117 protein-coding genes and 1 tRNA gene (2 of these 118 cut by a window edge) are annotated in these 115,343 nt (G+C 39.1%); 55 read left to right on the top strand and 63 right to left on the bottom strand.

All coding sequences use genetic code 11. The features are described from left to right. From ACZ5L8_RS08535 to uvrA, 7 genes are all read right to left on the bottom strand, one after another. Positions 1-413, bottom strand: partial view of a DEAD/DEAH box helicase family protein gene (locus tag ACZ5L8_RS08535; protein ID WP_464436556.1) — the 5' portion only. 1,810 nt of this gene lie to the left of the window's left edge; only the first 413 of its 2,223 coding nucleotides appear in the window; its start codon is at positions 411-413; its stop codon lies beyond the left edge, outside the window. Between the two features lie 9 nt (positions 414-422). After that, complete coding sequence (locus ACZ5L8_RS08530; protein WP_464436555.1) at positions 423-1,589, bottom strand: cysteine desulfurase family protein; 1,167 nt, start codon at positions 1,587-1,589, stop codon at positions 423-425. Between the two features lie 158 nt (positions 1,590-1,747). Continuing rightward, positions 1,748-1,936, bottom strand: coding sequence for a ribbon-helix-helix domain-containing protein (locus tag ACZ5L8_RS08525; RefSeq protein ID WP_464440941.1), 189 nt, complete (start codon positions 1,934-1,936; stop codon positions 1,748-1,750). Between the two features lie 1,117 nt (positions 1,937-3,053). After that, complete coding sequence (locus ACZ5L8_RS08520; protein WP_464436554.1) at positions 3,054-3,542, bottom strand: hypothetical protein; 489 nt, start codon at positions 3,540-3,542, stop codon at positions 3,054-3,056. Between the two features lie 969 nt (positions 3,543-4,511). After that, the gene (mnmE, locus tag ACZ5L8_RS08515; protein ID WP_464436553.1) at positions 4,512-5,909 is read right to left on the bottom strand and encodes a tRNA uridine-5-carboxymethylaminomethyl(34) synthesis GTPase MnmE; all 1,398 of its coding nucleotides are present in this window, start codon (positions 5,907-5,909) and stop codon (positions 4,512-4,514) included. Between the two features lie 100 nt (positions 5,910-6,009). After that, positions 6,010-6,528 (bottom strand): hypothetical protein, encoded by a 519-nt coding sequence (locus ACZ5L8_RS08510; protein ID WP_464436552.1) that lies wholly within the window; start codon positions 6,526-6,528, stop codon positions 6,010-6,012. Positions 6,529-6,709: 181 nt separating this feature from the next. Then, complete coding sequence (gene uvrA, locus ACZ5L8_RS08505) at positions 6,710-9,490, bottom strand: excinuclease ABC subunit UvrA (protein WP_464440888.1); 2,781 nt, start codon at positions 9,488-9,490, stop codon at positions 6,710-6,712. A 300-nt stretch (positions 9,491-9,790) separates the two neighbouring features. On the opposite strand from uvrA, the gene ACZ5L8_RS08500 reads away from it, so the two are divergent. Further along, positions 9,791-10,375, top strand: coding sequence for an RNA polymerase sigma factor (locus ACZ5L8_RS08500; protein WP_462597795.1), 585 nt, complete (start codon positions 9,791-9,793; stop codon positions 10,373-10,375). 235 nt (positions 10,376-10,610) lie between these two features. Here ACZ5L8_RS08500 and ACZ5L8_RS08495 read toward each other — a convergent pair whose 3' ends face one another. Continuing rightward, complete coding sequence (locus tag ACZ5L8_RS08495) at positions 10,611-11,261, bottom strand: endonuclease III domain-containing protein (protein WP_464440887.1); 651 nt, start codon at positions 11,259-11,261, stop codon at positions 10,611-10,613. A 34-nt stretch (positions 11,262-11,295) separates the two neighbouring features. Between ACZ5L8_RS08495 and bcp the strand changes: the two genes are divergently transcribed. The 4 genes from bcp to ACZ5L8_RS08475 all read left to right on the top strand — a co-directional run bounded on the left by bcp (position 11,296) and on the right by ACZ5L8_RS08475 (position 16,434). Next, entirely contained in the window at positions 11,296-11,754 is a 459-nt protein-coding gene (gene bcp, locus ACZ5L8_RS08490) for a thioredoxin-dependent thiol peroxidase (RefSeq protein ID WP_462597797.1), read from the top strand. A gap of 248 nt (positions 11,755-12,002) precedes the next feature. Further along, positions 12,003-13,589, top strand: coding sequence for a PhoX family protein (locus ACZ5L8_RS08485; RefSeq protein WP_464440886.1), 1,587 nt, complete (start codon positions 12,003-12,005; stop codon positions 13,587-13,589). Positions 13,590-13,660: 71 nt separating this feature from the next. Then, positions 13,661-15,469, top strand: a complete 1,809-nt coding sequence (locus ACZ5L8_RS08480) for a cytochrome-c peroxidase (protein ID WP_464440884.1) — start codon at positions 13,661-13,663, stop codon at positions 15,467-15,469. Positions 15,470-15,558: 89 nt separating this feature from the next. After that, on the top strand, positions 15,559-16,434 hold the full coding sequence (locus ACZ5L8_RS08475; protein ID WP_464440883.1) for a sugar phosphate isomerase/epimerase family protein: 876 nt from the start codon (positions 15,559-15,561) through the stop codon (positions 16,432-16,434). A gap of 112 nt (positions 16,435-16,546) precedes the next feature. On the opposite strand, the gene ACZ5L8_RS08470 is transcribed toward ACZ5L8_RS08475, so the two are convergent. Further along, positions 16,547-16,620, bottom strand: a tRNA-Met gene (locus ACZ5L8_RS08470). 246 nt (positions 16,621-16,866) lie between these two features. On the opposite strand from ACZ5L8_RS08470, the gene ACZ5L8_RS08465 reads away from it, so the two are divergent. Both ACZ5L8_RS08465 and ACZ5L8_RS08460 read left to right on the top strand, forming a co-directional pair. After that, entirely contained in the window at positions 16,867-17,259 is a 393-nt protein-coding gene (locus ACZ5L8_RS08465) for an START-like domain-containing protein (protein WP_462597801.1), read from the top strand. A 56-nt stretch (positions 17,260-17,315) separates the two neighbouring features. Continuing rightward, entirely contained in the window at positions 17,316-18,155 is an 840-nt protein-coding gene (locus tag ACZ5L8_RS08460; RefSeq protein WP_464440882.1) for an aminotransferase class IV, read from the top strand. A 2-nt stretch (positions 18,156-18,157) separates the two neighbouring features. Here the strand turns inward: ACZ5L8_RS08460 and ACZ5L8_RS08455 are convergent, their stop codons facing one another. From ACZ5L8_RS08455 to ACZ5L8_RS08435, 5 genes are all read right to left on the bottom strand, one after another. After that, complete coding sequence (locus tag ACZ5L8_RS08455; protein ID WP_464440880.1) at positions 18,158-18,721, bottom strand: YqgE/AlgH family protein; 564 nt, start codon at positions 18,719-18,721, stop codon at positions 18,158-18,160. Between the two features lie 110 nt (positions 18,722-18,831). Beyond that, complete coding sequence (locus ACZ5L8_RS08450) at positions 18,832-19,104, bottom strand: HU family DNA-binding protein (RefSeq protein WP_462597804.1); 273 nt, start codon at positions 19,102-19,104, stop codon at positions 18,832-18,834. A 185-nt stretch (positions 19,105-19,289) separates the two neighbouring features. Further along, positions 19,290-20,243, bottom strand: coding sequence for a methionyl-tRNA formyltransferase (gene fmt, locus ACZ5L8_RS08445; protein ID WP_464440877.1), 954 nt, complete (start codon positions 20,241-20,243; stop codon positions 19,290-19,292). Beyond that, the gene (locus tag ACZ5L8_RS08440) at positions 20,240-22,144 is read right to left on the bottom strand and encodes a RecQ family ATP-dependent DNA helicase (RefSeq protein ID WP_464440875.1); all 1,905 of its coding nucleotides are present in this window, start codon (positions 22,142-22,144) and stop codon (positions 20,240-20,242) included. The genes fmt and ACZ5L8_RS08440 overlap by 4 nt, the downstream gene beginning before the upstream one ends. After that, positions 22,144-22,680: an AAA family ATPase gene (locus ACZ5L8_RS08435; RefSeq protein WP_462597807.1), complete on the bottom strand. Its 537-nt coding sequence runs from the start codon at positions 22,678-22,680 to the stop codon at positions 22,144-22,146. Before ACZ5L8_RS08435 ends, ACZ5L8_RS08440 begins: the two co-directional genes overlap by 1 nt. Positions 22,681-22,788: 108 nt before the next feature. Here ACZ5L8_RS08435 and ACZ5L8_RS08430 point away from each other — a divergent pair, with 108 nt between their 5' ends. The 3 genes from ACZ5L8_RS08430 (at position 22,789) to murA (ending at position 25,171) form a co-directional block, all read left to right on the top strand. Further along, entirely contained in the window at positions 22,789-23,079 is a 291-nt protein-coding gene (locus tag ACZ5L8_RS08430) for a DUF493 family protein (protein WP_464440873.1), read from the top strand. A 121-nt stretch (positions 23,080-23,200) separates the two neighbouring features. Beyond that, positions 23,201-23,839 carry a DUF4290 domain-containing protein gene (locus ACZ5L8_RS08425; RefSeq protein ID WP_464440872.1) on the top strand — a complete coding sequence of 213 codons (639 nt, stop codon included), beginning with the start codon at positions 23,201-23,203 and terminating at the stop codon, positions 23,837-23,839. Positions 23,840-23,857: 18 nt separating this feature from the next. Further along, positions 23,858-25,171, top strand: coding sequence for a UDP-N-acetylglucosamine 1-carboxyvinyltransferase (gene murA, locus ACZ5L8_RS08420; protein WP_464440870.1), 1,314 nt, complete (start codon positions 23,858-23,860; stop codon positions 25,169-25,171). Between the two features lie 32 nt (positions 25,172-25,203). Here the strand turns inward: murA and hutH are convergent, their stop codons facing one another. Continuing rightward, positions 25,204-26,778, bottom strand: coding sequence for a histidine ammonia-lyase (gene hutH / locus ACZ5L8_RS08415; RefSeq protein ID WP_464440868.1), 1,575 nt, complete (start codon positions 26,776-26,778; stop codon positions 25,204-25,206). Between the two features lie 140 nt (positions 26,779-26,918). Then, positions 26,919-27,440: a 5' nucleotidase, NT5C type gene (locus ACZ5L8_RS08410; protein ID WP_464440867.1), complete on the bottom strand. Its 522-nt coding sequence runs from the start codon at positions 27,438-27,440 to the stop codon at positions 26,919-26,921. A 137-nt stretch (positions 27,441-27,577) separates the two neighbouring features. Between ACZ5L8_RS08410 and ACZ5L8_RS08405 the strand changes: the two genes are divergently transcribed. Together ACZ5L8_RS08405 and ACZ5L8_RS08400 are read left to right on the top strand one after the other, a co-directional pair. Then, positions 27,578-27,868 carry a hypothetical protein gene (locus tag ACZ5L8_RS08405; RefSeq protein WP_464440865.1) on the top strand — a complete coding sequence of 97 codons (291 nt, stop codon included), beginning with the start codon at positions 27,578-27,580 and terminating at the stop codon, positions 27,866-27,868. Next, positions 27,865-28,551, top strand: a complete 687-nt coding sequence (locus ACZ5L8_RS08400; RefSeq protein WP_464440863.1) for an ATP-binding cassette domain-containing protein — start codon at positions 27,865-27,867, stop codon at positions 28,549-28,551. Before ACZ5L8_RS08405 ends, ACZ5L8_RS08400 begins: the two co-directional genes overlap by 4 nt. A gap of 8 nt (positions 28,552-28,559) precedes the next feature. On the opposite strand, the gene ACZ5L8_RS08395 is transcribed toward ACZ5L8_RS08400, so the two are convergent. Next, positions 28,560-28,862, bottom strand: coding sequence for a type II toxin-antitoxin system RelE/ParE family toxin (locus tag ACZ5L8_RS08395; protein ID WP_464440861.1), 303 nt, complete (start codon positions 28,860-28,862; stop codon positions 28,560-28,562). Continuing rightward, positions 28,847-29,083 carry a hypothetical protein gene (locus ACZ5L8_RS08390; RefSeq protein ID WP_464440860.1) on the bottom strand — a complete coding sequence of 79 codons (237 nt, stop codon included), beginning with the start codon at positions 29,081-29,083 and terminating at the stop codon, positions 28,847-28,849. Before ACZ5L8_RS08390 ends, ACZ5L8_RS08395 begins: the two co-directional genes overlap by 16 nt. A gap of 131 nt (positions 29,084-29,214) precedes the next feature. On the opposite strand from ACZ5L8_RS08390, the gene ACZ5L8_RS08385 reads away from it, so the two are divergent. Beyond that, positions 29,215-29,949 carry a class I SAM-dependent methyltransferase gene (locus ACZ5L8_RS08385; protein WP_464440858.1) on the top strand — a complete coding sequence of 245 codons (735 nt, stop codon included), beginning with the start codon at positions 29,215-29,217 and terminating at the stop codon, positions 29,947-29,949. Here the strand turns inward: ACZ5L8_RS08385 and ACZ5L8_RS08380 are convergent. The 4 genes from ACZ5L8_RS08380 to ACZ5L8_RS08365 form a co-directional block, all read right to left on the bottom strand. Beyond that, positions 29,946-31,259 (bottom strand): cryptochrome/photolyase family protein, encoded by a 1,314-nt coding sequence (locus ACZ5L8_RS08380; RefSeq protein WP_464440857.1) that lies wholly within the window; start codon positions 31,257-31,259, stop codon positions 29,946-29,948. The two genes, ACZ5L8_RS08385 and ACZ5L8_RS08380, sit on opposite strands and share 4 nt — an antisense overlap. Beyond that, positions 31,260-31,961 carry an SDR family NAD(P)-dependent oxidoreductase gene (locus ACZ5L8_RS08375; protein ID WP_464440856.1) on the bottom strand — a complete coding sequence of 234 codons (702 nt, stop codon included), beginning with the start codon at positions 31,959-31,961 and terminating at the stop codon, positions 31,260-31,262. It abuts the gene before it with no gap. Between the two features lie 3 nt (positions 31,962-31,964). Then, the gene (locus tag ACZ5L8_RS08370; protein ID WP_462597818.1) at positions 31,965-32,429 is read right to left on the bottom strand and encodes an SRPBCC family protein; all 465 of its coding nucleotides are present in this window, start codon (positions 32,427-32,429) and stop codon (positions 31,965-31,967) included. Between the two features lie 95 nt (positions 32,430-32,524). Continuing rightward, on the bottom strand, positions 32,525-32,893 hold the full coding sequence (locus tag ACZ5L8_RS08365; protein WP_464440855.1) for a hypothetical protein: 369 nt from the start codon (positions 32,891-32,893) through the stop codon (positions 32,525-32,527). A gap of 211 nt (positions 32,894-33,104) precedes the next feature. Here ACZ5L8_RS08365 and ACZ5L8_RS08360 point away from each other — a divergent pair, with 211 nt between their 5' ends. The 15 genes from ACZ5L8_RS08360 to ACZ5L8_RS08290 all read left to right on the top strand — a co-directional run bounded on the left by ACZ5L8_RS08360 (position 33,105) and on the right by ACZ5L8_RS08290 (position 44,495). Continuing rightward, positions 33,105-33,950 carry a DUF2911 domain-containing protein gene (locus tag ACZ5L8_RS08360; RefSeq protein WP_464440853.1) on the top strand — a complete coding sequence of 282 codons (846 nt, stop codon included), beginning with the start codon at positions 33,105-33,107 and terminating at the stop codon, positions 33,948-33,950. 112 nt (positions 33,951-34,062) lie between these two features. Then, on the top strand, positions 34,063-34,680 hold the full coding sequence (gene recR, locus ACZ5L8_RS08355; RefSeq protein ID WP_464440852.1) for a recombination mediator RecR: 618 nt from the start codon (positions 34,063-34,065) through the stop codon (positions 34,678-34,680). Between the two features lie 2 nt (positions 34,681-34,682). Continuing rightward, a complete protein-coding gene (locus tag ACZ5L8_RS08350; RefSeq protein ID WP_464440851.1) occupies positions 34,683-35,795 on the top strand; it encodes a glycosyltransferase family 2 protein in 1,113 nt (370 codons plus the stop codon). A 76-nt stretch (positions 35,796-35,871) separates the two neighbouring features. Further along, on the top strand, positions 35,872-37,206 hold the full coding sequence (locus ACZ5L8_RS08345; protein ID WP_464440850.1) for a dihydrolipoamide acetyltransferase family protein: 1,335 nt from the start codon (positions 35,872-35,874) through the stop codon (positions 37,204-37,206). A 135-nt stretch (positions 37,207-37,341) separates the two neighbouring features. Then, positions 37,342-38,118, top strand: a complete 777-nt coding sequence (locus ACZ5L8_RS08340; protein WP_464440848.1) for an exonuclease domain-containing protein — start codon at positions 37,342-37,344, stop codon at positions 38,116-38,118. A gap of 27 nt (positions 38,119-38,145) precedes the next feature. Then, positions 38,146-38,757, top strand: coding sequence for a fumarylacetoacetate hydrolase family protein (locus tag ACZ5L8_RS08335; protein ID WP_464440846.1), 612 nt, complete (start codon positions 38,146-38,148; stop codon positions 38,755-38,757). Between the two features lie 3 nt (positions 38,758-38,760). Further along, positions 38,761-39,102: an Hpt domain-containing protein gene (locus tag ACZ5L8_RS08330; protein WP_462597826.1), complete on the top strand. Its 342-nt coding sequence runs from the start codon at positions 38,761-38,763 to the stop codon at positions 39,100-39,102. Continuing rightward, positions 39,102-40,349: a competence/damage-inducible protein A gene (locus ACZ5L8_RS08325; RefSeq protein ID WP_464440844.1), complete on the top strand. Its 1,248-nt coding sequence runs from the start codon at positions 39,102-39,104 to the stop codon at positions 40,347-40,349. The genes ACZ5L8_RS08330 and ACZ5L8_RS08325 overlap by 1 nt, the downstream gene beginning before the upstream one ends. 74 nt (positions 40,350-40,423) lie before the next feature. After that, positions 40,424-40,663, top strand: coding sequence for a 50S ribosomal protein L28 (rpmB, locus tag ACZ5L8_RS08320; protein ID WP_462597828.1), 240 nt, complete (start codon positions 40,424-40,426; stop codon positions 40,661-40,663). A 20-nt stretch (positions 40,664-40,683) separates the two neighbouring features. Next, the gene (rpmG, locus tag ACZ5L8_RS08315; protein ID WP_013868805.1) at positions 40,684-40,866 is read left to right on the top strand and encodes a 50S ribosomal protein L33; all 183 of its coding nucleotides are present in this window, start codon (positions 40,684-40,686) and stop codon (positions 40,864-40,866) included. Between the two features lie 3 nt (positions 40,867-40,869). Beyond that, entirely contained in the window at positions 40,870-41,022 is a 153-nt protein-coding gene (locus ACZ5L8_RS08310; protein WP_462597829.1) for a DUF4295 domain-containing protein, read from the top strand. A gap of 130 nt (positions 41,023-41,152) precedes the next feature. Then, positions 41,153-42,103 (top strand): signal recognition particle-docking protein FtsY, encoded by a 951-nt coding sequence (ftsY, locus tag ACZ5L8_RS08305; RefSeq protein ID WP_462597830.1) that lies wholly within the window; start codon positions 41,153-41,155, stop codon positions 42,101-42,103. A gap of 89 nt (positions 42,104-42,192) precedes the next feature. After that, positions 42,193-43,848, top strand: coding sequence for an amidase family protein (locus ACZ5L8_RS08300; protein ID WP_464440842.1), 1,656 nt, complete (start codon positions 42,193-42,195; stop codon positions 43,846-43,848). 53 nt (positions 43,849-43,901) lie between these two features. Next, complete coding sequence (locus tag ACZ5L8_RS08295) at positions 43,902-44,246, top strand: DUF2085 domain-containing protein (protein WP_464440841.1); 345 nt, start codon at positions 43,902-43,904, stop codon at positions 44,244-44,246. A gap of 3 nt (positions 44,247-44,249) precedes the next feature. Then, positions 44,250-44,495, top strand: coding sequence for a hypothetical protein (locus ACZ5L8_RS08290; protein WP_462597833.1), 246 nt, complete (start codon positions 44,250-44,252; stop codon positions 44,493-44,495). Here the strand turns inward: ACZ5L8_RS08290 and ACZ5L8_RS08285 are convergent. After that, positions 44,492-45,571, bottom strand: a complete 1,080-nt coding sequence (locus tag ACZ5L8_RS08285; protein WP_464440840.1) for a serine hydrolase domain-containing protein — start codon at positions 45,569-45,571, stop codon at positions 44,492-44,494. The genes ACZ5L8_RS08290 and ACZ5L8_RS08285 overlap by 4 nt on opposite strands. 87 nt (positions 45,572-45,658) lie before the next feature. Between ACZ5L8_RS08285 and rimO the strand changes: the two genes are divergently transcribed. From rimO to ACZ5L8_RS08270, 3 genes are read left to right on the top strand one after another with little or no spacing between them, the layout of a single operon-like run. Next, entirely contained in the window at positions 45,659-46,963 is a 1,305-nt protein-coding gene (rimO, locus tag ACZ5L8_RS08280; protein WP_464440839.1) for a 30S ribosomal protein S12 methylthiotransferase RimO, read from the top strand. Positions 46,964-46,981: 18 nt separating this feature from the next. After that, complete coding sequence (locus ACZ5L8_RS08275) at positions 46,982-47,413, top strand: hypothetical protein (protein WP_464440838.1); 432 nt, start codon at positions 46,982-46,984, stop codon at positions 47,411-47,413. Continuing rightward, positions 47,376-48,614, top strand: coding sequence for a hypothetical protein (locus tag ACZ5L8_RS08270; protein WP_464440837.1), 1,239 nt, complete (start codon positions 47,376-47,378; stop codon positions 48,612-48,614). The genes ACZ5L8_RS08275 and ACZ5L8_RS08270 overlap by 38 nt, the downstream gene beginning before the upstream one ends. A 3-nt stretch (positions 48,615-48,617) precedes the next feature. Here ACZ5L8_RS08270 and ACZ5L8_RS08265 read toward each other — a convergent pair whose 3' ends face one another. Genes ACZ5L8_RS08265 through ACZ5L8_RS08255 form a run of 3 tightly spaced genes read right to left on the bottom strand, consistent with a single transcriptional unit; the run spans position 48,618 to position 52,719 of the window. Continuing rightward, positions 48,618-49,619 (bottom strand): carboxypeptidase-like regulatory domain-containing protein, encoded by a 1,002-nt coding sequence (locus ACZ5L8_RS08265; protein WP_464440836.1) that lies wholly within the window; start codon positions 49,617-49,619, stop codon positions 48,618-48,620. A 27-nt stretch (positions 49,620-49,646) separates the two neighbouring features. Next, positions 49,647-50,237 carry a mechanosensitive ion channel domain-containing protein gene (locus tag ACZ5L8_RS08260; RefSeq protein WP_464440835.1) on the bottom strand — a complete coding sequence of 197 codons (591 nt, stop codon included), beginning with the start codon at positions 50,235-50,237 and terminating at the stop codon, positions 49,647-49,649. Position 50,238: 1 nt separating this feature from the next. After that, positions 50,239-52,719, bottom strand: a complete 2,481-nt coding sequence (locus ACZ5L8_RS08255) for a M14 family metallopeptidase (RefSeq protein ID WP_464440834.1) — start codon at positions 52,717-52,719, stop codon at positions 50,239-50,241. Positions 52,720-52,841: 122 nt separating this feature from the next. Between ACZ5L8_RS08255 and bshC the strand changes: the two genes are divergently transcribed. After that, positions 52,842-54,446, top strand: coding sequence for a bacillithiol biosynthesis cysteine-adding enzyme BshC (gene bshC / locus ACZ5L8_RS08250; RefSeq protein WP_464440833.1), 1,605 nt, complete (start codon positions 52,842-52,844; stop codon positions 54,444-54,446). A 9-nt stretch (positions 54,447-54,455) separates the two neighbouring features. After that, positions 54,456-54,818: a hypothetical protein gene (locus ACZ5L8_RS08245; RefSeq protein ID WP_464440832.1), complete on the top strand. Its 363-nt coding sequence runs from the start codon at positions 54,456-54,458 to the stop codon at positions 54,816-54,818. 40 nt (positions 54,819-54,858) lie between these two features. Here ACZ5L8_RS08245 and ACZ5L8_RS08240 read toward each other — a convergent pair whose 3' ends face one another. From ACZ5L8_RS08240 to ACZ5L8_RS08190, 11 genes are all read right to left on the bottom strand, one after another. Beyond that, positions 54,859-55,308 carry a sterol desaturase family protein gene (locus tag ACZ5L8_RS08240; protein ID WP_462597844.1) on the bottom strand — a complete coding sequence of 150 codons (450 nt, stop codon included), beginning with the start codon at positions 55,306-55,308 and terminating at the stop codon, positions 54,859-54,861. Between the two features lies 1 nt (position 55,309). Further along, positions 55,310-56,149, bottom strand: coding sequence for a phytoene/squalene synthase family protein (locus ACZ5L8_RS08235; RefSeq protein ID WP_462597845.1), 840 nt, complete (start codon positions 56,147-56,149; stop codon positions 55,310-55,312). A gap of 2 nt (positions 56,150-56,151) precedes the next feature. Beyond that, positions 56,152-57,612, bottom strand: a complete 1,461-nt coding sequence (locus ACZ5L8_RS08230; RefSeq protein ID WP_464440830.1) for a phytoene desaturase family protein — start codon at positions 57,610-57,612, stop codon at positions 56,152-56,154. Further along, on the bottom strand, positions 57,605-58,516 hold the full coding sequence (locus ACZ5L8_RS08225) for a MerR family transcriptional regulator (protein WP_464440829.1): 912 nt from the start codon (positions 58,514-58,516) through the stop codon (positions 57,605-57,607). The genes ACZ5L8_RS08230 and ACZ5L8_RS08225 overlap by 8 nt, the downstream gene beginning before the upstream one ends. Before the next feature lie 162 nt (positions 58,517-58,678). Next, positions 58,679-59,413, bottom strand: coding sequence for a heavy-metal-associated domain-containing protein (locus tag ACZ5L8_RS08220; protein WP_464440827.1), 735 nt, complete (start codon positions 59,411-59,413; stop codon positions 58,679-58,681). Positions 59,414-59,496: 83 nt separating this feature from the next. Further along, the gene (locus ACZ5L8_RS08215) at positions 59,497-59,823 is read right to left on the bottom strand and encodes a four-helix bundle copper-binding protein (protein WP_464440939.1); all 327 of its coding nucleotides are present in this window, start codon (positions 59,821-59,823) and stop codon (positions 59,497-59,499) included. 115 nt (positions 59,824-59,938) lie between these two features. Then, positions 59,939-60,313 carry a diacylglycerol kinase family protein gene (locus ACZ5L8_RS08210; RefSeq protein WP_462597850.1) on the bottom strand — a complete coding sequence of 125 codons (375 nt, stop codon included), beginning with the start codon at positions 60,311-60,313 and terminating at the stop codon, positions 59,939-59,941. Next, positions 60,313-60,813: a thiol peroxidase gene (gene tpx / locus ACZ5L8_RS08205; protein ID WP_464440826.1), complete on the bottom strand. Its 501-nt coding sequence runs from the start codon at positions 60,811-60,813 to the stop codon at positions 60,313-60,315. Before tpx ends, ACZ5L8_RS08210 begins: the two co-directional genes overlap by 1 nt. 126 nt (positions 60,814-60,939) lie before the next feature. Beyond that, the gene (locus tag ACZ5L8_RS08200; RefSeq protein ID WP_464440824.1) at positions 60,940-61,377 is read right to left on the bottom strand and encodes an organic hydroperoxide resistance protein; all 438 of its coding nucleotides are present in this window, start codon (positions 61,375-61,377) and stop codon (positions 60,940-60,942) included. A 100-nt stretch (positions 61,378-61,477) separates the two neighbouring features. Then, positions 61,478-61,777: a type II toxin-antitoxin system RelE/ParE family toxin gene (locus tag ACZ5L8_RS08195; RefSeq protein ID WP_464440822.1), complete on the bottom strand. Its 300-nt coding sequence runs from the start codon at positions 61,775-61,777 to the stop codon at positions 61,478-61,480. Further along, positions 61,777-61,995, bottom strand: coding sequence for a hypothetical protein (locus ACZ5L8_RS08190; RefSeq protein ID WP_464440821.1), 219 nt, complete (start codon positions 61,993-61,995; stop codon positions 61,777-61,779). Before ACZ5L8_RS08190 ends, ACZ5L8_RS08195 begins: the two co-directional genes overlap by 1 nt. Positions 61,996-62,069: 74 nt before the next feature. On the opposite strand from ACZ5L8_RS08190, the gene meaB reads away from it, so the two are divergent. Beyond that, on the top strand, positions 62,070-63,119 hold the full coding sequence (gene meaB / locus ACZ5L8_RS08185) for a methylmalonyl Co-A mutase-associated GTPase MeaB (RefSeq protein WP_464440819.1): 1,050 nt from the start codon (positions 62,070-62,072) through the stop codon (positions 63,117-63,119). Here meaB and ACZ5L8_RS08180 read toward each other — a convergent pair. The 4 genes from ACZ5L8_RS08180 to ACZ5L8_RS08165 are packed head-to-tail and all read right to left on the bottom strand — an operon-like array spanning position 63,107 to position 65,485. Next, entirely contained in the window at positions 63,107-64,069 is a 963-nt protein-coding gene (locus ACZ5L8_RS08180; protein ID WP_462597854.1) for an NAD-dependent epimerase/dehydratase family protein, read from the bottom strand. The two genes, meaB and ACZ5L8_RS08180, sit on opposite strands and share 13 nt — an antisense overlap. A gap of 21 nt (positions 64,070-64,090) precedes the next feature. Beyond that, positions 64,091-64,687: a GNAT family N-acetyltransferase gene (locus tag ACZ5L8_RS08175; protein ID WP_464440817.1), complete on the bottom strand. Its 597-nt coding sequence runs from the start codon at positions 64,685-64,687 to the stop codon at positions 64,091-64,093. Between the two features lies 1 nt (position 64,688). Beyond that, a complete protein-coding gene (locus tag ACZ5L8_RS08170) occupies positions 64,689-65,255 on the bottom strand; it encodes a phosphatase PAP2 family protein (protein ID WP_464440815.1) in 567 nt (188 codons plus the stop codon). After that, positions 65,255-65,485 carry a hypothetical protein gene (locus ACZ5L8_RS08165; protein ID WP_462597857.1) on the bottom strand — a complete coding sequence of 77 codons (231 nt, stop codon included), beginning with the start codon at positions 65,483-65,485 and terminating at the stop codon, positions 65,255-65,257. The genes ACZ5L8_RS08170 and ACZ5L8_RS08165 overlap by 1 nt, the downstream gene beginning before the upstream one ends. 153 nt (positions 65,486-65,638) lie before the next feature. Here ACZ5L8_RS08165 and ACZ5L8_RS08160 point away from each other — a divergent pair, with 153 nt between their 5' ends. Then, positions 65,639-67,096, top strand: coding sequence for a sodium:solute symporter (locus tag ACZ5L8_RS08160; RefSeq protein WP_464440813.1), 1,458 nt, complete (start codon positions 65,639-65,641; stop codon positions 67,094-67,096). 4 nt (positions 67,097-67,100) lie between these two features. Here the strand turns inward: ACZ5L8_RS08160 and ACZ5L8_RS08155 are convergent, their stop codons facing one another. Then, a complete protein-coding gene (locus ACZ5L8_RS08155) occupies positions 67,101-67,466 on the bottom strand; it encodes a CoA-binding protein (RefSeq protein WP_464440812.1) in 366 nt (121 codons plus the stop codon). 309 nt (positions 67,467-67,775) lie between these two features. Here ACZ5L8_RS08155 and ACZ5L8_RS08150 point away from each other — a divergent pair, with 309 nt between their 5' ends. Further along, a complete protein-coding gene (locus ACZ5L8_RS08150) occupies positions 67,776-70,226 on the top strand; it encodes a TonB-dependent receptor (protein ID WP_464440810.1) in 2,451 nt (816 codons plus the stop codon). Between the two features lie 227 nt (positions 70,227-70,453). Here the strand turns inward: ACZ5L8_RS08150 and ytxJ are convergent, their stop codons facing one another. After that, positions 70,454-70,849 carry a bacillithiol system redox-active protein YtxJ gene (ytxJ, locus tag ACZ5L8_RS08145; protein WP_464440809.1) on the bottom strand — a complete coding sequence of 132 codons (396 nt, stop codon included), beginning with the start codon at positions 70,847-70,849 and terminating at the stop codon, positions 70,454-70,456. 196 nt (positions 70,850-71,045) lie between these two features. On the opposite strand from ytxJ, the gene clpB reads away from it, so the two are divergent. Next, entirely contained in the window at positions 71,046-73,652 is a 2,607-nt protein-coding gene (gene clpB / locus ACZ5L8_RS08140) for an ATP-dependent chaperone ClpB (RefSeq protein WP_464440807.1), read from the top strand. Positions 73,653-73,725: 73 nt separating this feature from the next. Here the strand turns inward: clpB and ACZ5L8_RS08135 are convergent, their stop codons facing one another. The 3 genes from ACZ5L8_RS08135 to ACZ5L8_RS08125 all read right to left on the bottom strand — a co-directional run bounded on the left by ACZ5L8_RS08135 (position 73,726) and on the right by ACZ5L8_RS08125 (position 76,957). After that, positions 73,726-74,904 (bottom strand): hypothetical protein, encoded by a 1,179-nt coding sequence (locus tag ACZ5L8_RS08135; protein WP_464440805.1) that lies wholly within the window; start codon positions 74,902-74,904, stop codon positions 73,726-73,728. A gap of 323 nt (positions 74,905-75,227) precedes the next feature. Then, entirely contained in the window at positions 75,228-76,436 is a 1,209-nt protein-coding gene (locus ACZ5L8_RS08130; protein WP_464440804.1) for an ATP-binding cassette domain-containing protein, read from the bottom strand. 83 nt (positions 76,437-76,519) lie between these two features. Then, positions 76,520-76,957, bottom strand: coding sequence for a MotA/TolQ/ExbB proton channel family protein (locus ACZ5L8_RS08125; RefSeq protein ID WP_464440802.1), 438 nt, complete (start codon positions 76,955-76,957; stop codon positions 76,520-76,522). 256 nt (positions 76,958-77,213) lie between these two features. Between ACZ5L8_RS08125 and ACZ5L8_RS08120 the strand changes: the two genes are divergently transcribed. Then, positions 77,214-78,263, top strand: a complete 1,050-nt coding sequence (locus tag ACZ5L8_RS08120; protein ID WP_464440801.1) for a sensor histidine kinase — start codon at positions 77,214-77,216, stop codon at positions 78,261-78,263. Beyond that, complete coding sequence (locus ACZ5L8_RS08115) at positions 78,260-78,949, top strand: LytR/AlgR family response regulator transcription factor (protein WP_464440799.1); 690 nt, start codon at positions 78,260-78,262, stop codon at positions 78,947-78,949. The genes ACZ5L8_RS08120 and ACZ5L8_RS08115 overlap by 4 nt, the downstream gene beginning before the upstream one ends. A gap of 50 nt (positions 78,950-78,999) precedes the next feature. On the opposite strand, the gene lpdA is transcribed toward ACZ5L8_RS08115, so the two are convergent. Beyond that, positions 79,000-80,406: a dihydrolipoyl dehydrogenase gene (lpdA, locus tag ACZ5L8_RS08110; protein ID WP_464440798.1), complete on the bottom strand. Its 1,407-nt coding sequence runs from the start codon at positions 80,404-80,406 to the stop codon at positions 79,000-79,002. 79 nt (positions 80,407-80,485) lie between these two features. Continuing rightward, positions 80,486-82,852, bottom strand: coding sequence for a hypothetical protein (locus tag ACZ5L8_RS08105; protein WP_464440797.1), 2,367 nt, complete (start codon positions 82,850-82,852; stop codon positions 80,486-80,488). A 358-nt stretch (positions 82,853-83,210) separates the two neighbouring features. Here ACZ5L8_RS08105 and nhaC point away from each other — a divergent pair, with 358 nt between their 5' ends. From nhaC to ACZ5L8_RS08085, 4 genes are all read left to right on the top strand, one after another. Next, positions 83,211-84,671 (top strand): Na+/H+ antiporter NhaC, encoded by a 1,461-nt coding sequence (gene nhaC, locus ACZ5L8_RS08100; RefSeq protein ID WP_464440796.1) that lies wholly within the window; start codon positions 83,211-83,213, stop codon positions 84,669-84,671. A gap of 243 nt (positions 84,672-84,914) precedes the next feature. After that, positions 84,915-85,553 carry a peroxiredoxin gene (locus ACZ5L8_RS08095; RefSeq protein ID WP_464440795.1) on the top strand — a complete coding sequence of 213 codons (639 nt, stop codon included), beginning with the start codon at positions 84,915-84,917 and terminating at the stop codon, positions 85,551-85,553. 104 nt (positions 85,554-85,657) lie between these two features. Further along, entirely contained in the window at positions 85,658-85,972 is a 315-nt protein-coding gene (locus tag ACZ5L8_RS08090; RefSeq protein WP_462597872.1) for a thioredoxin family protein, read from the top strand. Then, positions 85,953-86,201, top strand: coding sequence for a DUF6952 family protein (locus tag ACZ5L8_RS08085; RefSeq protein ID WP_462597873.1), 249 nt, complete (start codon positions 85,953-85,955; stop codon positions 86,199-86,201). Before ACZ5L8_RS08090 ends, ACZ5L8_RS08085 begins: the two co-directional genes overlap by 20 nt. 67 nt (positions 86,202-86,268) lie before the next feature. On the opposite strand, the gene ACZ5L8_RS08080 is transcribed toward ACZ5L8_RS08085, so the two are convergent. Beyond that, the gene (locus tag ACZ5L8_RS08080) at positions 86,269-86,970 is read right to left on the bottom strand and encodes a Crp/Fnr family transcriptional regulator (RefSeq protein WP_464440794.1); all 702 of its coding nucleotides are present in this window, start codon (positions 86,968-86,970) and stop codon (positions 86,269-86,271) included. Between the two features lie 164 nt (positions 86,971-87,134). On the opposite strand from ACZ5L8_RS08080, the gene ACZ5L8_RS08075 reads away from it, so the two are divergent. The 9 genes from ACZ5L8_RS08075 to ACZ5L8_RS08035 are packed head-to-tail and all read left to right on the top strand — an operon-like array spanning position 87,135 to position 96,117. Next, positions 87,135-89,600, top strand: a complete 2,466-nt coding sequence (locus ACZ5L8_RS08075) for a heavy metal translocating P-type ATPase (RefSeq protein WP_464440793.1) — start codon at positions 87,135-87,137, stop codon at positions 89,598-89,600. Then, positions 89,597-89,815: a cbb3-type cytochrome oxidase assembly protein CcoS gene (ccoS, locus tag ACZ5L8_RS08070; protein WP_464440791.1), complete on the top strand. Its 219-nt coding sequence runs from the start codon at positions 89,597-89,599 to the stop codon at positions 89,813-89,815. Before ACZ5L8_RS08075 ends, ccoS begins: the two co-directional genes overlap by 4 nt. Then, entirely contained in the window at positions 89,805-92,003 is a 2,199-nt protein-coding gene (ccoN, locus tag ACZ5L8_RS08065) for a cytochrome-c oxidase, cbb3-type subunit I (protein ID WP_464440789.1), read from the top strand. Before ccoS ends, ccoN begins: the two co-directional genes overlap by 11 nt. A gap of 8 nt (positions 92,004-92,011) precedes the next feature. Continuing rightward, positions 92,012-92,197 (top strand): CcoQ/FixQ family Cbb3-type cytochrome c oxidase assembly chaperone, encoded by a 186-nt coding sequence (locus ACZ5L8_RS08060; RefSeq protein WP_464440788.1) that lies wholly within the window; start codon positions 92,012-92,014, stop codon positions 92,195-92,197. Beyond that, positions 92,194-93,174: a cbb3-type cytochrome c oxidase N-terminal domain-containing protein gene (locus tag ACZ5L8_RS08055; RefSeq protein ID WP_464440787.1), complete on the top strand. Its 981-nt coding sequence runs from the start codon at positions 92,194-92,196 to the stop codon at positions 93,172-93,174. The genes ACZ5L8_RS08060 and ACZ5L8_RS08055 overlap by 4 nt, the downstream gene beginning before the upstream one ends. A 5-nt stretch (positions 93,175-93,179) precedes the next feature. Beyond that, positions 93,180-94,601, top strand: coding sequence for a cytochrome c oxidase accessory protein CcoG (gene ccoG, locus ACZ5L8_RS08050; protein ID WP_464440785.1), 1,422 nt, complete (start codon positions 93,180-93,182; stop codon positions 94,599-94,601). A gap of 16 nt (positions 94,602-94,617) precedes the next feature. Then, a complete protein-coding gene (locus ACZ5L8_RS08045; protein ID WP_464440784.1) occupies positions 94,618-95,064 on the top strand; it encodes a FixH family protein in 447 nt (148 codons plus the stop codon). Positions 95,065-95,066: 2 nt separating this feature from the next. Then, positions 95,067-95,774 (top strand): sulfite exporter TauE/SafE family protein, encoded by a 708-nt coding sequence (locus tag ACZ5L8_RS08040; protein ID WP_464440783.1) that lies wholly within the window; start codon positions 95,067-95,069, stop codon positions 95,772-95,774. A 10-nt stretch (positions 95,775-95,784) separates the two neighbouring features. Further along, positions 95,785-96,117, top strand: coding sequence for an HNH endonuclease (locus ACZ5L8_RS08035; RefSeq protein WP_464440782.1), 333 nt, complete (start codon positions 95,785-95,787; stop codon positions 96,115-96,117). Between the two features lie 110 nt (positions 96,118-96,227). Here ACZ5L8_RS08035 and hemN read toward each other — a convergent pair whose 3' ends face one another. From hemN to ACZ5L8_RS07990, 9 genes are all read right to left on the bottom strand, one after another. Beyond that, on the bottom strand, positions 96,228-97,592 hold the full coding sequence (gene hemN / locus ACZ5L8_RS08030; RefSeq protein WP_464440781.1) for an oxygen-independent coproporphyrinogen III oxidase: 1,365 nt from the start codon (positions 97,590-97,592) through the stop codon (positions 96,228-96,230). A gap of 16 nt (positions 97,593-97,608) precedes the next feature. After that, positions 97,609-97,896 (bottom strand): hypothetical protein, encoded by a 288-nt coding sequence (locus ACZ5L8_RS08025; RefSeq protein ID WP_462597884.1) that lies wholly within the window; start codon positions 97,894-97,896, stop codon positions 97,609-97,611. 173 nt (positions 97,897-98,069) lie between these two features. Further along, complete coding sequence (locus ACZ5L8_RS08020; protein ID WP_464440780.1) at positions 98,070-98,483, bottom strand: DUF6691 family protein; 414 nt, start codon at positions 98,481-98,483, stop codon at positions 98,070-98,072. Positions 98,484-98,492: 9 nt separating this feature from the next. After that, positions 98,493-99,050, bottom strand: a complete 558-nt coding sequence (locus tag ACZ5L8_RS08015; RefSeq protein ID WP_464440779.1) for a YeeE/YedE family protein — start codon at positions 99,048-99,050, stop codon at positions 98,493-98,495. A gap of 93 nt (positions 99,051-99,143) precedes the next feature. Continuing rightward, positions 99,144-100,022 (bottom strand): sterol desaturase family protein, encoded by an 879-nt coding sequence (locus ACZ5L8_RS08010; protein ID WP_464440778.1) that lies wholly within the window; start codon positions 100,020-100,022, stop codon positions 99,144-99,146. A 36-nt stretch (positions 100,023-100,058) separates the two neighbouring features. Then, a complete protein-coding gene (locus ACZ5L8_RS08005) occupies positions 100,059-100,862 on the bottom strand; it encodes a sulfite exporter TauE/SafE family protein (protein WP_464440776.1) in 804 nt (267 codons plus the stop codon). A gap of 59 nt (positions 100,863-100,921) precedes the next feature. Further along, positions 100,922-101,548: a Crp/Fnr family transcriptional regulator gene (locus tag ACZ5L8_RS08000; RefSeq protein WP_464440775.1), complete on the bottom strand. Its 627-nt coding sequence runs from the start codon at positions 101,546-101,548 to the stop codon at positions 100,922-100,924. A gap of 145 nt (positions 101,549-101,693) precedes the next feature. Further along, positions 101,694-103,442: a C1 family peptidase gene (locus ACZ5L8_RS07995; RefSeq protein ID WP_464440774.1), complete on the bottom strand. Its 1,749-nt coding sequence runs from the start codon at positions 103,440-103,442 to the stop codon at positions 101,694-101,696. Positions 103,443-103,551: 109 nt separating this feature from the next. Further along, complete coding sequence (locus ACZ5L8_RS07990; protein WP_464440773.1) at positions 103,552-104,034, bottom strand: QcrA and Rieske domain-containing protein; 483 nt, start codon at positions 104,032-104,034, stop codon at positions 103,552-103,554. A gap of 404 nt (positions 104,035-104,438) precedes the next feature. On the opposite strand from ACZ5L8_RS07990, the gene ACZ5L8_RS07985 reads away from it, so the two are divergent. After that, positions 104,439-105,188, top strand: coding sequence for an NUDIX hydrolase (locus ACZ5L8_RS07985; protein ID WP_464440771.1), 750 nt, complete (start codon positions 104,439-104,441; stop codon positions 105,186-105,188). A gap of 97 nt (positions 105,189-105,285) precedes the next feature. On the opposite strand, the gene ACZ5L8_RS07980 is transcribed toward ACZ5L8_RS07985, so the two are convergent. The 5 genes from ACZ5L8_RS07980 to ACZ5L8_RS07960 form a co-directional block, all read right to left on the bottom strand. Then, positions 105,286-107,250, bottom strand: a complete 1,965-nt coding sequence (locus tag ACZ5L8_RS07980) for a M1 family metallopeptidase (protein WP_464440770.1) — start codon at positions 107,248-107,250, stop codon at positions 105,286-105,288. A gap of 244 nt (positions 107,251-107,494) precedes the next feature. Further along, a complete protein-coding gene (locus tag ACZ5L8_RS07975) occupies positions 107,495-108,937 on the bottom strand; it encodes a TolC family protein (protein WP_464440768.1) in 1,443 nt (480 codons plus the stop codon). Continuing rightward, on the bottom strand, positions 108,927-112,172 hold the full coding sequence (locus tag ACZ5L8_RS07970; protein WP_464440766.1) for an efflux RND transporter permease subunit: 3,246 nt from the start codon (positions 112,170-112,172) through the stop codon (positions 108,927-108,929). Before ACZ5L8_RS07970 ends, ACZ5L8_RS07975 begins: the two co-directional genes overlap by 11 nt. 23 nt (positions 112,173-112,195) lie before the next feature. After that, positions 112,196-113,278 (bottom strand): efflux RND transporter periplasmic adaptor subunit, encoded by a 1,083-nt coding sequence (locus ACZ5L8_RS07965; RefSeq protein WP_464440765.1) that lies wholly within the window; start codon positions 113,276-113,278, stop codon positions 112,196-112,198. Positions 113,279-113,418: 140 nt separating this feature from the next. Continuing rightward, positions 113,419-113,826 (bottom strand): hypothetical protein, encoded by a 408-nt coding sequence (locus ACZ5L8_RS07960; protein ID WP_464440763.1) that lies wholly within the window; start codon positions 113,824-113,826, stop codon positions 113,419-113,421. A 439-nt stretch (positions 113,827-114,265) separates the two neighbouring features. On the opposite strand from ACZ5L8_RS07960, the gene ACZ5L8_RS07955 reads away from it, so the two are divergent. Then, complete coding sequence (locus ACZ5L8_RS07955; protein ID WP_464440762.1) at positions 114,266-114,817, top strand: RNA polymerase sigma-70 factor; 552 nt, start codon at positions 114,266-114,268, stop codon at positions 114,815-114,817. Positions 114,818-115,004: 187 nt separating this feature from the next. Next, a protein-coding gene (locus ACZ5L8_RS07950) for a FecR family protein (protein ID WP_464440760.1) crosses the window boundary here: on the top strand, positions 115,005-115,343 show its beginning. 819 nt of this gene lie beyond the right edge of the window; 339 of the gene's 1,158 nt are visible here — the first part of the coding sequence; the start codon lies at positions 115,005-115,007; its stop codon lies off the right edge, out of view.

Raw genomic sequence — 115,343 nt, 5'->3', positions numbered from 1 at the left:
ATACCCTTTCTGTTTTTTGGTTTGATTATTTTTAACTCTATTTTTTCATTAGCAATCATCCAAGCAAAACATTCAAAAAAATGTTTTCCATAATCATCAAGTGATTCTTTAAGCCCTTTTATGTCTTCAAAATTGTAAGTAGATGAAAAATTTTCTTTGTCTTGTCCTTTTAGAATGGCCTCTTTATCATCCTGTGATAGAAGATTATTAATAACTGCTCTCATTTTACCACCTGAATAAATAAAATTTGCAAAGCCTAAGGCAAGAATGTTTATAGCAGAGGAGCTAAAGTACCCCAGCAATAAATCAAATGATTTACTATTACACAATGCATCTATATAGAACTGTAAAGGCTCATTATCACTACCTGTTCTATAATCTCTATCTTCAGACCATTCAACATTCTTTAGCATAGTATTGTTTTAAGGTGTGGTGGATATCCTGACAATTATATTTGGGTCGTCAAATAATTCAGATAAAACGTGAGAAGGTTCTATTAGTTCAGCATTGCAAGCACTTCCAGTCGATGCTAAAAATTCTTTTGATTTTATTATTAAGAATTCTTCAGCTTCATAGTTGAAGAGAGTAATGCTTAAAATATGAGGAGCAGTAGGAACATTTTTGAAATTAATTTCACCTATTTTATTATCCTCAAAATAATCTGAAAATTTATTTGCTTGAGAAAGTAAATTTTTAAGATTTTCTTCAAATTCATCATTAACTAATTCACAAGCTTTACCAAGTCCAACAATTAATGGACTATTGTATGTACCCCCCCTAAGACCTTTTTCCTGACCTCCCCCGTGAATTAATGGTGTTAAACTAACTTCAGGTTTCTTAAAAAGAACCCCAATACCTTTAGGGCCATTTAATTTGTGTCCACTAAAGCAGAGCATATCGATTAAGTTTTCCTGAAGATCAACTTTGATTTTCCCTACTGCCTGAGTTGCGTCTGTGAAAAAACAGATGTTGTTCGAATGTGCAATCTCTCCAATTCTTTTTATTGGCTGAATTACTCCTGTTTCATTGTTTACCCACATTACAGATATAAGAATAGTTTTTTTGGTGATATTACTTTCCAGTTCATCCAAATCAATTAATCCATTCTTATCAACATCTAAATAGGTGACTTCTATACCCTTAGTTTCTAAATATTCACATGTATTTAAAACTGCTTTGTGCTCAGTTTTTACAGTGATTATATGATTTCCCTTATAAGCATTAGCTTCAACATATCCCTTCAAAGCAAGATTTATTGATTCTGTAGCCCCTGATGTAAATATTATTTCGTCTTCAAAACAGTTAATTAAATTAGCGACCTGTTCTCTGGATTTTTCAATCGCTCTTTTAGCCTTATATCCAAATTCATGCTGACTTGAGGCATTTCCAAAAAAATCACTAAAGTATGGAAGCATTTCTTTCAATACTCTTGGATCAACAGGTGTCGTAGAAGCATTATCCAAGTATTTTGGAGAATATTGGTTTTCAGCCATATGGTTTAAAGCTATTTTATAAAAATAGGAACATTCTTTAAATACAATGTAAGTAATTCTGTAAATCGGATAAAATATTAATTGATAATGATTCAAACAAGATATTTTAATATATAATTGTTTTTTAAAACAAAATTATATTCATCAAATTCATTGAATTACCTGTCAAATTTAACATAATGTAAATTGGACCTCAGTTAAAATTATTTAGTCCCTTTTTGAGACTCATTTTGTGTGAAGACATAGTGTGTGAATTAGTTTTTTCTCATTGATTCAATAATTTGATCCATAGGTATTGAGCTTTCCGGACCATCCCAGCCTAATTCGATTTCAATGCGTAAATCTTGGATGACTTTTTCCCGGTATATACCATGAACTCTTAACGCATCACGTATAACTTCGCTATTATTCTGGTACTCTCCAGAAGCAACTTGCTTTGAGATATATTCTTCTTACTCTTTAGTGAAACTAATATTCATGTAGTTAGGTTTTTGCTTGCTAAATATAGATGCTTTCGAAATAAAATTTATTAAGTATTTAGAATTTTACATAGGAGAATCATGTAGGGTGTTCTCAATTATAAAGAAAAACGCTGAAGTATATGAGCATTAAAGCAACACTTATAGAGCTTAAAATATTAACTATATAATCAATTCAGGACTAAATATTAGCCTTAAACAAAAGCAACAGGATATGCTTATAAATCTGTATAGCTATTTCAGGACGTGGCACACTTAAAATGCATCCTAATTTTTCATCCATGGATACTCCCTAGATAGTGTATGGATAAAGCATGGATAGTGTATGAGGAGTGTATGAAAACACTAAGCCACAAATTCATCAAAATAAGCTACAATACAAAAGTAATTTCCCCACTTCCAGCAAATCAACGCTCATCATTAAAAGCCGAGATACATCACCCAGTTTCCCTCATCCTACTTCAATCTAATTCAAGGTCATCGAGCGCAGTCGAGATGCACCTTCCAAAGCTCCTCCATTAATTTATTAAGGGAGGTGGCCAAGCGCAGCAACGGTCGGAGGGTTTCTTTCCCCACTTCCAGCTTCCAGCATCCATCAAATCAATGGTCATCGAGCGGAGTCGAGATGCACTACTCTCAAATCAAATGATAAAATTTAAATGAGGTTTAAAAACGGCCTCAGTAGACTTTGGTTAAAACTATAGGTGAAGGGAGCGGCCATATTCTGGAGGGGTGGTAATTCTTTTTAAAAGTATGATGACTTTTAAAAACTACTATAAAACAGAGTTATAGGTTGGCCCTTTTTCCAGAATATATCGAGTAAGCCGTAATAGTTTCCAAAGTATAGTGCAGCCTTGATCTTTTGGTTCTTTTGCATCAAGGCAAAAGAATAGAAAAAACTTTCAAAGAGAACACATACTTAAAAATCAGAATTTCCCATCGCAAGTATAAACTCTATGCTTATAATTTTTAACGAACAACGAGGAAATACGCTCAAAAGCCGAGATACATCACCCAGCTTCCCTCATCCTGCTTCCATCTAATTCATGGTCATCGAGCGAAGCCAAGATGCTTCCCTCTATTATCCTCCATATTTCTCAGGTATTTTTACACTTTTAGATTCTATAGTCCATAACAGACTAACGATCCACCAGCGCTCATTATAATAAGTTAATTGATAACTGTTTATTCCTTTTTCTTCAATGCCCTCAGAGTCCTTGCCGTAGAAAGTCTGGAATACTTGGGCGATACCATTATATTCATCAACAACCTTATGAATTTCTTGCTCAAGATATCCCTCTTCATAGTAAGGATCTTTTAAAAGAATAAGGAAGTCATCAAGAGATAGTGTTTCTGCTTGCGTAGAATCAGCCACAGTAAGAATCGCTGACGGATGAAATAAATTTCTGACTGCCGTAGTATCCATCTTTTCACCTTTTTCAATGGTAATTTGATTAAGTAATTCGTCAATAATCCCATGAATTGATTGTAGAGGAGGCTCGTTTTTTTCTTGGCCCAAAGAATTGAATGAAGTGGTCAAAGAAAGAAGTAGTATAAGAATATTTTTCATATCATATTGATTTACAGTATTCAATATAATATATAGTGCTTTATATACCTGTGAGATGATCAACTATTTTCAATAACCTTCAAACTTTTTTGTTTTGATATATCTATGTTTTTGACATTTTAAGAGATGCGCACTTCATGATAGATAGAGTATAATTTTTAGTACACATAACAGCAAGTCCAATAAACCCAATGTCATCAAGTAGAGCCGAGATGTATCACCCAGCTTCCCTCATCCTATTTCTATCAAATCAACGGTCATTGAGCGGAGCCGAGATGCACCTATCAAAGCTCCTGCATTAATACATTAAGGGAGGTGACCAAGCGAAGCAAGGGTCGGAGGGTTCACTTTCCTACTTCCAGCTTCCAGCATCCAGCATCCATCAAATCAACGCTCATCGTGCGGAGCCGAGATGCACTACTCTCAAATAAAATGACAAAAATTTAAATGAGGTTTAAAAACGGCCTCAGTAGACTTTGGTTAAAACTATAGGTGAAGGGAGTGGCCATATTCTGGAGGGGTGGTAATTCTTTTTAAAAGGATGATGACTTTTAAAAACTACTATAAAACAGAGTTATAGGTTGGCCCTTTTTCCAGAATATAGCGAGTAAGCCGTAATAGTTTCCAAAGTATAGTGCAGCCTTGATCTTTTGGTTCTTTTGCATCAAGGCAAAAGAATAGAAAAAACTTTCAAAGAGAACACATATTCTAAAAATCAGAATTTCCCATCGCAATTATAAATTCAATACTTGTAATTTTTAACGAACAACGAGGAAATACGCTCAAAAGCCGAGATACATCACCCAGCTTCCCTCATCCTGCTTTCATCAAATCCAAGGTCATCCAGCGCAGTCATGATGCATCACTACCCATAAACCACAAACGGTTATAGCGTGGTTATAGCGTAGTTATAGCATAAATGATGTACGGATACAGCATGGTAATTCCCACTAATATGTATATATACAATTACTTCCCGATGCAGAAATTAGCAAAGATATTCCCAAGCAATTCATCGTTTGTAACCTGACCTGTGATCTCACCGAAGTGATACAACGCTTCCCTGATATCAATAGCGAGCAGATCGCCACTTAGTCCCGCATCAATACCGGCTTGCACTTTTTCAATTTCTTCAAGGGCTTTGAGTAATGCGTCGTAGTGTCTGCTATTTGTAACGATGGTTTCGTCGTTGCGCAATGCTCCTGTATTTACTAATGAGAGTAGTTTTTCAGTAAGTTCTTCTACACCTGTTTTGGCTTTCGCCGAAAGGAATAAAGGATTATCGATCGCCGCTTTAATGCTAGTAATTTCTTCTTCAGAGAGTTTGTCAACCTTATTAGCAACTACGATCAATGGTTTCTGTGGAAACTTATTTTTGATCTTGCCAACTTCTATTTGTATCTCTTTAAGACGCTCTGGGCTGTGAGAGGCTTTTTCGCTGTCAAGCAAAAGAATAACGACATTAGATTGCTTGATCTTCTCAAAGGTCTTTTTTATGCCCAGACCCTCGATCACATCTTCGGTCTCGCGAATTCCGGCGGTATCTATAAATCTAAAGCCTATACCGCCTATGGCGATCTCATCTTCTATAGTGTCGCGCGTGGTGCCGGCAATGTCACTCACAATTGCGCGATCTTCATTAAGAAGGGCATTGAGCAAAGTAGATTTTCCCACATTGGGTTCGCCCACAATAGCTACCGGAATTCCGTTTTTTAAAACATTACCTGTTGCAAAAGAATCAATGAGGCGTTTAAGTACGCGGGTGATCCTGGTGATCAATTCTTGAAATTGGTCGCGGTTCGCAAATTCCACATCTTCTTCGGCAAAATCTAGCTCAAGTTCTATAAGCGAAGCAAAATTAAGCAGCTCTTCTCGCAGCTTTGCGATCTCATTGCTAAAACCGCCACGCATTTGCTGCATCGCAAGGGTATGACTGGCCTCACTATCGCTAGAGATAAGATCTGCCACCGCTTCTGCCTGACTAAGATCCATCTTACCATTGATAAATGCTCTAAGTGTAAATTCACCGGCTTTTGCTGCACGGCAACCACTTCTTAATAGCAGTTGCAGGATCTCTTGCTGAATATACGGACTACCATGACAGCTTATCTCAATAGTAGGCTCACCAGTGTAACTGCGTGTACCTTTAAAGATCGACACCAGGGCTTCATCAATAACGCGCGATCCATCCTGAACATTCCCTAGATGCATGGTGTGCGAAGGTTGCTCGCTTAACACCTTTTTGCCGTAAGGCTTAAAAACAGCATCGCCTATCTCAAGGGCATGCGGACCAGAAACTCGTATTACTGCTATGGCTCCCGATCCTGCGGGAGTTGCCAGTGCGGTGATATTATCTTTTAACTGCATGTTGCAAAATTACAGAATTACCTCGTGCCATGATATAGAAAACCTCCACCCAAAATGGGCAGGGGCTTTACTAACCAATCAACCAATCAACTATGAAATCTTAATCATATCTTCTAGATCTATCGCCGATACGCACATCATTGCGATCTAGCTTAAAATCCTTGTTTGTGTAGGTGATGAACTGACCGTTGCGGTTGTAATGAATTTTCATTCTTCCCACTTGATCTAGTTCGCCGTGTTTATAACCTATTCTTGTATCTCCCACACGCGTTACTTTGCCTGTACGATCATAAAAAAGGTTCACACGTCCCACTTTATATACTCTGCCAGCTCTATCTCTTATAACATAATTATTAAAGTAAGAGCGGTTTCTACCATATTCTGCAGACCTGCTGCCTCTGTGTCCTGTGTTGTATGCATAACTGCCGTTAAGCGGTGTTGCAAACTCTATCGCACCATCAGGATAGATAAAGAATTTTATACCATCCTCAATAAACATTACCGGTTGTGTCATCACAGGATGCACGGTAGCTCTGCGTTTAATTGGATCTGCGGTGGTGTTTGCCTGAGCGGTAAATCCACCCAAGATCATCATCAAAAAAAGTAGTCTTCGTTTCATAACTATACATTTTAAAGAATGCCTCCGCGGTAAACATTCAAGTTTGTACTTGTATAGTTTCAAAGCACGTGCCAAAATTAAAATAGCCACTCTGTTGTGAGTGGCTAAATTAGTTTAGTAGTTTAATTTACAGATGTAAAATATTTTTTGGCTTTAAGCCAAAAGACTACTCAAATGCCCTTTAAAGTTTCTCTCTTAGATATTCAGCCGTGTATGATTCTTTATTTTTAGCTACTTCTTCTGGAGTGCCCGCAGCAACGATATTACCACCTGTTTCACCACCATTAAGACCTAAATCAATAATATGATCTGCACATTTGATCAAATCAAGATTATGCTCAACTACTAGAATTGAATGCCCTTTTTCTAACAATGCCTCAAAGGAAGCTAGGAGCTTCTTAATATCATGAAAATGCAGGCCAGTTGTAGGTTCATCAAAAATAAAGAGGGCTTTATCTTTTGTGGTTCCTTTTACAAGAAAAGAAGCCAACTTAATACGCTGCGCCTCACCACCCGAAAGGGTTGAGGAACTTTGACCTAAAGTCACATAACCTAAGCCCACATCTTGAAGCGGTTTTAACTTACGACTTATCTTATCTTCTTTATGTTCTGTAAAGAAAGCAACAGCATCGTCAATGGTCATGTTGAGGATGTCATCAATATTCTTATCATGGAATGTCACTTCAAGAACTTCCTTTTTAAAGCGTTTACCTTTACAGGTCTCACACTCCAGATGTACATCTGCCATAAACTGCATCTCAATGGTGACTTCGCCTTCACCTTTGCAAGTCTCACAGCGGCCACCATCTACATTAAATGAAAAATGCTTGGTTTTAAAATTGCGAATCTTACTTAGTTTCTGGCTGGCATAAAGCGATCTGATATCATCGTATGCTTTGATATAGGTTACCGGGTTAGAGCGTGAAGAACGACCTATAGGGTTTTGATCTACAAACTCTACACTTTTAATATTCTCAAACTGACCTTTTACTTCAGAGATCTGACCTAGTTTCTCGCCATAACCGCCAGTCTCTTTAAGCATTGCAGGATACAATAACTTTTTAACTAGAGTAGATTTACCGCTACCAGAAACACCTGTGATCGCTACAAAAGTTCCCAGAGGGATGTGCACATCAATATTTTTCAGGTTGTTTTCACGACAGCCTATCAGGTCAATATAATATTTATGTTTTCTGCGCTTACGCGGAATTTCTATCGCTTCCTCTCCGTTTAGGTATTTCGCCGTAAGGCTATCTGCTTTTAAGATGTCATCATACGTGCCCACAGCAACTACATTACCACCTAAGGTTCCTGCCTCGGGGCCAATATCTATGATCTCATCAGCGGCTTTCATGATATCTTCGTCATGCTCAACAACGATCACCGTGTTACCCAGATCACGAAGCGATTGAAGCACGCCTATAAGTTTCTCAGTATCCTTAGGATGTAGACCTATACTGGGCTCATCAAGAATGTACATACTTCCCACAAGGCTGCTGCCTAGCGAGGTCGCAAGATTGATACGTTGAGATTCTCCACCAGAAAGTGTGTTGGATTTTCGGTTTAAAGTGAGATAATCAAGACCTACCTTTTCAAGGAACTCTAATCTGCTTCTAATTTCTTTAAGCAAGCGTTTTGCTACTTGCCCTTCGTATTGTGTTAGTTCTAATTGTTCAAAAAATGCAGCAACTTTAGTAAGTGGCAGGTTAACCAGATCTGTGATGGGTTTTCCGCCCACTTTTACATAAGTAGCTTCTTTGCGCAGGCGTTTGCCCTCGCAAGTGCGGCATTTTGTTTTTCCGCGGTAGCGAGAAAGCATCACACGGTTCTGTATCTTATAGCTTTTTGACTCTAGATGTTTAAAGAAGTCGTTAAGCCCTTCAAAGTGTTCATTACCCTTCCAGAGTAGATCTTTTTGCTCTTCGCTTAATTCAAAATATGGTTTGTGAATAGGGAAGTCAAATTTATACGCACTGTTTACCAGCGTATCGCGATACCAACTCATGCTTTCTCCGCGCCATGGGAAAACAGCATCTTCATATATAGAAAGCCCAGTATTAGGGATCACAAGATCTTCATCAATACCTATTACATCGCCGTATCCTTCACAAGTAGGGCAAGCGCCATACGGATTGTTAAAGCTAAAAAGATGCACATTAGGTTCTAAGAATGACATTCCGTCTAGCTCAAAACTATTACTAAAGTGTCTTTGCTTGCCGCCGTCCATCTCTTCAATGATGGTTTCTCCTTTACCTTCATAAAATGCGGTTTGCACAGCATCAGCAAGTCTGTTGTAAAAATCTTCGTCATCAGCAGTGATGATACGATCTACCACAAGATAAAGTTTGTCTCTTTCTTTGGCTTTAGCCTCATCAATACGCACCACTTTATCATTCACCTTAATACGGGCATATCCTTGTTGCTGCAGGATATTTAATTTGTCTTCCAGCGATCTTCCTTTTTCTATAATAAAAGGAGCAAGAAGCAATAGTTTTGTGCGTGGCTCATACGTCTTAACATGATCTATGACGTCTGTAACCGTGTCCTTTTTTACCTCGTTGCCAGAAATAGGAGAATACGTTCTCCCCACGCGTGCATAAAGCAACTTAAGATAATCGTAGATCTCTGTACTTGTCCCCACGGTAGAGCGCGGATTGGTACTATTTACCTTTTGCTCAATAGCGATCGCCGGTGCAATCCCTTTAATATAATCTACTTTAGGCTTATCAAGTCGGCCCAAGAATTGACGCGCGTAAGACGAAAGACTTTCAACATAACGTCTTTGTCCTTCTGCATACAAAGTGTCAAAAGCAAGGCTAGACTTACCAGAACCCGAAAGGCCTGTGATCACCACCAGTTTGTTACGTGGGATGATGGCATTGATATCTTTAAGGTTGTGCAGTTTTGCACCTTTAATTATTATATTCTTTTTAGGATCAGCTGTTGCAACGTCTACTGTCATACTGTGGGATAACCTGTTTAATGTGGCGAATTATGCGTGTGTAAAAAGCGTATGTCGCTGTGTTTTTTTGGCTTAAGCCAAAAGATTAGCAAAGATAAATCAATGCAAGTATTATTTTAAGTATATAACGCTAACAAGCTGTTAATGTTAAATTTATTTTGAGAAATTGTTTATTTGGAATGAAAGTTGTTATATTTGATTCTGTATTAACACAAACCTAAACGCGTATACAAAACTTTTACTTTTTAGCTTATTAATCTCGGCCTCAGGCCACTATAATTAACCTACAAAAGTAAGAGTATGGAGGATGTGTTAACTAATGACGCGACCCTAGTAAAAAACTACATACGGGGTGATGAAAATGCGCTTTCCTGTCTAATCAATAGACATCAACAAAGAATATACAGTTTTATTTATAGCAAGGTTTATGACCGTGACATCACTGAAGATATCTTTCAGGATACCTTTATTAAAGTGATTCGCACGCTTAAACGCGGTGGTTATAACGAAGAAGGTAAATTCTTGCCTTGGGTAATGCGTATTGCTCATAACCTTGTGATAGACCATTTTAGAAAAAATAGCCGCATGCCTAAGTTTGACAATAGCGGTGAGTTTAGCATTTTTTCGGTATTGAGCGATAGTAGCTTAAATGCAGAGAAGCAACTTATTAAAGAGCAGGTAGAAGATGATGTGCGCAAACTGATAGAAGAACTCCCTGATGATCAAAAAGAGGTGCTAAAAATGCGTATCTATAAAGACATGAGCTTTAAAGAAATTGCAGACAAAACAGATGTGAGTATTAACACCGCGCTGGGACGTATGCGTTATGCACTTATTAATCTTAGAAAGGTGATCGAGAAGAACAATATAATTTTAACAAATTAGAATAAACTAAATGAGTAATTGGTGCGTTATAGAATAGATAAATTTCAAAACACACCGAATGGCTCAAATTTACTCTTCACCCCACGACTGTGGGTCACAATCTAAACCAAAAAAAGAAACCGTTGAATTTCTGCTAAGTTATTCAAAGGCTTTAAGTGTTATAAGTTCTAAGAACGGGAAGATAGAAATACTTCTCAATTAAAAACCGGAAAAGCCCGCTTTGCAGCGGGCTTTTCTATTTTTTGTAGTATTCTTTAATTACACTTTTTCTACCTATCGTCGCGGTGATAATGTCTTTTTCTAAATTCCAGCCACGCGCCGGACTATACTGTCGCCCATACCAAATGATCTGAAGGTGGAGCTCGTTCCAGAGGTCTTTTGGGAAAATGCGTTTTGCATCTTTCTCCGTTTGTACAACGTTCTTACCATTAGTCAGTCCCCAGCGGTACATCAATCTGTGAATATGTGTATCTACAGGAAACGCCGGTATATTAAATGCCTGAGAAACCACAACACTTGCCGTTTTGTGTCCCACAGCAGGAAGTTCTTCTAAGGCTTCAATAGATTGTGGTACGTTACCATTATATTTCTCGATCAATATTTCAGACAGACCGTGAATGCCTTTTGCTTTCATTGGCGAAAGCCCCACAGGTTTAATGATCTCTCGTATATCTTCAATAGAGAGTTTTACCATATCATAAGGATTGTCTGCAACTTCAAACAGTAACGGAGTGATCTGGTTAACCTTCACATCTGTACTTTGTGCACTCATCAAAACAGCGATAAGCAAAGTATAAGGATCTTTATGATCTAGTGGGATGGGAATTTGAGGATATAATCTGTTTAACGTGTTTATAACAAACGCTACCTTTTCGGCCTTGGTCATTTTGTCTAATTTTATGGTCACAAAAATAACGATTATGCTAACGAATAGATTAAATGTAGGAGATAAGGTTCCTAACTTTACTGCAAAAGATCAAGATGGTAACGATATCTCTCTAGAAGATTATAAAGGTAAAAAGCTTGTGGTTTTCTTTTACCCTAAGGCTTCAACGCCTGGCTGCACTGCAGAGGCATGTAACCTGAGCGATAATTATAAAGCACTTCAGGATGCGGGCTATGAGATTTTGGGCGTAAGCGCAGACTCACAAAAAAGACAGACCAACTTTAAGAATAAATATAGTTTTCCTTACCCTTTGCTGGCGGATGAAGATAAAACGGTGATCAACACCTTTGGCGTTTGGGGACCTAAAAAATTTATGGGTCGCGAGTATGATGGTATTCACCGCACTACTTTTTTGATCGATGAAGAAGGCGTTGTGACAGAAGTTATAGAAAAGGTAAAAACTAAGGATCACGCAGCACAGATCTTGGGATAATACGCTAGTTTATTTCGCTTTAAGCGAAAAGAACAAAAACCTCTCTAAACCGGGAGGTTTTTTTATGCTTTGTTTTTAAGTGAATTATACGCTTATGCAGAACAATTCTAATTATTAAAGCTTAGTTAACGTTTTTAACACTTGCTTGTTGTTATGTTAAACTAAGCGCTAAATAACCTTAACGCATAAGCTAAAATGGATAGATAGTTTTGGTACGAAACATTAACACAACTAATTTATACCAAAACATGTTTACATTAAGAAAACTAGCTCTTACTTCTGGAGCTTTAATGATGGCGGCAGGTCTTTTTATTTCTTGTGAAGGAGAAATGGGACCAGAAGGGCCTCAAGGAGAACAAGGTGCACAAGGAGAACAAGGACCAGCAGGTCAAGACGGAGTAGATGGTCAGGACGGTGCAGATGGTGAGGATGGAGAAGACTTTACTCCAGAGCCTACCATGTTTGCAAATAAGTCTCCTATGGATCCTCTAGTATTGATCAACCCAACATTTGGAAACGTTAATGCATATTCACTTATCTCTACTACAGATAATATAGATGGTTACAATCTTGCAGGTGCTGCAGATGGTGCTGGTTTCTTAAAAGATCCTAACAGCGATGGGTACATCTATGTTGTAAATAACGAGGATGACTATGCTGTTTCAAGAATATTTCTTGATAAAAACCTTATTCCTTATAAAGGAGATTATCTATTGAACTCTGGTGTGGCTGATTATGCACGTCAATGTTCTGGTACAATGTGGGAAGCTGCGATTCACGGTGGTGATAAAGATATTTTCTTATCAGCTTCAGAGAGTATTAGCTATGATGTAAAAGGTATTGATCCTTATGTTACAACTCCTACACCTACAGCAGACTTTGGTCTTGATGCGCTAGGAGAATTCTCATGGGAAAATGCTGTGCCACTTCCTAAGGATGCCTTCCCAGGTAAAACTGTAATTCTAGGTGGTGACGATGATTCAAGCGGATCAGAAGGTCAAGTTACTATGTATCTATCAGAGAGCGGTGACGCTGATCTAGATGGAGGTAAGATCTATGTGCTTCGCTTTAAAGAAGTATCAGATGGTGCTGATGGCGTTATGGCTGTTACTGCTGGTACTACGTATAATGAAGGTGATCTTGATCACAAAAAAGAATATGCAGTAGAATTTGTTGAGATCGCTAACGGTGCGGCAATGACAAAGAACGAGATGGAAACTGCTTGTATAGCCGTTAACGCTTCTCAATTTATGCGTGTTGAAGACGTAGACTATGGTAAAGGTTCTGCAGCTGCAAATCGTCATGTATATTTTAACGTTACAGGTCGTGGCCCTGGTGCTGGTACTTATAACGACTGGGGAACTGTTTATAAACTTATCCTTGATGAGAACAATCCGCTAGAGGGTAAACTTACTCAGGTTGTAAGTGGTAATACAGATACTAATAATATGGATGGTAACTTATCTGTACTTCAAAGCCCAGATAACATCTGTGTAACAGAAAACTTTATCTACTTCCAGGAGGATCCTAACTCTTTCAGCCGTAATCATAACTCTTATATCTATCAAAGTGATCTTAACGGAGATAATATCAAGATCGTTCTACGTCTAGTTGTAGATCAAACGCTTGCTGGCGAGCCAGAGGATTTCTCAGGAGAATTTGGTTCACTTATCGATATCTCAGACAAAGTTGGGGTAGAAGGTACCTTCCTTCTTGCATTGCAACCTCACTACTGGAAAGATGAATTCTTTAAAGGTCTTGATGGGCACTACAATGCATCTTATGAAGACAATCAAGGTTCACAAGTTGTGATCTTACAAGGGCTTCCTAGATAAGTTTTTAAAATAAAGGGTTTTAAGGCTTTCGCTTTCGCGGAAGCCTTACCTATTTAATACCTACTACACTCATGCGCATTACTCACATTCTATTTTGTCTACTTCTATTCTCTTTGCTATCCTGTAAAAACACCTCTGAAGAGTATATAGCAAATCCTTGGGAAGCAGCAAGAACTTATTATAAAGATCATCTTAACAACACCATTGCCGGTCTTGAAGAACTACAAAAAAACACGGTAGATGATCCTGAAAACAAAGAGATATTCTTAAACCTGCGCCGCGAATTTAAACTGGCAGAGCCTTATGTTTCTTACCTTAATCCAGAAGTGGGGCACAGAGCTAACGGGCCAGCACTACCTGTTTTTAGAGAAGATAATGGTAAAGTATTAAAACCCATCGGACTTCAGAAGTTAGAAGAAACGCTCTATGATGGCGGTGTAGATGATGAGACTTTTCATAATGAGGTTAAGATGACGCTGGGTCTTATGCATGTGCTTCAAAAAAATATTGCAGATCGTGAGCTTACGCCACAAAGATTTTTTGTAGCCACACAGCAGCAATTGATGCGTATTGTGAGTTTTAGTATGGCAAACTTTGATACTCCTGTAAGCGCACAAGGAGTAAAAGATGCTGCACTTTCACTCAAAGGTCTTCGAGAAGTTTATGAGATCATTCTGCAAGATTCAATTCAAAACATTGACAAAGACATTGACGAGCAGTTTATACAAAGTGTTCATGCAAGTGTCGCTTTCGCGGAAGCGTATACCGGAGAAAATAAAGACTTTGACAGATTTAGTTACTTGAGAGATTATGTCAATCCCGTGTGTCGCGCCTGGAAGCAAGTGCGTGATGCAAGCGGAATGTGGGAAGATTCTAAGGATTTTCCGTTCAATTTTGATGCGCCTACGTTCTTTGAACCAGATTCATTTAATCTGACTTATTTTACGCCATCTGTAAATCAAAATCCCACTGAAGAGCAAATAGCGCTGGGTAAAAAGCTCTTTTTTGACCCTAATCTTTCTGCAGCTGGGACCATGGCTTGTGCGTCTTGTCACAGTCCGGAAAAAGCATACCAGGATGGTGAAGTAACAAGTCTTGATAATTCTGGCAAAGCGATGGATCGCAATGCGCCAACGCTGGTTAATGTGGCTTATCAACAAAATTTCTTCTGGGATGCGCGATCAGAAGATCTGCTAAGTCAGATCAATTCAGTTTTTACAAATGACAGAGAATTTGCTAGCGAAGTGCATCAATTCTCTGATGAGATCTTGCAAGACAGCACGTATATTAAATTGTTTAAAAATGCATACGGCGGCATACCAAAACAAAACCGGGATCTTGTGCGTGCGATATCTTCTTACATTTCGACTTTAAAAGGTTTTGACAGCAAATTTGATAAAAACATTCGTGGCGACGAGGATACGTTTACTGCTCAAGAAAAAAGAGGTTTTAATCTTTTCATGGGTGAGGCTTTGTGTGCGACTTGTCACTTTATTCCGTTGACAAACGGTACTGTGCCACCTTTTTTCAGCGAAAGCGAAAAAGAAGTAATTGGTGTCCCAGAAACGGCAGAGAATACAGCATGGGACAGTGATGCCGGATTTTATGTGGTGTATCGCGAGGATAAACACAAAGGGATGTTTAAAACGCCTACGGTACGCAATGTTGCGCTTACTGCGCCATATATGCATAATGGTGTTTATGCAACGCTAGAAGAAGTGATGGACTTTTATAACAAAGGCGGTGGTGGCGGTCTGGGTTTTGATCTGCCGCATCAAACGTTGCCCTTTGATAATCTTGATCTTTCGCAAGAAGATCTGGATGCGTTAGTTGCGTTTGTAAAAACGCTTAATGATGTTCCGCAGGTTGATAATTATTAATATTCAAAGTTTTTTGGTGGTAATTTATGAGATGAGTAATTTTTTTAGCAAAAGTTCTTTAAATTGTTAGTTCATTACAAATAATCATAATGACAACAAGAAGAGACTTTATTAAGCGGTCTGGGATGGCTCTGGTAGCTACATCGCTTTTGCCGCATGCTGTTTTAGATTTTACCAAAGCTCATAAAATAGGTTTACAGCTATATTCTTTGAGAGATTTTATTGGTAAGGATGTACCCGGAACGATCAAAAAACTGGGAGAACTAGGCATTCAAGAAGTAGAAACCTATGGCTACTCTGCGCAAAATCAGTTTTGGGGTCATAGTATAGCCGACTTTAATAAAATGCTTAAAGGCGCAGGGATCACCACGCCTAGTGGTCATTATGGTGTGGACTCTTTCTTGAAAAAAGGTGGGAGTACAGACGAGATCAAATTTAATATTGACGCTGCAAGCGAGCTAGGTCAAGAATATCTTATTGCGCCAGCAATGGGCGGAGATCTGCGCAAAAATGCAGATGATTATAAACGACTAGGCGATAAGTTTAACGAAGCCGGTGAGCTTTGTAAAGCTTCAGGTTTAAAGTTTGCTTACCATAATCATGCATTTGAGTTTGATGATATGGGAGGTAAATCTGGTCTTGAGATCTTGCTTGAGAATATAGACAAAAAGCTCGTAACCTTTGAAATGGATATCTATTGGGTAGTTCGCGGCGGCTACGATCCTGTAGAAATGATGAAAAAATACCCTAAGCGATTTGAGCTTTGGCATGTTAAAGACATGAGCAAGACAAATCATGAGCACAATACAGAGATAGGCTCAGGAACCATAGATTATAAAGAGATCTTTGATAATAGAAACACCAGCGGAGTAAAACATCTTATCATCGAGCAGGAGAATTTTGATATGGATCCTTATAAAAGTTTAGCGCAAAGCATAAAATATATAAACAACTATCTTTTATAATATTTGGCTTTCGCCAAAAAGAAAACCTCATCACACCGCGTGATGGGTTTTTTTATGTTCTGTAGAAATATATACAAACAAAAAACCCAGGAACAAATCCTGGGTTTAGAAGTAGCGTGGGGGAGATTTGAACTCCCGACCTCCGGGTTATGAATCCGACGCTCTAACCAACTGAGCTACCACGCCATAAGTGATTTTTATAGAAGTTCTTTCTTCTTTCTTGCCGCTCTAACCTCACGATAACTATCGGGATATGCTACCACGCCAAAATATGTCTCTTAAACTTCACCTTAGCGGCGCCTTGCTTAAGCGGGTGCAAATATAATAACATTTGTTTGTTGTACAAGTATGAAATTCGTCAAAATATTTTTTTTTCTTATCCTTTTAAAGTAACTAGAGAATATTTATATTGGCTCGCATAACAAGAAATCAATGGAAGACAAAGTAAAATTTGAGATGGAATTTCCCATTCAGGCATCTCCATCGTTACTATATCAATATATGTCAACGCCTTCAGGGATGTCAGAGTGGTTTGCAGACAATGTAAATTCCAGAGGTGAGTACTACACATTCATCTGGAATGGAGCAGAAGAAAAGGCAAAATTACTTGGTAAAAAAAGTGGTGAGCGCATTAAATTTAGATGGATGGATGATGTAGAAGAAGGAGAACTATACTTTTTTGAACTACGCATTCAGGTAGATGAGATCACAAAAGACGTATCGCTTATCATCACAGACTTCGCAGAAGACGATGAGATAGATGAAGGTAAGATGTTCTGGGAAAACCAGATCGCAGAGCTAAAACACGTGATAGGTTCAGCTTAAAAAAGCCTACATAAACCGTATATTTGTCCCTTTGTTTTTGCAAAGGGATTTTTTTTATGATAAACTTCAACGGTAACATAGTTGAAACACCAGATTTTACAAGCCAAAACAGAGCTGTATTATATGGCGACGCTGTATTTGAAACCATGCGTTATGGCGGCGGCAAGATCTATTTTTGGGAAGAACATTACTTAAGGTTAATGGCATCCATGCGCATCATCCGTATGGAAATCCCCATGCAGTTTACCATGGAGTCTCTAGAAGAAGAGATCTTAAAATACCTTTCGGCGAAAAGCCTTAACACAGGTTCTGCCCGCGTGCGACTTACGGTCTATAGAAACGATGGCGGCACTTATCTTCCACAAGACAACAGCGTGGGGTATTTTATTTCGGCGCAAGCCATAGAAAACTCATTTTACGTGCTTAATGAAGGCGATTATGAAGTGGAGCTGTACAAAGACCATTATGTGAGCGCAGATCTACTTTCAACCATAAAAAGTACCAATAAAGTGATCAACGTCACCGGAAGCATTTTTGCAGAAGAGAATGGGTATCAAAACTGTTTGCTACTCAATACAAATAAGATGGTGATCGAAGCTTTAAACGGTAATCTATTTGTTGTAAAAGGCAATGTTATCAAAACTCCACCGCTAGCAGATGGTTGTTTAAGAGGGATTATTCGCAAGCAGCTAATCGATATGCTGGGTAAGCTTGATGATTATGAGTTTGAAGAAGCTTCTATTTCTCCTTTTGAACTGCAAAAGGCAGACGAATTATTCATCACAAATACGATCGTAGGGATACAACCAGTAACAAAATATCGCAAAAAGACTTACAAATCTACGGTTGCAAAAGACCTTCTGGGCAAGCTTAACGCAAAAGCAAGATTAGGTTAAACCTAGTTGTTTGACGGATTTTCTGGTGCGTTAGACCAGAGGATGTAATCACCGCCTAGTTCTATCATTTTTTCCTTCCAGAAGTCTGGGACGCATTTGCCTATGATCTCTTTTTCGTAAGTATTTTCAGTAACGATCCAAGAGTTTGTGTTGAGTTCTTCATCCAGTTGGTCAGAGTCCCAACCGCTGTAACCCAGAAAGAAACGTATTTCATCTTCTTTAATATCATCTACAGCAAGAAGTTCTGCAACGGTATTAAAATCGCCACCCCAGTAGATGCCAGCAGAGATCTCAACGCTATTTGGGATAAGTTCTGGCACCTTATGAATAAAGTAAAGATTGTCTTGCTCTACAGGTCCACCATTGTAAATTTTCATCGGTGAATTTACCTCAGGAAGCAATTCTGAAATGGTAAAATTTAACGGCTTGTTGAGTATGAAACCTACAGATCCTTCCTCTGTGTGATTAGCAAGAAGAATTACAGAGCGATTGAATGATATATCGCCTAAAATTGAGGGTTCAGCTATTAAAAGGTTGCCCTTAGTAGGCTTGTTGGTCGTCTGCATAGCTTATTTATTGCCTTCTAAACTACCATTTTTTTTTAAATAAGCCAATCTTAGACAAAAAAATAAGCCCTTAAAAAGGGCCTATTCAAAAAATATATTTTGAAACTATCTTAGTTTACTGCGTCAGAAAGTTCTGAACCAGCTTTGAACTTCACAACGTTCTTAGCAGCAATCTTGATGGTTTTACCAGTTTGTGGGTTTCTTCCTTCACGAGCAGCACGCTTAGATACACTCCAAGAACCAAAACCTACTAGAGAAACGCGACCACCTTTTTTAAGGCTTCCTTCTACATTACCTAGAAAAGACTCTAAAGCTTTCTTTGCAGCTGCCTTAGTGATTCCTGCGTCTGCTGCCATTGCATCAATTAAATCTGATTTGTTCATAATATGAATTTTAAAATTAAATGTTGGTTAAACTTTGTTTTATACTCTAACAAATTTATATGGATTATCCTATCAGGCAAGGAATAGCGCAGGAAATAGCCTGTTTTGTTGATAACTCGGGGCTTTTGTTGATAAGACCAGCATCTTTTTAAGAAAATATTGGTAACTCTCAGTGTTAATGGGCCTTAAAGAAGCATTGCACCTGCATTAAAATCATAACCGTTAAGCATATCCTTAACTTTCATTTTTCGCTTGCCAGGAAGTTGCATTTCTATAATTTTTAGAATACCATCAGCTGTTGAAACAAAAAGTGAGTTATTTTCAACTTTAATTGTTCCGGGGTTTTCAATTTTATGCTCAGACGAATCAACGATCTCTACGTCGTAGATTTTAACCATTTCGTCTTTCTCGCCATTATTCAACATGCACCACGCAGAAGGATACGGACTCAAACCTCTTATAAGATTAAAGATTTTAGTCGTAGGCCAAGACCATTCAACTTTTGTATTCTCACGAGTAAGTTTATAGGCCGTTTGTGTTTGTTCAGCTTTAGGTTGAGGTTTAGTTTCAACTTCGCCTGCTTCGATGTTATTTACTGTTTTAAGCAACAGCTCGCTTCCCATATTCATCAAGCGATCGTGAAGACTTCCTGCATTTTCTATAGCACCAATTTCTAATTCTTCCTGATCAATAATTTCGCCGGTGTCGATCTTTTCGTCAATAAAAAATGTAGTCGCACCTGTTTTTGTCTCACCATTAATTATGGCCCAATTGATAGGCGCTGCGCCACGATACGCCGGTAAAAGAGAAGCATGCAGATTAAATGTTCCATATTCTGGCATACGCCAAACAACCTCTGGCAACATTCTAAATGCTACAACCACCTGAAGATTTGCGTTAAGACCTTTCAACTCTTCTAGGAATGCTTCGTCCTTAAGATTTGTGGGCTGTAAAACAGCAATATCATTATTTACAGCATATTCCTTCACCGCGCTTTGTTTAAGCTTTCTGCCGCGTCCTGCAGGCCTGTCTGGTGCTGTGATCACGCCCACAACATTTTTTCCTGCTTTAACTAATGCATCAAGACTGGCCACAGCAAAATCTGGCGTGCCCATAAAAACTATGCGTAAATCCCTCATAAAAGTTCGTATCTGTTAGATGGTGTTATTCTTATTTTTTTCTCTTCAAGAAGTCGCTCTAAGATCACCACAACTTTGCCGTGGTAGGCTTCTGGTAAAGCCATTTCTAGATCGCGCGAGGTTGCCGGGCCTTCTTCAAGCAAGAGCAAAATTACGTTTTTTGCTTCCGCGAAAGCGACACCGCCACGATCTCTTTTTTTCTTCTGGCATACATCGCAAACTCCGCAAGGTTCAGCTGTCTCCTCGTCAAAATACTGCAACAACTGAATGCTTCTACACGTTTTGTCATTCTCTATAAAATGAAGCATGGCGTTTACCTGCTCTATCTTCCTTTTATTCTGAATTTTAATGTCTGGGGCGATGCGGTTAATGGTGTGTTTATCTTCTCGCGGCTCAAGAAACGTTATGGCTGTATCGTAGCTTTTGTGATCATAAGTGGCTAACTCGTCTTTCTCAAGATTTATTAGGGCTTGATGCACTTTGTTTACAGGTTGACCAGATTTTTTTGCAATTATGGTATGATCTACCGCCATCGCTTGGTCAAAAATCCCGCCGTAGGTGCGTAAAATGGTTTTTACGATCTCATCTATCCCAGGATTTTTTATGAGATAATAGGTGAGATTTACCGGCGAAGTATCAATCTTAAATGTCGCTTTGCGGTAAAACTCCTGCGAAAGTCTTAAAATACTATTACGATCTAAAGTTTGTAGTGCATTGTAAGTTAAAATAGTGTTGAGCTGATATGTGCTGCAAAAGTCCATGAAATTGAACCTGTAAGTTGCATCAAATCCTTCACCATAACCAATTGAAAAATAGGAGCAGACCTTCTTGTAAACCCACTCAATATTCTCAACACTGGGGATGACTTTTATAAATTGATTTTTTAGGCGCTGTTTATCGCTTTCGCTGTAAAGCAAAATACTTCTAGAAGCATTGCCATCTCGTCCCGCTCTGCCAGCTTCTTGAAAGTAACTTTCTATACTTTCGGGGAGTTCTACGTGCACCACGCTGCGCACGTTTGATTTGTCAATTCCCATCCCAAAGGCACTGGTAGCGACCATAACTTGCACTTTGTTATTTGCCCAATCTATAAATTTCTCATCGCGCTCACCGTTACTCAAACCGCCGTGATAAAAATGAGATTTAATGCCTTTTTGCTGTAAGAATTGGCAATACGAGATCGCCGACTTCCGGCTTCTTACATATACAATTCCCGTTTGCGGATTTTTCTTAAAAATGTATTCTAGTCTGTCGTATTTATTCTGATCTTCATGAATGATATACGCAAGATTAGGCCGTTTAAAAGAGGTTTTAAACAGGTTTGCTTCTGGCATTTCTAGCTGTTGCAAAATGTCTTGAGCTACGGTCTCTGTTGCAGTTGCCGTAAGTGCCAGATAGGGCGTGTCTGGGATTATTTCGCGTAAGCGAGAAGGATTACGGTATGCGGGTCTAAAGTCGTGTCCCCATTGTGAGATACAGTGCGCCTCGTCAATAGCAACGAGTGAGATATTCATTGCTGCTAGTCGCTCTAAAACAAGCTCTTGCTGCAAACGCTCTGGCGAAAGATATAGCAATTTGTAACCGCCATAAATGCAGTTGTCCAGTTTTGTGCTTAGCTCGTCAAAGTTGATTCCGCTTGCGATGTGCATGGCTTTTATGCCTTTTTCACGCAATTGCATCACTTGATCTTTCATGAGTGAGATGAGCGGAGAAACAACTATGGTGATACCTTCTAAACTCAACGCAGGCAATTGATAACACAAAGATTTACCGCCGCCGGTGGGCAATAGTGCAAGTGTGTCTTTTTGATCAAGAACGCTTGCTATGATTTCTTCCTGCTTGGGTCTAAATGAATCAAACCCCCAGTATTTTTTTAAGATTTCGGTGGGGGTTGCTGGCATTAATTGATGTTGTTTAAGATAAAATTCATGCGATCTTCCACAGGCCCAGTAGGCACCTCAATGGGAAGATAGCCATAATTTTTATACGTTTCAATGAGGTGAGATTGTATTTTAACCGCTTCTTCAAAGCTCTCATAACGGCCGTCATCAGTGGTGTGAATTTCTTCCCAAGGCGGTAAGATGAAGACTTGATCATATTTATGTTTTTCACATCCTTCTCTAAAGCTATCAGGATATTCTTGATCTGCAAAATCCATATACGCAGGAACATCAGGAAGGCCGCGATCATAGAATATAAAAGGAACTTCATGATCATCTGCATCATGAAATTGCTCAATGCGTTTATCAAAAAGCTTCTGACTGAACAAAAGAGGATCTTTAAGAAATAACCAATCTATACCTTGTTCTTGCGCTTCTTTATTCACTTGTCGTGAAATTTCTTCAAAACAGGTGTAGCCTGCTTTTTCAATTGCGTTTATCAATGTGGTTTTTCCCGTAGATGGGCCACCTATAATTACGATTCGTTTTGTGGTCAAGCCAAAAATGATTTTAAAAAAGCAAAGGTAGAACCTTAAATTTTATTCTTAAAAACTACTTCTTACAGGCTTGTCGCAAAAGCGTATCTTTGTAAGAAATAAAATTGCATGAGTTTAGAAAAGGATCCCGAAGCGTTTTATAGAAAATTAAAGTCTCAACTTACAGAGACAGACCAGTGGCCTACCGCATATCTTTATAAATTTATAGTACCTTCAGACAAGCAGAAGATCGCTGAGATAGAAACAGCTTTTGACAATATGGGAGCTGTGATCACTACAAAACAATCACGTAATGGTAAGTATACCAGCGTTTCAATTAATGTGAGAATGCTTTCGCCAGATGCCGTTATCGAGAAGTATAAAGAAGTAGGCAAGATAGAGGGAGTTATTTCGTTATAGTTTTGGCTACAGCCAAAAAAACAATCATTTTTTAAAAGCAGCGTTACTTTTACCTCTCAAAGGTTTTTGCTATTTTGCAACCGTTGCCGGGTAAGGCATGCTTCACTTTAAATAGTTACAGTTGATAGATCAATTAGAATACAATACAGAGCGGGAAAGACTTATTATCCCAGAATACGGCCGTCATATACAAAAGATGGTCATTCAAGCTACAGAAATAGAAGATAGAGAAGAGCGTAATAAGGTTGCAAAATCTATTATTGCCGTGATGGGTAATCTTCAACCGCATTTACGTGATGTAAGTGACTTTCAACATAAACTGTGGGATCAACTCTTTATCATGAGTGATTTTAATCTAGATGTTGATTCTCCTTTTGAGAAGCCGTCTAAAGAGAAGTTGCAAGAGCGCCCGGAGCCATTAGATTATCCGCAAAACCATCCTAAATACCGTTTTTATGGTAACAATATCAAACGTATGATAGATGTTGCTGTAAAATGGGAAAAGAATGAAATGCGTGAAGCGCTAGAGTTTACCATTGCAAATCACATGAAAAAATGTTTCCTTAACTGGAACAAAGACACCGTTGAGGATGATGTGATCTTTGCACACCTTAAAGAGTTGAGCAACGGTGAGATCAATCTTGCTAAAAAAGATGAAGATCTTAGAGATGCTCATAAATTGGTGAGAAGCAATAACAAAAAGAGCAACAACAACAAAGGAGGACACCGCAAAAAAGGCGGTCGTAAAAAGCGCTACTAATCTTCAGTAAAAAATTTCATGAGTACATTTCAGATAGAAGGAGGTCACAAACTTAAAGGTGAAATCCAACCTCAAGGAGCTAAGAATGAAGCTCTGCAGATTCTTTGTGCAGTGCTTTTAACTCCAGAGCGTGTTGTAATCAATAACATCCCAGATATCGTTGACGTCAATAAATTGATCAATATATTGAGCAATCTGGGCGTAAAGATCCAAAAACTAGGTAAAGGGAAATACAGCTTCATAAGCGATGAACTTAATCTAGAATATCTGGAAGGTGAGCAGTTTAAAAAAGAAGGCGGTGGTCTTCGCGGTTCTATAATGATCGTTGGGCCGTTGCTAGCTCGTTTCGGTAAAGGTTACATTCCGCGTCCCGGTGGTGACAAAATAGGTCGCCGCAGACTAGATACGCATTTTGAAGGAATGATAAAACTTGGAGCAAGCTTCCGCTACAACAAGGAAGAGCGCTTTTATGGCGTTGAAGCTCCAGAAGGTCTTACTGGTACACACATGTTGCTTGATGAAGCTTCTGTAACTGGTACGGCAAATATTGTGATGGCCGCTGTGATGGCAAAAGGCACAACTACGATCTATAACGCAGCCTGCGAACCGTATCTTCAGCAGTTGTGCAAGATGCTTAATCGCATGGGGGCAAAGATCTCTGGTGTAGGTTCTAACTTATTGACCATTGAAGGTGTTGAAGAACTTCACGGTTGTGAGCATACCATTTTGCCAGATATGATCGAGATTGGTTCGTGGATCGGTCTTGCAGCAATGACCAGAAGTGATATCACTATCAAGAACGTGAGTTGGGAAGATCTAGGTTTGATTCCGGCGACGTTCAGAAAACTGGGAATCACCGTTGAGAAAAAAGGAGATGACATCCATATTCCTGCGCACGAAGACGGTTACACAATTGAGAAATTTATTGATGGTTCTTTTATGACCATTAGTGATGCGCCATGGCCAGGTTTTACACCAGACCTTTTGAGTATAATTCTCGTTGTGGCGACACAGGCAAAAGGCGAAGTTCTTGTGCATCAAAAAATGTTTGAAAGCCGATTATTTTTCGTTGACAAACTAATAGATATGGGAGCAAAGATCATTCTTTGTGATCCACACCGCGCCACTGTAATTGGTCATGATTTTAAATCTACCTTGAAGGCAACAACTATGAGTTCGCCAGACATTCGTGCGGGGATTTCATTATTGATTGCTGCGCTTAGCGCAAAAGGTACTTCGACAATTCATAACATTGAGCAAATTGACCGTGGCTACGAAGATATCGACGGAAGATTGCGTGCGATAGGAGCAAAAATTATCAGGACTTCCTAAGAAGCCCTGACGTAAAATATTTAGAATATAAATTAATACACCTGCATTTCCGGGTGTATTTTTATTTGTTCTAATTTGGCTGCAGCCAAAGCTTTTTCGTAGATTTTTACCAGCGTTTGGTTTTCGATCAATGAAGTTGCGATGTTGATATCCTCGCCAAAAACCCTATCACGCTCAGCAAAATCAACATGCTTTCTTATTTCGGCGTGAATCATCTCTAGGAATTCGCTGGATTTTAAATCTCCTTTAAAATCAAAAGCCTGAGCAGCGGTAAGCAATTCGATCGCAAGGATTTTTTCAACGTTCTCAATGATCTGCATCGCCTTGCGACCACTTATAGAACCCATGCTAACGTGGTCTTCCTGACCCATTGATGTGGGAATGCTATCTGCACTGGCGGGATGACAAAGACTTTTGTTTTCGCTGGCAAGCGCGGCACTGGTGTACTGCAAGATCATATAACCAGAATTTGTTCCGGTTTCATTGAGTAGTAATTTTGGGACGTTTGCATAACGGCCTTCGAGCGCAAGATAAACGCGACGGTCAGAAATATTCCCCAACTCAGAAGCGGCCAAAGCTGCATAATCTAGCGCCATTGCAAGCGGCTGCCCGTGGAAGTTCCCACCGCTGATCGTCAAATCTTCATTAAAGACAATCGGGTTATCTGTAACCGAGTTGAGTTCAACTTCAAGCAATTCTTTTAAATGAAGCCAGGCATTACGCGATGAACCGTGAACCTGCGGCATACAGCGCAAAGAATACGGGTCTTGGACGCGGTCACAATATTTATGCGAAGTCAAAATATCAGAACCCTCAACAAAGCTCTTGATTCGTGCCGCTACGAGTTGGTTTCCTTTGTAAGGCCTCAACTCATGAAGTTCAGGATAAAACGGTCTCGCCGAACCTTGCAAAGCTTCGAGCATTAGCGCCCCAATGATATCTGCTTGATCAAGCAAAGCATTGAGTTCTTCAACCACTTTTACGGCATGTGCTGCGATAAACTGCGTACCGTTAATGAGCGCTAAACCTTCTTTAGGTCTAAGTTCTACTGGGTCAAGCCCAAAATCTTTCAAAACCGAATCTGATTTTTTGCGTTCGCCATTGTGATACACTTCGCCTAAGCCAATCAGCGGCAAAAACAAATGCGAAAGTGGAGCAAGGTCACCACTGGCGCCCACCGAACCTTTTTCTGGAACTACAGGAACAACATCATTATCAATGTGCCAAATGATGCGGTTGAGCGTATTTAAAGAAATACCAGAAAATCCCTGCGCTAACGCATGAACCTTAAGGATCATCATGAGTTTAGCGATTTCTGGGACAATGGGATTGCCCACGCCCACGCTGTGACTCATTAAGATATTGGTCTGCAGTTGGAGGGTTTCATCTTTAGAGATTTTAGTGGTACAAAGCGGTCCAAAGCCAGTGTTAATACCGTAAACAGCTTCATCTTGAGAAGCTATTTTTTGTACGATTGCCTGACTTCTATTTATTTTTTCTACTGATTCATCCGTGAGTTTGCCGGTGATTTCGCCACGAGCGATTGCAAGGGCTTTTCCAGCGGTAAGATGGTCTATTCCGTAGTTGAAAAATGATGCTTTTGCCATATCTCCATTTTTAAATTGTATGCAAAATTAGCAATCATTTTGAGTAAAATTTGCTGATCCTGTAAAAGTTTAAAATGGAGTTGTAGACGAACTACGCACTTGATAAAATCTGAGTGGTTTTGGCTTTAAGCCAAAAAAAATTATAGCAGCTTCTCGCCAATTTCTAACCAACTCTCAACACGCTCAAAACCATCTGTATTGATGTTGTGCGGAGAGGTAAATTGAATGCCGCGACCATCAAAAGCTTCAAGGTTATAATGGCGGTCGTCGATGAGCACATCGCCGCGCAAAATATGCTTGTGACCACAAAGAATGCGGTTTTGCCATGGGATGAACGGGAAGTGCTCATCTAGCCAATCTGACTTTTCCTTGAGACTGTTAGGAAACTGCATGGCGGCAGATGCGATATAGACTTCGTGCTTGTCATTGAGCGCCTTAAGAACCTCCTGACTATGCGGGATTACAGCTAGATCTCTAAAAAATCCATCAATGCTCGTCTGGTTTCTAAGATATTCTACGTGCTCTTTTGGGATGGCTTGCCACACTTCCTTGCCCATACATTCTTCTTTAGTAAGGCATTGGTCAAGGTCGCGGTTGTACCAGTCAATGTGTGCCATATAGGTGTCTGCGATCACCTCGTCCATATCTACAAAAATCGTCATGCTTCAAAATTTTATAAGTTGGCAATTTAAAAAGTTTTGTGCCAACGCAGGTAAATTAATGTTTAAGAATTAAGCATTGAACCGAAAAACATATCCATTTTAAATTGTGTATTTTAGGCACGCGCAAAAGCAACAGCATGTTTAGATTTTATATTGACGTTACAAAATTCTCGCTTGCTTTTTGCATCGTTTTGATTCCACTTGCTGGGATTTTGCCTAGTATTATAACCTTTGGGATTTTAGGAACGCCGCTGGGGCTTTTAGGCTACAATCAGTTTCATAAAAACGAATATTTCACGTATTATAACCTAGGTTTTACAAAACGCCAACTCATCCTTAAGACTTGGCTTTTTAACATCATCCTGATGGCACCATTATTTTTGCTGTATTATCTCTTTGCGTTCATCATCAAACTATTTACAATATGAGTGAGATGGTGGTGAATGCAGTAAGCAAGAATTTTAATGGCAGAACGATTTTAAATAATGTGGATTTTCGCTTAAAGCGAAATGAAATCTTAGGAATTTTCGGCCGAAATGGAACAGGCAAAAGCACCTTGCTCAAGCTTCTTTACGGCACCATGAACGCCGATGTTTTGAGCATGGAAATCAATGGGAAAACCTTTAATGGCTCTCACCGAAAGCTGGGCGATAACGCGATTATCAAAAACCAATTGATAGGATATTTGCCGCAATTCTCTTTCTTGCCGGCATCCATGCGGGTTTGGAATGTGATTCCGCTATTTCATCCGGCGGGAGAAGCGCAGGATAGGATTTTTAACGCTCCAAGACTCGGCAGTTTTTCTAAGAAGAAAGTTGGTGAGCTATCCATAGGTGAGCGGCGGTATCTTGAAATTCAATTGGTGGGCAATCTAGACCATCCTTTTCTTTTTCTTGATGAACCCTTTAGTATGGTAGAGCCGCTGTATGCAGAGGTGATTTCGCAATTAATTCTCGACCTCAAACCTAAAAAGGGAATCATCATCACAGACCATTATTACAAGAATGTTTGGGATGTGGCTACAGCCAAAAAAGTCCTTACGCATGGTCGTTTACACGATGCAAATGAAATGCAAGACCTGGTGGATTTGGGATATTTGAATTCGCTTTAAAAACTGAATTAATATTTAACAGGCTCTTTTCTCGCGTATCTAACTCTTAAAATGTAAATGTCATTTTCATCTATTAGATATGAAATGCGATACGTATGCTTTTCATAAGCCCTTATATTCCCTGCGTTATTGATTTTAAGGGAATCCAGTTCATATATTTCAGGATTTGAGGCTAAGATAAAAGTGGACTCAAAAATTTCAGTAATAACTCTTGTGGTAATAGAAATCGATTCGGTTTGTTCTAGCAAGTCTAAAAATGCCTGATTAAGTTCATTTTCCGCTTGATGCGACCATTTTATTGACTTGCCCATTTTTTGATACGTTCAACCATTTCCTCTTGAGTGTAGGTTTTTCCTTCTTCTATTTGGGCGATAGAAAAATCGAGTTCTTCATTATACTGTTCAAGACTAATTCGTTCAGCAGTATTGTTTTTTCTGAATTGTAAAATGTTTTTAATTGCTTCAATAAGGGTTGGGTCATTTACCTTATCAAGCTCTTTATGAATCCATTTTATGTCTGCCTGCAAATCCATCTCATTTCGTTTCGGTGTCTATCAAAGATAACTTATTCTTTTTCTAAGTTCAAAAAATCCAGTTTTTTGGGGTTGTTATAAGATGACAAAATTTTCTTTTTCCGTAAATTGATAGGATTATTCCTTTTGTTATGAAAGACAATTTCTCTGGTCATGCGGCAGATTATGCCAAGTTTAGGCCCACGTATCCTGATGAACTTTACACATATTTGTTTTCGCTTGTCGCGGAAAGAAATCGCGCTTGGGATTGCGGCACAGGAAATGGTCAAGTCGCTCGGGAATTGGCTAAAACTTTCAGTGAGGTTTATGCCACAGATTTAAGCGAGCAGCAATTGAATGAAGCTCCACAAATTGAAAACATAACTTATAAGAAACAGACCGCTGAAGAGTCCTTTTCGCCGAAAGGCAAATTTGATTTAATAACCGTGGCGCAAGCGGTGCACTGGTTTGATTTTGATAGATTTTATGAAAATGTAAAAAAGGTCTTGAAGCCAGAAGGTCGCATTGCGGTTTTTGGGTATGGATTGATGCAAACCGCAGGAGCGCTGAATGCTGTGATTCAATATTTTTATAAAGATGTGACCAGGCCGTATTGGGATGCGGAGCGCAAATATTTGGACGACCGTTATGAGACGATTCCTTTTCCCTTTAAGGAAGAAATCGTGCCTAATCTTGAAATCAAAACACAATGGTCTAAATCGCAAATGTTGCAATATCTCAACACCTGGTCTGCGGTGAAACATTATGTTGCAGCAAAAGGCTCAAATCCGTTAGAATTAATTGCTGATAAAGTTGATGAAACCTGGGGAAATGAAGAAGTACGAACTTTTACATTCCCATTATTACTGCGCGTAGGCCGACTTTAATTTAGCGCTTCTTTATACGTGCTAAGTGCGCGCTCGCGAGCTTCTTTGTGGTCTACCATTTTTTCAGGATAATCATCTGTGCCGTACTCTTCAACAAATTCTTTGATGTACTTTTTGTCTTTATCAAATTTGTCAATCTGCGTCATAGGATTAAAAATCCTGAAATAAGGCGCGGCATCCACGCCGCTACCAGCAGCCCATTGCCAGTTGCCAACGTTGCTGGCTTGCTCATAATCCAGAAGTTTTTCGGCAAAATATGCTTCGCCCCAGCGCCAGTCTATCAACAGATGTTTGCATAAAAAACTAGCGACAACCATGCGCACGCGATTGTGCATGTAGCCGGTGGTGTTGAGTTGACGCATACCAGCATCAACCATGGCATAACCGGTTTTACCTTCTTTCCATTTCTCAAAATCCTTCTTGCTCTTGCGCCATTTTACACGGTCGTATTTTTTCTTGAAAGCTTCATTAACCGTATCTGGAAAATGATACAGGATTTGCATAAAAAACTCACGCCAAATCAACTCCTCAAGAAAAGTCTTGTTGTGCTCATCATTTGCTTGTTTTACCATTTTGCGCACGCTCACCGTACCAAAACGTAAATGTGGACCAAGGCGAGAAGTCCCACCGCTTATAGCAGGGAAATTGCGTGTTTTCTCATAATCTTTGATTAGATGAGAAGTCACAGTGAATTTTGGGACTTTTAATGACGAAGTCTTAAAACCCATATCGCTTAGAGAAATATTGGGTAATCGTGAATTCTTCACGTAATTGTCTTTATATCGACCGATTTGATGCGATTTTAAGTGCGTGTCAGGATTAAATTTTGATTTCCACTGCTTCATGTATGGCGAATACACAACATACGGATCGCCATCATTTTTTAAAATATCATCTTTTTCAAAAATCACTTGGTCTTTGAAGGTGTGGAATTCAATGTCGTTTTCCTCAAGTAAATTCTTGATTTTTTCGTCACGCGATTTTGCATAAGGCTCATAATCATGATTGGTATAAACCGCAGCAATATCATGGTCTTTAATTAGCTTTCGCCAAATTTTCTCAGGTTCGCCATGATACATGGCAATGCTACTATCGCTATCGTCTTGCAGTTCCTTGCGCATATCCTGAAGCGTCTCATGAATGAAAGTAACACGAGCGTCATCTTCTGGAAGTTCGTCAAGGATTTCTTTGTCAAAAATGAAAATAGGCATCACGGGATTGTCTGCTTTTAAAGCTTCATAAAGTCCCACGTTGTCGTCCAGCCTTAAATCCCTTCTGAACCAGAAAATATTGATAGTATCTTTTGACATTTAGTTGATATTTAAAGTTGATAATCCGCCGTCTACACCTATGACCTGACCAGTGATCCACGAGCTTTTATCTTCGAGAAGGAAGCAAGCGAGATTGGCGATATCTTCTGCGGTGCCCACTCTTTTTAAAGGATGTCTTTCTCCCATTTTTTCTTTCTTGGCGTCGTTGTCTAGCAATTTTCCGGCAAGTGGTGTGTCTGTAAGAGACGGTGCGATTATGTTTATTCTAAGCGTAGGCGCAGACTCTGCCGCAAGTGCTTTGGCGTAAGCCTCAACAGCACCTTTTGCTCCCGCAATACTGGTGTGAAAAGGCATCCCAAGTTTTGAAGCAACCGTGCTAAAAACTACAATACTTGCTTTTCCTTTTTTGAGCTGCGGATAGATTTTTTGTATGGTTTTCACCAAACCAAAATAATTAAGTTCCATGTCTGCCCGGTAATCTTCTTGTTTCAGCATTTTTTGCGGCCTCAGATTTATTGAGCCGGGGCAGTAAACAAAACCATGAATTTCTTCTGGAAGAGCTGAAGTTTCTAGTTCGTCTTTTAAAACATCAAACGTGATATGCTCAACGTCTAAATTGCTTAAATTATCAGCATTTCTTGAAGCAATTATGATGTTATGTGTTGCGGCTAATTGCTGTGCGATGGCTAAGCCAATGCCGCTAGAACCACCGATCATCAAGATGTTTTTTTCTTTTGCCATGATTTACTTTTTAAACGGACCGTAGATTTCCAGAAGTTTCTCTTTGCGATATTCAAAGATTTCTTGCAGCTTTTTCTTGACCAAAGGTGCCGCAACTCTGCCAAAAACTCCCATGGGAAGTTTGTAGTGAATCAAATCTTCCATCTCAACGCCGCCATCTATTTCTTTGAGAAAATGCTTGTGATGCCACAAAGCATACGGCCCGAAACGCTGCTCATCGACAAAATGCTTTTTAGGAACTACGTGAGTGATCTCTGTAACCCATTTTGATTTGATACCGGGAAAAGGCGAAACTTTATATTCAATAATTTGACCTTGATACATGGGGCGCATGTCACTGGATGTGATGTCAAAGCCCATGTGGTCTGGTGTTATGGTCTTAAGGTTTTTTGGGTCAGATAAAAAATCCCATGCCTCATCAAGGCTAATTGGCAGATTTTGTTTTTTGTGCAGTTCGTAAATCTTCATCCCTTGCTTACATTAGATTAGCTTTGGCGAAAGCCAATAATGTAAAGGTAAAAGGAGTTTTTGTTTAACGAAATGATTTTTTAGTTAAACAAAAACTAAATTTGAAGTAAATGTGTACTTGCCCAAGCTTCTGCATCTTCTAAGGAAGTGAAGTAGGCGTAAGAGTTTTTAAAGTTTTGTTGCTCTTTCCAAAGCGTTTCTTTGTCGTAGCCAGCGCTTGCCACAATGGCAACGCCAATTAAATTAGGCATGGCAGACTTAAAGAATTTAGGGTCGATCTTCACGGGATCTTTCCTAAGGTTTATTAAGATAAAATGGCGGTTTGCATAATATGTGCCCAGATGCGATCGTACTTCATTGATCACAGATTTAGGTAGATCTGCAATGTTGAAGTAAGAAACAACAGCATAATTCTCATGCATTACAAGATTGTAATGCTCATTTGTGACTGTTAGTGAAGACATAGTTTTTTTTTAGGGTCGTCCAAGAGATTGTAACCCAGTATAAGTACAATCTGAAACAGACTATACTAAAATAATTCATAGAAGGATAAAAACGACAACATTTTCTTAACATTTTTAAGAAAATTTTATAATTATCATTTTCTTATTTTTATGGAGCAATTTGTGAATTTTGTAATCAAATCAACAGTATTATTTTAAATCGTTAATTATTATGAAATATATTTTCAAATCGTTTTTATTGCTTCTTTTTGTAGCATTTTCTGCAAATGCGCAGATCGAAACTCCAGCTGCTAGTCCGGCAGCGAGTTTAGAACAAACCGTGGGTTTAACGCAAGTATCTGTTGATTATAGCAGGCCAAACATGCGCGGAAGAAAGATCTTTGGAGGTATTTTGCCTTACGGCCAAATATGGAGAACCGGGGCAAATGCAACTACTAAAATCACTTTTGATAAGCCAGTTAAGATCAAAGGTCAGGAATTAGCAGCGGGAACATACAGTATGTATAGTATTCCGCAAGAAGAGGTTTGGGAAATTGTATTTTATACAGACCACAGCAATCCGTTGCTTAATAAATTTGATGAGGATAAAGTAGCGCTTCGCATGAATGCTGAAAGTATGAAGCTTCCTTACAATTTTGAAACTTTCACCATTTTAATAGAAGATGTTACTAGTGAAGGTGCAACGCTAGGTATGCTTTGGGAAAATACATACGTTGGTATTCCATTTATCGTGAATACTGATGAAGTGGTGATGAATAATATTAAAAGTGTAATGGATGGTCCTGGCGCAGCAGATTATTATTCAGCAGCGGTGTACTATCTTAACGCTGGTAAAGATATTAATAAGGCTAAGGAATGGATGGATAAAGCGATGGAGATGACTGAAAATCCTCGTTTCTGGCAATTGCGCCAGCAGTCACTTATTTTGGCGAAAGCCGGAGACAAACAAGCCGCAATAGAAGCCGCAAAAGCATCATTAGAAGATGCTAAAAAAGCTGGTAACAAAGATTATATCAGAATGAATGAGCAAGCCTTGAAAGATTGGGGAGCTAAATAATTCTGGATGTGAATGATTGTAAATTAGGAGCCGCCCTTTTTGGGGCGGTTTTTATTTTGTAACAAAATATTACATAAAAGTTGAGCCTTACTTTTACTACCTTTACCCGCCTATGGATTTTTCTTCAAAATTGCTAGAAAACGCTGTTTACGAAATGTCGCAATTACCAGGAATAGGTAAGCGCACGGCATTGCGTCTGGTTTTGCATTTATTAAAACAAAGCGAATCTCAGACAACACAGTTAGCAGACGCTCTGGTGCAACTTAGATCAGGAACTAAATTTTGTAAGAATTGCCATAATATCTCAGATACAGACTTGTGTGAGATTTGTGCGAATCCGCATAGGGATGAATCTCTAGTTTGTGTGGTAGAAGATATTAGAGATGTGATGGCGATAGAGAACACGAGTCAATATCGCGGCCATTATCACGTTTTGGGAGGTAAAATTTCACCTATGGACGGGATCGGTCCTCAGGATCTTTTTATTCATTCGCTAGTTGAGAAAGTTAAGAAAGGTACGGTAAACGAAGTGATCTTTGCGCTAAGCTCAACTATGGAAGGTGACACCACAAACTTTTACATTTATCGCCAGATTGAGTCTTATAATGTGCAAACAAGCACGATCGCCAGAGGTATCGCAGTGGGTGACGAACTAGAATATGCAGATGAGGTTACACTGGGGCGTAGTATTTTAAATCGAGTTCCATTTGAAAATTCACTAAAGAGCTAGATTTGCAGCTATCTGTCGTAATCCTCAATTATAATGTGAAGCATTGGTTGCAGCTTTGTTTGCAGTCAGTAAAACGGGCGGTTAAGGATATTGAGGCAGAGATCATTGTTGTAGACAACGCCTCTTCAGATGATAGTTTGGCGATGATAGCCGCAAATTTTCCTGAGGTAAAGGTTATTGCAAACTCAGAAAATCTGGGTTTTGCAAAAGCGAATAATCTGGGTGTTTCACAAGCCGTAGGAGAATATGTTTGTATTCTCAATCCAGATACGGTAGTTCCAGAAAATATATTTCAGGATTTTTTGGCTTTCGCCAAAAGTACTCCGCAATTAGGTGCTTTAGGACCACAATTCATCGATGGTCAAGGAGAGTTTCTGCCTGAAAGTAAACGTAATTTACCAACGCCAAAAGTCGCTTTAAAGAAACTATTGAATATAGGCGATGCGTATTATGCAACACATGTAAAGGACAACGAGATAGGAGCCGTGGAGATCCTGGTGGGCGCACTTTTGTTCATTTCGCGGAAGCGATATAATGCAATTAATGGTTTTGACGAAGCGTATTACATGTATGGTGAGGACATTGACTTTACCTATAGTTTGCTGCGTGAGGATTTGAAAAATTACTACAAAGGTGACTTGAAAGTCTTGCATTTTAAAGGCGAAAGTACAACAAGAGACAAGGTGCAGGCAGAGCGTTTTTATGGCGCAATGCGTATTTTTTATAAGAAGTATTTTAAAGGTAGTTTTCTTAAGAATCTGGGAGTTTATGTATTTACAGGTTTTGCAAAGTCAATTAATAGAAAGCCAAAAAACACGCAGATCAAAACGGATGATGTGGTTTTTGTAGGTTCGGCAGATTTTGCTGAGAAATTGTCTGCGCAGTGGTCTAAAACGATCAAAACCGTTGATGAAAATAAGCTGCTACAATCAGATTTAAAGAATGCAAATGTGATTTTTGACGCGGGAGCTTTGAGTTTCAGGGAAATAATAGAGGCGATAAGTGCGCTTAAAAATAGAGGCAATACATTTAGAATACGCCCAGAGGATTGTAATTTTATGGTGGGCAGCGATAGTCCTTATAATAGAGGAGAGGTAATTTATATCGAGCATTAAAAAATTATCATTCTAATTGTGCAAAATTGAGTAATTTTGCAAAGATTTTTTCTAATAACACATTTCTGTTAAGAATATGGCAAAATTTGAATTAAAACTTCCTAAGATGGGTGAAAGTGTGGCAGAGGCAACACTTACTAATTGGTTAAAGGACGTAGGCGATACTATTGAACTTGATGAACCGGTTGTAGAGATCGCGACAGACAAGGTAGATAGCGAAGTGCCTAGTGAGGTAGAAGGAGTTTTAGTAGAAAAACTTTTTGACACAGATGATGTTGTGCAAGTGGGGCAAACCATTGCGATCATTGAGATAGATGGTGATGATGTGTCGCAAAGCGACGCAGCTGATACGGCTGCGGAAAATGAAGTGCCGCAAGAGTCAAAAGAAGAAGAGCCAGAAACAGTAGCGGCTGTTGAAGAAACTGTGAATACTGCAATTGAAACCGCACAGGTAGAAAGCAGTGGAGACAGATTTTACTCGCCACTTGTTAAGAATATCGCGCAAACAGAAGGCATCTCACAAGATGAGCTTGATGCGATTAGCGGTTCTGGTCTAGAAGGTCGTGTTACTAAAGATGATATTCTTGCTTATCTAGAGGATAGAAAGAATGGAAAAGTCGTAAAAAAAGAAACTAAAACCGTTGAGAAACCTGCGCAACAGAGTTTTGTAAGCGAACCAAAATCTTCACCAAGTCTTAACGGTGAGAGCGAGATCATTGAGATGAGCCGTATGGGTAAATTGATCTCAAAACATATGATAAATAGCGTGCAAACTTCAGCGCACGTACAATCTTTTATAGAGGCAGATGTAACTAACATCTGGAACTGGAGAAATAAAGTAAAAGCCGCTTTCCAGAAAAAAGAAGGAGAGAAGATCACATTCACACCTATTTTTATGGAGGCTGTGGCCAAAGCGATCAGAGACTTCCCGCTTATCAATATCTCTGTAGATGGTGATAAGATTGTTAAACATAAGAATGTAAATCTAGGTATGGCAGCTGCTTTGCCAGATGGAAATCTTATCGTTCCTGTGATCAAAAATGCAGATCAGCTTAACCTTGTTGGGATGACTAAGGCAGTAAATGATCTCGCAGGAAGAGCTAGAAATGGTAAATTAAAACCAGGAGAAACTGATGGCGGTACATATACTGTGACTAACGTTGGTACTTTTGGTAGTGTGATGGGTACGCCTATTATCAATCAGCCGCAGGTTGCGATCCTTGCTCTTGGAGCGATTCGCAAGGTGCCGGCTGTTATTGAAACACCACAAGGAGATTTTATAGGTATTAGATATAAAATGTTCCTTTCACATTCTTATGATCACAGAGTTGTGAATGGTGCTTTGGGTGGGCAATTTGTGCAACGCGTAGCGCAATACCTTGAGGCTTGGGACGAAAACAGAGAAATATAAAACAGAAGAAGTTGCTATATTCTTTTGGCTTAAGCCAAAAAAAAGTAACTTTAGTAATTATTGATAATAATAATTAGAAAATAAGTTTCGTATTTCGTCGGTAAAATATATATTTTTATCGCATAATTTTTTTGAATGGATTTAAATCTAACCAGGCCCATCTGCTTTTTTGATCTCGAAACCACTGGGATTGATATAGCTAGAGATCGTATTGTAGAAATTTCAATTCTTAAGGTTTTTCCTAACGGGAAAGAAGAATCGCACACCTGGAAGGTGAATCCTACAATCCCGATACCAGCAGAAGTTACTGCTGTGCACGGTATAAGTGATGCTGATGTGGCAGATAAGCCCACATTTAGTGAACTTGCGACAGAGGTTTATAGCATTATTAAAGATTCTGACCTAGGAGGATACAACAGCAATAGATTTGATATCCCACTACTTGCCGAAGAATTATTACGAGCAGACATAGACTTTGATATGAAGAATAGAAATGCAGTAGATGTGCAGACTATTTTTCATAAAAAAGAGCAACGTACGCTCTCGGCGGCGTATAGATTTTATTGCGATAAGGATCTAGAAGGAGCGCACAGCGCAGAAGCAGATACATTGGCAACTTACGAAGTTCTAAAGTCTCAGCTTGATCGTTATGATGACCTTGAGAATAATATGAAAAGCCTGGCAGAATTCAGTGCACGCAAGAAGTTTGCTGATTTTGCAGGATTTATCATATTCAATAAAAATGGAGAAGAATGTTTTTCTTTTGGTAAACATAAAGGAAAACGTGTAGAAGATGTACTTGAGCAAGAGCCAGGATATTTTGGATGGATCCAAAATGCAGACTTCCCGCTTTATACAAAAAAGGTTTTGACAGGTATTAAACTGCGCAAACTCAATACAAAATTGTTATAACTTCAACATCTGGAAACCCTCTAAGTAATGAAACTCATTTGTATAGGCCAGAATTATTCTGATCATGTTAAGGAGCTGAACAGCAAACCTACTACAGAACCTATGTTTTTCTTAAAACCAGATTCTGCTATTTTGCTTAGTCAGCATCCATTTGTGATCCCAGAGTTTAGCAATGAGGTGCATTATGAAGTTGAGGTTTTGATCAAGATCAATAAACTAGGTAAATACATTCAACCAAAATTTGCTCATAAATATTATGATAAAATAGGTCTAGGTATAGATTTTACCGCTAGAGACTTACAACGCGAGTGCAAAGAAAAAGGTCATCCTTGGGAAAAGGCAAAAGGCTTTGACGGCTCAGCAGTAGTAGGGAAGTGGTTTGATAAAAAAGAATTTGAAGACCTGCAGAATGTTTCTTTTCAATTGCATAAAAATGAAGAGGTCGTTCAAGACGGGAATACAGCAAATATGATCTACAAGATAGATGAGATCATTGCACATGTATCAAAATACATGACCTTAAAAATAGGTGATGTTATTTTTACAGGAACGCCAGAAGGCGTAGGGCCAGTGGCCATAAATGATAAGTTAACAGGATATTTAGCCGGCAAAAAAGCATTTGCCATTAATATTAAGTAGATTATGCCAGAGCATTATGATTTATATCAGTTAGAGGATATGTCCGGTGGCGACAAAGAGTTTATGAAAACTGTTGTTGAAACGTTTTTAGAAGAAATTCCGCCAGATCTTGAAGCCATGCACATGGCTATTGAGAATGATAATCATCGTATGGCATATCAATTTGCCCATAAGATGAAACCTAATTTTGAGATGTTCGGTATAGATCTCATACGAGAGATACGCGCCATGGAGCGCTGGGCAGATACAGACAAGCCCACCTCAGAGATTCGTCCTCAATTAGAGAAGATCACAAAATACACAAACGCAGCTATAGAAGAGATGCGTAAAGACTGGAAGATGTAATGAATGCACACATCATTACCATAGGTGATGAGATTCTCATAGGTCAGATATTTGATACAAATTCAACCTTTATTGCAAAAGAGTTAGACCGTATCGGATTTCAAATCACCAGAATCATTTCTATTCCAGATACGCGAGAAGCGATTATTGAGAATTTGGCTTACGCCAAAAAGCATGCAGATGTAGTTCTTATGACCGGCGGTCTTGGCCCTACTAAAGATGATGTTACAAAGCAATCTTTCTGTGAATTCTTTGATGATCACTTAAAGCAAGACGAAGCCGTGCTAGAAAATGTAAAACGCATTTTTAGCAAACATCTCAATAGACCACTTCTTGATACTAACGTAGCCCAAGCGCTTGTGCCTAGCAAGTGTACAACGTTAATGAATGTAAACGGTACCGCTCCCGGAATGTGGATGCAGGAAGACGGTAAAGTGTTTATCTCAATGCCAGGTGTGCCGTATGAGATGAAGGCGTTGATGAAAGATGAAGTTCTTCCACGGTTGATGGAGACTTTTGATAGACCGTATATTCTTCATAAAACTTTACAAACTTACGGAGTAGGAGAAAGCGAATTAGCAGATCGTATTAAAGATTGGGAAGAAGCGCTTCCACCGAGTATAAAGTTGGCTTACTTGCCTTCTTTGGGTAAAGTGCGACTTAGACTTTCAACTAAAGGTGCTTCAAAAGAAGAAGTAGAAAAAGCTATCGATACACAGATAGAGTCGCTGCACGCAATAATCAAAGACGTGATCGTGGGTTATGATGACGGAGAAACTTTGGCTGCAGCCATACATAAAAAATTAACGCAAGAAAGTAAGACACTTGCGCTAGCCGAGAGTTTTACTGGTGGTAAACTAGCAGAAACGTTTACCGCAATGCCAGGCGCATCAGCGTATTTTAAAGGTAGTATTGTGGCTTACGCCAAAGAAGCTAAGATCAATCTTCTGGGTGTAGACGAAGCACTAGTAAATAAATTTTCGGTCGTGAGCGCTCAGGTAGCCGAAGCAATGGCGCTGGGAGCAAAAGAAAAATACAATACTGATTTTGCAATAGCGACCACAGGCAACGCTGGGCCAGATAAAGGCGATTCTGATGCAGAAGTTGGGACTGTTTTTCTCGCAATTGCGACTCCAGAGGGTGTAGAAGCGCATGAATTTAATATGGGGCAACCACGAGAAAAGGTAGTAGGCAAGGCGATTAACAAGGCTTTGCAGCTTCTCAATAAAGAATTATTGAAAAACTAGTATTTTTTGTTTGCTCAACTAGTTTAGGTTGTGTAAATTTGCACCCTGTTTTAAATAACATAAAGCATAAGAACATGTCAAGAGTTTGTGAGCTTACGGGTAAGAGAGCGATGGTTGGGAACAATGTTTCTCACGCCATGAATAAAACCAAGCGCAAGTTTAGCGCTAACCTGGTAAAGAAAAGATTTTATATCCCAGAAGAGGATAAGTGGTTAACGCTTAAGGTTTCTACTTCTGCACTTAAGGATATCAACAAGAAAGGAATCAGCGCTGTTATCAAAGAGGCTCGCGCTAACGGCTTTCTTAAGAAATAACAATATAAAGTTAGGGTACAATGGCAAAGAAAGGTAATAGAGTTCAAGTGATTCTTGAGTGTACTGAGCATAAGGCTTCTGGTCAACCAGGAACTTCTCGTTATATCACTACGAAGAACAAAAAAAATACCCCAGATAGGATGGAAATTAAAAAATTCAACCCTATCTTGAAGAAAATGACTGTTCACAAAGAAATTAAGTAAGACATGGCAAAGAAATCAGTAGCAACGTTACAGACCGGTTCAAAGCGTTTGACCAAAGCCATTAAAATGGTAAAGTCTCCTAAAACTGGAGCTTACACATTTGTTGAGTCAGTTATGGCTCCTGAAATGGTTGACGATTTTCTTAACAAGAAATAATCGTACATAAAATATACATTTGAGCCGTTGTGTTTAATATAACACAACGGCTTTTTGTTTTTGTACCCATGTTTCATTTTTAGGAGAAAAGGCAATATTTTTACGCCCGTATCCAATCAATAAATCATAGATGAGTTTTCTCAAAAAAATATTTGGCCAGGACAAGAAAGAAACCCTAGATAAGGGTCTCGAGAAATCGAGCGCTAACTTCATGTCTAAACTGGGTAAGGCTGTCGCCGGAAAATCTAAAGTTGACGACGATGTTCTTGATAATCTTGAAGAAGTTCTTGTAACCAGTGATGTAGGTGTAAAAACCACAATCAAGATCATTGAGCGTATCGAAGATCGTGTAGCTCGTGATAAATATCTGGGAACAGATGAGCTTAACCGTATCCTGCGTGAAGAGATCGCTGGTTTGCTTAGCGAAACAAACAGCGGTGAAGCTTCTGACTATGAAGTGCCGGCTAAGAAGCCACACGTTATCATGGTCGTGGGAGTTAATGGAGTGGGGAAGACGACAACTATAGGTAAGCTAGCTTATCAATTCAAGAAAAAGGGTCTTAAAGTTGTTCTAGGAGCTGCAGATACCTTTAGAGCTGCGGCTATTGATCAATTGCAGATCTGGGCAGATCGAGTAGATGTGCCTATCGTAAAACAACAAATGGGTAGCGATCCTGCTTCTGTAGCGTTTGATACTTTGCAAAGCGCAGAAAAAATGGACGCAGATGTTGTTATCATTGACACGGCAGGACGTTTACATAATAAAGTTAACTTGATGAACGAGTTGACAAAGGTGAAGCGTGTTATGCAAAAGGTTGTGGGCGATGCTCCTCACGAAGTACTTCTTGTGCTTGACGGTTCTACTGGGCAAAACGCTTTTGAACAAGCTAAACAATTCACCGCCGCTACTGAGGTTACTTCGCTTGCAGTAACAAAGCTAGACGGTACTGCAAAAGGTGGTGTGGTGATCGGTATAAGTGATCAATTTCAAATTCCTGTAAAATACATCGGTGTGGGTGAAGGGATAGAAGATCTTCAGGTTTTTAATAAATATGAATTTGTGGATTCATTTTTTAAATAATATGGCTTAAAGCCAAAAAAATATTGCGAAAAAGGCAGTGCAAATACAGCACTGCCTTTTGTATTTTTAGGCATTAACTTAATTAGAACATGAAAAGATTTTTACCCCTATTATCCTTGTTGCTTCTTTTGGGATGTAAACAGGATGGCAAAAATGCCGAAACACAAACTGCAGAAGAAAACTCAATGGACGATATTTCTGCAAAAGAAATTGAGTTTAAAGTTCTGGACAGTAAAGTGATCACAAATGAAGAGATCTGGGCAGATCTTGGTAGCGAAGTTGATGCTTTTTCAGAGGAAGATTACCAGCGAGTAAAACCACTAGTTTTTGAAAAATCTATCCCAGAAATTCAGACAGCAATTAGTAACGGTGCTCTTAATTATGAGGATCTAGTGCTTTTCTATTTAAAGCGTGTTAAGAAATATGACCGTGAGAATGAGAGCTCATTAAACTCGGTTATTTCTTTAAACCCTAACGTACTTAAAGAAGCACGAGAATTAGATAAAGTTGAGACCAAGTTTAAAGGTGATAAAAAATATTCCGTGTATGGTATGCCTATCCTGCTTAAGGATAACGTGAATACTGAAGAAATGCCAACAACAGCCGGGGCAACTGTTTTTAAAAATAACACGACAGAGGATGCTTTTATCACTAAGCGCTTAAGAGAACACGGAGCTTTGATATTAGGTAAAGCGAATCTTAGCGAGTGGGCATATTTCTTTTGTGGTGATTGCCCAAGCGGTTATAGCGCGGTGGGCGGTCAAACGCTTAATCCTTATGGTCGCAAAGTGCACGATACTGGCGGTTCTAGCTCTGGTAGTGGTGTAAGTATGGCGGCGAATTTTGCTGCAGCGGCGATAGGAACAGAAACTTCTGGATCTATTCTTTCGCCTTCTAGTTCAAATTCTATTGTGGGTTTAAAACCTACAATTGGGTTGTTTAGCCGCGGCGGAATTGTCCCTATCAGTAGTACGCTAGATACACCTGGACCCATGACGCGCACGGTGATAGATAATGCTATCGTGATGAGTGCGTTGCAAGGTGTGGATAAAGAAGATATGGCTTCCGCCAAATTAGATCCTAACCAATTAAACTATATAGAAGAATTGAATATAGAAGAGCCTACGGCTGTTTTTCAATTCACTAAACTGGGATATTATAAAGGTTTCATGGAAGATTCGCTGTATGCTAATGCTGTGAAAACGCTTAAAGATAACGGCGCTCAACTCGTAGAGATCGAAAGACCAGAGATCGATCTTCCACAATTTGTAAGAGTGCTTAATCTGGATATGAAAGTAGATCTTCCTGAATATATCAAAGCTTACGGTTCAAAGGATCTTACAGTAAAAAACATACAAGAGATCACCGAAGTGAACAAGCAAGATTCTCTTGTGAGTATGCCTTACGGTCAAAGATTATTCTACGGTGTTCTTAAAGATTCAGCTACAGATGAAGAGTTTGCTGCTATCAAAGATACGTTGTTGATCAATGGTAAAAAATTCTTTGACGATCCTATGAAAGCTAATGATCTGGATGCTGTGCTTTCGATCAATAACTATATGGCGGGTTATGCTGCTGCAGCTAGATATCCTGCGCTTACTGTGCCTATGGGTTATAAAGAAAACAATCAGCCTATGGGCTTGACTTTTATGGGACAGTCACAGCATGAAGCATTGTTGTTGCAACTAGCGCTTGCGTATGAGTCTATTTCGCAACAGCGAAAATCTCCTGAAGGATTTGAATAGATTTTTTAAAATTTTGTGAAAACTGATTTAAAAATTCTATTTTAGAACACTGTATGCGAGGTACAAAGATCCATTTGACACTGTGTCATCAAAAACCAGAGCGATCCTTTTTTTATAAAGGAAAACAGTTTCCGGTTTGTGCGCGATGTACTGGGATTCATTTGGGTTACTTCGCTTTCCCCTTGTTTTTGTTTGGGATAGTCAGAATTCCCCTATTGTGGACTATTCTATTAATATTGCCCACGTATTTGGATGGTGCCATACAAGCTTTTTTTAACTTAGAGAGTACAAATTTTAGAAGATTTGTTACAGGACTCATGGCAGGAATTGGCACGATGTCGCTAACATCAATTATAGGACTTTATATAGGAAAATTTATACTAACCTTAATCAATTAAACAATGTCAGAAAACAACCTTAACCAGCCGCAACCAGAAGGAGAAAAGCTTGAAGTAGGATTACAGATCGTATCTTTTTGTATCCCGCTTGTGGGAGCGATCCTTTATTTTGTTTACAAAAAAGATCACCCAAGAAAGTCTAAAATGGCTTGTTATGCAGCTTTGATCGGCTTTGGTATCGGTATTGTGCTTAACATCATTTTTGCTGTACTAGGCATAGGTGTAGGAGCAATGAGTGGTGGTTATTAATCGATCACAGCATTGATCTTTTGCCACAATAAATTATCATAGGCAGATGGGCCCAAGAGATCATCTTGGGCTTTGTCGCCTAGACGTACGATTACCATATTTTTACTCGGGATAATGTATAACTTCTTATCATCCTTGCCCAAAGCGGCAAACATATCATCAGGCGCATCTGGAACCAATTTTCCTGAAAATTGCTGCGTAGAGCCAGGCAGAATATAACTTTCTTTACCATTAAGCCACCACAAATAGCCGTAAGATAAATTGAGTTGTTGTGAGGTTTGCGACATATTTTTTAGATATTCTGGATTGTTGATTATCGTTTCACCATTCCATTTTCCATCAGCGAGTACAAGCAATCCAAAACGCGCCATACTTTGTGTTTTGCTAAAAAATACATTGTTATATCCTATAGAAACCCAACTTCCGGTCATACCAATTTTATTTTTAAGCCTTTCGGCGAAAGCCATATCCCAACCTTCTGGATATGCTTTATCTAAAACTGGCTGCAACAAGGTGTAAAATGCGTTATGATAAAACCAAGCTTCGCCTGGATCATTTAAATACAGCAGACATTCTGGGTCATAGCAAGAAGTATTTTCTACTGTATAATCACCACCGCTGGTCATGGTAAGCATGTTTTTAATTTTGATCGTATCTTCTTGCTCAGCAGTCATGCTGGTCCATCCTGATCCTAGATAGTTTGTGGCAGGATCTTGCAGATCTAGAAATCCTTGTTCTTCTGCGATACCTACCATCATTGAGGTTAGCGTCTTCCCGGCAGAATTCCATGCGACGGGTGTACTGGCAGATGCGCCGTTGAAATAATTCTCAAAAGCAATCTTTCCGTTTTGTAAAATGATAAAACCTTTAGTATGTGTTTCTTCAAGATAGGCGTTAAGATCAGCGATGTTTTCTGTGTTCCAGTTTAATGCTTCGGGCGATACTGTTTCCCATTGCGTAGTGGTAGGGAAGTAAAGTTCGTCAGAAATAGTATCATCATTTGTATCGTCGCTGTCGTCATTTCGCTGACAAGCAAAAACAGAAATACTAAGAAACAAGAAGAAAATTTTTCTCATGGTTGGCGTGTTTGTATCTAAGATATGATTTTAACGCAAAAGGTTTAAAATCGTTGTATCTTTGCACCCTCAAAATTTTAGGCGAGTATGCGTACCAAAACCCTTAAAAAGAACAAAATAAATGTAGTAACCCTGGGTTGCTCTAAGAATGTCTATGATAGCGAAGTGCTGATGGGCCAGCTTAAAGCAAACAATAAAGAGGTTGTGCATGAGGAAGAAGGCAACGTGGTGGTGATCAACACTTGTGGTTTTATCGCTAATGCGAAAGAAGAATCTGTGAACACCATTCTTGAGTTTGTTCAAAAAAAGAAAGAAGGTATTGTAGATAAAGTTTTTGTTACGGGTTGCCTTTCTGAGCGTTATAAACCAGATCTGCAGAAGGAAATCCCGAATGTTGATCAGTATTTTGGAACTACAGAATTACCTGGACTTCTTAAAGCCTTAGGCGCAGATTACAAACATGAGTTGATAGGCGAGCGTCTTACAACTACGCCAAAGAATTACGCATATCTCAAGATCGCCGAAGGTTGCGACAGACCTTGTTCTTTTTGTGCCATCCCTTTAATGCGTGGAGGTCACAAAAGTACGCCTATAGAAAATCTTGTGATCGAGGCAGAGAAACTTGCAGCAAACGGAATTAAAGAATTGATTCTTATCGCTCAGGATCTTACCTATTATGGTCTTGATCTTTATAAAGAGCGCGCGCTGGCAAAGTTGCTTAAGGAGCTTGTAAAAGTTGAGGGTATTGAGTGGATTCGTCTGCATTATGCGTTCCCTACTGGTTTCCCGATGGACGTTCTGGATGTGATTAATGAAGAGCCTAAGGTTTGTAACTACATTGATATCCCGCTGCAACACATATCGACCAAGTTGCTAAAGAGTATGCGTCGCGGTACGACCTACGAAAAAACAAATGCGTTATTAAAAAGCTTCCGCGAAAAGGTGCCACAAATGGCCATTCGTACCACGTTGATCGTAGGCTATCCAGGAGAAACTCAGGAAGATTTTGAGTTGCTACGTGACTGGGTGAAAGAAATGCGTTTTGAAAGATTAGGCTGTTTCACTTATTCTCATGAAGAAAATACACATGCATATAATCTAGAAGATGATGTGCCAGAAGATGTCAAAATGGAGCGTGCAAATGAGATCATGGCGATACAATCTCAAATCTCATGGGAGTTAAATCAACAAAAAATAGGTCAAGAATTTAAAGTTGTGATAGATCGTAAAGAAGGTAACTTCTTCGTGGGTCGTACAGAATTTGATTCTCCTGATGTGGATAACGAAGTGCTAATTGATGCAACTGAAAATTATCTAAAAACTGGAGATTTTTATACCGTTAAAATCATTGAGGCAGAAGACTTTGATCTTTATGCTGAGCTGGTAAAATAATTTTGCTATTTTTAGAATATGACAACGATATATTCTAAAGTTAATAAGCGCAGGTATTACTCAATGATGGTTCTTGGGGCAATCTATCTTATTTTAGGTGTATTGCCTTGGTTAGCTGAAGACGGCTATTATCCAATATCTTCATTTGCTTATATTCCTCTGGGCATTATAGGTGTATCCTACAACTTCTACCTCTTGAAGACTAACAAACTGAGAAATACTATTTCTTGGATTGAGGATGAAATAACTTTAAAAGGAATACATTCTAAGGCAATTACTTACAAGATCGATAACATTAAAACTTTATCAATTACTGACTCAAATATCATTATAAATTCAGGGTTGGGAGATGGTGAGATGTTAGAAATTATCGATTTTAAAGAATCAGATATACAACTCCTAAAATCTACTTTTGAAGAATTCACTACTCAAAAACGTGCTGTGGCTTAGCGCAGCAATCTTAATTATTTCTTGCAAAACCGAAACTAAACCTAAGGTTGAAGATCCTAAAGCGGAGGCAATTCCGCAGATAATTACATCGCCTGCGTTAGGCGACGCTAGTTTGCCGCATTTATTCGCAACACAAGATTCGGTGTATTTATCTTGGGTAACTAAGTTAGAAAATGGAGAACATTCCTTTCAGTTCGCTGCTGCAAAAGATACTACTTGGTCTCAAGTAGACACGATCGCAAAAGGCAAGGATTGGTTTGTGAATTGGGCAGATTATCCCATGTTGACTAAAAACGGTAATACTTTTCTAGCGACTTTTTTACAGCGATCAGACAGCGGCAAGTACACTTATGACGTTAAGTATACGGTGAAAAAGGCTGATTCTCTTTGGCGAAAGCCAAAAACACTTCATGACGATGCAACCCAAGCAGAACATGGCTTTGTGAGTTTATTGCCTTACGGCGAAAACTTCTTTGCTACGTGGTTGGACGGGCGCAATACGATAAATGAAGATCCTGAAAAGCGAGAGATGACGTTGCGATCTGCGATTATTGATGCGGATGGAAATAAGCTAGAAGATCAATTACTTGACGAGCGCACGTGCGATTGTTGCCAGACAACAGCTGTTATCGCTGGTGATAGTCCGGAGGTTTTTTACAGAGATAGGAGTAAGGGCGAAAAAGTAGTTCGTGATATTTTTTATACCCGCTTACAAGATAGCACTTGGTCTAAACCTGAAGCAGTTTATAAAGACAACTGGGAGTTACGTGGCTGTCCTGTAAATGGACCACGTGCAGCTGCAAAGGGCGATAATATTGCCGTAGCATGGTTTACCATGGCGGGTGATACGCCTAAGGTTCAAGTGATATTTTCAGGAAATGCAGGTAAAACTTTTGAAACTCCCATTCGTGTGGACGAAGGTAACCCCATAGGTCGTGTAGACGTTGTTCTAATAGATGGAACTACGGCTGTGGTTTCTTGGTTAGAGTCAAGGAAGGACGAGGATGTTGTGCTAGCGATGAAAGTGGAAAAAGACGGAGTAAGATCTAAACCTGTGGTAATAGCACATTCTTCAAAAGAGCGCTCAAGCGGATTTCCTCAGATGGCGCTGCTAAATAAAACTTTATACTTTGCGTGGACGGGGCTTGATGGAGATGCAAAAACCGTAACTGTTGCTACATTGCTGGCAGACTCTTTCTAGTTTCTATTTAGTCGGTATGTAATTTAAGGGGAGGAGATATGCAATTCTACGATTGCCCATGTCCCCATTTAAAGTGAGCGATCTGGGCGGTGTATGATTCCCAAATTTATCTACATAAAACGGATTTTCAGCTAAGATGCTCGTTCTGTATTTTCCGTCGTAGGCAACGCTAAGCTCGTTTGAAGTAAAAGTGATTTTCTTATACTCATCGTCATGCGGAGCCACTTCTATTTTAGAATAAGGAGCGACTTCCATTTTATTATCATAGATCACAAACCTGTTTTTGTAAAGCGTTTTACTTTCTAGAGTCTGCAAAAAATGGATCAAACTGCCGTTATACGCCCTTTTTCGGTTGTTGATATATTTTCGTTTTACAGGCTCATTGATCTCTTGAAAAAAGCTTGAACCTTCATAATACAGTTTTATAAGATGTTGCGGAACGCACGGTAATGTTTCAAATTCGGCTTTAAAAGCATTGAGGTTATATCGCACACGATAACCTAAAAAATCATTTTCTATGATCAGCGGTTCTTCAGCATAAGCCGTAAGCGATTCTTTAGACGGGCGATAGATAAGTTGCAGCGCATCTTCATTGAGAATGGAACATTTTTCGGCCATTCTTGTGGGACCAAAAAACGCCTTTTTAAATTCCGCCAGCTTTTTCTCTCTACTCCACGTGTCATGCTCTAGCATCACGGGATTAAGCTGCTCTGTAGATGGTTTTAGGTTAAAGGTAATTCGCTCTTTAGCATTTGCATAATTTGTGACTTGTAGCGTCTCAAACCCTAGCATGCTTATGATCAAAGGTATTGACCTATCTCGAGGCATCAAGATAGAAAAATCGCCATCTTCATCCGTGATCGTTCCTATCGTTGTGCCATCAAAATAGATGGAAACATCAGGAAGAGCATTTTGATCAAGATCCTTGACGTTTCCTTTTAAAATATTTTGGCTTAAAGCCAAAAAAGGACAGCAGAGAAAAAGAAGGATTAGCTTTGCATTCATACCTTAAAGGTATGACTTATATTATTTTTAATAGTCATTTATTTCAGGTTCATCACCCTGAATATTATTTTGTTGAGCACCTGAAATCGCAGGTTCTTTGTTTTCAAAAAATTCTTCTGGCGCGAGAATACGCATCGTTTTTGAAACTACAACAGTGTTAGACAACGTGTAAACTTGGTTATTTTTATTGCGCAAATGCAAAAAGAACAACGTGATGTTCTCTATCTGACCTTCCATCGGGAAATCTTTGTCCACGATCTCTACATAATCACCTATTTTAAGTGGATGATTAAAGAACAAGATCAGGCCAGAAGTTATGTTGCTTAACAACGACCACTGCGCAAAAAACGCAACGCCGATCACCGTAAGAACAGAACCGATATAGGCTAAGATCTCTGCGCCATCTAATCCCCAAACTCCAGCTAGTGAGAATCCTAGAATCACAAAAAATAGAACGTTGATAAGCTTAATGGTAAGTTGCTTTCTCGTGATGTCAAAATTTGCATTTTGATATCGCTTAATAACAAGTCTTGCCACGATGTAACGCACTAAAAGCAAGATCAAAAAAAGCACGATACTTACAATGATCTCAAATTGTATGGATAATTCTTCAATCAATTTACAGGATGAATTTGTTGTTGTTTACAAAGAAAATAGCGTTTGCCATAAAGAGTTTTCCGTTTTGCCAGAACGCTCTAAAAAGTGGATCATCTACCATATACACAAAGCTACCGCTGCCCATTCTTTCTTCGCCAAAAACTAGAGAATTATTGAGTTTAGCTTTTGCTTTTTCGCCAGCAAAACCAGATACGCTTTGTGGCTCGTCAATGTAAGCAACATTATAACCGTTATCAAGATAGCTGTAGCTATCGCTGCCTAATTTAAGACTGAAATAGGTGTCGTTGTAACCAAAAGCCAATGGATGTGTTGCATCAACTTTTGTTTTAAAAATACTACCGGTTATAAAATTTTCAACTTGATTGATCTCGCGATCTGCATACGGCGCAAGTATTGCAGAAGTATCTTTTGGTACTTCCTTTTGCTCATTTTCCTTAAGTGCGAATCCGTCCTTTCCGGCGAAAGCCGAAACAGCACCACTAATTGCGATCACTTTACCGCCAGAGCGAACATAATCTTTGATCTTGCTTAGCGTGTTATCGCTCATCACGCCGCCGTAATAACCGTCTGGAATTACGAGAACGTCAAATTTACTAAGGTCTACTCTGCTAAAATAATCTGTGTCTAGGTTTGTAACAGGATATTGTAAATCCTGCTCAAAGAAGTACCAAGCCGCCCCAAAACTAAGTGAAGATGTGCCTTCTCCTTTTAAAAGTGCGATGCGAGGAGTTTTGATCAATTTTAAAGATGACGAACCAAAATCTGGTCCTGATGATGCAAAACTTGTTTGCGCTGTAGTTACTTCTACTTGGTGTTCGTTTGCGAGTTTAGAAACAGTTTCAGCTAGACCTTTATCGGTCATGTTATCGCTTTTCATGATCACAAGTGTACCACGATCATATTTTTTACCGCCGCTCACAAATGGTCTTTCAGTAAAGCGCACTTTAATATCATTTTTAAGCAATGCAGCTAAAAATTTTGCGTCTTGCATGCTATCCCAATTTGCAAAATAGCCAGGAGCTCCGGGTGTGAGATTGTTTGAGATGGTGTTTTTTTCGCTTAAAGCGGAAGTAGAAATAAGTGAATTGCTCCCCACAGTTTCTAGACCATAGGCGTAAGGCAATGACCACGCCGTGATGTCATACGTAAGCGGCGTGTTGAGTTGAGTATCTGGATCAAAAAGTACTTTTACCATTGTGCCCTTTGGCTGATCTGTGCTTACAACAAGCGCTTTGTCATAGTTCATGTTGCCATTGTCTACAGCGGTAAAATTGTAACCTTTTGCATTTCCTGAAGCGGTGAAACCATATTTGATCTCATGAATATCAAGAAGATCTGTAAGTTCTTTGATCTTCTCAGGATTGCTTTTTATCACATAGCTTTTGTAACCTTTTACATCCTGATGAAAGAATTTATTGAACTCATCATTAAGTTTCTTTACATTTTTTGCAGCAACTTCAACGGTTGAAAGTCCGGTAGTGGTGTGGTGTGTAAGTCTGTCTTTAAGTGTAAGAATGCTGCCTTCATCGGTTTTAATTCCTAAACCTGCACGACCGTGACCAGCTTGCTCAAACGTCATCCCAATGGCTCCCATGTAAATAGGATATGTGTCGCCATAACTAGGATAAAGCAAGTCAAAACGTTCTTTTGTGAAATATAACCAACCGTTCTCATCAAAATATTTTGCGTGATTCTTACCGATCTCCGTTTGAAAATCACGCTGAAAATCTGTGATCACTTCATGAAATGGTTCTGCTGCTGGCGCAAAATAATAAGGATCATTAATGCCTTGCTCATGAAAATCTACATGGATCTGCGGCATCCATTTGTTGTAAACTTTTATTCTCGCTTTTGATTCTTTTTGCGTTGCCCAAGCCCAATCTCTGTTTAGGTCAAAAAGATAATGATTGGGTCTACCGCCGGGCCATGGCTCATGGTGTTCCGCGGCGTCTTGAGCGATATCATTAGGCATCGCTCTTACTTGATTATACCAGTTTGCATAACGATCGCGCCCATCAGGATTTACACAAGGATCCATAATGATCACTACATCTTTAAGCCAATCTTTCTTTTCTGTGATCAACTTATAAATTGTGTTCATTGCGGCTTCTGTACTGCTCGCTTCGTTACCATGCACGTTATAACTCAACCAAACGATCGCTTTATCTGGCGATGCGCTACCTTCTAAAATTCCGGTGTTTTTAAGGTTGTTTGCTCTTATCTCTTCTAAGTTTGCGTGATTTTCTGGCGTGGTGATGATCGCGTAGGTTAGCGGTCTGCGCTCGTTAGTTTCGCCATATTTTTGATACGTTACCCAATCAGAATTTGCTGCAACTTGCTCAAAATAATCTACAACGCTAGCGTGGCGAGTAAATTGATCGCCTAACTCGTACCCTAGAAATTCGGCTGGAGATTGCACGTTTTGCGCTTTGGCGAAAGCCATATAAAACAGAAACAGATAAAGAACAGATTTTTTTGTCATAGTCGTAAGGAATAAAGGCCTAAAGCTACTAAAAACCGTAGTATTTTAGAATTTTCTATTTGCGTAACTTTAACCAATAAATAAGGGCGCATCCCTTAATTTTGCGAGCCAAATACACATACATGCCCATTCATAAAATTCCTTATCGCGAGACCGGTTATTTTTCACAGCTTATTTGTGATTATCTTGATGAAAATGAACAAGTAAAACCGTTCTATCACCGTTTTCAGAAGATCGAGGATTTTAAGGCGCAGATCGAGGAGAAATCTAATTTTCCGCAAGAAAATCGTGAGGTTTTAGTCAGTGTTTTGCAAAAGCAATACAAAGATCTTGAAGCAGCTGAAACACTTGCAAAAGTTGAATTGCTGGCAAATTCTAACACGTTCACGGTAACAACCGGACACCAACTCAATCTATTCACGGGGCCGTTGTATTTTTTGTACAAGATCATTGATACGATCACGCTTTCGCGAAAATTAAAAACACAATATCCCGAGTGTGATTTTGTGCCGGTGTACTGGATGGCGACAGAGGATCACGATTTTGATGAGATCAATCACTTTCGTTTGCACGGAAAGAATTTTGCATGGAACAAGGCTGGAGTTGAGGACAATGACAAAGGTGCGGTGGGGCATTTTGATACCGAAGGTTTGCAGGCCGTTTATGAGCAATTTTGTGCAGAATTAGGTTCTACAGATAGGGCAAAAAAGCTCTGCGAACTTTTTGAGAACGCTTACCTGAAACATGAAAATCTTGCCGAAGCCACGCGTTATTTAGCGCATCAGCTATTTGGAAAATATGGTTTGGTCATCATCGATGCGGATGATCATGACTTAAAGAAGCTTTTCATCCCGCAAATGAAAGCGGAGTTGACTGCAAATGATTCTCACGAAGTTGTGACCTCATCCACAAAAAAGTTAGAAGAAGCGGGTTACAATTCACAAGTGCATCCTCGTGAGATAAATTTATTTTACCAGGATAACGAGTTGCGTGAACGCATTGTAAAGCAAGATGGGAAGTATTTTGTAAATGCAACACAACTAGAATTCACAGAAGAAGAATTGCTCACTGAACTGGAAAACTCTCCTGAGAAATTTAGCCCTAATGTGATCATGCGACCTATGTATCAAGAGGTGATCTTGCCTAATTTGTGTTACATAGGCGGTGGCGGCGAACTGGCGTATTGGTTACAGCTTAAAGCGAATTTTGAGCGTGCTGAGGTTCCTTTTCCTATTTTGATTTTGCGTAATTCTGTGTTGTTGATTACCGAAAAGCAATTTGCAAAAGCAGAGAAATTGGGCATTTCCATAAAAGATATGTTCTTGCCACAAAATGATTTGGTCAATCAGAAAATCAGGAAAATCTCAAACATTGATATTGACTTTACTGAGCAGAAGAAACATCTGGTAAAACAGTTTCAGGAAATGTATGCTTTAGCAGAGCAAACTGATAAAAGCTTCCTAGGAGCAGTAAAAGCACAGGAAGTAAAACAACTTAAAGGTCTTGACCATCTTGAAAAGCGCTTGCTTAAAGCACAAAAACGCAAACTAGGTGACCATATAAAACGCATGACCGACTTGCAAAACGAGCTTTTTCCTTCATCAAATTTGCAAGAGCGTGTGATGAACTTCTCAGAATTCTATATGGAATATGGAGAAGATTTAATCCCAATGCTTCTAGATAACCTCAATCCGCTAGAAGATGGTTTTACGGTGATGGTGGTTTAAAAAGCAGTTATGAAGTTTCTTTATACCTTGATTATATCCGCCTTATTTATTTCTTGTAAATCTTCTCATTCTATAAATAAAGATTTATCTAGTCCTGTAGAAGTTTATACAGTTGAGGAGATAATGCAAAAATCAATTAAAGGTAGATATGAGGTATTTCCGAAAGATGAGTTTTGCGGTCTTTTTATTTTAGATGGACTTCCTTATGATTCAGAGGAAATAGAGAGCAAATTGAACAAAATTAGTAAAGCGGCAATATCAGTTGTTTTATTAGAAGATATCAGCAATGAAAATCTTTATCATCAGCAATGTTTAAAAGTGATTCAGATAAAGACTTTAGAATATCTTTTAGAAAATAAAGTGCCGCATTAAACTGTGTAGTGCGATTAGAATTTTTGGCGAAAGCCAAAACTTACTTCTTAAAATACTTCAACGGTGGTACAAGCATCCCAAAGCATTCTCCTTCTTCTTTGCCTAAGTGTTTGTGGTGAATTTTATGTGCACGACGTATACCTTTAGAGTACCAGTTATTCGCATTGCGAAACATCTTAAAACGCTGATGAATAAAGATATCGTGGACAAAAAAGTAGGTGATTCCATAAGCGAAAATCCCAAGCCCGATAGGCAGTCCTACCCAGACATCTTCATATTGCCACAATAGAAAACAACCGATGCTCACCAATGCATAAAAAATAAAGAAGAAGTCGTTTTTTTCCCACCATGAGCCGTGGTCTTTGTGGTGATGGTCACGATGCAAGGTCCATAAAAAGCCATGCATCACAAATTTGTGGGTGAACCACGCCATAAATTCCATCATGCAAAAAGTGGTAAGAAAAACCAGAATCCAGAGAAAAACTTGCATTTTAAATAAGGTTTAGTCGGTATTTTACATAGCTGCGCGCCAGTAAAGATGCTTTTACATAATTAGGCACGCGGATACGCGCATTTTTGATATCCATGGATGGTGTACTTTTTAGCTTGCTCAACAATTTCTTGTAGTAGCGGTATGCCGTGTATACACCAAACTTAGCTTCAACCGGCAATTTACAAATACCCGCCAAGCCTTTTGCAAAGTCGGCTTCAATTTCTTGAATGATTTTTTGCTTAGAGCTTTCGTCTAGTTCGTTGAGGTTTGTATTAGGAAAATATGTTCTGCTCAACTCCTCAAAATCAGCCTTTAAGTCGCGTAAGAAATTCACTTTTTGAAACGCCGAGCCTAAGCTCATCGCACATTCTTTCAGTTCTTCGTATTTCTCACGGTCACCTTTTACAAAAACTGTAAGACACATCAGGCCTACAACATCTGCAGAACCATAAATGTATTCTTTGTATTCTGCATCTGTGAGATAATCGTTTTTAGTCAAATCCAGTCGCATACTTTTCATGAAAGCATCTACAAGATGCTTGTCAATGCCATATTTGTGATACGTATGTTGAAATGAATTCAGGATAGGATTTAGACTTATTTTGTCTGTAAGCGCATTTTCAAGGTCTTGCGTAAAACGCTCAAAAAGCACTTTTTTATCATAGTCATGAAAGGTGTCTACAATCTCATCAGCAAAGCGCACAAACCCATAAATATTATGAATGTCCTGGCGAATGCTAGGAGCGAGCATCTGTGTGGCCGTAGAAAAAGACGTGCTGTACGACTTGGTCACGGTCTTGCTGCAGATAAGTGAAACGGAATCAAAAATTTCTTTCATAGCTAGTTGTTCTTTGCAATCAATCCTGCCACAAGTTTTCCTGAAATCAGCGAAGGAGGAACTCCCGGTCCTGGCACGGTGAGTTGGCCAGTAAAGAAGAGATTTTCTACTTTTTTGCTTTTCAGTTTTGGTCTTAAAAAGGCCGTTTGTAACAAGGTGTTTGCCATTCCGTAGGCGTTTCCTTTGTAAGAATTATAGTCCTTCACAAAGTCATTTACACAGAATGATTCTTTAAATATAATATTTTCTCGCACGTTTTGCTTGGTCAGTTTTTCAAATCTATCCATGATGATTTCAAAATACTGCTCACGCAATTGCGCTGTATCTTCAAGTCCTGGCGCTAACGGAATCAAGAAAATCCCGGCTTCTGTACCTTCTGGCGCTACAGAATTGTCAGTTTTTGATGGGAAGCTCGCATAAAATAAAGGTTCATCTGGCCACGCGGCTTCATCATAAATAGCGCGCGCATGTTCCTCAAAATCCACATCAAAAAATAAGGTGTGATGCTCTACGTTTTTAACCTTTTGGCGAAAGCCCACATAAAAAAGTAGGGAAGAAGGAGCAAAGGTTTTTTTCTCCCAGTAACTCTCGCTGTATTGTCTGCGCTTTCGCGGAAGCAACTGCTCTGTGTGGTGATAGTCTGCCCCGCTGAGTACGATGTCTGCAAGGATTTCTTCTCCATTTATTTTTACGCCGTACGCATTTCCATCACGTTCGAGGATTTTTTCAACAGGCGCTGAAGTTTGAAATTTCACACCTAAATCTTGCGCTAATTGCACCATGCCATCCACCACTTGAAACATACCACCTTGCGGATGAAACGTTCCGTAGCCAAAATCAGCATAATTCATAAAACTATAGAATGCCGGAGTGTTGCTGGGCTTTGCGCCTAAAAACAACACCGGGAATTCAAGAATGGCAACCAACTTAGGGTTGTCAAAACTTTTGCGCACTTCTTTGCTAATCGTGCTAAAAAAGCTACCCAGTTTTTTAATTGTGGTAGGAGTGACCAACTCTAACGGAGAAACTCCAGGGCGATACACCAAATCCTTTATTGCAATCTCATAATTGTCTGCAGCCTCATCAATAAATTTCTGAAGTTTTGCAGCGCTACCAGGTTCTTCTTTTTCAAATTCTTCTTTAATCTTATCAAGCGTGTCACCGATGGTCAAATAATCGTCAACCCCAAAATACACGCGATACGCCGGCCCCAATTTTTCTAAGGTGTAAAAGTCTTCTGGCTTTTTGCCAAAATCATTAAAAAACCGTTCAAAAACATCGGGCATCCAGTACCATGTAGGTCCCATATCAAACGTGAAACCATCTCTTTTTAGTTGGCGTGCTCTACCGCCTAGTGTTGCATTTTTCTCGTAAATAGTAACCTCATTTCCATCCTGCGCGAGATAGCAAGCAGCTGCTATTGCTGAAAACCCAGAACCAATTACCGCGATTGTTTTACTCATGATTTTCAAGGGTTTTTGCAAATGTTTCGATAGACTCAAAAACCTTGGCGTTGCCAGGAAGTTCAGTAGATTTTTCCATGTTTGCTTTTCTTCCTAGCATGTATAGTGGTAATTTTTTTGTATTGAGCGTTTCATTAAAAAGTTGGGCATAATCAGCGATGCTGTTTTCGGGTTGTATGGTTAGATACGTTATAAAGCGGGTGTCTGGATGATGTTTTGCAAAATAATTTAAACTTTCTACCTGAATATTTTGTCCTAAATAAACAACAGGATATCCAGCTTTTGAAATTTTATAGTTTAGATACATCAAGCCCAATTCATGAATTTCATTTAGTGGAAGGTAAAGCACATGAATTTTGTGCGCTACTTCTGACTTAGGATTCGGGCATTTTTCAATCTCTAGCAAAAGCTTTTGCATGATAAGATTTGAGATAAAATGTTCATGCGCCGGATTAATAGTATCAGTTTGCCAAAGCATCCCAATCTCATTTAATAAAGGGATGAAAATTTTGGTGAAAACCGTATCAAAATCATGCTCTTTTTTAGCGTCGTTGTACGTTTTGTCAAACACCGAGCGGTCAAAATTGAGCATGGCCAACTTAAAATCATTGATTGCGGTAGTGTGTAATTTTTCTTTTTTGGCTGTAGCCAAATCACGCACTTTCGCAGCAATTTCTTCAGTGCTTAATTTTGCAACACTACTAATTTTATGGTCGTGATTTACCAGAAAAGATACGTTGAGCAATTTTTGCAAATCAGTGATTGAATACGTCCTGATGTTAGTATCTGTGCGGTCTGGCTGCAGTAAGTGATAGCGTTTTTCCCAAATACGAATGGTGTGGGCTTTTATGCCTCCCAAGGTTTCCAGGTCTTTAATGCTAAACGTAGTTTTAACCGACTGCATCTGAATTTTTGTGTTTATCTCTTACCAAAGGTAGATTTTTTGTTTAATAATATTTAATGAAGATTGAACAAAACATAAAGTTTATGTTTTAATTAACGAGCATAAAAAAACCTCACAGGTTTTTAAAACCTGTGAGGTTTGCTAAAGTTTGATGCTTGAGACCTATAGAAATAACATGATAATCGCCATCACTATCATCACCGCATTTTCAATAAATGTCGCTTCTGTCATGGGGAGTTTTAAGGCTGTTCCTAAACATGCACATTGAATGCTTTTTTTATCAAGTAACGTTCTTGTTACACCAATAGTTGTGATTCCTAAAATCACCAAAGTAGCGATTAGCGCAATGGTAATTTCAAAACGCATTAAAAACATCAAGCCCAGCGCAGTCTCAATAAATGGATATATTTTGCCGTAAGCGGGTATGGCTTTCGCTAAAGGGTCGTACATGCTAAACGATTCGGGAAAGCCTTTTAAATCAAGCATTTTAAAAAAGCTGAAAACAATATAAAACAGCCCCATAAAATCGAGCATGAAATCACCAGTACTCCACGGATTTATATTCATCAACACAGAAGCTGTGGCGATATAAAAGAATATCAAGAACAATGGTTTAAGCTGTTGCCATTTAGACTTTTCTTCTTCCATATCCATTGCCATGGTGTGGCCGGCGTGATTGCCAAAAACATTATCAGTCTTTTCAGTAACCGTATATTTTTCAGGTAATGCTTTTTGCAATGTTGCGGTATTGATGTGATGATGCATCTTGATGGTTGCTTCACTATTTTCAAGGTTTACATCAGCAAGTTCAACGCCGTCAATGGCATTTAATTTATTTTCTACAGAAGTGCGGCAGCCATTGCACGTCATTCCTGTGATTGTATATGTATGTGTCATTTTTACGAAAATTAGATATGTGTAAAACTACAAAAACCCAGAACAGGCCTGGGTTTTTTGTCGTTTGCTTTGCGCGAAAATTACTATGCTGCTACTAAAAAAGATTTACACTCTTCTTCACATGCTTTACACGCTTTGGCGCAAGCCTGACAATGCTCGTGCTCATGTTTTGCACATTCATCACCACAAGCCTTGCAGACGCTAATACAATATTGGATTAATCCCTCTACATCTTCATATCCTGTAGCGAGAACCTGATTTAAAGCACTGCAGACCTCGGCACAAACTCTATCTGTACGGATGCAGTCTTTCATCATTTTCACATTTTCTTCATCAAGGCAGGCATCAGCGCAGTAATTACAGGCATTGATACATTTACCTAGCGCGTGTATTAAATTCTCATTTCTCATAAGTAGCATTTTTTTGTTAGTGCTTTAAAGTTACCTAAGCTAACTGAAAACCAATTGTAAGAGAATATTAAAAGCCGTTAAGCTAATCTGAAAAAAAAGTAGGTAAAATGAGATTTTAAGCGAAAAGCTCGGTAATGTAAGGAGTGTAAATAATAATGCCCACGATCGCTGCAGCACAAGCTGAGAAAGTAACAGCGCCAGCAGCAACATCTTTAATTTCGCCTATTAAATTATGAAAGTCAGGATGTACAAAATCTGCAATTTTTTCTACTGCTGTATTAAGACCTTCAATAGCGAGTACGAGGCCAATTGCAATTATTTGCAAGATCCACTCGGTGTTTGTGATGTTAAAATAAAATCCGGCAATGGTTACCACTAGCGCACAAAAAACCTGCACTTTGATGCTTGGCTCTTTAAAGAGTAGCCAAGCACCTTGAAATGCATATTTGAATGCTTTAATTCTATTGATGATAAACTTGCCAAAACCCATTAAGAAAGTGCTTTTAGCGCAGCTTCATAATCTGGTTCTTGTCCTATTTCGGGCACTTGCTCTTCGTAGATCACCTGTCCTTCTTCGTCAAGGATGATAACCACGCGAGAGTGTAATCCTGCAAAAGCACCTTCAGCGATGGTAAGACCATAATCTTTACCAAAATCACCATTTCTAAAGTCTGATAGGTTTACAACATTTTCTAAACCTTCAGCAGCGCAAAAACGTGCCTGCGCAAACGGAAGATCTTTAGAGATACAAAGAACTATGGTATTTTCTAGTCCGCTAGCCTCTTCATTAAATTTTCTTATTGATGCTGCACAAACGCCAGTATCCACACTCGGGAAAATGTTCATCACAACATTTTTACCTTTATATTCTTCTAGCGAAGCCTCGCTAAGGTCGTTTTTAGCCAATTTAAATTCTGGTGCTGCACTTCCTACTTTAGGAAGCTCACCTACGGTAGTCGTTGGGTTTCCACCCAGAGTAATTTCTGCCATTGTTGAGTATTTGTGTAAATGTATTGTACAGGTATGACAAGTACAATTAAAGGATGCTTAAATTATGTAGAATAAAAAATCCCACCGTTGAAGTGGGATTTTTTGTTTTGGCTTTAAGCCAAATATTTATTCTTCTTCGTCACCGTCTAGAAGCAAGTTTAGGGTAACATCAATGTTATCCATCGTTGCGCGGCTATACGGGCAAACTTCGTGCGCTTCGTTCACAAGGTCTTCACCAGTTTCAGTATCTACCGTAGGTAAATAGCAATCTAGCACAACGGCAAGTTGAAACATATCATCTTCATTCTTGCCTATTTCTACAGTTGCGGTCACCGTATAATCACCTAGATCTATCTTTTTACCACGAGCAACATGAGCTAAAGCGCTGCCAAAACATGCCGAATATCCAGCAGCAAAAAACTGCTCAGGATTAGCACCGTCGCCTCCCGGGCCGCCTAAACCTTTAGGTACGCTGAGGTCAAATTCTATAGTTCCGTCACTGGTTGAAACGTGGCTGTCACGGCCTCCTTCCGCTGTTGCAGTCGCTGAGTATAACGCTTTCATGAGTTTTGTTTTTAGTTATGCAAACAAGATAATCAACTTAAAATTTGTGTTCAATCTGCCGTTCTTAAATAAATCATAAAAGTCAACAACAGCTTGAGGCTTACTTTAAAAACTCATCTAATTTATCAGGGTTTTGTCTATTGTCAAAAAAGGTAATGACTTCGATAGCGTCGTGCTGTATGCGGTAGTACATTGTGGTTTGTTTAGTAACTACACATTTATAGATTCCACCTAACTCATTGGAACTTGTGCTACTTTCTGGATATCTAGAAATTTGGATGATCTTTTTGTCAAGCTTATATAAGAAGTCTTTCTTCGCTTTTTGCCCCCATTCGGCTAGAAGATATTCACATAACTTCAAAAGTTTATCTTCTGCAATGGGTGAAAAATAAACTTTCATCAAGATATTTTTGAGAGCACATCTTTATAGGCTATTCTCTTTCCAGCGTTGAGTTGGTCAATTCCATTTCTTAATTCAGCCTGTTCGTTTTCAGAAAGTTCATTCCAGAAATCAGCACTTTCATTGGAAATAAACTCCGTGACTTTTTGGATAAAACTCTCATTTTCAATATTGAGAATCATTTTAACCAGCTCTATTTTAGAAGTTTTTATATCCATGTTTGACCTTTTTTCAAATTTAATAAAAAAGCCACAGTCTTATCTCTATTTAATAAAGCATACCTTTGATTAACATGAGTACCGCAAAAAATCAGATCAATATTGGTGTCGCTTCCGCGAAAAGTTTTGTGACCCGAAAAAAGCAGCAAGAAGATATAAATGCTTTGATATCTGCTTTGCTCGCTGGCGAAAAAACGGCTTTGGCGCGTGCCATAACTTTTGTTGAAAGTACTTCTGCTAAACATCAAGAAATTGCAAACACGGTACTGAAAGCTTGCTTGCTGCATAGTGGGAATTCCGTGAGAATTGGGATTACCGGCGTTCCCGGTGCAGGTAAAAGTACTTTTATAGAAGCGCTGGGAAATTTGCTTATCGCCAAAGGGAAAAAGGTGGCTGTTCTTGCTGTTGATCCCACAAGTTCGATTTCGCATGGTAGCATTCTGGGCGATAAAACCCGCATGGAAAATCTGAGCATGAATGCAAATGCATTTATCCGTCCTTCGGCTTCTGGAGATTCACTGGGCGGAGTGGCACGCAAAACCCGAGAAAGCATAGTACTTTGTGAAGCGGCAGGTTTTGATGTGATCCTTATAGAAACCGTAGGAGTAGGGCAAAGCGAATTTGCCGTTCATGGGATGACAGATTTTTTCCTGCTTTTAAAATTAGCGGGAGCCGGCGATGAACTTCAAGGAATTAAACGAGGAATCATAGAAATGGCAGACGCCATCTTGATCAATAAAGCCGACGGTGAGAATCTTAAAGCCGCTAAGGAAGCGCGAGTAGCTTTCGCGAAAGCGTTACATCTTTATCCGCTAAAAGACAACGGCTGGTCACCAAAAGTGAGTGTTTGTAGTGCTTTAGAAAACGACGGCATAGCAGAATCCTGGGAAATTCTGGAGGAATATTTTGCGCATGTAAAAGAAAATGGCTCCTTCTCCACAAAGAGAAAGAGCCAGCATATTTTCTGGTTAAAGCAAACTATAGAAAACCGACTGAAAGATGATTTTTATGGGGATGAGCAGGTGAAGGCAAATTTTGACGCTATTGTCAAAAAAATGCATTCTGGTGCTATCTCGTCATTTCAAGCGGCAGATGAGTTGCTTAAAATCTATCAATTAAAGTAAGAGTCGCCTACAAATTCCTTGCGATACCATTCGATCTGCTTTGCAAGCCCTTCACGGAAGGTTGTCTTAGGATCGTAGTTTAAGATCTCTTTTGCTTTCTCAATATTAGCTTTTGTTACTTGTTGATCTCCCGCGCGTTTTGGTACGTTTTTCATGCGCACTTTAGTGTTAAGGATCTCTTCTACAATGTCAATTCCTTCGCCAGTTGTGTGCTCTTTTTCTGTACCCAGATTAAAGATCTCGCCGTCTACTTGATCTTCTTTTCCTATCACAGATACGATGCCATCTACGATATCTTCAACAAAAGTAAAACTGCGCACATGGTCGCGGCTACCTTCATAAAGCGGGAATTCTTGATGAAAAAATGCAGAAGCGATCAATTTTGTATAAAGCTTTTCAGGACGCTCACGCGGACCGTAAACTGAGAATAATCGCAGTGAACACGTCTTCATGATCTGCTCACGCGTTTTTGAAAGTACTAATTGCTCTGCAGCAAGTTTTGTCACCCCGTAAAATGAAGCCGGTTTTGGCGCTTCATTTTCTTGCAATGTTGCGCGCAGACCATAGATCGATGAGGTAGAAATATTCACAAACAATTTCAAACCGTTGCAAGTTTGAGCAAAATCAATAAGATTTTTTGTTGCAACAAGGTTGTTCATCAAATAATCCTCAAAGGTAGAAGCAGCGCTAATTCCTGGTTGAGCGGCAAAGTGAAAAATGTATTCAAAATCATGATCCAGTTCCTCAAAATCCTTCGGCTGGCGTAGATCCATATTCACGATCGGGATGCCTGCATTTTGCAGTTCCTTTGCGTTTCTATTCTTAAGATCCTTGCTGTAATAAGGAGAATAATTATCGATCCCTACTACTTCATTTCCTTGTTTTTGAAGTCGTTCTGCACAGTGAGAGCCAATAAATCCTGCAGCTCCTGTTACCAAAATCTTACTCATGTATTCTGTTTTTATTTGGCTTTAAGCCAAAGTAAATTCTTTAAAAATTTCATTTTTGATCGACGGCCATTCATCTTGTACAATTGAATAATACATCGTGTCGCGGCGATGACCATCTGGCATTAACGTGTGACTTCTTAAGGTTCCTTCTTCTTTGCAACCTATTGCTTTCATCGCATTTCTAGACTGCGTATTGCGTGCGTCTGTCTTAAGTTCCACTCGTGCAAAGTTCAGACTTTCAAACGCAAAATTGAGCAAAAGAAACTTACAATTTCTGTTGAGGCCGGTGCGTTGAAATTTTGGCGAAAGCCAAGTAAAACCTATTTCAACTCTTTCGTCTTTGTTTGAGATGTTTAAGAAGCTGGTTGTGCCTGCGTAAACGTTTTCTTTTTTGTCAAAAATCGCAAATGGATATTGCGTTTTTTGTGCTTTGTTATCAAGATGTCTATCAAAATATGCCTGCAAATTTTCTTTAGTTCCAAAGGGTGATGGAGAAAATTTTAGCAAATCAGGAAACGCGAGGCAAATCTTAAGCAAAGGCTCAAAATGCGCCATCGTTAATGGCTCTAGCTTTACACGATCATTTTCTAGCACTATGTTTTTTGAGCAATCTAGCATTTTAGCTCGGATTGAATTTGGCTAAAGCCAAAACCTGTAGTTTTCTAAAAACAAAGCCTAAAATTCCGCCAATTGTAAACCCTACAAGCACATCGCCAGGATAATGAACGCCCAGATAAATACGACTATATCCTATAAGAATTGCCCAAAGGATAAGCGCGGTTAAAATCCATTTATACCGATCTTTTAAAAGGTTGCCTATAAAAATGGCCAGCGCCATTGAGCTTGCAGCGTGTGCCGAAAAAAATCCGTAACGGCCGCAACGTGATGCGACAAAACGCGCAAATTCTTTAACGCCTTCTTGTCCGCAAGGGCGCCTGCGTTCAAAACCGTATTTAAAAAGATTTGCCAGTTGATCTGTGCAAGTGATCAAAAGTGCAACGGCAACAAGTGTGATCAAAGTTCCCTTCCAACCGTATTTTTTGAAGATCAAAAAAAGTAAAATGGCATAAATAGGGATAGAAGACCACTTTGATGTTACAATCAACCAGAAGCCGTCCCAAGATTCGCTGCCCCAGTTGTTGAGCCATAAAAACAGGTCGTGGTCTAATTGATTGATCGCGTCCATTAGTCCTCTTCGTATCGAGCCACTTCGCGATCATAAAAATCTGTCGCAGCTTGTATCAAACCCTCAGTTTCTGTCTCCAGCTCTTTCTCATCATGCTGGTCAAAATCTTCTAACCATTCTACCTCGTCATCGGCAAGGTTGATGATAAACTGAGGAAACTCAGTGTGGATCACAAAAATAGCGTCTGGATAATCTGTATTATCTCCCAGAAGGAATTTGGGAAGTTCCATGGTTTTTTCTTTAAAAGTTGCGCAAAGGTAAGGTGAATTTTTCTTTTCGGTTTTTCGGTTTTTCGCTTTAAGCGAAAAAGTTTCACACACGATCATCAAGGTGTTTCATGGGTTTTTTGTTCTTTTGAATATTGCAAAAACACGAAGGACACAATGAACGCTTCTACGATACTAATTCTTATTGCGGGGTACTTTGGAGTACTGATCTTAATTTCATTCTTAACCGGTAAAAAAGGGAATAACGCTGACTTTTTTAAAGCCAGCAGACAATCGCCGTGGTACTTGGTAGCCTTTGGGATGATAGGCGCATCGTTAAGCGGAGTGACTTTTATCTCGGTTCCTGGTTGGGTTGAAGAGTCGCAGTTTGGATACTTTCAGGTGGTTCTGGGATATACTGTGGGTTATGCGGTGATCGGCACGGTGTTATTGCCCTTGTATTATAAAATGAACTTAACCTCTATCTACACATATCTGGGAAGTAGATATGGCAACGCATCTTATAAAACTGGCGCTTCATTTTTCTTATTGAGTAGAGTAGTGGGGGCGAGTTTTAGATTGTTCTTAGTGGCTAATGTTTTGCAGTTTTTAGTGTTTGATAGTATGGGTGTTCCTTTTTGGCTAACCGTAACGCTTACAATTCTTTTAATATGGTTGTACACCTTTAGATCAGGAATAAAAACAATTGTGTGGACAGATACTTTGCAAACGCTTTTTATGTTGATCGCGGTAGGCGTTGCGATCTATTATGTTTCTACAGATCTAGGGATTTCAGCAGGAAATATTTTCAATTTTGTGGCAGATAGTGATCTGTCTAAGATGTTCTTTTTTGATGATTGGAAAAGCGGAAATCATTTTGTAAAACAATTTGTTTCTGGTGCTTTTATAGCTATTGTGATGACGGGTCTGGATCAAGATATGATGCAAAAAAACCTCACTTGTAGATCGCTTAAAGATGCGCAGAAAAACATGTTTTGGTTTACTATTGTCCTTACGATCGTAAATTTTGTGTTTTTAGCATTAGGACTGCTACTTACTGTTTATGCAGAGCAAAATGGTATCACTGCCGTGAAAGATGATCTTTTTCCATACATCGCGACTCAAGAAGGATTAGGGCTGGCGATAGGCGTTTGTTTTATTCTGGGGTTAATCGCTGCGGCATATAGTAGTGCAGATAGTGCTTTGACAGCGCTTACGACTTCTTTCAGCATTGATATACTTGAGATCGAGAAAAAGTATGAAGAAGCAAAACAAGAAAAGATCAGAAAACGTATTCACATTGCAATGTCTGTATTGCTCATTCTTGTGATCATTTGTTTTAAATATATAATCGCAGATGAAAGTGTGATCGCTAAACTTTTTGTTTTCGCTGGTTATACGTATGGTCCGCTACTTGGTTTGTATTCCTTCGGGTTGTTCACAAAATGGAAAGTAAGAGATGCTCTAGTGCCGGTTGTGGCTATTGGTAGTCCGATTTTGGCGTATGCCATAAGTGCACTGTCGTTAGCGTATTTCAACTTTGAATTTGACTTTTTTATCCTGATCCTGAACGGAGCTTTAACCTTTTTAGGGCTGCTAGCAATCAAGAGAAAGGGAGAATTTGTAGCCGTTTAATACCTTAGAATTGGTTACATGTAAGCATCACTAAGGTGCATGCATGTTCAAAAGAAATATTCTCTTTTTTTAAAATTTCTTCAAATTCTGGGTTTGCTGTGCCTGGGTTAAAAATGATTCGTTCTGGCTTAAGGTCAAGAATGTATTGATAATATTCTTTTTGTCGCTGGGCGTTGAGATATAGCGTTACCGTATGGATATCTTCTAGCGGTTTTTTCTCAGTTAAAATAGCTACACCTTCTATAATTCCTTCTCGCAAGCCAATAGCAACTGTGGGGATTTTATTTTCGATCAGTCTTTTTATCGCCATGTTAGAATATCTATTAGGCTTTAGTGAAGCGCCAAGAACTAATGTTTTTTTAGAAGTCATAAATCAAAGTTAAACCAAAGGCAAAATGTAACAATTCTAATTTTAGAACGTCTTTGTTTTAAGAAATTAATTTCCTGGTTTGATCACTTAATAATTCGTTTTGATGGTTAGTGTTAATTATGAGGGATCAAACTTAAAAACCCAGAGTAAGCTGCTCTGGGTTTTTTCTTTTCTAGAAAATAAATCGATTTTGCTGTAACAAAATTTAGACACGTGCGTCTATACAATAACCGCTCATCACGGTGTGCTTTGCAAAAGGTAATATGTTTTGCAAAGTATTGTAAGAATCAATCAAATTATCAAACAGTTATGAAATCATTTTTCGGGGCAATAGCCCTAACCCTATTTTTTATAGGGAGTGCATTCGCACAACCCAGTCCCACCGAAATTATCAATGGATCTGTACAAGGATCTGTGCTTGATACCGCTACAGGAGAGCCTATTCCTTACGCAACCATTGTTGTTGCTTCTGGTAATGGAGAAACCATCACAGGTGGAATTACCAATGATGATGGATCCTTTGAAATCACAAAAATTCCTAGTGGGAGTTATGATGTCAAAGTCCAGTTTATGGGCTATGCTACGGTTGTAAAACCTATTTTAATAAGCAAGGATAAAAGAAGTTGGGATCTTGGTCCTATTCGTTTAGAAGCTTCAGCGGCAGAACTAGCAGAAGTAAACATAGTTGCAGAGCGTACAACCATAGAACAGCGCATAGATCGCAAGGTTGTAAATGTAGGTAAAGATCTTACTACTGCTGGCGCAACGGCTTCAGATATTATGAATAACATTCCATCTGTGAGTGTTGATCAGCAGTCTGGTGCGCTTACTTTACGTGGAAACGCAAACGTGCAGGTAATGGTAGACGGTAAATTGTCTAACATACCGCCAGATCAATTGCTTAAGCAAATACCTTCTACATCTATTAAGAAGATAGAGTTGATCACAAATCCTTCGGCAAAGTATAATCCTGAAGGTATGAGCGGTATCATCAATATTGTTTTGCATAAAAATGCCAACATAGGTTTTAACGGGGACGTTAATATGGGTTTTGCGTATGACGATAACCCAAAATTCAACAGCGGTACCAACTTAAACTATCGCAACGGGAAGATCAATGTGTACACAAATTACAGCAACAACTTCCCAAAAGATAAAAACTACGGTAGCGTTTATCGCCCAGATACAGATAGCCGTCAGAATTTTAGCTTTCTTGATGAAGATAAAACGCATTTGCTAAAAACGGGTCTGGACTTTTATATCAACGATAAGAACACAGCTTCGTTCTTTATAAGTCAAAACTGGCACAATAGTGAAGAAGAAGGAGCTGTAGGGATTAATTTTCCTAACACTCCGGGAAGCAATTCTTCGCAAGAGGTACTTACTTTAAGCGATAATGTTTCTACGCAATATAACTTTGATTATAAGTTGGATTTTGAAAAAGAAGGTCACAATATTGAGCTCGAAGTAGATCATAATGATTTTTCTGAGGATGAAACAGCAAACTTTGATCTTAGTGGTAACACGCCGTATGTAGATTATAGGGATGCCGTTGCCACAGAAAGAGGACGCACGACAGTGAACCTTGACTATGTGAATCCTTTGACCGAAAACGCTAAGTTAGAAGTTGGTTTACAAGCAATCCTTTTTAATACTGAATTAGATTACAACAGCACAGGATTATCTTTTAATAAACAAGGAGATCTAGTTCCTACGCCAAATACGCTTTTTGATTACTCAAGAGATATTTACTCTGCGTATGTAACTTACGGGAAGCAATTTGAAAAATGGTCTATACAAGCTGGCGTTCGTGCAGAGAAAGTAGAAGTTGCAGCTGATACAAATACCGCTTCAGCGTTTAAGAATGATTATGTTCAACTTTATCCTTCAGCATATTTAACCTATAATCCTGATGAGAAGAATCAATATCAAGTAAGTTACAGCCGTAGAGTTGATAGACCAGGAATAGGACAAGTAAATCCTATAAGACAATGGAGCTCACCGCTTATTTCAAACTTTGGTAACGAGCAATTACTGCCACAATTCACTAATTCGCTTGAAGCGAATTATACCAGAAGACTGGGTAAAGGTACAGTTACAGCTGGTGTTTTCTATCGTCTGATAGAGGATCAAATTAACCAAACCATCCTTGTAGATAGAACAAACCTAGATCGTATAATCTTAACCTTTGACAACTTTGACAACACATCGTCTTATGGTGTAGAAGTTAGTGCGCAATATAAACTTGCAAACTGGTGGAGTGTAAACGGTAGTTTTGATTACTACAACCAGACACAATCTGGTATTAGTGAAACGATAGATCCGTCAATTCCGTCAGAGGATAGAACCTCAGAAGATATCATTTCGCAAGAGCGTGAAGTAACAAATGCGGCTTACAATGTAAGATTGATGAACAACTTTTCTATCACTAAGAAATTGAGTTTGTCTGCCTTTGGGATGTATCGTGGCGCGGCAGAGAATATTCAGTTTAAGTCTAAGCCATTTTACTTTGTAAATGTGGGAGCGCGTTACAGCGTGATGGAAGGAAAAGGTACGATCTCATTAAACTTTAATGACGTCTTCAATACCATGGCAGGAAGATTTACGGCAAAAACGCCATACGTACAATCAGGGCAATTTAATTGGGAAAGTCACACGGTTTTTCTTGGTCTAAGATATGCCTTTGGAGATTCAAAATACAGAGCTAAAAAACGTAAGCAACGTGATAATAATGAGCAAACAGGTGGGGGAGTATTTTAATTTAACACTTTTTAAGATTTATTTAACTAGTTGAAATGCAACTATTATCAAAAACTAGCGTCTATAATATATAACCTACTGAAAAATTGTTAGTATGTTTTGAATTTATTTGATTAGCCCTTAAATACTTTTCAAAAACAGAAGATAAAATATTTAGTATTCGTTATATAAAAACCCGGAAGTTGATTCTTCCGGGTTTTGTTTTTTTGATTTGGCTCAAAGCCAAATTACTCCATCTCTTCTTTAATTTTCTCAACACTTATTCTGCCGTGCGAAGTGTCAAAAACTGATTTGCCATTTTTTATAAGAAGCACCTGCGGACTTTCGTGAATCACATTATATTTTTCGGCAACGGTGTTGCTCACATCTCTGTTCTTCCTCAAGTCAAGAAAAAACGGTTGAAAGTTTTCTTCAATGAAGTCGTACTCATTCTCAAAATCACGCAAGATCATTCTGCTAATACCGCAAGTTGTACTGTGTTTAAATATCAAGGCGAACTTAGTTTGTGAAGTTGTGTCTACCTCGTCAAGATCTGCGATGGTCTCAAGATATTTCCACGGAATTTTATTGATCTCCTCTTTGGCAATATCTCTTTCACTTTTAAATCTGTCAAAAAATCCCATATTCTAATTTTCGGGCAAAGTTAATATTTGAAATGAGCTTTTACGTTGCTGCCTGTTGAAAACGTTTAAATTTATTTGGCTGTAGCCAAAAATATATTTAGACAAAAAGTCAGTTATAATAGGGTTTTAGCGGTCATTTTGTCTTCTTTTTTATTGGGTACGTATTTTGCCATATACCTATCGAAATCTTGAACAAATGAACTTTAATAATTTTACAATAAAATCACAAGAAGCCATACAGCAAGCGCAGCAGCTTGCTCAAGGGTATGGCCATCAGCAGATCGAGAATGAGCATATTTTTAAAGCTATTCTTGAAGTTGATGAGAACGTAACGCCATTTTTGCTAAGCAAATTGAGTGTAAATTATAGTCTGCTAAGACAGATTTTAGATAGTACTTTAGAGAGCTTTCCTAAAGTTAGTGGTGGTGATATCATGCTTTCGCGAGAAGCTGGTAAAACCCTAAATGAGGCGAGTATTGCCGCAAAAAAGATGAATGATGAATATGTGTCTATAGAGCATCTTCTTTTGGCAATATTTAAATCTTCAAGCAAGATCGCCCAAATTTTAAAAGATCAAGGCGTAACTGAAAAAGGTCTAAAAGCCGCAATTGAAGAATTGCGCAAAGGCGACCGCGTAACTTCACAAAGCGCTGAAGAAACGTATAATTCATTAAATAAATACGCTAAGAATCTTAACCAGTTGGCTAAAGATGGTAAGTTAGATCCCGTTATAGGTCGTGATGAAGAGATTCGTCGTGTGTTGCAGATCTTAAGTCGTCGTACAAAGAATAATCCCATTTTAGTGGGTGAGCCAGGAACTGGTAAAACGGCTATCGCAGAAGGTCTTGCGCATCGTATCATTGATGGCGACGTGCCAGAGAATCTGCAAGAGAAACAGATTTTTGCCTTAGATATGGGAGCGCTTATCGCTGGTGCGAAATATAAAGGTGAGTTTGAAGAACGTCTTAAAGCGGTTATCAAAGAAGTAACCACTAGTGAAGGAGATATTGTTCTCTTTATTGATGAAATACACACGCTTGTAGGCGCCGGTGGCGGACAAGGAGCGATGGATGCAGCAAATATTCTAAAGCCTGCACTTGCTCGTGGAGAGCTTAGAGCGATAGGAGCAACAACTTTAGATGAATATCAGAAGTATTTTGAAAAAGATAAAGCTCTAGAGCGTCGTTTTCAAAAGGTGATCGTTGATGAACCAGATACTGAGAGTGCAATTTCTATACTTCGCGGTATCAAAGAAAAATATGAAACCCATCATAAAGTTAGAATTAAAGATAACGCTATCATCTCTGCGGTAGAGCTTTCGCAGCGCTATATTTCTAATCGTTTTTTACCAGATAAGGCGATCGATCTTATGGACGAGGCAGCTTCAAAACTGCGTATGGAGATCAACAGCAAGCCAGAAGAGCTTGATGTTCTTGATCGTAAGATCATGCAGCTTGAAATTGAGATCGAGGCCATTAAACGCGAAAAAGATGATGCTAAGCTAAAATCGTTGCAAGCTGAGTTAGCAAATCTCAAAGAAGATCGTAACGAGATTAATGCCCGCTGGAAAACTGAAAAAGAAGTAGTTGATAATATCCAGAGCATAAAGCAGGATATTGAGAATTATAAGCTTGACGCTGAAAAGGCTGAACGTGAAGGTAATTATGGCTTGGTAGCCGAATTGCGCTACGGCAAGATCAAAGACGCTCAAGAAGAGTTAGGTAAGCTTCAAGAGAAACTTGCTGAGCAGCAAGAACACGCTTTAATCAAAGAGGAAGTTACTAGCGAAGATATCGCAGAGGTTGTTGCAAAATGGACGGGAATCCCTGTGACAAAAATGCTTCAAAGTGAAAGAGAAAAACTTTTACACTTAGAAGCAGAATTACACAAACGTGTTGTAGGTCAGGAGGAAGCGATCATTGCGGTAAGCGACGCAGTGCGTAGAAGTAGAGCAGGCCTGCAGGATCAAAATAGACCCATAGGTTCTTTCTTATTCTTAGGCACAACCGGTGTAGGTAAAACTGAACTAGCAAAAGCGCTAGCTGAATATCTTTTTGACGATGCCAACAATATGACGCGCATCGATATGAGTGAATATCAAGAGCGACACGCGGTGAGTAGATTAGTAGGTGCACCTCCGGGATATGTGGGTTATGATGAAGGAGGTCAATTGACGGAAGCTGTGCGCAGAAAACCATATTCTGTTGTGTTGCTTGACGAAATTGAAAAAGCGCATCCTGATACATTCAATATTCTATTGCAAGTGCTGGATGAAGGTAGATTAACAGATAATAAAGGCCGCATTGCCGACTTTAAAAACACCATTATCATCATGACTTCAAATATGGGAAGCCATATTATACAAGAGAAGTTTGACGCTGTTAAAGATCCTGAAACCGCAATGGAAGGTGCAAAAACAGAAGTCTTAGGGTTATTAAAACAGACCATAAGACCTGAGTTTATAAATAGGATCGATGATATCGTGATGTTCACTCCGTTGAATGGCAAAGATATCAAGCAGATTGTAGGCCTTCAGTTGAACGGTATCAAGAAAATGCTGGCAAAACAAGGGATAACGCTAGATGCTACAGAAGAAGCAAAAGCTTTCCTTGCGGCGAAAGGCTTTCAGCCAGAATTTGGTGCACGCCCAGTAAAAAGAACAATTCAAAAAGAGGTGCTTAACAAGTTGAGCAAAGAGATCTTATCTGGAAAAGTTACTACAGATAGCATCATTTTGATCGATGAGTTTAATGACGAACTGGTTTTTAGAAATCAAAGTGATTTGGTGGCTCACCAAGATTGAAGAGCAGTTTTAGCCTAAAAAAAAGGGATCTATCAACTTGATAGATCCCTTTTTTTATTGTTCGAGAATATGTTTAGTACACAATTTTCTTTTGTACTTGATTTACCATAACACCTTTAAAAAGCAATTTTAGACTTTCGCCAGAATCATAGATCATTTGCTCATTACTAGGAAAGGGAATTGACTTTTTTGCTAAAAACTTGAGCATTTTTGGGTCAATCGCATCACGCTCGCCTTGATACGTAGCATAAATGTGCTCAAAGATATATCCATCACTTAACGGAAAAGAAGCAGCAATCTGGTTCGTGCTCAGGTCAATTAAATCAACCTGTGCAGAGAGTTGCGCATTTTTAGATTGCCTGAATTCGTGCAAACTTGCCTTTAGCGTTTTGTATTTATCAACTTTAATATCATTGCCTAAACTGTCTTTTTTCACATTGCCGTTTGCGTCTAGTTCGTACTCAAAGCCGTCTTTAATCTTCTTTTCTTGCGGCACGATGCGCTCTTTCAACGATTCAGGACTTACGTTTATCGCTCTAAAACTTAAGATAAGATCATAATCATAATTTAAACCATCTAGCGGTCTGTTGTGATATTGTACCCATTGCTCATTCAAGTTATAAGTGTCAATATTAAGAAGGTCATCTTCCAGACGTTGAGGTAATGCAGTTTCGGTTTCATTTACAAGATTAAGGCGTACGTAACTAGTTCCTTTGGCTACAGCCTCATCAAGCAAAATATTGATATTCTCATACCCGGGATTGATAGAATTTAAATACATCAAATCTTCATAAGCCTGGCGAGCATCTGCCTTTAAATTTGAGTTAAGCAACGTTTTGCTGTTTTCTAATAAAAACGAAGACAACTTGTTTTTTATCGCAATTGTCTGATCAGAATAATCCTTAAAATTAAATTTAACCTTAGGTAAAGGCAGAATCGGGCGGATGCGTTCTTGTCTATTTCTTAAGTCTGTGATGATCTCAAATTGCTCTGGCAACGTATTAGGATTTGCCTCTTTTTTAAGAAATTCTAATTGACGTTCGTCGCGCGCTACCGCTTTGTCAAAAGCGCTTTTAAGCAAATCGATATAAGGCGCTTTACGATCTGCAGTTTTGTTTGTGCGCAGATTATCAAGCGTTTCAAAAATTACCTGATCATAATTACCGCTGGCAAGATTTTTCTCAGATTTTCTCACGCCACCACAAGCGATAAGAAATATTGAAACACTTACAGAGAGTAGTATTTTTTTCATGCATTACAATTTATCACAGGACCAAATTACTAAATAATAGCAAGGTTTTAACACATGAATTCTATGAAATATAAAGGGGTTTTTCTGCCTTTCGGCGAAAAGGAATGGGTTTTAATTGCGCTAAGATTTACATGAAAAATTGGGATTATTGCAAACTAAAATCCCCGCTGCAACGCAACGGGGATTTTACAAATTCATTAGAAAGCCTTAGTGTAAAAAATTCTAATGTGAGTAATAGGGGATGCGCAAATATAAGACAGTCAGGAGATTGCTTAAAAATGAAACGATGATAAAATTTTATTAAAATTTTAGGAAGAATTGTCTTACATCGATTTTTTTTCAGCTTTTGACCCGTCTGAATCTGGTGTGAGTTTTAAAATCAATTGAGGTTCTAAACCAGGCTCATCGCGATGGCACACATAAAGTATAGTTGTTTGAGTTTCAGCGGCAATTTTATTGATCAAGAATGCGACTAGTCTTGCTCCTTCATCATCCAGAGCAGCTGTAGGTTCATCAAGAATTAATAGCGGAGGATGTTTTACCATGGCTCTGGCAATTAGCGTAAGACAGCGCTGCGTTGCGGTAAGTGTATTAAAAGTGCGTTTATCATTTTTAAGATCGATAATTTCAAGCCATTGATCGGCGATCTTTTTTTGAGCAAGTCTGGGTTGCTCATAAAGTCCCACACTATCAAAAAAACCAGAAAGAATCATTTCTCTTGCAGTATTACTCGTGTCAAACATTGAGGTCATCGCTGGCGAATAATACCCTATTTTTTTCTTTATTTCCCAGACGCTTTCACCGCTACCTTTTTTCTTGCCAAATAGATAAAGCTCTTGTCCATATCCTTTTACATTGTTGCCAAAAAGCATATCAAGAATCGTGGTTTTTCCGGAGCCGTTAGGTCCCATAAGTTGCCAGAATTCACCTTTTTTTACCTGCCAACTTATATTGTTCAAAATAGGTCTATCATAAGAAACTGAGACATTTTTCATTTCAAAAAGAACTTCAGGGACATCTTCTATAGCTTCATACGGTTCTGGGATCTGGATGTCTCCAAAGGTGGACTCATGCTCTGGTTCTTGCAAAAATTCATTTGTTGTGTATGATTTTTTTTCGCCATGAGCGAAAACAATAACCGTGTATATAAAAGATAAGATTTCATCTTTGCGTCTAAAGATCTGCACAAATTGAATGTCTTCTTTTAAAGCAAAAAACTCATCTTTTAACCTAGCGACAGATGCTTTGTCAAGCGCGTCAAAAGGATTGTCGAGAATGAGGTATTTTGGCCTTTGAGCCAAAAGATATTTTAACAAAGCCTTCTTCTGCTCACCACTAGAATATTGCTGCAATGAGCGAGCATTTTGCTCATCTAGAAAAGTGGTTTCATGCCGGCGCTCTTCACGTATAAAATTTTGAAGCACATCATGCGAAAAAACGAGTGCGTTATCGCCAGAAATTTCATCCAGATCGAGTTGGGCAATAGTTGTGTTTTTAAGGCTAGAACTTGGGATCGCAAAATGCTTAGGCATGAAGATTTTTTTAGTAGAACTAAATTAAAAAACCTTCACCAGTTACGGTGAAGGTCATAGTCAAACATGGGGACTTTTACGCTTTATGCAATTTTCTGTGCGGTGTTTTCTTCATTTATTAGCCAAGTGAGAATAAAGGTGATAATTCTGCCAAAAATGAACACAAATCCGCCGAATATAGGCGAGAGTAACGTGATCTTGATTCCGCCGGCTACAAGTTCTGGGGCTGCGCCTCCAGTAGCTTCAATAGCATCAAACGCTTGTATTAAACCCAACATAGAATTAAAAAGACCAAGCACAAGCGCGATCAAAACGATCTGATTAATAAGCGTTTTGTACTTAAGCGATTTCTCCTGATTCTTCTTTAAATTAATAAATGCAATGACTGATAGCGCGATCATGAGCAAGAAACAAATAATGATGGTTGACATGGCAAACGAGCCGCCTTCTTGTATGCGATAGCCCAGTTGTGTGAAAAATCCTGGTTGTTCTTGCAATGCGATAATGATAGGTAATTTCATAAGTGTTAGTATTTTGATTGTGAAACCAAAAGTAGCCAGAACCTTCTGCGCTTATAATTTTTTGCGATAGATACATCGTCTAGCAGGATGAATAACCAAATTATTATAAAGTTTGCCAATTGATGAAAACTGCGGTTAAACTTCGTGCTAAACTGGTAAAGCATCGCAAATCTTTTGCAATTTAATTTTTTTGAGAGACCTTGTCCAGATTCTTATGACTAGGTATAAAAGACTCTTTATCGCCCTCGGAAAAAAGATGCTCACGCAACTATTATTTTGCGCTGGGATCTTACTTTTTTACACCTTTTATTTAAGTATTGCGCTTACAAATTTGAATCCGGCGTTTACCTTGGGATGTTTCTTATTGCCCGTCACACTGGCGATGATCAATGTCTTTTGTTACTATTTAATCCCAAATTACCTTTTTAAACAGCGCTATTTTTGGTTCGGTTTATATTCTTTGTACACGGTGGTAATTGCCAATTTTATCATTGTTGTTTCGGGATTTTATGGCGTTTTATTCGTCAATTTTATTACAGCGCTTAATAGCGAAATCCCGTTGCGTAAGAACATGTATCTCGTGATCATTGGCGTGTATATGGTGGTTTTGATCGCGTCGCTTTTTTCAGTTTTTCGCGAAAGCTATAAAATGCATCTTAGCAATAAAGAACTGCAATATGCCTTGCTTAACGGACAATTGCAGCTTAAAGAGCAGGAGTTGTCGTATTTAAAAATGCAGATTCATCCGCATTTTTTATTCAATACGTTAAACACGATCTATGGTAGCGCTATTGCGAAAAAAACACACACGCCACAGCTGATCCTCAAGCTTTCAAATCTGCTAGATTATATTTTGTATCAAACGCAAAAAGCCCAAGTTTCGCTTGATGATGAGTTGGCGCATTTGCAAGATTACATAGCTTTAGAGCAGTTGCGTCATGGCGAAAGAATAAAAATACGCATAGATTTTCCTGTAGAAACAAAAGGGATCACCGTTGCGCCGATGTTGTTTTTACCATTTTTAGAAAACAGCTTTAAACACGGTAAATCTCAACAAGATGTCATGGAGATCGATTTAAAGATCGAGATGAAAAATGAGAAAATTGAGTTCTATTTGAGCAATACTTTTGATATGGCTTTCGCCAAAAGCGCTACCGAATCTTCGGGCATCGGTTTAGTGAATATCAAGAAGCGATTACAATTAGTTTATCCAGAAGCTCACGCACTTGAGATAGAACGCGGCGGAGGGAATTTCGTCGTAAGACTAATTATAGATCCACGTAAAATTAAAACGATCAAAGCATGAAATGTATCATTGTAGACGATGAACCCATCGCACAGGATATCTTACAGAATTTTGTAGAAAAAGTGGATTTTCTGGAGCTTACTGGCGTTTTTGATAATGCTACGGCTGCCTTTAATAGCGTGCAAAAAGGTGAGGTGGAGCTTGTTTTTCTTGACATTAATATGCCGGGAATTGATGGTATGGCTTTCGCCAAAATCTTGCCTAAAGAAATTAAAGTGATTTTTACAACTGCCTATCGCGAGTATGCTGTAGAAGGTTTTGATCTTCATGCAACAGATTATTTGCTTAAGCCTATTTCTTTTGAACGTTTTTTAAAATCGGTGAACCGTTTACAAGAGAACCAAGTTGCACCACAAACAGAAGGAATAGATAGAAAATTTGTTTTTGTGCGTGTGGATAGAAAAATGGAGAAACTGGCATTTGACGATATTCTGTACATAGAAAGCTATGCAGATTATCTGAAAATTCATTTGAAAAACGAGATGCTTGTTGTGCGCGAGACGCTTTCTAATTTTGAAGAAAAATTGCCCGCATCAGAATTTTTAAGAGTACACAGATCGTACATCGCAAGATTAGAAGCGATAGATTCTTACACACATGAACAGGTAGAAGTACATAAAAATTCATTGCCCATAAGCAGATCTTACAAAGAAAAAGTGCTCGAAGTTCTACAACGATTTGAATAAAAAAAGCCTTCTTAAATAGAAGGCTTTTTCAATTTTGTTTTGCGAGTGCTTTAAACGTGCAAAGCTCTGTCTTCAGTCGCTGCGAGAGCTGCTTCTTTTACAGCTTCAGCATACGTAGGGTGTGCGTGAGACATGCGAGAAATATCTTCTGCGCTTGCGCGATATTCCATTGCTGTAACACCTTCTGCAATAAGATCTGCAACACGAGCTCCTACCATGTGAACGCCAAGAACTTCGTCAGTTTTCTTATCAGCAAGGATTTTTACGAATCCGTCAGTATCGCCACTCGCACGAGAACGACCTAGCGCTCGCATTGGGAATGAACCAGACTTGTACTCAACACCAGCTTCTTTAAGTTGCTCTTCTGTTTTACCTACAGAAGCAACCTCTGGCCAAGTGTAAACCACACCAGGAATCAAGTTGTAATTAATATGCGGTTTTTGTCCAGCAAGAGTTTCTGCAACATAAACACCTTCTTCTTCAGCTTTATGCGCAAGCATAGCACCTTTTACCACATCACCTATTGCGTAGATGTTTGAAACCTTAGTTTGTAAGTGATCGTTAACATCAATGCGACCACGCTCATCAGTTGATAAACCTGCAGCTTCAAGGTTAAGACCATCTGTATATGGCTTGCGACCTACAGATACAAGAACGTAATCTCCTTTAAATTCTACGTTTTGATCTTTTTTGTCTTTTGCTTTTACAACCACTTCGTCACCGTTACGCTCTACAGCGTTTACTTTGTGCGAAGTATTGATCTTCATCTTAGATTTCTTAAGCACTTTAGTAAGTTCTTTACTTTGTGCTCCATCCATTGTAGGGATGATACGATCTAGATATTCTACAACTGTAACTTCAGAACCTAGGCGCTTGTATACTTGGCCCAACTCAAGACCGATAACTCCACCGCCTATTACGATAAGGTGCTTCGGTATTTCTTTAAGTTTTAATGCTTCGGTAGAAGTGATGATACGTTCTTTGTCTATTTCAATAAATGGAAGTGTAGATGGCTTACTTCCTGTGGCGATAATTGTGTTTGTCGCCTCTATCTCTTGGTCGTCGCCTTCCGCGGAAGCGATAGCAATATGCGTAGCATCTTTAAAACTACCGTGACCATGATAAACGTCGATCTTGTTTTTGCTCATTAAGAACTCAATACCTTTTGTAGTTTGCTCAACTACGCTGGCTTTGCGCTCCATCATTTTCTCAAGGCTCACTTTTACTTCGCCTGGGATCTCAATACCGTGCTCCTCAAAATGATTGATCGCATCATCATAATGGTGAGAAGAATCTAGTAATGCTTTTGAAGGGATACAACCCACGTTAAGGCAAGTACCGCCTAGGGTTGAATATTTTTCTATAATTGCTGTTTTAAGGCCTAGCTGCGCACAGCGAATGGCAGCCACATAACCTCCAGGACCGGAGCCAATGACTGCTACGTCATATTTACTCATAAAAGTGAACTTTCATTATTTGTACTTACAAAGGTACGATGTAAGAAGAAATAACCTAAGATTTTAAACGCTAATCGAGTTATTGAAGCTTTTTAATTTTAAGCCAAGACTGGTTTGCATCCCAAGTCAAACTATAACTTGATAATCCTGTTACAATAAAATCTATTGAAGCTCCTCCTGATGGTATTTGTACAATACCTGTTTGATGGCTTGGAGTAACATTTCCTGTGTAACTAGAGGCAACTGAAGTTCCGCCAATACTCTGACTTGAAATACTTCCAGATACTCTTAGATTCCAAGTTACATAGTCTGTAGAGGTAATAGCAATGTAAGATTCAATTTCATAAACACCTTCTGGCAATGTTAATGCGTAACTTCCTGTGTTGTATGTTGAACCGGTAATTGAGTTGAAAAGTGAGTTATTAAAATTGAAATTACCTGAATAACTATATTGAATTCCATTTCTAAAATTTGAAGCTACACCAGCTGTCTGCCAACTTGCCGTACCATTTGCATCAGACTTTAAAACTTTACCTGCACCCTGCGTCCCATCAGCAAGTCTCATACTTCCAGCAATGTGTAATTTTGCCTGAGGAGCACTGGTGCCTATACCTACGTTAGCATTGTTCCCAAGAATTACTGTGTTTGCTTGATTTGCAATGGCGTTAGGGCCAATCGCGGTAGCATTGCTTTGAGTAGCTCTAGAGGATTTACCAATTGCTACAGCCTCAGTTCCTGTGCTTTCAGAATTATCTCCTATAGCAACTGCACTTGTTTGATTTGTGTAAGTATCATAACCCAATGCAATTGATCTTTGACCTTGAGCATCAGATTGTCTACCCACAGCTAGAGCATTTGTTGAATTGGTATAACTATCTCTTCCCACAGCGATAGAATAATCTCCTTGAGCATCAGAACTATAACCTATTGCAATGCCGTTTGTTCTATTTGAATATGCATCTGTACCTATTGCTATTGTATTATCAGATACAGCTTCGGCAGAATATCCTGCTGCTATACCTCGAGTAGAATTTGATATTGCATTTTGGCCTAGAGCCAAAGAAGCTGATCCACTTGCCTGGCTGCCGCTACCCACTGCAGTTGCATTACTTGCGGTAGCATCTGTATTATAACCTATACTTGAAGCATTTTCGGCGGAAGCATAGGAATCAACACCAACCGCTAGAGTATTATTTTGTGAAGAATTACTTCCTTTACCTAAAGATGTAGATTGAAAGCCTGTCGCAGATGCTTGAAAACCTACAGCTAAAGTATTATTATTTGATGCCGTAGAACTGCGACCCATAGCGGTTGATTGATATCCTGAGCCTGTTGCTCCATATCCTACCGCAACTGCATCATTATTAGAACTTGAAGATGCATTTTTACCTATTGCTATTGAGTTACTGTCATTTGCAGATGCGCCTAGTCCAATTGCCAGACCTCCATTGGGATGATATTTTGTGACCTGAGTATTATTTACTCTAAAAAATAAAGATTGATAATTTGTTGTTCCTAAAAAATTTGAGGATGTCGTGTTGTTACCACTTAATCCCCATCCTGAATTACTTCCGCTAGAAGCTGGTGTTTGCCAAGTGGCATTACCATTTGCATCTGATGTTAGCACTTTACCGTTACCTTGATTACCATCTACGATCTTAACGCTTCCGGCAACATCAAGTTTAGCTTGAGGATCAGTAACACCAATTCCCATATATCCTTGATTATCGATGGTAACAACTTCTGCTTGATTTGTAGTTCCAGATGGAGTAGTACTGATTACGAATTTAGATGGCGTGCTTCCATTAGTAGGAGTTCCATCCATATACATTCTTAGTCCTCCAATTTCTTGAATTCCATTACCATCATGGGTTTTAAAGATCATAGAACCGATCTCTTGATTAGCGCCTGTAAGTCCAGGAGCATCTAGAGAGCCACCAGTGTTATAAAAGATAAGGTTTGGCGGATTTGTGTTTGCGCTGGTAAATTGCATATCGTTATCACCAGCACGACGCAACTCAATATGTTCAACAGGGTTATTTGTTCCTATCCCAAAATCACCATTCTCACCAAAATTGATCTGAAAGCCATTCTCATAAGCAATGTTAGAGCGAATATAGGCTTCATTTTCACTGTTTACAGCTCTTGTCCACTCATTACGTAGAGGGACCCAATCTGTAATATTATTATCCCAATAGTGAAAACCTTCAAAGTAACCACTTCCATCTGTAGTAAGATAGATTAACATACCATGTTGATCACTTCCAGGATCTGTTGCTGGTAACGCATTTAATTTAGGAACTATGATTCCGTCATTAGGAGCGGGCGCATTAGGATTTCCTACGGCAATGTCTAATAAACCTTTGGGATCTGTTGTACCTATTCCTACTTGGGCACTAAGTGTTGTTCCTATGACTAGGAAAAGGAGAATTGTAATTTTTTTCATGCTTGGGGCATTTTTGGAGGTGGAATTTATTATAAAATACTTGTAATTAATCGATTATGAGATTTACGTGTTGTTTTTGAACGATTGTTAATATTTTCTGAAATTGCTGATAATAATGCATGATAAATCGATTTATGTTGTTGATAATAAAATGTTTGAGTGTTTTATTACGGATATCCATAAATAAAAATGTAAGAAAAGGATTATATGTTATTGATAATTAAACCGTTAATCTGTAATCTTCTTCTGTTTTGGTTTTTTACAAGTACGTAATCGCAAAAGGATTGGATTTCTATTATCTAAGAAAAATCACCTTTTCTAAGATTTATGTATTATTGTAGTCTAACATTTATGACCCATGCAAGAACCTCTAGACGATCCTAAACACGAACATATTGTAAACAATAGAGAGCTAAACATTTGGGAGGCGCTTACTCCGGTTTTAATTCTAATGGGGCTTTTAGCTTACAATATCTTTTTTCAAGATGGTGAGTGGTTAGGTGAGTATAGCAATCAGTTAATCTTATTAATGGGTGGTGCTATTGCGGCCATTGTAGGTGTTTTAAATAAAGCAAAGGCTAACGAAGTTATTGCAGAGGTTTGGGAAAATTTAAAAAGTGTTTTTGTTCCTATTCTTATTCTATTTATGGTAGGAGCTCTAGCGGGTAGTTGGCTTATAAGCGGTATTATACCAGCTATGGTTTATTATGGTTTAGAAGTTTTAAGTCCGTCAATATTTTTACCAGCATCTGTGATCATTGCAGCTATTATTTCAATTGCTACAGGTAGTTCATGGACCACATCAGCAACCGTAGGTATTGCACTTGTAGGTATTGGTACAGCCTTAGGTTTAGATAGTGGTATAATTGCTGGAGCAGTAATTTCTGGAGCTTATTTTGGTGATAAAATGTCTCCACTAAGTGATACAACTAATCTTGCTCCTGCAATGGCAGGAACTGATCTTTTTACGCATATTAAATATATGCTCTTTACTACTGGTCCTACGATTTTGATAACGCTTACCATTTTTGCAATTATTGGTTTTACAGGAGAAACTCACGGTAGCGCAGATGTAAGTGGATTGCTTGGCGTGATAGATGATACCTTTAATATAACTCCGTGGTTATTCGCTGTTCCCGCTTTAGTTATTGTTCTTATACTTCTTAAAACAAAACCACTTATCTCTCTAGGAGTTGGTGTAATTGCAGCCGCGATTTTTGCATATGTTTTTCAACCAGAAATTCTTAATATACTTTCTGATAGTGAATTTAGTGCGATCACAAACGCTATATGGAGTGATACGGCGATCACAACATCTAATGAAACGCTTAACGAACTTTTCTCCTCTGGTGGAATGATGGGGATGGTTTGGACCATTCTTCTTATCATCTCTGCCATGATCTTTGGTGGAATTATGGATGGTATTGGTGCGCTTGCTCGTATTACAAGGGCTTTGCTGTCATTGGCAGATTCTGTTTTTGGACTTTTTGCGAGTACCGTGTTTAGTTGTATAGGCCTTAATACTGTGGCTTCTGATCAATACTTAGCGATCGTGATCCCTGGTAAGATGTTTAAAAAAGCATACGAAGACAAAGGCCTCGCGCCAGAAAATCTTAGCCGTACGCTTGAGGATTCTGGTACTGTAACTTCTGTTCTTATCCCTTGGAATACGTGTGGAGCTTATCAAAGTAGCGTTCTAGGCGTTTCAACGGGAGAATATTTCATCTATGCGATCTTCAACTGGTTAAGCCCGATCATGACTTTGACCTTTGCCGCTTTGGGTATTAAGATCCGTAGAATAGCGAAGAAGGCAGAGTAGTTTTCGCTGCAGCGAAAAAACAAAAAATAAATTCTACCTTAAATTGCTACATGCGTAATTTGATCAGCTTAATTTTATCGATTTAGCATGAAATGAAAGTGGTTTTTTAAGGATTCATAATTTTTATCTTAAAATAAATTTTGTCTATTCTTAGATAATTACATAACATTTTTCTTCTATGGTTTTTTGGGTTGTTGCATGTAGATTTGCAGCAGAATTCAAACCCAAAAAATAAAACAAATAATGACTTTAGTAGGAAAGAAATTCCCAAGCCTAGACGTAGATGCAATGAACGAAATGGGCGACACTTTTAAGCTTAACGTTCTTGAAGAGGCTGTAAACAAAGGAAAAAAAGTTATCCTTTTCTGGTACCCAAAAGACTTCACTTTTGTTTGCCCTACAGAACTTCACGCATTTCAGGCTGCTGCTGCTGAGTTTGAAAAAAGAAATACGATCATCATAGGTGCATCTTGTGATACTCCAGAAGTACACTTTGCATGGTTAAACACTGCAAAAGACAACGGTGGTATTGAAGGTGTAACTTACCCAATCCTTGCAGATAGCAACCGTAACCTGGCGAACCGTCTAGGTATTCTTGATATCACAAACGAGCGTTTTGATGAAGAAACTGGTACTTACACTGTAGATGGTGATAACGTAACGTATCGTGCAACTTACCTTATCGATGAAGAAGGTACAGTATTTCACGAAGGTGTAAACCACATGCCTGTAGGTCGTAACGTAAACGAATTTTTACGTCTTATCGACGCTTACGCACACGTACAGAAAAACGGCGAGGTTTGCCCTGCAAACTGGGAAGAAGGTAAAGATGCTATGAACGCAAACCGCGACGGTGTTGCTTCTTATCTTTCAGCAAACTAAGAATCTTTATAGTTGAGAAAGTCTGGAGTGTAAAGCTCCAGACTCTTTCACCCCCTTTTACTTCAATTTTTTGCCTTTCGGCGAAAGCCATAAAAACATAAAAAATGCTACAAGAACTAGATCAAGATAACCTTGCCGAAGTTGTAAGCAGCAACGATACAGTTGTTGTACAATACATGGCAGGATGGTGCGGAAACTGCCGCCTGATGAAACCTAAATTCAAGAAATTATCAAACGAGAATGAAGGTGCTGCCTTTGTACTTGTGGATGCAGAGAAATTCCCAGAATCTCGCAAACTGGCTAAAGTAGATAACTTGCCAACTTTTGCAACCTTTAAAGGCGGGAACTTTGTAAATCAAGTACAGACAAACAAATTTGAAAACCTTAAAGAATTAGTAGATGAAGTTACCAGTAATTAGACATCTGCAACAAAATAATGATAAAGAAAGCATCGAGAAAACCATTGAGGTTCTTGAATCTTTCACAGAGCATAGAAGCGTAACTGATAACGATATGGATGTTATTGGTGAATTGCTTACAAATCTATGTGGAGCCGTTGAAGTACACGATATGGTTGCTGGCGGTATGAACGACCGTGACGCGGCAAATGCGTTTGCACAAAAAGTGCTAGGCTCTATAGATAGATAATATTCAGAATTGAATTTTAAATGTTGTTTAGGTTAAAATCCTTTTGGCTACAGCCAAAGGGATTTTTTTATAGCCCATTAGCAACATTCTTCAATCCAGATCGGTCTTCTATCTTAATGCGCTTGCCCTGCGTACTGATGAGGTTTTGCTTTTTAAATTTCGCTAAAATACGAATGCAAAGTTCTGTTGCCGTGCCCACAATATCTGCAATGTCAGAGCGCGTGAGAATAAGTTTGAGGTAACCTTCATCATCTGTCCCAAACTTCTCATGAAGGTATAAAATGGCTTCGGCCACACGCTGGTTTACGGTTTTTTGAGCCATGTCTACGATTTGATCGTCGGAGAGTTTTAGCTCGTTTGCCATGTGCTTAAGCACGGCATTTGTAAACTCGGTATTGTTATGAAGATTATCTGTGATCTCAGATTTTGGGATAAAGCAAACTTCCATGTCATCAAGGGCGATGGCGCTAAGATTGGTCTGCTCATCTGTGATTACGCTGCGCTGGCCCATTACTTCCCCTTTTGTTGCGAGTTTTACGATCTGGTCTTTACCGTTGTCGCTCATTTTACTGAGTTTAGAAACTCCGTCGCGCACGCAAAAAACACCACTTAATCGCTCCCCTTCTTCAAAGAGGCGTTCACCTTTTTTCACTTTGCGTGAGATCTTACTGTCAGAAATACGTTTAAGCTCATCTTTTTTGAGCGCTTTAAGCGTATTTAATTGTCTGATGATGCAGTTTTCGCAACGTGATTCAAAGTCCTGAGCCATACCTCAAAAATAGAAATAAAACCTGTGTTTTTAACATTCTTCAGCTCCTGAAATTCGGTTTTTTTAAAGCGGTAAATCCGAATAAAATTTTCCAACTGACAAAAGTCAGCTTTTTACTTCTCGCTTCTCAAGACCTTTGAGTCAGGTATTTGAGCAATTTTATTATGGACAACTGTTATCACTGTGGGGACGAGTGTCCTACGCATCCTGTCATATATGATGACAAACCCTTTTGTTGCAATGGCTGCAAGATGGTTTATGAGATATTGAATGCTAGCGATCTGGCATATTACTACGACCTTGAGAATAATCCTGGGATCTCGCCAAAACTCGTGGAAGGCAAGTATGATTTTCTAGAAGACCGCGCGATTCAAGAGCGTTTGCTGGAGTTTGACGAGCAAGAAACTCAGGTCATCAATCTTACTATTCCAGCAATTCATTGCAGTTCGTGTATTTGGGTGCTTGAGAATCTCAATAAGTTGAGCAAAGGCGTTGTGAACACGCAGGTGAATTTTCCTAAAAAAACGGCGCGTATTACATTTCGCTCTAGCGAAATAAACTTAAAACAGGTCGCTGAACTTTTATCAAAAATTGGGTACGAGCCACAGATATCGCTTGACGATTTTGAAGCAAAACAGAAAAAAGTAGACCGTTCTCTTATTTATAAATTGGGCGTTGCGGGTTTTGCTTTTGGCAACATCATGTTCTTGAGTTTTCCTGAATATTTTGAGGTTGGCGAGTTCTGGCTAGATAAGTTCAAATATGTTTTCAGGTGGTTGATGTTTGTGTTCTCATTGCCCGTGGTTTTTTATGCGGGGCGCGACTATTTTATCTCGGCATACAAAGGTCTTCGCAACCATTTTCTAAATATTGATATTCCTATCGCACTGGGAATTGCTGTGCTGTTCATTAGGTCTTTTGTAGATATCGCGATGGATTGGGGAACTGGATTTTTTGACAGTCTGGCGGGGCTGGTTTTCTTTTTACTCGTTGGTAGGTTTTTTCAACAGAAAACGTATAATTATCTCTCTTTTGAGCGTGATTACAAATCCTATTTTCCTATTGCCGTAACCCGCACTTTCAACGCAAAAGAAGATAAACCAGAATCCCGACAAGTGCAGGTTTATGACTTAAAACCTGGTGATGAAATCCTATTGCGCAATGAAGAAATAATCCCTGCAGATGGCCTTCTAATTAGCGAAGAAGCCTTGATAGATTACAGTTTTGTAACCGGTGAGGCCGCGCCTGTAGAAAAGCAAAAGGGTCAAAAAGTATTTGCCGGCGGAAAGCAAAAGGGAGGCATCATTTCTATAAAATTAACGCATGCCGTGCAGCAAAGTTATCTCACTAAACTTTGGGAAAACGATGCGTTTAAAGATTCGAATAAGCCCAAATTTAAAACGCTTGTAGATGGCATTAGCAAACGCTTTACCATAGCGGTTTTGACGCTGGCTTTTGTGACTACGGCGCTTTGGTTTTTTATTGATGCGTCAAAGGCTTTAAACGTTTTTACCGCGTTGCTTATCGTGGCTTGTCCCTGCGCGATTGCGCTGGCTTCACCGTTTACGTTGGGGAATTTGCTGCGCATTTTTGGGCAGAAAAAGTTCTATTTAAAAAACAGCGAAATCCTCGAGCGCATGGCTCAGGTTGATACCATAGTTTTTGACAAAACCGGCACACTCACCAGCACCCGTGAGAATGCTGTGAGGTATTTTGGCGAAAGCCTAAACAGCCAAGAGAAAATCCTTCTTGCCAACACTTTGCACGCATCAAATCATCCATTGAGCAGGTCGCTGTATGCGCATCTCAAGGTGAAGCAAGGCATACATCTGGATGCGTTTACAGAGGCCCTTGGGCAAGGCATTGCGGGAGCTTATGAGCATATGGTTTTGCTCGTAGGTTCTGCCGCTTTCGCGAAAGCTCCTCTGCAAGAAATAAGCTTTTCTGAAACCTCGGTTTATATCAATATTAATGGTGAATACCGCGGAAAATTTGTCTTTGAAACGCAATACCGCGATGGAATGTCGCAGCTCTTCAATGCGCTTGAAAAAGACTATGACCTTATCATTCTTTCGGGCGATAATGCGGGTGAAAAGTCAAGATTAGAAAAAATGTATCCACAGATGGATGCGATGCATTTTTACCAGAAACCGCACGATAAGCTTGAGTTTGTAAAGCGTTTGCAAAAATACGGTCATAAGGTCGCCATGCTGGGCGACGGTCTTAACGACGCAGGTGCGCTTGCGCAGAGTGATGTGGGCATTGCGGTTTCAGAGAATGTAAATGTTTTTTCACCGGCTTGTGATGCGATTATTGATGCTTCGCAATTACACAATCTGGATACATTTTTAACGCTTTCGCGGAAGGGAATCAGCATTATAAAATACAGCTTGTTGTTCTCGCTGTTTTACAACTTGGTAGGGATAAGTTTTGCCGTCACCGGAAACCTCATGCCGGTAGTCGCTGCAATACTGATGCCGCTTAGTTCAATAAGCATTGTGGCCTTTACTACACTGGCCACGCATCAGGTTTCAAAAAGAAATTTCAACAAAGTTTTTAAAGCTGACAAAAGTCATCATTTTGGCGAAAGCCCAAAGGTAATTTTGTCTCAAGAATCAGGTAAATCATGAGCATAATCTATCTCCTACTGGCGATTAGCGTCCTGGTGGCGCTGGTGTTTTTTTTCGCATTCATCAATTCGGTTAAAAAAGGGCAATACGACGATACGTATACACCGTCTGTGCGCATGCTCTTTGAAGATGAGGTAGTAGAAAAGAAACCTTCAACCCCCAAAAAGAAAAATCAAACTTCAAATAAAACCTTAAACCATAACCATGCAAATTGAACAGTTTTACTACGATAACCGCATCGTTCGCAAGTTTATAAACGCGACGATTTTTTGGGGATTGATAGGCATGAGCGTTGGGCTTTTGCTCGCATTCATGTTTTTGTTCCCTAACCTCACAGATGGAATTTCGTGGCTTAGTTTTGGCCGCCTTAGACCATTACATACTAACGCCGTGATTTTTGCCTTTGTGGGTAATGCGATTTTTGCCGGTGTCTATTATTCGCTTCAACGCCTGCTCAAAGCCCGTATGTGGAAAGACTGGCTGAGCAACTTTAACTTCTGGGGCTGGCAGTTGATTATCGTGGGTGCTGCGATTACGCTTCCGCTGGGATACACCACTTCTAAAGAATACGCAGAACTTGAATGGCCTTTTGATATTGCTATTGCGCTGGTTTGGGTTGCTTTTGGTGTAAACATGATAGGAACAATATTAAAGCGTCGTCAGCGTCATTTGTATGTTGCGATTTGGTTCTATCTAGGAACTTGGGTAACCGTTGCCGTGCTTCATATCGTGAATAGTATTGAGCTACCGGTGGGCGTTTTAAAAAGTTATTCGGTGTATGCTGGTGTGCAAGATGCGCTTGTGCAGTGGTGGTATGGACATAATGCGGTAGCTTTTTTCTTGACTACACCATTCTTGGGCTTGATGTATTATTTCGTTCCCAAAGCAGCTGAGCGACCTGTGTATTCTTATAAACTCTCAATCGTTCACTTCTGGTCGCTGATATTTATTTACATCTGGGCCGGGCCGCACCACTTGCTGTATTCTGCTTTGCCAGACTGGGCTCAAAACCTAGGGGTTGCATTCTCTGTAATGCTGATCGCGCCATCTTGGGGTGGTATGATAAACGGACTCTTAACCTTGCGTGGAGCGTGGGATAAAGTGCGAACCAATCCTGTTTTAAAATTTATGGTTGTGGCGATCACCGGTTACGGTATGGCAACTTTTGAAGGGCCAATGCTTTCGCTAAAAAACGTAAATGCAATCGCGCATTTTAGCGACTGGGTTATCGCTCACGTACACGTAGGCGCACTTGCGTGGAATGGTTTCTTAACCTTCGGGATGATTTATTGGCTGGTGCCAAAACTCTTCAAAACGAAGCTCTATTCTACAAAACTGGCAAACGTGCATTTCTGGATAGGAACCTTAGGAATCATTATGTACGCATTGCCTATGTATGTAGCAGGATTTGTACAAGCAAGTATGTGGAAGCAATTTAATCCTGACGGAACATTGGTTTATGGAAACTTCCTAGAAACCCTTACCGAAATCATCCCAATGTACTGGATGCGTGCCATTGGCGGAAGCCTGTATATCGCCGGTGCAATTGTGATGCTGGTAAATGTTGTGAAAACAGTGAGAAGCGGAAGCAAAGTTACAGACGAACTCGCCGAAGCTGCTCCACTACAAAAGGTGACCAAGCATAAAAACGCTAAAGAAGGGTATCACACTTGGTTAGAGCGTCGCCCTGTGAAACTTACTATTTATGCAACTATCGCAATTCTGATAGGTGGTATGGTTCAGATTATTCCGTCGCTTATCGTGGATGATTATGTGCCGGTGATTTCAACGGTAAAACCATATACGCCGCTTGAGCTTGAAGGTCGGGATATTTACATCCGCGAGAGTTGTAACGCGTGTCACTCGCAGATGATTCGTCCTTTCCGTAGTGAGGTTGAGCGCTATGGCGAGTATTCTAAATCTGGAGAATATGTGTACGACCATCCATTTCTTTGGGGAAGTAAGCGCACCGGTCCTGATTTATTTCGCGTAGGCGGAAAATACAGCGACAACTGGCATCTCAACCATATGTATGACCCGCAGAGCACGTCGCCAAGTTCGATTATGCCAAGCTACAGTTGGTTAATTCGTAACGAGCTAGACAAGTCTAAAACCGAGACAAAAATGAAAGCCATGGTTACTCTAGGCGTGCCGTATACTGATGAAGAAATAGAGCGTGCACAATCCTGGATGCAAGAGCAGGGAACACAGATTGAGAAGAATTTGTACACCGACCCAGATTTTGCCAAAACCTATGAAGCTGACAAGCAATACGCGCAGGAAAACGGTGAAGAATTCATTGAGATGCGTGACCGCGAAATCGTAGCGCTCATCGCTTATCTGCAGCGTCTGGGAACTGATATTAAGATAAAAACTGAAGCTGAAGTAACTGCTAACCAATAACACGAGCCATGCTAAAATTTGTAAAACAAAATCTAGAAAACATCGATGGGGTTCAAATTTATCCCATCATCTCGCTACTCATTTTCTTCGTGTTTTTCGTCGGACTTTTTTGGTGGGTTTTTACAGCTAAAAAAGAACACATCACAGAGGTGAAAAACCTGCCATTAGATAATCCTCAAAATTCACAAGCATGAGAACAACAGCATCATTTTTAAGGATATTAGGTTTTGCCATTTTCGGGTATTTTTTACTCGACTGGATGGGAACCGAGGGAGAAACCTCAATTTTTGTTGAACAGCCATGGATCTGGGCCGTTTTTGGAGTCATCCTTATGTTCTACATCGCCGCAGAGATTTCGCTGGGAGCGTTGCATTCAGTGTTATTTAGAACATTAAAAATCGAGGACCAGGAGCGTATCGCTGCCGCGGAAAAAACTAAAAAAGAGCAGCAGCTTGCTTGGTTAAAAAGCAAATACCGCAAACTTCTGGGCAGTAAACCCATTGAGGAAGAAGATGAAATTATCCTTGACCACAACTATGACGGCATCCAGGAACTGGACAATAATTTGCCGCCGTGGTGGGTGTACGGCTTTTACGCAACCATAATTTTTGCCGGGATTTATCTGGCGAGGTTTCACATTTTTGGCGGTGATGACCAGAAAACCGAGTATGAGATTGCTATGGCTGAGGCCAAAAAACAAATCGAAGAATACAAACTTACTGCTAAAGATTTGGTTGATGCGAGTACGGTAGAACTGCTCACCGAAGCTAGCGATATAAAAGCGGGCGAAAGCATTTTCGCAGGAAACTGCATCGCTTGCCATAAAGAAGGCGGCGCTGGCGGAATTGGTCCAAACCTTACCGATGATTACTGGATTAACGGTGGCGGGATTAAGAATGTGTTCAACACGATTTCTGAAGGTGGCCGTCCCGGAAAAGGTATGATTGCCTGGAAAACCAACTTTAAACCTAGCGAAATCGCGCAAGTAGCGAGTTATGTTTTGAGTCTGCACGGCACAAATCCTGTAGACCCTAAAGAGCCAGAAGGAGAAATCTGGAAAGATGAAAATTCGCCTATTGACGAGGTAAATGTTGAAATCATTGATTCAACGACCATTGAGATTATCATTGATGATAAACCTGTGGATATGGATTTAACAACTGAAGATTAAGAAAAGTGGGTTCGCAAAGTCAAGAACGGTTTAGGGACAGCATCGGGACGGTGAGCGATGAGGGTAAGCGCAGTTGGCTTTACCCCATAAAACCGTCTGGTAAATTCTATAAGTATAGAAAGTTACTTAGTTATTTTTTGCTGGCGTTCTTGTTTGCGGCCCCATTTTTAAAAATCAACGGTAACCAGTTCTTACTTTTTAATGTATTAGAGCGCAGGTTCAACATTTTTGGCTTCCCGTTCTGGCCGCAGGATTTTCATCTTTTTGTGATTATGATGATAATCGGGGTGGTGTTTGTCATCTTTTTTACAGTGGCTTATGGGCGTATTTTCTGCGGGTGGATTTGCCCCCAGACCATTTTCATGGAAATGGTTTTCCGTAGGATTGAGTACTGGATTGACGGTGACCGCGGCAAGCAAATCAGGCTTGACAAAATGCCGTGGAATGCCTTTAAAATAAGAAAGCGAGTAGCAAAATGGATAATCTTTTTTATCATTTCCTTTCTTATTGCAAACGTGTTCTTGGCTTATTTAATAGGCAGCGACCGCGTTTTGAGATATGTGATTGACGGTCCAGCTGCGCACGTGAGCACGTTGATTTCGCTGCTCATTTTCACAGCGGTTTTCTACTTTGTTTTTGCGTGGTTCAGGGAGCAGGTTTGCATAATCGCATGTCCATATGGAAGATTGCAAGGCGTCTTGCTAGACAACAAATCTATCGTGGTTGCATATGATTATAAACGTGGCGAGGGCGAGCAGGGCAGAGGTAAATTCAAGAAAAATGAGAATCGTTCCCTTACGGGAAAAGGTGATTGTATCGATTGTTTTCAGTGTGTGAATGTCTGTCCTACGGGTATCGACATTCGCAACGGCACCCAGCTAGAATGTGTGAATTGCACGGCCTGTATAGATGCGTGCAACAGTATCATGGATTCGGTGGATTTGCCCAAAGGTTTGATTCGCTACGCCAGTATTGAGAACATTGAGAAAAAGGCAAAATTTAAGTTCAGTCCACGGCTTAAGGGATACTCTGTGGTGCTTGGGATTTTGATAGCCGTTTTTTGCGGGATGCTGTTTCTGCGAAATGACATCGAAGCACGCATCCTGAGATTACCTGGGCAATTGTATGAGCGCAAGGAAAACAACATGATTAGCAATGTTTACACATACAAGTTAGTCAACAAAACCACGGTTGATATTAACGATGTGCACTTTGAGTTGCTTTCGCATAACGGAAATCTAGAAGTGGTGACGCATCAAGATATTGACGTGCCGGGACAAGACCTCGCAGAAGGCACCCTGTTTATCGAGATTAATGCTTCCGCTTTAAGCGAAAAAAAAGAAAAACTGACCATAGGTGTGTACAGTGGTGATGAACTTATTGAGACGACCACGACCAATTTTATGGGACCACGGAGTTATAGATAATTTAAAATTGAAAGTCATGAAAATCAATTGGGGAACCGGATTAGTAGTAGGAATGGTAGCATTTATGGGATTTATTCTCGTACTCGTGACCTGGATGATGACCGATAAAAAATTTGACCACGACCTGGTCACAGAAGAATATTACAAACAAGAAATGGCGCTCCCGGCAGAATTACTGGCAGAGCAAAATGTAGCCGATTTAAAGATCCCTATGCGCAGCGAGAAAGTAAAAGGTGGCTACGAAGTCTACTTTCCGCAAGAATTTGATGATAAAAAACTTACAGGTACAGTGTTCCTATACCGGCCGTCTAATAAGCTTCTGGATTTTGAATTTCCACTTGAGGTGTCCAACTCCAGATTGCTCATACCTGATTCGCGCTTAGTGGGCGGCCGCTGGAACATTACCATCTCCTGGACGGCAGATGGCAAAAATTACCTGCTCAAAAAACAAATAATCTATTAGCGATGATTTGGGCAGCTTTTATCTTAGGACTTCTGGGGAGCATGCATTGCGTGGGCATGTGCGGCCCCATTGCCATGCTTTTGCCCATTGATAGAAAAAACGCTTTGCGCGGAAATCTACAGTTGCTCTCGTATCACTTTGGCAGGTTGCTAACGTATGCGATTTTGGGCGGTTTACTTGGGCTAATAGGTCATGGGCTGGGATTGTTCAGCCTGCAGCAAGATGTCTCCATCATTGTGGGCGTTTCTATGATTTTGGCAATTATACTTCCGTCAAAATGGTTCAGGAAATTCAAAATGGGCCAGTGGAGTTACAAACTTGTCGCACGCCTTAAAAACCTTATGGTCGGCCAACTAAAAACCGGCGCTGGCTCTAAGTTTTTCTTGCTTGGTTTAATTAACGGTTTACTGCCTTGCGGCCTGGTGTATATGGCGATTTTTGGCGCAGTTGCCACAAGCAGTTCCTTAACCGGTATGTCGTATATGTTTTTCTTTGGCCTGGGAACGGTACCGCTTATGCTGGCTGCAAATTATTTTGCCGCTTTCGCGAAATCTACTGCGATATTTTCATTTAGAAAGACGGTTCCTTATCTTGTAGTAGGCATGGGACTTTTGTTCATTTTACGCGGCATGGGATTGGGAATTCCCTTTGTTTCACCACCAGAATCTGTAGCGATTGAAAAAGTTTCGGCGAATGCCAGTTGTCATTAATTATTAAACTATGACTAATTCTTGGGGAATACCATTGGAAGTAGAAAATTTTGTCATTGAAAGAGATAAATCATGTGTCTATTGTGGTCAAGGGTTTTCTGTGGATAAATTATCAAGAAAAAATAAAGCGTCTTGGGAACATATTGTAAATGATATCAGAATAAATGGTGTAGATAATATCGCACTTTGTTGTATTTCTTGTAACGCAAGTAAAGGAGCAAAATCCTTAGAAAATTGGTTGAAATCAGACTATTGTAAAAGAAATTCTATTAACAGAGAAAATGTAGCACCTATTGTGAAAGAAGCACTTGCCGCGATTTCAAAAAGGGAAGAAACCAAATGATACTTTTGGCGAAAGCCAAACACGCAAACTAGCAATTTATCCAATTGAAAAGGAGGCCGTTTGGCCTCCTTTTTCTTAATTCACCACTACATGAATTAACCCCTGTCTAACTAAATCGTCATTGAAAATAGCTTTGTTTCTGGCTTGTTGCGCTGTAATCTTAGGTCAAATGGCAGGCAAACGTTGCGCACAAATTGTCTTCCTGCAGCTTTGACTTTCAGCGTTTTTTCACTGATTTCTATGAGTCCGTCAGCTTCTAGTTCTTGCAGTTTAGCAAGGATTTGTGGTAGTTCGTTAAACCACATATTTTTATCGTTCCATGAAGTTTCAAAATGGCACATGAGGTTTAAAATATGCTGGCGAACAACCAGGTCTTCTTCATTTAAAATATGCCCTCTAAAAACCGGAAGAATATCATTTTTAATAAGATGATGATATTCGTTGAGCCCTTTTACATTTTGGGCAAAACCATACCAGCTATCGCTTATCGCAGAAACGCCCAGGCCAATCATTACCTGAGTTTTTGAAGCGTTATAGCCCATAAAATTGCGGTGCAGTTTACCAGCTTTAAATGCCGTGTAAAGCTTATCGCTACGCAATGCAAAATGGTCCATGCCAATCTCAACATAACCTGCATTAAGCAACATTTGCTTGCCCATTTCGTACATCGTTTTCTTTTCTGCAGCAGCGGGAAGGTCTTCATCACGATAGCCACGCTGGCCGTTACCTTTTAGCCATGGCACGTGCGCATAACTGTAAAAAGCGATACGGTCTGGTCGCAGGCTTATGGTTTTCATTATCGTGTTTTGTACATGATGACGCGTTTGAAATGGAAGTCCATAAACGATGTCATGCCCCACAGATTCATAACCTAAACCATGCGCAGTCAATGTTGCTTTGCGCACGTTCTCATAAGGTTGAATTCGGTTTATGGCGCGTTGTACCATCTCGTTATAATCCTGGACGCCAAAACACACGCGATTAAACCCTAATTTTCTCAACACCGCCATGTGTTCTTGAGTGGTATTGTTAGGATGACCTTCAAATGAGAATTCACAGTTTTCCATCTTGTGGCCTATTGCCAGAATTCCACGAATCAATCGCTCAAGGTTCTCCGGCGAGAAGAAAGTAGGCGTGCCACCACCTAGATGCAATTCTTTGATATTTGCCCGTTTTCCTAAGAGTTTAGTGTACATCATAAACTCGTTGAGCACCGCATTGAGATAAGGAATCTCAACCGTATGATTTTTTGTAATACGCTTTGTACAGCCGCAAAACGTGCACATACTCTCGCAAAAAGGAAGATGAATGTATAGACTCACACCTTCAGTTTCGTTACTCTCGTCAAAGCTTTTTTTCAAGCTTTCTTTCCATTTTAATAATGAAAAACTCTCCATATCCCAATACGGGACTGTGGGATAACTTGTATACCGCGGTCCCGGGACATTATATTTTGCCACCAGTGAAGTTGCCATAAATTCTGTTTTTAGCTTACGCGAAAAGCATATTTGCAACCATCAAAGTCACACTTATAATGGTAGAAATCGTAAGAAGTTTAAATATCAGTTCTGGTTTTTGCACGGTAAGAATCGATGCGTTGTGAAGCGTACAAGCAGATACCACAAGAAAAACCTGAAACATTTGTAAGAAGTCATGACCATTCATTAAAATGCTCATCACTGCGATTGAACCTAAACAAGTTACCCAAATAATTCCCAGCGCAGAGTAGCCCAGAACGTTGCTTGTAAAGTCTTTTTGAAGTTTTGCATAAAGTGTCATACCCGATAGTTTTTGAATTACTCTTCAAAAGTACCGGGCATGCACTAGCTATTTTATGACATATGTCAGTTAGCTAAAAAAATATAAGGACGATTTTATTTCGCTATAACGAAAACGTGTCAGTTCGAGTTTCTGCAGTATGCAGAGGTATCGAGAACCATGCACGAAATATTTTAATGCGGCAGCTTGTCTTTAAACAAACCATAAACAAAAGTTCCTAGTAAAGCTCCGGCAATCACCACAAGAATGGCATAAAATCCAGCGCCTGCAAGAACATACATCGGGCCAGGGCAAGCACCAGCAAGCGCCCATCCTAAGCCAAAAATAGTCCCGCCGATGAAATAGCGTGTAAACCCTTTGTCTTTTGGCTTTAAGCTCATCTCGCTACCGTCTACAGGTTTTAAATTAAAGCGTTTAATGATTTGCACACCAATTACTCCCAGAGCGAGCGCAGAACCTATAATTCCATACATGTGGAAGCTCCCAAAACGAAACATCTCATAAATCCTAAACCATGAAGCGGCTTCAGATTTAAACATCACGATGCCAAAAAAGACACCTATTACTAAATACATTATATATCTCATGTTGTTCGCTTAAAAAATTAGGGGATAGAGAAAGTAAATCATAATCATACCGCCCACAAAAAATCCAATCACGGCAATAAGTGACGGTAGTTGAAGATTACTCAGTCCAGAAATTGCGTGACCAGAAGTACAACCGCCAGCATAACGCGCTCCAAAACCAACTAGAAATCCGCCAATCAATAAAAGCAAAAAATTAAACGGAGTGAAAATGGCATCGTTTGCAAATATCTCAGGTGGTAAATAAGCCTCATTTGCACTAGTGATATTATATTCAGTTGCAAGTTCGTTTGCGATATCTGGGTTGATTTCTACGACGTTATTTGACATGTAATTTGACGCTAAATATCCACCGATAATGGCTCCAAGAACCACCATAAGATTCCAGCGTTGTGACTTCCAGTCAAAGTTGAAGAAGTCTACAAATTTACCTGCTCCCACCGCAGAACAAGCGGTGCGAAGGTTAGAAGACATCCCAAATTGTTTTCCTACAAAAAGCAGGATAAACATAGTTAAGGCAATAAGTGGGCCGGCAACATACCATGGCCAGGGCTCATAAATCCAATTCATAGAAAATATTTTATGCAAAGATGTCGCTTTCGCGGAAGCGAAACGGTAACAATGGTTACACTTTAAGCTATTTCAGTGGTAGGAAGAAAGACATTATTCAGGTTTTTTCTTAAAAGGGTAAAGAAGCTGTCCCCAGAAGCTGCGGGGCACTTCTTCATCGTGGTCAAAACCCAGTGTGATATCCCTACCGTTTTTTGGGATGTATGCCGTGCCAAACAAATAATCCCAGATGCTCAGGCTTAAGCCAAAATTCATTCCGTATGGGTGTTGCTCTGGGAGTTCCTTTGAATGGTGCCAGATGTGCATGCGCGGATTATTGAGAATGTATCCAAAATAACCATAGTTCCAGTTGAGGTTGGCGTGGTTAAGATGACCCACAGCCACAGAGAACATGTGCACGATAAAAAACTCCTGTATCCCAAAACCTATCATCGCCAGCGGAATGTATTGTGCGCTTTTATAAATGATGGTTTCCATAAAATGAAACCTGAATTGTGCTGCAAATCCCATTTCTTTAACACTGTGGTGAATCTTGTGAAATTCCCACATCCATGGCACGCGGTGAAGCATGCGGTGCACATTCCACTGGATGAAATCTGCGATGATGAACATGATCAATAATTGTGACCAGACCGGCAGATCATCTACTTTAAATGCCACAATGTTCTCAATGCCAAAAAGACCAAGAAAGTCATTAAAAAGCTCCACGCCTACATTTGATAGAGCATTGTAACCTATAAGCGAGAAAAGAAAGAAATTGAAGAAAATATAAAAGGTGTCTAGCCAGAAACCCTTACGTAAAATAGGCTGTTTTTCGCGCCAAGGAAGAATGATCTCAAGAGAGAATACAAACAAAGAAACCCAAAGGAGCCAGTAAAAGTAACTGTTCCAACTGGGGTTTGTGATTTCGTTAATGAGATAGTTGTAATACCCTGAGAAACTATCTGCAATGATCTTTGTGTATTTTTCCACTTTTGGCGAAAGCCAGAAATTTATAAGATTTGTCGTTTATGCTGCAAGTTCCTTATAAATTATGTAAACCGCCATTAAAAGTACAAACCATCCAAAGGCTTTTTTGAGTTTTTTACCGTCAATGAATTTGTTGAGCCACACGCCGATGAAGATCCCAACTACTGAAATGGATGAGAAAATTAAGAGAAACTTCCAGTCGATCTCGTGGTTTGACACATCACCAAGAAAGCCGATCAAAGATTTTATCGCGATAATGAGTAGCGAAGTAGCTACTGCCTTTTTCATGGGTAGTTTTGCAAGTAATACAAGCGCTGGGATAATTAAGAATCCGCCGCCAGCACCTACAATTCCTGTTATTGTTCCTACTACAAGACCTTCTATGATGATCAATGGATAATTGTATTGAACCTCAGTTTCTTCACAATCTTCACATTTTTTCTTTTGACGGATCATACTTATTGAAGCTAGAACCATGATGATCGCAAAGAAAAGCATGATCGCTAGTCCTTTTGTTACTTGAAAATCTCCTATCATAAAAAGATTTTCAGGAATTGCCGGGATCAAATATTTACGGGTAAGAAAAACGCCTATAAATGCCGGAATGGCAAAAACGGTAGCTGTTCTAAGATCTACCATCCCTTTGATCATATTTTTTACTGCGCCTACGAGTGAAGTTGTACCTACTACAAAAAGTGAATAAGCAGTTGCGATCACAGGATTAAGACCAAGTGCATATACTAAAATAGGAACTGTAAGAATTGATCCACCGCCGCCTATTAGCCCTAGAGAAAGGCCAATTAGCAAGGCTCCTACATATCCTAATATTTCAAAAGCTACCATATTCTTTTTCTAATATGGGCAAAGCTAGAACTATGATCTATGAGTATGTGTAACGCAGGTTACAGGACTTCAATAAAATTGCGATGCAAATCAATATCGCCAGAATTTTCCATCTTTTTAAGAAGCCTTGAGATCACAACTCTACTGGTGTGTAGATCATCTGCTATCTCTTTGTGCGTAGTGTAAAGATGTTTGCTATTGAGAAGTTTAACCTTGTTCTTAAGGTAAATTTCCAGGCGCTGATCCATGTTTTTAAAAGCAATACTGTCTATACTCTCTAGCATTTCCATCATGCGATTGTGGTAGCTGTCAAAAACAAAATTTCTCCAAGATCTATATTTTCGGCTCCATTCTTCCATCTTCCCTATGGGAACCATAAGCAATTTTACCGCTGTTTCTGTAACGGCATGAATCTCACTTTTTTTCTGCCCCATACAGCAGGTAAGCGTCATGGCGCAGGTATCTCCTTTTTCAAGATGATAAAGTAGCAGTTCAAAGCCATCGTCATCAGGACGCAGGATCTTAATACTTCCTTCTAGAAGTAGCGGCATGTGTTTAATATACTGCCCGGGAATTATAAGATCTGTTCCTGCTTCAATTTCTTTGAGTTGCCCCACTTCAACCATTTCTTCAAGTAGTTCATTTTCAAAAAGATTTTGGTAGCTGGCTTGTATTTCTTGGATCATTGCATGCGTAAAATTGGTAAGTGTAATTTACGCATTTAGCTCGTTTTGGCTGTAGCCAAAAAAATACTTTTTAAATATCTTGCGATACCTGTTTATTTTTAGTGTCTTGCGATTCATTGCACTTTATTCATTTTCACGGAAGCGATCAAATATTTGTCCATCTACCGTATTTGCACACTAAGAAGATCTTGTTGTTATAGTACCAGGCCTTTGCTTTTTTGGGATCTTCATCAGCAAAAAATGACTGGGTGTTATACTCGTCTTTAAAGTATTTAAATTTACCATCATCTTGCACTTTGTAGTGATTTAAGAAATATGCTTTAGCTTCATCTGGAGTTTTAAAAACAAGTTCAGCTTCTGCTAAGAGATTGTCGTCGCTTACATCAAATTTAAAAAGCATATTTTGAAACGGTTTGTCTTGAAAACTCACGTAAAATTGATTTTTTGAAGCGTTTGTAGAGTAGGGTAGTCCGCTCTTTTTTAAACTGTTGTGAAAAGCGCTAGCATCTAACATAAACCCAATGTTGCTATCCTGAAGCGGAAAAAGTTCTTTAAAAAAGGTCTCGTAAACCGGGCTGACTTTTAATGTGTTTGTGGTGTTTTCCAGAGAAGTATAATCATCTGTACCTATAAAAATGTTAGCATACGTGCGTTTTACCTGAATGCCATTTGTTCCCGTTAAAGTGACTTTTGCATAGATCGCAGCTTTGCCTAGCAAGAAGTCTGGCGGAGTCAACTTGCCTTTAAAAGGGTAGGTTATAAACGGAATTTGGGTGGTGTCTTTTACTGCCGTTGTTTTGGCAAGTAACTCGTGTTTGCCGTTATAAAATTCATAATCCACTTGTTGTAGATCCATCGCTTCCTGATCTGAAGGATAAACCATTGAAACCGCAAACTGAATATCCTGCTGAGTATTGAAAATAGATGTTTTCAATTTCATATCTACACTTTGAGTCATAGGTTTAAAAACTGCGGGATAGTCTAAAGCAAGATTTCTTGGGATTATCGCTTCTTGCGCCATGATCCTGTGTGCGGCATATGAGATGTAGCCATAACCTTTGTCGCCCCATCCAGAACCCCAAGAATTCTTAAATATGAAGCCCTTATCATTATAGCCCACAATGGTAACGATATGCGCTCCATAATTATCTCTAATGGTGCCGTCTTCAAGTTTTGTTTTTGGGTTTTCTAGATAATAAGGTACTTTACCAGAGTAAGCATCCTCAATAAGATTTCCTTCATAGGTTTTTACCAGATCCATATATCTGGTTTTTTGTCCGTTGTATTCTATTAAAATTGTGGGAAGTAGCGGAGTATCAGGATTACCGCTGTATCTGCTCCACGCTGGCACATGCAGGTATTTATAACTTACGGCAATTGCAGTAAAGCCTAGATCAAGCAGTTCTTTAATGGTATTTACATCATTTACATCGCCTGGACCGTAGTAGATAAATCCGTTTTCTGGGATGGTGTATAAGGCTTTGCTTTGCGACAGCATTAATCCCACTTTACCCATTTGCGCACCACGAATGAGCCTTGTAAAATTATCATCAGCGCTCTTCCAGTCTGATGATTTGGGATTGTATGGCAAGACTTCCTCGGGTACAAAACCATATCGCGGTATAGAACCCATATAATTTCTTAAAAGATCACCTTCTTTGTACGGCACATCATCTTGATCCAGTTTAAGGCTTGCGTACAAATATTGCTCAGAAATATCTGCCGGCATTCCTGGCATTACTTCTATTGCAGCTGCAAGACCAAAGGCAGTGCACGTACCGCGATACCCTTGATTTTTTACAGGCGTTTGAAAAAGTCTATAATCCTTTTGAGCATTAAGATCAGCGATCCCAAAAAGCAGAAAAGCCAGCGGCAATAGTTTAAGTATTTTCATCGTATGAGGTTTTGTTCAAAATTCATTGAACAACCTTAAAAATGAAATACGCCAATTGCCGTATTTATTGGGTGTTTTGTTATTTGGCTTTAAGCCAAAAAATAAAAACTTAAACCTCTGCGGTTATCGTTGTGCCGTCTATAGAAGTGGTGTAAACCTTAAGATCGCGCGTGCTTCCTGCCGAGTTTTGTGGGCCTCGTATTGTGTCACCATCTATCTCGTATTGCGCAGCGTGCAATTGACATTCTACAATATTATCATCTGGTTTGTAAAAAAGAGATGCGCCTTGATGCGGGCAAATAGCTTCAATTGCCACAAAATCATCTGTGGTTGAGCCGCTACCTATGCGAATAAACAAAACCGAATTTTTCTTGCGTTGATCGCCCACATCAGGAATTTCTGAAATATCAATGCTAATATCGCCGGTGTTGCCACCGTTACCACCATTACCGCCATTTCCTCCTGTGGGATTGCTGCCCGGATCTGTAGTCGCACCATCGTCGCTAGAGCTGCAAGCTGCAAGTAAACAAGAACCTGTGCATGCCACTAATGCACCTTTGCCAATTGAGATAATAAATTCTTTACGCTTCATAATGTATTGATTTGGGGATTCATATAATATTAACGAAAAAAATCTTTAGTCGGTTTACCAAAAAATTGTGAGAGGTATTTTTTGGCTACAGCCAAATAAAAAATTACGCATCAAAAATTGATTTAGGTCAATATTTCTTGCGCTCATCCGTTACTGAAAATTGCAGTAAAGAATTTTATGGATCATAATGTAACATAACAGAATAATTGTAGTCTTATTAATTGATATTAAGTGATTTATGTTTAATTTAGTCTAGTTTGTAGTATGCTTAAAAAGGATAGTCTACTGCAAAACAGATGATTAAAAATTAAAATAGGCTTCGAAATCGTTGTAATTAACAATTTGTATTTTGTGGCCTGAATTTTGGGGATTATTTTTGAAATACCCATTATCTAACTTTCCAAATGAACGAAGATTTATACAACCTACTTAAAAGCAAGGAAGCCGATTATAAGGATGATTACTTATCAAATCTCTCAATAGATTGTGTAGTTTTTGGCTACCATGATAAAAATTTAAAGGTTTTACTCACCAGACTCATGCATGTAGATAGCTGGAGTTTGCCGGGCGGTTTTATTAAAAAAGAGCAGTCTTTGCAGGACGCTGCAACAGATATTCTTGAGACAAGAACTGGAGTGAAAGATATTTTCTTACACCAGTTTAAAGCCTTTGGGAGTCTAGATCGCACAAGCAAGATCTACGATGGGATGTCAGATCTGTGGTTTGCAGATCGCTTTATAAGTTTAGGATATTATGCGCTTGTAAATTATCAGGAGGTTTGCCTTGTGATGGATGATCTATCAGATCATTGCGAGTGGTGCGATATTATGGACCTACCAGAACTTATGATGGATCATAAGATCATTCTTGAAGAAGCCATGATCCAGTTGCGCAGAGATCTTAATTATAAACCTGTAGGTCTTAATCTACTGCCCGAAAAATTCACGATGCCAGAGCTTCAAAGTTTGTATGAGATCATTTTAGGTAAAAAACTTAATAGAGGTAATTTTTACAGAAAAATGATCAATTATAACATGCTAGAGAAGCTTAACGAAACCAGAAAAGGTGGCGCGCACAAATCACCAGATCTGTATTCGTTCAATATTGAGAATTATGAGAAGGCTATGCAGGATGGCTTTAAGGAGAGTTGGTAAAAGATATGTTTAACGCTTTCGCGAAAGCGACTACGCTATAAAAATGAAAAACCTTCAGCGCTAGCTGAAGGTTTTTTTATTGAATTGATTTTAATTCTTAGTCTTGATAAAAGTTGGTACTTGGCCAGCTATCATTAGAGTAGTTTACATCTGGTAAGATCTTGTTAGGATCAAGTTCTACGCTGGTAGGTTTCTTATCAGTGTTTACCATGTGGCTCCAAGTTTTACCACGCTGCCATATCTCAACTGGTAGATCTACATTTTCTGTAGAACCATCTTCGTAAGTGATCTTCATTTTTACAGGCATTGGCACCTCACCGTCGTTTGAGATAGAAACGATAAAACCTTCACCATTTCTATTACCTCTTACGCTATCAATAGCAAGATCTATATTACCATTACCATAAAACCAGCTCCCGAAGAACCACGAAAGGTTTTCTCCTGCAACATTTTCCATATGGTTAAAGAAATCTGCTGGCTGTGGATGTTTATATGCCCAAGTTTTGATGTAAGATTTAAATGCATTGTCAAATCTCTCATGACCTAAGATATATTCTCTAAGCATAAAAAGTCCTAGCGCTGGCTTGCGGTATGCTGTCATCCCCAGGTTGCTGATATTTACAACATCTGGATACGTGTCAATACCCTCGCGAGTATCACCTCTAAGCCATCCTGTTACATTTCTTGTTTTATCCAATCCGTCAGGATATTCACCAAATTCTTCTGAACTGTAGAAATTGATAAAAGAGTTAAATCCTTCATCCATCCATGGGTATCTTCTCTCGTTAGAACCCACGATCATCGGGAACCAGTTATGACCAAATTCATGATCTGTAACTCCCCAAAGTCCAGCACCTGTACTTCTGTAGTGACAGAAGTTAAGACCAGGATATTCCATTCCGCCTATCTCTGCAGCTACGTTTGTTGCAACAGGGTAAGGAAATTCAAAATACAGTTTTGAGTAGTTTTCAATAGAATTTTTTGAGTATTCTGTAGAGCGGCTCCATGCGCCCTGACCATCACTTTCTTTAGGGTACACAGACTGCGCGTAGATCTTTTTGCCACTAGGCAAATTAACTTTTGCAGCATCCCAGATAAAGGTTTTAGATGAAGCAAAGGCAACGTCTCTTGTATTTTCCATGGTGAAGTGCCATGTTAAAGTACCACTTTGCTTAGCGCGAATAGAAGCATCATTCACTTCTTCTGGCTTAACGATATACACAGTCTCGTCGCTATTTTTAGCTTTATCCATACGCTCGCGCATGGTAGACGACATTACTTCTTTAGGGTTAACTAACTCACCAGATCCCACAACGATGTGATCAAAAGGAGCAGTGATCTCATAATCAAAATCACCATAATCAAGGTAGAATTCACCAGCACCTAAGTAAGGCTCGATGTTCCATCCTTCAATATCATCGTATACAGCTGCACGAGGATACCATTGTGCCATTGCGTAAATTGTACCATCTTCAACAGCAAGTCTTCCCATTCTGTCCATCCCTTTTACAGGAATTTTATAGGTGAAGTTCATTGATACGGTAGCTTTACCACCTTCTGCTTTAATAGGCTCAGCAAACCAAACTTGCATACGCGTATCGTTTATGATATGCTTAGTAGAAGTGCTTCTACCAGTTTTTGCTTCAAGATTTGAGATGTCATAACCGCCATCTATATCTCCGTTATAACGGTTACCGCTCAAAGGCGTAGTAAGTGTTCCTCTAGAATTTTCAGTAAATCTGTTTTGTTCTAGCTGTAGCCAAATAAAAGGCAACTCGTCTGGGCTGTTGTTTGTATAGGTAAGCGTTACTTTCCCCGTAAGGGTATGCGCCTCATCATCTAGTGTAGCTTTAATTTTATAGTCTACCTCATTTTGCCAGTAATCTGGTCCTGGAACACCTGAAGCTGAACGGTAACGGTTACCTGAGCGATCCATAAATTCACCGAATTTATCTTGATTGCTCTCGTATTGTGCGTGCGCCATAAAGCTTAGCGCACCGGTAATAAAAAATAGAAAGAAAAAAGCGTGGTTTTTTCTTTGGTTAAACATAGTTGATTTCATTTATGAGATTTGATTGTTAATGAATATTCTCTTGAGATTTGATCAAAAGCGTCATTTATTCGCAATTTTAAGAAAAGTAAATCCTTTTAGTAATACGATATGTTTTAAAATGTAAAATCCTTTGGAATTTTGATCAAGGCTTAAAAGTAACGCAAATCATAGACTTTTTCTAACAAAAACGGCTCAAAACGCTTTGTTTTGAGCCGTCACCTTAACTAAAATAAAACAAAATCAAAAACAACAATTAATTCCAGCCTCCACCTAGCTCACGATACATGTTTACGCGAGCAAGAAGCTGGTCTTTTTTTGTTTCAACAAGATCCATTCTAGATTCTAGGGCATCCCTCTGAGTAAGAAGAACCTCCATATAATCTGCACGGGCTGATTGAAAGAGTTTATTAGTGATATTAATAGATTCGGTCAGTGCTTCAACCTGATCTTCCTTGAGGTCATAGCTCTTTTTAAGATTATCAATATTAGACAACTCGTTAACTACCTCTATGTAGGCATTAAGAATTGCTTTCTCATAATCATAAACTGCCTGGATCTGTTTCGCATTAGCGTTTTTATACTCAGCTTTAATTGCCGCTCTGTTAATCAGCGGAGCAACAATATCACCTACTACGGAGTATAATAAAGACTCTGGAGTTGAGGTCAAGAACTTAGTTTTAAACGCTTCAAGGCCTACACCTGCGTTGATCTCTAACGAAGGATAGAAGTTCGCACGCGCAGCTTTGATATCTAATTTGGCTGCAGCCAACTCATATTCTGCTTGACGAATGTCTGGACGATTTTTAAGCAACTGCGATGGCACACCAGCATAAACCGCATTAAGATCACGACCTATAAAATTATCAGAATCTCTTGCTACATGTTGCGGCGTTCTACCCAGTAGAAAATTTATTCTATTCTCTGCTTCTACGATCTCTTGCTTTACAGCGAAAAGTTCACTGCGGTTCTTTAAAACCTCTGCCTCAAACCTGCGAACACCTAGTTCTGTTGCACGAGCGGCGGTTTTTTGCAATCTTACGATCTTAAGCGCATTGTTCTGGATCTCTAAGTTTTGCTCAATGATCGCTAGCTTGTTGTCAAGAGCGATGAGCTCATAATAAGATTCTGCGATCTCAGAAATAAGATTAGTTACCATGAAATTCTTTCCTTCAACAGAAGAAAGATATTCCATCACGGCAGCTTTCTTAGAGTTTCTAAGTTTCTTCCAGATGTCTATTTCCCATGAAGCAAAAGCGCCTACAGTATAATTAGCAAGTGGTTCAGGAAACTCCTCGCCAGGTCTAATATCTGTAGTTGCATCATTTGCACCTTGACTTGTGTAACGACCTACTTTTTCAACTTCGGCGCCAGCCTTAAGCCCTACAAAAGGTAGATATTCACCTTGTCTAACGCCTATCTCATTTTGCACGATATTTACTTGTTGCATCATGATATTCAACTCTTGATTATTTACAAGAGCAGAATCTATAAGCGTTGATAGGTAAGGGTCTGAGAAAAATTCCTTCCATTGTAGTTTTGCCACATTTGTGGTGTCATCAGCCATTTGTGCCGCATAACTAAAACTATCTGGAAGCGAAGTATTCTCTTCTTTTATATCAAGGGTAGGAGCACAGCTGTATAACAAAAGTGTTGTTACAGCTGCGATCATCCCTAATTTTATGATTCTATTCTTCATCCTTATTTCTTTTTAGCAATTTCTTGATCTGTTTGTTCATTTTGCGAAGCTGAGTTTTAACTGAACTCTCGCTTTCGCTATTTCTAATGAACTCTTCAGAAATAGGTTCATGATGATGATCTTTTATCAAACTGCGACCTTCGGCCATTTTACCAAAGATGTAGTACAGACCTGGTATGATAATTACCCCAAAAATGGTTCCTATAAGCATACCGCCCAGCGCAGATCCACCAATGGTACGGTTACCAATTGCTCCCGCACCTGATGCGATAACAAGCGGTATCAAACCAGCGATAAATGCAAATGATGTCATCAAAATAGGTCTAAAACGCATCTTAGCACCTTCAATAGCAGCATCTAGTACAGTAGCACCTTGTCTATGTCGCTGTACCGCGAATTCTACTATCAATACAGCATTCTTGCTCAGTAATCCTACCAGCATGATTATACCGATCTGTGCGTAAACGTCATTAGAAAGTCCCATGAGTTTTAAGATCAAGAACGACCCGAAAATACCAACAGGCAATGAAAGCAATACCGCAAATGGTAGTAAGAAACTTTCATATTGAGCCGCGAGAACAAAATACACGAATACTAATACTACTAAGAATACATAGATAGCATCATTACCGCGACCTGCTTCGTCGTAAGACAAACCTTCCCAAGCGATATCATAACCTCTAGGCAAAGTTTCTTGTGCTACTTCTTTTATAGCATTAATTGCATCTGCACTGGTAAAACCTTTAGCAGGTAAACCTCTTATCGCCGCAGAATTGTATAGGTTGTATCTCGTGATCTCGTTAGGACCTAGTTTTTTCTCCATGGTCATAAACGAGGAGTATGGCACCATTTCACCTTCCTCATTTTTTACATAAAGTTCTTCTAGATCAGTAGGGAGACTTCTATATTCTGGAGCGGCTTGAGTATATACTTTAAAGAATCGACCAAACTTGATAAACCCTTGCTCATACGTACTACCGATCAAAATATTCAGGTTTTCCATGGCTTTACCAATAGAAACACCTTTTTGCATCGCTGCTTTATTATTGATCTTTAGTTCATACTGAGGATAATTTGCAGCGAAGAAGGTAAACAAACCGCTCAATTCTTCACGCTTGCCTAATTCTTCAAGGAATTTGTTGTTGATTCTCTCAAACTCATGATAATCTGTACTATTGGTTTTGTCTAGTAATCTCAATGAGAAACCACCAGAAGAACCAAAACCAGGAACCGCAGGCGGTTCAAAGTATTCAATTACAGCACCAAGGTTTTTAGATTCTTCTTCTAGCTCTTCCATGATCTCATGAACTGAATGTTCACGTTCTGACCACGGTTTTAAATTGATCAAACATGTACCGGCATTAGATCCACGACCCTCTGTCATGATCTCATAACCAGCCAGAGAAGAAACAGATTCTACGCCTTCAATTTCCTCGCAAAGCGCTTGAAGTTTTCTTGCTACATCATTTGTGCGCTCTAAAGTCGCACCAGGAGGAGTTTGAATAATCGCATAGATCATCCCTTGATCTTCACTAGGGATAAATCCTGATGGCAATACTTTATTTACTAATCCTGTTGCAAAACAGAACGCTATCAAAATACCAAAGGTTAAAACACGACGGTGAACTAAGTGCTTAAGGAATCCTACATAGCGACCTGTAAGACGTTCAAATCTATTATTGAAGCCGTCAATAAAACGGTTCATGATAGATTTCTTTCTTGGTTTACCATGATTGTTTTTCAAGATCATAGCACAAAGAACAGGGGTCAACGTCAATGCAACGATAGCCGAAATAATAATAGAACCAGCCATTGTGATCGAGAACTGACGGTAGAATACCCCTACAGGTCCAGACATAAAGGAAATAGGAATAAACACCGAAACCATAACCAGTGTTATCGCTATAATAGCTCCACCTATTTCTCCTAGTACGGCACTTGCTGCTTTATACGGTGATAGATGCTCTTCTTCCATCTTAATATGGACGGCTTCTACCACCACGATGGCATCATCGACCACAATACCAATCGCTAACACCAGAGCAAACAAGGTTATCAAGTTAATTGATAAGCCAAACATTTGCATGATAAAGAATGCTCCGATCAAAGAAACCGGTACTGCAATAATTGGTATCAAAGTAGAACGCCAGTCTCCTAAGAATAAGAATACTACAATTGCCACCAGAATAAATGCATCTCTAAGCGTGTGTATCACTTGCTCAATAGAAGCATCTAAGAAATTAGAAACGTCATAACTAATTTTGTAATCCACTCCCGGAGGTAGATCTGCTTTAAGTTCCTTAAGTTTCTCTTTAACCGCATCTATTACTTCACTACCGTTACTACCAAAAGTTTGTTTTAAAACGATAGAAGCAGATGGTTTACCATCAAGGTTAGAATAAATATCAAAGAATTCACTTCCTAATTCTACATCAGCAACATCACCTAAAGTGATCATTTCTCCATCAGAATTCGCCCGAAGGATTACATCCTTATATTGTTGTGGCTCACTGTATCGATCTTGATAGGTCAATACATATTCTAAAGATTGGGATTTCTTACCCGAACTACGACCTATCCTACCAGGCCTTGCCAGAATACTCTGGTCTTCCATTGCTTCCAGAACTTCTTCTGCTGAAATATTATAAGCACGCATTCTATCTGGCTTAAGCCAAACACGCATAGCGAATTTGCGGCTACCTAATATTTTAGCACTTGCTATACCGTTAATACGCTGTATCTCTGGAATGATACGCGTGTAAGCATAATTGTAAAGAAATTTCTCATCAGTATGCTTTTCTTTACTAAAGAGGTTGACATACATCAACATACTAGGTTGAACGGGAGTGATGATAACCCCTTCACGTTGTACCAGATCTGGTAACAAAGGCATCACCTGGTCAACCCTGGTTTTCACCCGGACGACGGCATCGTTAGGGTCTGTACCGGGATCAAAAATGATACGTACGGTTCCTTCACCAGCAGATGTTGCATCAGAAGCTATATAGCGCATTCCTTGAACTCCGTTAATTGCGGTCTCTAAAGGAATAAGCGTTGATTTTACTAACACGTCTGCACTTGAACCAGGATAAGCAATAAATATGTTTACCGTGGTTGGTGCAATTTGTGGAAATTGCGATATCGGTAATTGCTTGATCGCGAGAAGCCCTGTGAATACAATGATCACAGAGATCACGATAGCAAGTACCGGTCTATGAATAAACTTTTTAAACATTGTTAAGAATGATTATAGGGTTGTTATTCAGTATAAATGTCTAGGCCAGCCATAACTTCTTGTGGCTTGTCTACTTCATACTTAATTTCTTCATTGTCTCTAACCATTCTTATTCCATCAAGTAGGATCTTGTCATTTGTGTCAAGACCGTCTTGAACAAGGAAAAGATTAGGTAACTCTGCCGCTACTTTTATCTCTTTTTGATGTATTACATTTTCATTATCTACAACAAAAACATAGCGTTTGTCAAGAACTTCGAAAGTTGCTTTTTGAGGGATGATTAAGGCATCTTTAAAGGGGATCTTCATTAAGATATTTCCGGTTTCGCCGTGACGCAAAATTCCTTCGGGGTTAGGAAATGTTGCTCTAAAGGCAATGTTACCAGTAGTATTGTCAAACTCTCCTTCTATGGTTTCTACAATCCCTTCTTGATTAAATTCACGATTGTTTGCCATTAGAAGATTTACATGTTGTTTTTCATCTTTTGCGCTACTGGTAATGTAGTCTAGATATTCAGCTTCTGGGACATTGAAGTAAACCCACATTTTGCTGTTGTCAGATAATCTTGTGAGTAGCTCACCTTCATCTAGTAAACTTCCTTCTCTCACTTCTAGATGGTCCATGATTCCATCAAAGGGAGCTTTTACAGAAGTAAACCCTAGATGCGTCTGTGCCAGTTGCACTTCTGCTTGAGCTTTTGCGTATTCCGCTTTGGCCATAGCCAACTCATTAGGAGACACAATGCTGCTATCTGCAAGCATTTTTGTGTTTTGATATTCTATTTCTGCAGCTAGACCTTCGGCTTTTGCTTTTTGTAATTCTGCCTGATAAACATTAGGCATGATCTGAAACATCTGCTGGCCTTTCTTAACATGTTGACCTTCATCTACAGAGATGCGCTCCAGATATCCTTTTTCCATCGCTCTAAGTTCTATGTGGCGTATGGAATGAATTTGACAAACATATTCTTTTGTGATTGTCGTGTCTTGCTTAATAGGGGTTGTAACATGATAGGTGACTTCTTCAAGTTTTACTTCTTTGTGAGAGTCGCATCCTATGGCACACATCATAGCCAGGAGCCCAATGAAAATGGGGATTTTCCTCATAATTAAATGAATTAAAATTTTGATTTAACGATAATTGTTTGTTGACCACATGTAGTTATTTGTGGTCTTTTGTTTTATTGAAGTATTTAAAAATAGAAGTGTCTTAACTCTGTGAGGCTAAGACAAAAAAGAATAGAATATCAAATTCTAAAAACTTCAAATTGTATATATCTCTTACAGTGAGAGATATGCGGTGTAGTTTTATGATTTGCTAGCGAGACATTTGTGTTGTCATGTGTAGATTGCCAAGCAAAAACATAAAAAAAGGCAGTTAAAATACTGCCATTATCTGATGTGTGTCGTGAATTACCGTCTTCTGAAACTTCTTCTTGTTCTTCGCTCTCTGTAAGATCGCTAAGGCCAAGTTTTTTGTAAAAAGCTCCTGTATAAGGATGAAGTTCAAATTGAGATTGAGAGCAAGATGTTTGAATTTCTTGCTCCAGTGAAGTTACATTATGAGAAATATTATCATTAGCATGTAGCTGTACCAGTCCTCCTATCAGGAAGAGTACTACACAGATAAAATATTTCTTAAATGCAGTTTTCATTTAGGAGGCAAAGCTATTTTGCAATCTTTATTTTAACAAAAATAAAATGTTAAATTAAAATTAGGATTTGCCTTCTTAGCCCTTATAAACAGTGCTAAAACCTTGTAGTTAATAATTAAATTGAAGTCAACTTATTGATTGTTATTGCTTAAGATATTTTAATGTTAATAAGCAAGATTTATGAAAACTTTACTGGTCATGTCACACTTAATATAACAGATAATGACTATATAATTTATGCTAAATTTTTAAACGCATTCTTGAAGTTTTGTAAATCTATTGGTAAACTAGAGTTATTGATAATTCTAAAAATTTAAAACTTATAAATGCCATTAAAGCAATTAGAACTTTGATTAATCACAAAATGATAAAAAAGATATACCATTAAATTAATGTCTGCTAAAGATTATATATTTAGCAAAATTTTAAGCAATTTTTCTTGATTAATCAGGAGTTAGATATTAATGAGTTTAAAAAGGTTTACAAGACTTTGTACCCTTCATTATGTCTATTTGCCAAAAGTTATTTGGGCGACTTGCAACTTTCTAAAGACGCGGTGCAAGAGGTTTTTATAAAGATCTGGGAAAAGAAAATCGCTTTTACAGATGATAATAAAGCAAAGGCGTATCTATACAAAGCGGTAAAAAATAAGTCTCTTGATGTGTTGAAATCTAAACACGTGCGTGTGATAGATACTCATACAGAGGTTGAGCATCTTGAACTTATGGAGACTGACGCCTTTTTCTACAAAGAAGTCGTTCGTATTGAGACTAGTGCTATTATCGAGAAAGCCATGAGCAGCCTTCCTTATAAGTGTTCGCAGATCATTAAGCTAAGTCTCAACAATTATTCTAATCAAGAAATCGCAGATACACTTTCACTTTCGATCAATACAGTAAAAACACAAAAGAAGATCGCTTACAATAAAATGCGTCCTTTATTAAAGGAGCATTATCATCTACTACTGGCGATTATCTTGGGCTGCAACTAGCTTATTTTTCTTTTTTTGGCTTAAAGCCAAAACTACTTTTATCGCATAAAAAACTTCTTAATTCCAATTTATATTGAGGCGTTCAACCGAATCCTTAAGATTAAATTATAGTTTTTTGAAAAAAGATAACTTTTTTTTAACCCTGTTTTAGAATTCTGTCGTCATAAGAATAGAAACCAGATTTTCTATGACAGACTTTAAGGACATTATTGAGTATTGCAAGAAACTCTCTAAAGCGATTTTAAAGGGAAGCAATACTGATAACCTAGATACGCCATCTTCTTTGAGTAAAAAGGATGAAAGGGATATCGTGAAAAGTCTTAACGACACTTCTTACTGGGAAAAGCGTGAGGCAGATCTTAAAGCCATCGACACAGAAGCAGATTGGAAAAAGCTAGAAGAGAAGATCACAGTAACTAAGGTTAGAAAAATTCACTTCTGGAGATATGCCGCTGCCGCTGTTGTTTTAATAGGTGTGGGAATTGGTGTTTTCTATAAAACGCCATTGTTTAAAAATGCAGATAAT

The sequence above is a fragment of the Leeuwenhoekiella obamensis genome (genome assembly GCF_055391795.1).
This window is presented reverse-complemented; position numbering and strand designations above follow the sequence as displayed.

Bases quoted from the DNA above. Each gene is read 5' to 3' on its own strand.
- ACZ5L8_RS08520 (WP_464436554.1), bottom strand. From the start codon at position 3,542: ATGAAAAATATTCTTATACTACTTCTTTCTTTGACCACTTCATTCAAT.
- mnmE (WP_464436553.1), bottom strand. From the start codon at position 5,909: ATGCAGTTAAAAGATAATATCACCGCACTGGCAACTCCCGCAGGATCG.
- ACZ5L8_RS08510 (WP_464436552.1), bottom strand. From the start codon at position 6,528: ATGAAACGAAGACTACTTTTTTTGATGATGATCTTGGGTGGATTTACC.
- uvrA (WP_464440888.1), bottom strand. From the start codon at position 9,490: ATGACAGTAGACGTTGCAACAGCTGATCCTAAAAAGAATATAATAATT.
- ACZ5L8_RS08500 (WP_462597795.1), top strand. From the start codon at position 9,791: ATGGAGGATGTGTTAACTAATGACGCGACCCTAGTAAAAAACTACATA.
- ACZ5L8_RS08495 (WP_464440887.1), bottom strand. From the start codon at position 11,261: ATGACCAAGGCCGAAAAGGTAGCGTTTGTTATAAACACGTTAAACAGA.
- bcp (WP_462597797.1), top strand. From the start codon at position 11,296: ATGCTAACGAATAGATTAAATGTAGGAGATAAGGTTCCTAACTTTACT.
- ACZ5L8_RS08485 (WP_464440886.1), top strand. From the start codon at position 12,003: ATGTTTACATTAAGAAAACTAGCTCTTACTTCTGGAGCTTTAATGATG.
- ACZ5L8_RS08480 (WP_464440884.1), top strand. From the start codon at position 13,661: ATGCGCATTACTCACATTCTATTTTGTCTACTTCTATTCTCTTTGCTA.
- ACZ5L8_RS08475 (WP_464440883.1), top strand. From the start codon at position 15,559: ATGACAACAAGAAGAGACTTTATTAAGCGGTCTGGGATGGCTCTGGTA.
- ACZ5L8_RS08465 (WP_462597801.1), top strand. From the start codon at position 16,867: ATGGAAGACAAAGTAAAATTTGAGATGGAATTTCCCATTCAGGCATCT.
- ACZ5L8_RS08460 (WP_464440882.1), top strand. From the start codon at position 17,316: ATGATAAACTTCAACGGTAACATAGTTGAAACACCAGATTTTACAAGC.
- ACZ5L8_RS08455 (WP_464440880.1), bottom strand. From the start codon at position 18,721: ATGCAGACGACCAACAAGCCTACTAAGGGCAACCTTTTAATAGCTGAA.
- ACZ5L8_RS08450 (WP_462597804.1), bottom strand. From the start codon at position 19,104: ATGAACAAATCAGATTTAATTGATGCAATGGCAGCAGACGCAGGAATC.
- fmt (WP_464440877.1), bottom strand. From the start codon at position 20,243: ATGAGGGATTTACGCATAGTTTTTATGGGCACGCCAGATTTTGCTGTG.
- ACZ5L8_RS08440 (WP_464440875.1), bottom strand. From the start codon at position 22,144: ATGCCAGCAACCCCCACCGAAATCTTAAAAAAATACTGGGGGTTTGAT.
- ACZ5L8_RS08430 (WP_464440873.1), top strand. From the start codon at position 22,789: ATGAGTTTAGAAAAGGATCCCGAAGCGTTTTATAGAAAATTAAAGTCT.
- murA (WP_464440870.1), top strand. From the start codon at position 23,858: ATGAGTACATTTCAGATAGAAGGAGGTCACAAACTTAAAGGTGAAATC.
- hutH (WP_464440868.1), bottom strand. From the start codon at position 26,778: ATGGCAAAAGCATCATTTTTCAACTACGGAATAGACCATCTTACCGCT.
- ACZ5L8_RS08410 (WP_464440867.1), bottom strand. From the start codon at position 27,440: ATGACGATTTTTGTAGATATGGACGAGGTGATCGCAGACACCTATATG.
- ACZ5L8_RS08405 (WP_464440865.1), top strand. From the start codon at position 27,578: ATGTTTAGATTTTATATTGACGTTACAAAATTCTCGCTTGCTTTTTGC.
- ACZ5L8_RS08400 (WP_464440863.1), top strand. From the start codon at position 27,865: ATGAGTGAGATGGTGGTGAATGCAGTAAGCAAGAATTTTAATGGCAGA.
- ACZ5L8_RS08395 (WP_464440861.1), bottom strand. From the start codon at position 28,862: ATGGGCAAGTCAATAAAATGGTCGCATCAAGCGGAAAATGAACTTAAT.
- ACZ5L8_RS08390 (WP_464440860.1), bottom strand. From the start codon at position 29,083: ATGGATTTGCAGGCAGACATAAAATGGATTCATAAAGAGCTTGATAAG.
- ACZ5L8_RS08385 (WP_464440858.1), top strand. From the start codon at position 29,215: ATGAAAGACAATTTCTCTGGTCATGCGGCAGATTATGCCAAGTTTAGG.
- ACZ5L8_RS08380 (WP_464440857.1), bottom strand. From the start codon at position 31,259: ATGTCAAAAGATACTATCAATATTTTCTGGTTCAGAAGGGATTTAAGG.
- ACZ5L8_RS08375 (WP_464440856.1), bottom strand. From the start codon at position 31,961: ATGGCAAAAGAAAAAAACATCTTGATGATCGGTGGTTCTAGCGGCATT.
- ACZ5L8_RS08370 (WP_462597818.1), bottom strand. From the start codon at position 32,429: ATGAAGATTTACGAACTGCACAAAAAACAAAATCTGCCAATTAGCCTT.
- ACZ5L8_RS08365 (WP_464440855.1), bottom strand. From the start codon at position 32,893: ATGTCTTCACTAACAGTCACAAATGAGCATTACAATCTTGTAATGCAT.
- ACZ5L8_RS08360 (WP_464440853.1), top strand. From the start codon at position 33,105: ATGAAATATATTTTCAAATCGTTTTTATTGCTTCTTTTTGTAGCATTT.
- recR (WP_464440852.1), top strand. From the start codon at position 34,063: ATGGATTTTTCTTCAAAATTGCTAGAAAACGCTGTTTACGAAATGTCG.
- ACZ5L8_RS08345 (WP_464440850.1), top strand. From the start codon at position 35,872: ATGGCAAAATTTGAATTAAAACTTCCTAAGATGGGTGAAAGTGTGGCA.
- ACZ5L8_RS08340 (WP_464440848.1), top strand. From the start codon at position 37,342: ATGGATTTAAATCTAACCAGGCCCATCTGCTTTTTTGATCTCGAAACC.
- ACZ5L8_RS08335 (WP_464440846.1), top strand. From the start codon at position 38,146: ATGAAACTCATTTGTATAGGCCAGAATTATTCTGATCATGTTAAGGAG.
- ACZ5L8_RS08330 (WP_462597826.1), top strand. From the start codon at position 38,761: ATGCCAGAGCATTATGATTTATATCAGTTAGAGGATATGTCCGGTGGC.
- ACZ5L8_RS08325 (WP_464440844.1), top strand. From the start codon at position 39,102: ATGAATGCACACATCATTACCATAGGTGATGAGATTCTCATAGGTCAG.
- rpmB (WP_462597828.1), top strand. From the start codon at position 40,424: ATGTCAAGAGTTTGTGAGCTTACGGGTAAGAGAGCGATGGTTGGGAAC.
- rpmG (WP_013868805.1), top strand. From the start codon at position 40,684: ATGGCAAAGAAAGGTAATAGAGTTCAAGTGATTCTTGAGTGTACTGAG.
- ACZ5L8_RS08310 (WP_462597829.1), top strand. From the start codon at position 40,870: ATGGCAAAGAAATCAGTAGCAACGTTACAGACCGGTTCAAAGCGTTTG.
- ftsY (WP_462597830.1), top strand. From the start codon at position 41,153: ATGAGTTTTCTCAAAAAAATATTTGGCCAGGACAAGAAAGAAACCCTA.
- ACZ5L8_RS08300 (WP_464440842.1), top strand. From the start codon at position 42,193: ATGAAAAGATTTTTACCCCTATTATCCTTGTTGCTTCTTTTGGGATGT.
- ACZ5L8_RS08295 (WP_464440841.1), top strand. From the start codon at position 43,902: ATGCGAGGTACAAAGATCCATTTGACACTGTGTCATCAAAAACCAGAG.
- ACZ5L8_RS08290 (WP_462597833.1), top strand. From the start codon at position 44,250: ATGTCAGAAAACAACCTTAACCAGCCGCAACCAGAAGGAGAAAAGCTT.
- ACZ5L8_RS08285 (WP_464440840.1), bottom strand. From the start codon at position 45,571: ATGAGAAAAATTTTCTTCTTGTTTCTTAGTATTTCTGTTTTTGCTTGT.
- rimO (WP_464440839.1), top strand. From the start codon at position 45,659: ATGCGTACCAAAACCCTTAAAAAGAACAAAATAAATGTAGTAACCCTG.
- ACZ5L8_RS08275 (WP_464440838.1), top strand. From the start codon at position 46,982: ATGACAACGATATATTCTAAAGTTAATAAGCGCAGGTATTACTCAATG.
- ACZ5L8_RS08265 (WP_464440836.1), bottom strand. From the start codon at position 49,619: ATGAATGCAAAGCTAATCCTTCTTTTTCTCTGCTGTCCTTTTTTGGCT.
- ACZ5L8_RS08255 (WP_464440834.1), bottom strand. From the start codon at position 52,719: ATGACAAAAAAATCTGTTCTTTATCTGTTTCTGTTTTATATGGCTTTC.
- bshC (WP_464440833.1), top strand. From the start codon at position 52,842: ATGCCCATTCATAAAATTCCTTATCGCGAGACCGGTTATTTTTCACAG.
- ACZ5L8_RS08245 (WP_464440832.1), top strand. From the start codon at position 54,456: ATGAAGTTTCTTTATACCTTGATTATATCCGCCTTATTTATTTCTTGT.
- ACZ5L8_RS08240 (WP_462597844.1), bottom strand. From the start codon at position 55,308: ATGCAAGTTTTTCTCTGGATTCTGGTTTTTCTTACCACTTTTTGCATG.
- ACZ5L8_RS08235 (WP_462597845.1), bottom strand. From the start codon at position 56,149: ATGAAAGAAATTTTTGATTCCGTTTCACTTATCTGCAGCAAGACCGTG.
- ACZ5L8_RS08230 (WP_464440830.1), bottom strand. From the start codon at position 57,612: ATGAGTAAAACAATCGCGGTAATTGGTTCTGGGTTTTCAGCAATAGCA.
- ACZ5L8_RS08225 (WP_464440829.1), bottom strand. From the start codon at position 58,516: ATGCAGTCGGTTAAAACTACGTTTAGCATTAAAGACCTGGAAACCTTG.
- ACZ5L8_RS08220 (WP_464440827.1), bottom strand. From the start codon at position 59,413: ATGACACATACATATACAATCACAGGAATGACGTGCAATGGCTGCCGC.
- ACZ5L8_RS08215 (WP_464440939.1), bottom strand. From the start codon at position 59,823: ATGAGAAATGAGAATTTAATACACGCGCTAGGTAAATGTATCAATGCC.
- ACZ5L8_RS08210 (WP_462597850.1), bottom strand. From the start codon at position 60,313: ATGGGTTTTGGCAAGTTTATCATCAATAGAATTAAAGCATTCAAATAT.
- tpx (WP_464440826.1), bottom strand. From the start codon at position 60,813: ATGGCAGAAATTACTCTGGGTGGAAACCCAACGACTACCGTAGGTGAG.
- ACZ5L8_RS08200 (WP_464440824.1), bottom strand. From the start codon at position 61,377: ATGAAAGCGTTATACTCAGCGACTGCAACAGCGGAAGGAGGCCGTGAC.
- ACZ5L8_RS08195 (WP_464440822.1), bottom strand. From the start codon at position 61,777: ATGAAAGTTTATTTTTCACCCATTGCAGAAGATAAACTTTTGAAGTTA.
- ACZ5L8_RS08190 (WP_464440821.1), bottom strand. From the start codon at position 61,995: ATGGATATAAAAACTTCTAAAATAGAGCTGGTTAAAATGATTCTCAAT.
- meaB (WP_464440819.1), top strand. From the start codon at position 62,070: ATGAGTACCGCAAAAAATCAGATCAATATTGGTGTCGCTTCCGCGAAA.
- ACZ5L8_RS08180 (WP_462597854.1), bottom strand. From the start codon at position 64,069: ATGAGTAAGATTTTGGTAACAGGAGCTGCAGGATTTATTGGCTCTCAC.
- ACZ5L8_RS08175 (WP_464440817.1), bottom strand. From the start codon at position 64,687: ATGCTAGATTGCTCAAAAAACATAGTGCTAGAAAATGATCGTGTAAAG.
- ACZ5L8_RS08170 (WP_464440815.1), bottom strand. From the start codon at position 65,255: ATGGACGCGATCAATCAATTAGACCACGACCTGTTTTTATGGCTCAAC.
- ACZ5L8_RS08165 (WP_462597857.1), bottom strand. From the start codon at position 65,485: ATGGAACTTCCCAAATTCCTTCTGGGAGATAATACAGATTATCCAGAC.
- ACZ5L8_RS08160 (WP_464440813.1), top strand. From the start codon at position 65,639: ATGAACGCTTCTACGATACTAATTCTTATTGCGGGGTACTTTGGAGTA.
- ACZ5L8_RS08155 (WP_464440812.1), bottom strand. From the start codon at position 67,466: ATGACTTCTAAAAAAACATTAGTTCTTGGCGCTTCACTAAAGCCTAAT.
- ACZ5L8_RS08150 (WP_464440810.1), top strand. From the start codon at position 67,776: ATGAAATCATTTTTCGGGGCAATAGCCCTAACCCTATTTTTTATAGGG.
- ytxJ (WP_464440809.1), bottom strand. From the start codon at position 70,849: ATGGGATTTTTTGACAGATTTAAAAGTGAAAGAGATATTGCCAAAGAG.
- clpB (WP_464440807.1), top strand. From the start codon at position 71,046: ATGAACTTTAATAATTTTACAATAAAATCACAAGAAGCCATACAGCAA.
- ACZ5L8_RS08135 (WP_464440805.1), bottom strand. From the start codon at position 74,904: ATGAAAAAAATACTACTCTCTGTAAGTGTTTCAATATTTCTTATCGCT.
- ACZ5L8_RS08130 (WP_464440804.1), bottom strand. From the start codon at position 76,436: ATGCCTAAGCATTTTGCGATCCCAAGTTCTAGCCTTAAAAACACAACT.
- ACZ5L8_RS08125 (WP_464440802.1), bottom strand. From the start codon at position 76,957: ATGAAATTACCTATCATTATCGCATTGCAAGAACAACCAGGATTTTTC.
- ACZ5L8_RS08120 (WP_464440801.1), top strand. From the start codon at position 77,214: ATGCTCACGCAACTATTATTTTGCGCTGGGATCTTACTTTTTTACACC.
- ACZ5L8_RS08115 (WP_464440799.1), top strand. From the start codon at position 78,260: ATGAAATGTATCATTGTAGACGATGAACCCATCGCACAGGATATCTTA.
- lpdA (WP_464440798.1), bottom strand. From the start codon at position 80,406: ATGAGTAAATATGACGTAGCAGTCATTGGCTCCGGTCCTGGAGGTTAT.
- ACZ5L8_RS08105 (WP_464440797.1), bottom strand. From the start codon at position 82,852: ATGAAAAAAATTACAATTCTCCTTTTCCTAGTCATAGGAACAACACTT.
- nhaC (WP_464440796.1), top strand. From the start codon at position 83,211: ATGCAAGAACCTCTAGACGATCCTAAACACGAACATATTGTAAACAAT.
- ACZ5L8_RS08095 (WP_464440795.1), top strand. From the start codon at position 84,915: ATGACTTTAGTAGGAAAGAAATTCCCAAGCCTAGACGTAGATGCAATG.
- ACZ5L8_RS08090 (WP_462597872.1), top strand. From the start codon at position 85,658: ATGCTACAAGAACTAGATCAAGATAACCTTGCCGAAGTTGTAAGCAGC.
- ACZ5L8_RS08085 (WP_462597873.1), top strand. From the start codon at position 85,953: ATGAAGTTACCAGTAATTAGACATCTGCAACAAAATAATGATAAAGAA.
- ACZ5L8_RS08080 (WP_464440794.1), bottom strand. From the start codon at position 86,970: ATGGCTCAGGACTTTGAATCACGTTGCGAAAACTGCATCATCAGACAA.
- ACZ5L8_RS08075 (WP_464440793.1), top strand. From the start codon at position 87,135: ATGGACAACTGTTATCACTGTGGGGACGAGTGTCCTACGCATCCTGTC.
- ccoS (WP_464440791.1), top strand. From the start codon at position 89,597: ATGAGCATAATCTATCTCCTACTGGCGATTAGCGTCCTGGTGGCGCTG.
- ccoN (WP_464440789.1), top strand. From the start codon at position 89,805: ATGCAAATTGAACAGTTTTACTACGATAACCGCATCGTTCGCAAGTTT.
- ACZ5L8_RS08060 (WP_464440788.1), top strand. From the start codon at position 92,012: ATGCTAAAATTTGTAAAACAAAATCTAGAAAACATCGATGGGGTTCAA.
- ACZ5L8_RS08055 (WP_464440787.1), top strand. From the start codon at position 92,194: ATGAGAACAACAGCATCATTTTTAAGGATATTAGGTTTTGCCATTTTC.
- ACZ5L8_RS08045 (WP_464440784.1), top strand. From the start codon at position 94,618: ATGAAAATCAATTGGGGAACCGGATTAGTAGTAGGAATGGTAGCATTT.
- ACZ5L8_RS08040 (WP_464440783.1), top strand. From the start codon at position 95,067: ATGATTTGGGCAGCTTTTATCTTAGGACTTCTGGGGAGCATGCATTGC.
- ACZ5L8_RS08035 (WP_464440782.1), top strand. From the start codon at position 95,785: ATGACTAATTCTTGGGGAATACCATTGGAAGTAGAAAATTTTGTCATT.
- hemN (WP_464440781.1), bottom strand. From the start codon at position 97,592: ATGGCAACTTCACTGGTGGCAAAATATAATGTCCCGGGACCGCGGTAT.
- ACZ5L8_RS08025 (WP_462597884.1), bottom strand. From the start codon at position 97,896: ATGACACTTTATGCAAAACTTCAAAAAGACTTTACAAGCAACGTTCTG.
- ACZ5L8_RS08020 (WP_464440780.1), bottom strand. From the start codon at position 98,483: ATGAGATATATAATGTATTTAGTAATAGGTGTCTTTTTTGGCATCGTG.
- ACZ5L8_RS08015 (WP_464440779.1), bottom strand. From the start codon at position 99,050: ATGAATTGGATTTATGAGCCCTGGCCATGGTATGTTGCCGGCCCACTT.
- ACZ5L8_RS08005 (WP_464440776.1), bottom strand. From the start codon at position 100,862: ATGGTAGCTTTTGAAATATTAGGATATGTAGGAGCCTTGCTAATTGGC.
- ACZ5L8_RS08000 (WP_464440775.1), bottom strand. From the start codon at position 101,548: ATGATCCAAGAAATACAAGCCAGCTACCAAAATCTTTTTGAAAATGAA.
- ACZ5L8_RS07995 (WP_464440774.1), bottom strand. From the start codon at position 103,442: ATGAAAATACTTAAACTATTGCCGCTGGCTTTTCTGCTTTTTGGGATC.
- ACZ5L8_RS07990 (WP_464440773.1), bottom strand. From the start codon at position 104,034: ATGAAGCGTAAAGAATTTATTATCTCAATTGGCAAAGGTGCATTAGTG.
- ACZ5L8_RS07985 (WP_464440771.1), top strand. From the start codon at position 104,439: ATGAACGAAGATTTATACAACCTACTTAAAAGCAAGGAAGCCGATTAT.
- ACZ5L8_RS07980 (WP_464440770.1), bottom strand. From the start codon at position 107,250: ATGAAATCAACTATGTTTAACCAAAGAAAAAACCACGCTTTTTTCTTT.
- ACZ5L8_RS07975 (WP_464440768.1), bottom strand. From the start codon at position 108,937: ATGAAGAATAGAATCATAAAATTAGGGATGATCGCAGCTGTAACAACA.
- ACZ5L8_RS07970 (WP_464440766.1), bottom strand. From the start codon at position 112,172: ATGTTTAAAAAGTTTATTCATAGACCGGTACTTGCTATCGTGATCTCT.
- ACZ5L8_RS07965 (WP_464440765.1), bottom strand. From the start codon at position 113,278: ATGAGGAAAATCCCCATTTTCATTGGGCTCCTGGCTATGATGTGTGCC.
- ACZ5L8_RS07960 (WP_464440763.1), bottom strand. From the start codon at position 113,826: ATGAAAACTGCATTTAAGAAATATTTTATCTGTGTAGTACTCTTCCTG.